96 protein-coding genes, 21 tRNA genes, 1 pseudogene, 3 riboswitches and 1 other annotated feature (2 of these 122 only partly in view) are annotated in these 115,343 nt (G+C 32.8%); of the genes and pseudogenes, 19 read left to right on the top strand and 99 right to left on the bottom strand.

What is annotated here, in order from left to right; genetic code table 11:
- Nucleotides 1-572, top strand: the 3' portion of a protein-coding gene (locus ACJDUG_RS05960) for an RMD1 family protein (protein ID WP_406768969.1). Its footprint begins 256 nt before the window's first position; only the last 572 of its 828 coding nucleotides appear in the window; its start codon lies off the left edge, out of view; it ends in the stop codon at nt 570-572.
- Between the two features lie 93 nt (nt 573-665).
- Here ACJDUG_RS05960 and ACJDUG_RS05955 read toward each other — a convergent pair whose 3' ends face one another.
- From ACJDUG_RS05955 to ACJDUG_RS05940, 4 genes are all read right to left on the bottom strand, one after another.
- A complete protein-coding gene (locus ACJDUG_RS05955) occupies nt 666-1,076 on the bottom strand; it encodes a hypothetical protein (protein WP_406768968.1) in 411 nt (136 codons plus the stop codon).
- A 271-nt stretch (nt 1,077-1,347) separates the two neighbouring features.
- Nucleotides 1,348-2,937: a bifunctional metallophosphatase/5'-nucleotidase gene (locus ACJDUG_RS05950; protein ID WP_406768967.1), complete on the bottom strand. Its 1,590-nt coding sequence runs from the start codon at nt 2,935-2,937 to the stop codon at nt 1,348-1,350.
- A gap of 142 nt (nt 2,938-3,079) precedes the next feature.
- Nucleotides 3,080-4,189, bottom strand: a complete 1,110-nt coding sequence (locus tag ACJDUG_RS05945; RefSeq protein ID WP_406768966.1) for a Ger(x)C family spore germination protein — start codon at nt 4,187-4,189, stop codon at nt 3,080-3,082.
- A complete protein-coding gene (locus tag ACJDUG_RS05940) occupies nt 4,186-5,592 on the bottom strand; it encodes a spore germination protein (RefSeq protein WP_406768965.1) in 1,407 nt (468 codons plus the stop codon). The genes ACJDUG_RS05945 and ACJDUG_RS05940 overlap by 4 nt, the downstream gene beginning before the upstream one ends.
- Before the next feature lie 145 nt (nt 5,593-5,737).
- Between ACJDUG_RS05940 and ACJDUG_RS05935 the strand changes: the two genes are divergently transcribed.
- Nucleotides 5,738-6,832: a GerAB/ArcD/ProY family transporter gene (locus ACJDUG_RS05935; protein ID WP_406768964.1), complete on the top strand. Its 1,095-nt coding sequence runs from the start codon at nt 5,738-5,740 to the stop codon at nt 6,830-6,832.
- An 82-nt stretch (nt 6,833-6,914) separates the two neighbouring features.
- On the opposite strand, the gene ACJDUG_RS05930 is transcribed toward ACJDUG_RS05935, so the two are convergent.
- Both ACJDUG_RS05930 and ACJDUG_RS05925 read right to left on the bottom strand, forming a co-directional pair.
- The gene (locus tag ACJDUG_RS05930) at nt 6,915-7,814 is read right to left on the bottom strand and encodes a YheC/YheD family protein (RefSeq protein WP_406768963.1); all 900 of its coding nucleotides are present in this window, start codon (nt 7,812-7,814) and stop codon (nt 6,915-6,917) included.
- A 334-nt stretch (nt 7,815-8,148) separates the two neighbouring features.
- On the bottom strand, nt 8,149-8,742 hold the full coding sequence (locus ACJDUG_RS05925) for a cupin domain-containing protein (RefSeq protein ID WP_406768962.1): 594 nt from the start codon (nt 8,740-8,742) through the stop codon (nt 8,149-8,151).
- A gap of 157 nt (nt 8,743-8,899) precedes the next feature.
- Between ACJDUG_RS05925 and ACJDUG_RS05920 the strand changes: the two genes are divergently transcribed.
- A complete protein-coding gene (locus tag ACJDUG_RS05920) occupies nt 8,900-9,223 on the top strand; it encodes a hypothetical protein (protein WP_406768961.1) in 324 nt (107 codons plus the stop codon).
- A 109-nt stretch (nt 9,224-9,332) separates the two neighbouring features.
- On the opposite strand, the gene ACJDUG_RS05915 is transcribed toward ACJDUG_RS05920, so the two are convergent.
- From ACJDUG_RS05915 to ACJDUG_RS05790, 26 genes are all read right to left on the bottom strand, one after another.
- Entirely contained in the window at nt 9,333-10,043 is a 711-nt protein-coding gene (locus ACJDUG_RS05915) for a DUF421 domain-containing protein (RefSeq protein ID WP_406768960.1), read from the bottom strand.
- A 253-nt stretch (nt 10,044-10,296) separates the two neighbouring features.
- Nucleotides 10,297-10,373: transfer RNA gene (locus tag ACJDUG_RS05910), tRNA-Arg, on the bottom strand.
- A gap of 7 nt (nt 10,374-10,380) precedes the next feature.
- Nucleotides 10,381-10,455: transfer RNA gene (locus ACJDUG_RS05905), tRNA-Gly, on the bottom strand.
- 4 nt (nt 10,456-10,459) lie between these two features.
- A tRNA-Leu gene (locus ACJDUG_RS05900) sits at nt 10,460-10,543 on the bottom strand.
- A gap of 12 nt (nt 10,544-10,555) precedes the next feature.
- A tRNA-Lys gene (locus tag ACJDUG_RS05895) sits at nt 10,556-10,631 on the bottom strand.
- Between the two features lie 4 nt (nt 10,632-10,635).
- Nucleotides 10,636-10,710 (bottom strand) — tRNA-Gln (locus ACJDUG_RS05890).
- A gap of 5 nt (nt 10,711-10,715) precedes the next feature.
- Nucleotides 10,716-10,791 (bottom strand) — tRNA-His (locus tag ACJDUG_RS05885).
- 4 nt (nt 10,792-10,795) lie between these two features.
- Nucleotides 10,796-10,872, bottom strand: a tRNA-Arg gene (locus tag ACJDUG_RS05880).
- A gap of 6 nt (nt 10,873-10,878) precedes the next feature.
- A tRNA-Gly gene (locus tag ACJDUG_RS05875) sits at nt 10,879-10,952 on the bottom strand.
- Nucleotides 10,953-10,997: 45 nt separating this feature from the next.
- A tRNA-Pro gene (locus ACJDUG_RS05870) sits at nt 10,998-11,073 on the bottom strand.
- A gap of 5 nt (nt 11,074-11,078) precedes the next feature.
- Nucleotides 11,079-11,154 (bottom strand) — tRNA-Lys (locus ACJDUG_RS05865).
- 5 nt (nt 11,155-11,159) lie between these two features.
- A tRNA-Arg gene (locus tag ACJDUG_RS05860) sits at nt 11,160-11,236 on the bottom strand.
- Nucleotides 11,237-11,240: 4 nt separating this feature from the next.
- A tRNA-Gly gene (locus ACJDUG_RS05855) sits at nt 11,241-11,314 on the bottom strand.
- A 6-nt stretch (nt 11,315-11,320) separates the two neighbouring features.
- Nucleotides 11,321-11,395 (bottom strand) — tRNA-Gly (locus tag ACJDUG_RS05850).
- 4 nt (nt 11,396-11,399) lie between these two features.
- Nucleotides 11,400-11,483, bottom strand: a tRNA-Leu gene (locus tag ACJDUG_RS05845).
- Between the two features lie 12 nt (nt 11,484-11,495).
- Nucleotides 11,496-11,571: transfer RNA gene (locus ACJDUG_RS05840), tRNA-Lys, on the bottom strand.
- A gap of 4 nt (nt 11,572-11,575) precedes the next feature.
- Nucleotides 11,576-11,650 (bottom strand) — tRNA-Gln (locus ACJDUG_RS05835).
- Between the two features lie 5 nt (nt 11,651-11,655).
- A tRNA-His gene (locus ACJDUG_RS05830) sits at nt 11,656-11,731 on the bottom strand.
- A gap of 4 nt (nt 11,732-11,735) precedes the next feature.
- A tRNA-Lys gene (locus ACJDUG_RS05825) sits at nt 11,736-11,811 on the bottom strand.
- A 5-nt stretch (nt 11,812-11,816) separates the two neighbouring features.
- Nucleotides 11,817-11,893: transfer RNA gene (locus ACJDUG_RS05820), tRNA-Arg, on the bottom strand.
- 3 nt (nt 11,894-11,896) lie between these two features.
- A tRNA-Gly gene (locus ACJDUG_RS05815) sits at nt 11,897-11,970 on the bottom strand.
- Between the two features lie 7 nt (nt 11,971-11,977).
- Nucleotides 11,978-12,053, bottom strand: a tRNA-Pro gene (locus tag ACJDUG_RS05810).
- An 89-nt stretch (nt 12,054-12,142) separates the two neighbouring features.
- Complete coding sequence (locus ACJDUG_RS05805) at nt 12,143-12,616, bottom strand: metallophosphoesterase (protein WP_406768959.1); 474 nt, start codon at nt 12,614-12,616, stop codon at nt 12,143-12,145.
- Nucleotides 12,616-13,215 (bottom strand): XTP/dITP diphosphatase, encoded by a 600-nt coding sequence (locus tag ACJDUG_RS05800; protein ID WP_406768958.1) that lies wholly within the window; start codon nt 13,213-13,215, stop codon nt 12,616-12,618. Before ACJDUG_RS05800 ends, ACJDUG_RS05805 begins: the two co-directional genes overlap by 1 nt.
- Nucleotides 13,212-13,961, bottom strand: coding sequence for a ribonuclease PH (gene rph, locus ACJDUG_RS05795; RefSeq protein ID WP_406768957.1), 750 nt, complete (start codon nt 13,959-13,961; stop codon nt 13,212-13,214). The genes ACJDUG_RS05800 and rph overlap by 4 nt, the downstream gene beginning before the upstream one ends.
- A gap of 111 nt (nt 13,962-14,072) precedes the next feature.
- Entirely contained in the window at nt 14,073-15,071 is a 999-nt protein-coding gene (locus ACJDUG_RS05790; protein ID WP_406768956.1) for an AIR synthase family protein, read from the bottom strand.
- A gap of 91 nt (nt 15,072-15,162) precedes the next feature.
- On the opposite strand from ACJDUG_RS05790, the gene ACJDUG_RS05785 reads away from it, so the two are divergent.
- Entirely contained in the window at nt 15,163-16,560 is a 1,398-nt protein-coding gene (locus ACJDUG_RS05785; RefSeq protein WP_406768955.1) for a hypothetical protein, read from the top strand.
- A gap of 48 nt (nt 16,561-16,608) precedes the next feature.
- On the opposite strand, the gene ACJDUG_RS05780 is transcribed toward ACJDUG_RS05785, so the two are convergent.
- Nucleotides 16,609-18,228 carry a peptide ABC transporter substrate-binding protein gene (locus ACJDUG_RS05780; RefSeq protein ID WP_406768954.1) on the bottom strand — a complete coding sequence of 540 codons (1,620 nt, stop codon included), beginning with the start codon at nt 18,226-18,228 and terminating at the stop codon, nt 16,609-16,611.
- 80 nt (nt 18,229-18,308) lie between these two features.
- Nucleotides 18,309-18,788: a hypothetical protein gene (locus ACJDUG_RS05775; RefSeq protein ID WP_406768953.1), complete on the bottom strand. Its 480-nt coding sequence runs from the start codon at nt 18,786-18,788 to the stop codon at nt 18,309-18,311.
- A 155-nt stretch (nt 18,789-18,943) separates the two neighbouring features.
- Here ACJDUG_RS05775 and ACJDUG_RS05770 point away from each other — a divergent pair, with 155 nt between their 5' ends.
- A complete protein-coding gene (locus tag ACJDUG_RS05770; RefSeq protein WP_406768952.1) occupies nt 18,944-19,156 on the top strand; it encodes a hypothetical protein in 213 nt (70 codons plus the stop codon).
- A 152-nt stretch (nt 19,157-19,308) separates the two neighbouring features.
- Here the strand turns inward: ACJDUG_RS05770 and gatB are convergent, their stop codons facing one another.
- The 10 genes from gatB to ACJDUG_RS05720 form a co-directional block, all read right to left on the bottom strand.
- The gene (gene gatB / locus ACJDUG_RS05765) at nt 19,309-20,739 is read right to left on the bottom strand and encodes an Asp-tRNA(Asn)/Glu-tRNA(Gln) amidotransferase subunit GatB (RefSeq protein ID WP_406768951.1); all 1,431 of its coding nucleotides are present in this window, start codon (nt 20,737-20,739) and stop codon (nt 19,309-19,311) included.
- A 175-nt stretch (nt 20,740-20,914) separates the two neighbouring features.
- A complete protein-coding gene (gatA, locus tag ACJDUG_RS05760; protein WP_406768950.1) occupies nt 20,915-22,372 on the bottom strand; it encodes an Asp-tRNA(Asn)/Glu-tRNA(Gln) amidotransferase subunit GatA in 1,458 nt (485 codons plus the stop codon).
- Nucleotides 22,373-22,385: 13 nt separating this feature from the next.
- The gene (gatC, locus tag ACJDUG_RS05755; RefSeq protein WP_406768949.1) at nt 22,386-22,673 is read right to left on the bottom strand and encodes an Asp-tRNA(Asn)/Glu-tRNA(Gln) amidotransferase subunit GatC; all 288 of its coding nucleotides are present in this window, start codon (nt 22,671-22,673) and stop codon (nt 22,386-22,388) included.
- 166 nt (nt 22,674-22,839) lie between these two features.
- Nucleotides 22,840-23,109 (bottom strand): hypothetical protein, encoded by a 270-nt coding sequence (locus ACJDUG_RS05750; protein WP_406768948.1) that lies wholly within the window; start codon nt 23,107-23,109, stop codon nt 22,840-22,842.
- A gap of 113 nt (nt 23,110-23,222) precedes the next feature.
- Nucleotides 23,223-25,223 carry an NAD-dependent DNA ligase LigA gene (gene ligA, locus ACJDUG_RS05745; RefSeq protein WP_406768947.1) on the bottom strand — a complete coding sequence of 667 codons (2,001 nt, stop codon included), beginning with the start codon at nt 25,221-25,223 and terminating at the stop codon, nt 23,223-23,225.
- Nucleotides 25,224-25,277: 54 nt separating this feature from the next.
- The gene (gene pcrA / locus ACJDUG_RS05740) at nt 25,278-27,533 is read right to left on the bottom strand and encodes a DNA helicase PcrA (RefSeq protein ID WP_406768945.1); all 2,256 of its coding nucleotides are present in this window, start codon (nt 27,531-27,533) and stop codon (nt 25,278-25,280) included.
- A gap of 139 nt (nt 27,534-27,672) precedes the next feature.
- Nucleotides 27,673-27,978 (bottom strand): YerC/YecD family TrpR-related protein, encoded by a 306-nt coding sequence (locus ACJDUG_RS05735; RefSeq protein WP_406768944.1) that lies wholly within the window; start codon nt 27,976-27,978, stop codon nt 27,673-27,675.
- 400 nt (nt 27,979-28,378) lie between these two features.
- Complete coding sequence (locus tag ACJDUG_RS05730) at nt 28,379-29,095, bottom strand: pseudouridine synthase (RefSeq protein ID WP_406768943.1); 717 nt, start codon at nt 29,093-29,095, stop codon at nt 28,379-28,381.
- Between the two features lie 152 nt (nt 29,096-29,247).
- Nucleotides 29,248-29,844, bottom strand: a complete 597-nt coding sequence (locus tag ACJDUG_RS05725; protein ID WP_406769099.1) for a lytic transglycosylase domain-containing protein — start codon at nt 29,842-29,844, stop codon at nt 29,248-29,250.
- A gap of 77 nt (nt 29,845-29,921) precedes the next feature.
- On the bottom strand, nt 29,922-31,925 hold the full coding sequence (locus tag ACJDUG_RS05720) for a triple tyrosine motif-containing protein (protein WP_406768942.1): 2,004 nt from the start codon (nt 31,923-31,925) through the stop codon (nt 29,922-29,924).
- Nucleotides 31,926-32,085: 160 nt separating this feature from the next.
- On the opposite strand from ACJDUG_RS05720, the gene pulA reads away from it, so the two are divergent.
- Entirely contained in the window at nt 32,086-34,218 is a 2,133-nt protein-coding gene (gene pulA / locus ACJDUG_RS05715) for a type I pullulanase (RefSeq protein ID WP_406768941.1), read from the top strand.
- 109 nt (nt 34,219-34,327) lie between these two features.
- Here pulA and ACJDUG_RS05710 read toward each other — a convergent pair whose 3' ends face one another.
- The 6 genes from ACJDUG_RS05710 to ACJDUG_RS05685 form a co-directional block, all read right to left on the bottom strand.
- Complete coding sequence (locus ACJDUG_RS05710; RefSeq protein WP_406768940.1) at nt 34,328-34,759, bottom strand: YaiI/YqxD family protein; 432 nt, start codon at nt 34,757-34,759, stop codon at nt 34,328-34,330.
- 12 nt (nt 34,760-34,771) lie between these two features.
- Nucleotides 34,772-36,121 carry a glucose-6-phosphate isomerase gene (locus ACJDUG_RS05705; protein ID WP_406768939.1) on the bottom strand — a complete coding sequence of 450 codons (1,350 nt, stop codon included), beginning with the start codon at nt 36,119-36,121 and terminating at the stop codon, nt 34,772-34,774.
- A gap of 247 nt (nt 36,122-36,368) precedes the next feature.
- Entirely contained in the window at nt 36,369-38,162 is a 1,794-nt protein-coding gene (locus tag ACJDUG_RS05700) for a carbon starvation CstA family protein (RefSeq protein ID WP_406768938.1), read from the bottom strand.
- Nucleotides 38,163-38,362: 200 nt separating this feature from the next.
- Nucleotides 38,363-39,118, bottom strand: a complete 756-nt coding sequence (locus ACJDUG_RS05695; RefSeq protein WP_406768937.1) for a LytR/AlgR family response regulator transcription factor — start codon at nt 39,116-39,118, stop codon at nt 38,363-38,365.
- A complete protein-coding gene (locus tag ACJDUG_RS05690; protein WP_406768936.1) occupies nt 39,099-40,793 on the bottom strand; it encodes a LytS/YhcK type 5TM receptor domain-containing protein in 1,695 nt (564 codons plus the stop codon). Before ACJDUG_RS05690 ends, ACJDUG_RS05695 begins: the two co-directional genes overlap by 20 nt.
- 289 nt (nt 40,794-41,082) lie before the next feature.
- A complete protein-coding gene (locus tag ACJDUG_RS05685; RefSeq protein ID WP_406768935.1) occupies nt 41,083-41,391 on the bottom strand; it encodes a DUF2628 domain-containing protein in 309 nt (102 codons plus the stop codon).
- Nucleotides 41,392-41,743: 352 nt separating this feature from the next.
- On the opposite strand from ACJDUG_RS05685, the gene ACJDUG_RS05680 reads away from it, so the two are divergent.
- Entirely contained in the window at nt 41,744-42,142 is a 399-nt protein-coding gene (locus tag ACJDUG_RS05680) for an LSm family protein (protein ID WP_406768934.1), read from the top strand.
- 130 nt (nt 42,143-42,272) lie between these two features.
- Here the strand turns inward: ACJDUG_RS05680 and ACJDUG_RS05675 are convergent.
- Both ACJDUG_RS05675 and ACJDUG_RS05670 read right to left on the bottom strand, forming a co-directional pair.
- Nucleotides 42,273-42,506 (bottom strand): annotated as a pseudogene (locus ACJDUG_RS05675) (alpha/beta hydrolase fold domain-containing protein); the annotation flags it as partial.
- 213 nt (nt 42,507-42,719) lie between these two features.
- The gene (locus tag ACJDUG_RS05670) at nt 42,720-42,878 is read right to left on the bottom strand and encodes a hypothetical protein (RefSeq protein ID WP_406768933.1); all 159 of its coding nucleotides are present in this window, start codon (nt 42,876-42,878) and stop codon (nt 42,720-42,722) included.
- 187 nt (nt 42,879-43,065) lie between these two features.
- Here ACJDUG_RS05670 and ACJDUG_RS05665 point away from each other — a divergent pair, with 187 nt between their 5' ends.
- Nucleotides 43,066-43,461 (top strand): hypothetical protein, encoded by a 396-nt coding sequence (locus ACJDUG_RS05665; RefSeq protein WP_406768932.1) that lies wholly within the window; start codon nt 43,066-43,068, stop codon nt 43,459-43,461.
- 909 nt (nt 43,462-44,370) lie between these two features.
- On the opposite strand, the gene ACJDUG_RS05660 is transcribed toward ACJDUG_RS05665, so the two are convergent.
- The 15 genes from ACJDUG_RS05660 to groES all read right to left on the bottom strand — a co-directional run bounded on the left by ACJDUG_RS05660 (nt 44,371) and on the right by groES (nt 59,940).
- A complete protein-coding gene (locus tag ACJDUG_RS05660; RefSeq protein WP_406768931.1) occupies nt 44,371-44,616 on the bottom strand; it encodes a hypothetical protein in 246 nt (81 codons plus the stop codon).
- Nucleotides 44,617-44,719: 103 nt separating this feature from the next.
- Complete coding sequence (guaA, locus tag ACJDUG_RS05655) at nt 44,720-46,249, bottom strand: glutamine-hydrolyzing GMP synthase (protein WP_406768930.1); 1,530 nt, start codon at nt 46,247-46,249, stop codon at nt 44,720-44,722.
- A 15-nt stretch (nt 46,250-46,264) separates the two neighbouring features.
- Entirely contained in the window at nt 46,265-47,716 is a 1,452-nt protein-coding gene (guaB, locus tag ACJDUG_RS05650) for an IMP dehydrogenase (protein WP_406768929.1), read from the bottom strand.
- Nucleotides 47,717-47,848: 132 nt separating this feature from the next.
- A riboswitch (purine riboswitch) is annotated at nt 47,849-47,946 on the bottom strand.
- Between the two features lie 173 nt (nt 47,947-48,119).
- Nucleotides 48,120-48,881, bottom strand: a complete 762-nt coding sequence (locus tag ACJDUG_RS05645) for a prepilin peptidase (protein ID WP_406768928.1) — start codon at nt 48,879-48,881, stop codon at nt 48,120-48,122.
- A gap of 151 nt (nt 48,882-49,032) precedes the next feature.
- Nucleotides 49,033-49,884, bottom strand: coding sequence for a PilW family protein (locus ACJDUG_RS05640; protein ID WP_406768927.1), 852 nt, complete (start codon nt 49,882-49,884; stop codon nt 49,033-49,035).
- A gap of 15 nt (nt 49,885-49,899) precedes the next feature.
- Nucleotides 49,900-50,301: a prepilin-type N-terminal cleavage/methylation domain-containing protein gene (locus ACJDUG_RS05635; RefSeq protein ID WP_406768926.1), complete on the bottom strand. Its 402-nt coding sequence runs from the start codon at nt 50,299-50,301 to the stop codon at nt 49,900-49,902.
- Nucleotides 50,302-50,315: 14 nt separating this feature from the next.
- The gene (locus tag ACJDUG_RS05630) at nt 50,316-51,443 is read right to left on the bottom strand and encodes a hypothetical protein (RefSeq protein WP_406768925.1); all 1,128 of its coding nucleotides are present in this window, start codon (nt 51,441-51,443) and stop codon (nt 50,316-50,318) included.
- Between the two features lie 223 nt (nt 51,444-51,666).
- A complete protein-coding gene (locus ACJDUG_RS05625) occupies nt 51,667-52,368 on the bottom strand; it encodes a hypothetical protein (RefSeq protein ID WP_406768924.1) in 702 nt (233 codons plus the stop codon).
- Nucleotides 52,365-52,907: a PilN domain-containing protein gene (locus ACJDUG_RS05620; protein ID WP_406768923.1), complete on the bottom strand. Its 543-nt coding sequence runs from the start codon at nt 52,905-52,907 to the stop codon at nt 52,365-52,367. The genes ACJDUG_RS05625 and ACJDUG_RS05620 overlap by 4 nt, the downstream gene beginning before the upstream one ends.
- A gap of 3 nt (nt 52,908-52,910) precedes the next feature.
- Nucleotides 52,911-53,936, bottom strand: coding sequence for a pilus assembly protein PilM (pilM, locus tag ACJDUG_RS05615; RefSeq protein WP_406768922.1), 1,026 nt, complete (start codon nt 53,934-53,936; stop codon nt 52,911-52,913).
- 261 nt (nt 53,937-54,197) lie between these two features.
- Nucleotides 54,198-54,281: riboswitch (cyclic di-GMP riboswitch) on the bottom strand.
- Between the two features lie 49 nt (nt 54,282-54,330).
- Nucleotides 54,331-54,729 carry a type II secretion system protein gene (locus ACJDUG_RS05610; protein WP_406768921.1) on the bottom strand — a complete coding sequence of 133 codons (399 nt, stop codon included), beginning with the start codon at nt 54,727-54,729 and terminating at the stop codon, nt 54,331-54,333.
- 52 nt (nt 54,730-54,781) lie between these two features.
- Complete coding sequence (locus tag ACJDUG_RS05605; RefSeq protein WP_406768920.1) at nt 54,782-55,990, bottom strand: type II secretion system F family protein; 1,209 nt, start codon at nt 55,988-55,990, stop codon at nt 54,782-54,784.
- Between the two features lie 51 nt (nt 55,991-56,041).
- Nucleotides 56,042-57,733: a GspE/PulE family protein gene (locus ACJDUG_RS05600; RefSeq protein WP_406768919.1), complete on the bottom strand. Its 1,692-nt coding sequence runs from the start codon at nt 57,731-57,733 to the stop codon at nt 56,042-56,044.
- Between the two features lie 275 nt (nt 57,734-58,008).
- Nucleotides 58,009-59,637 (bottom strand): chaperonin GroEL, encoded by a 1,629-nt coding sequence (gene groL, locus ACJDUG_RS05595; protein ID WP_406768918.1) that lies wholly within the window; start codon nt 59,635-59,637, stop codon nt 58,009-58,011.
- An 18-nt stretch (nt 59,638-59,655) separates the two neighbouring features.
- A complete protein-coding gene (groES, locus tag ACJDUG_RS05590; protein WP_406765201.1) occupies nt 59,656-59,940 on the bottom strand; it encodes a co-chaperone GroES in 285 nt (94 codons plus the stop codon).
- A gap of 463 nt (nt 59,941-60,403) precedes the next feature.
- Here groES and ACJDUG_RS05585 point away from each other — a divergent pair, with 463 nt between their 5' ends.
- The gene (locus ACJDUG_RS05585; RefSeq protein ID WP_406768917.1) at nt 60,404-61,066 is read left to right on the top strand and encodes a TIGR01906 family membrane protein; all 663 of its coding nucleotides are present in this window, start codon (nt 60,404-60,406) and stop codon (nt 61,064-61,066) included.
- A gap of 64 nt (nt 61,067-61,130) precedes the next feature.
- Here ACJDUG_RS05585 and ACJDUG_RS05580 read toward each other — a convergent pair whose 3' ends face one another.
- The 13 genes from ACJDUG_RS05580 to ACJDUG_RS05520 all read right to left on the bottom strand — a co-directional run bounded on the left by ACJDUG_RS05580 (nt 61,131) and on the right by ACJDUG_RS05520 (nt 73,974).
- A complete protein-coding gene (locus ACJDUG_RS05580; protein WP_406768916.1) occupies nt 61,131-61,688 on the bottom strand; it encodes a DUF5317 domain-containing protein in 558 nt (185 codons plus the stop codon).
- A 1-nt stretch (nt 61,689) separates the two neighbouring features.
- Nucleotides 61,690-62,787: an HD-GYP domain-containing protein gene (locus ACJDUG_RS05575; RefSeq protein ID WP_406768915.1), complete on the bottom strand. Its 1,098-nt coding sequence runs from the start codon at nt 62,785-62,787 to the stop codon at nt 61,690-61,692.
- Nucleotides 62,788-63,195: 408 nt separating this feature from the next.
- Entirely contained in the window at nt 63,196-63,813 is a 618-nt protein-coding gene (locus ACJDUG_RS05570; RefSeq protein ID WP_406768914.1) for a hypothetical protein, read from the bottom strand.
- Nucleotides 63,814-63,905: 92 nt separating this feature from the next.
- The gene (locus tag ACJDUG_RS05565) at nt 63,906-64,625 is read right to left on the bottom strand and encodes a TVP38/TMEM64 family protein (RefSeq protein ID WP_406768913.1); all 720 of its coding nucleotides are present in this window, start codon (nt 64,623-64,625) and stop codon (nt 63,906-63,908) included.
- A gap of 14 nt (nt 64,626-64,639) precedes the next feature.
- Nucleotides 64,640-65,539: a DNA-3-methyladenine glycosylase family protein gene (locus ACJDUG_RS05560; RefSeq protein WP_406768912.1), complete on the bottom strand. Its 900-nt coding sequence runs from the start codon at nt 65,537-65,539 to the stop codon at nt 64,640-64,642.
- A gap of 134 nt (nt 65,540-65,673) precedes the next feature.
- On the bottom strand, nt 65,674-67,056 hold the full coding sequence (gltA, locus tag ACJDUG_RS05555; protein ID WP_406768911.1) for an NADPH-dependent glutamate synthase: 1,383 nt from the start codon (nt 67,054-67,056) through the stop codon (nt 65,674-65,676).
- Between the two features lie 15 nt (nt 67,057-67,071).
- On the bottom strand, nt 67,072-67,950 hold the full coding sequence (locus tag ACJDUG_RS05550) for a sulfide/dihydroorotate dehydrogenase-like FAD/NAD-binding protein (protein WP_406768910.1): 879 nt from the start codon (nt 67,948-67,950) through the stop codon (nt 67,072-67,074).
- A gap of 451 nt (nt 67,951-68,401) precedes the next feature.
- The gene (locus ACJDUG_RS05545) at nt 68,402-69,247 is read right to left on the bottom strand and encodes a 3-hydroxybutyryl-CoA dehydrogenase (RefSeq protein ID WP_406768909.1); all 846 of its coding nucleotides are present in this window, start codon (nt 69,245-69,247) and stop codon (nt 68,402-68,404) included.
- A gap of 80 nt (nt 69,248-69,327) precedes the next feature.
- Nucleotides 69,328-70,329 (bottom strand): electron transfer flavoprotein subunit alpha/FixB family protein, encoded by a 1,002-nt coding sequence (locus ACJDUG_RS05540; RefSeq protein WP_406768908.1) that lies wholly within the window; start codon nt 70,327-70,329, stop codon nt 69,328-69,330.
- 13 nt (nt 70,330-70,342) lie between these two features.
- Nucleotides 70,343-71,122, bottom strand: a complete 780-nt coding sequence (locus ACJDUG_RS05535) for an electron transfer flavoprotein subunit beta (protein ID WP_406768907.1) — start codon at nt 71,120-71,122, stop codon at nt 70,343-70,345.
- Nucleotides 71,123-71,143: 21 nt separating this feature from the next.
- Entirely contained in the window at nt 71,144-72,283 is a 1,140-nt protein-coding gene (locus ACJDUG_RS05530) for an acyl-CoA dehydrogenase (RefSeq protein WP_406768906.1), read from the bottom strand.
- A gap of 97 nt (nt 72,284-72,380) precedes the next feature.
- Nucleotides 72,381-73,163: a short-chain-enoyl-CoA hydratase gene (locus ACJDUG_RS05525; RefSeq protein WP_406769098.1), complete on the bottom strand. Its 783-nt coding sequence runs from the start codon at nt 73,161-73,163 to the stop codon at nt 72,381-72,383.
- A 169-nt stretch (nt 73,164-73,332) separates the two neighbouring features.
- The gene (locus tag ACJDUG_RS05520) at nt 73,333-73,974 is read right to left on the bottom strand and encodes a redox-sensing transcriptional repressor Rex (protein ID WP_406768905.1); all 642 of its coding nucleotides are present in this window, start codon (nt 73,972-73,974) and stop codon (nt 73,333-73,335) included.
- A 183-nt stretch (nt 73,975-74,157) separates the two neighbouring features.
- Between ACJDUG_RS05520 and ACJDUG_RS05515 the strand changes: the two genes are divergently transcribed.
- Complete coding sequence (locus ACJDUG_RS05515; protein WP_406768904.1) at nt 74,158-76,071, top strand: ABC-F family ATP-binding cassette domain-containing protein; 1,914 nt, start codon at nt 74,158-74,160, stop codon at nt 76,069-76,071.
- 116 nt (nt 76,072-76,187) lie between these two features.
- A complete protein-coding gene (locus tag ACJDUG_RS05510; protein ID WP_406768903.1) occupies nt 76,188-76,331 on the top strand; it encodes a hypothetical protein in 144 nt (47 codons plus the stop codon).
- Nucleotides 76,332-76,437: 106 nt separating this feature from the next.
- Here ACJDUG_RS05510 and ACJDUG_RS05505 read toward each other — a convergent pair whose 3' ends face one another.
- Both ACJDUG_RS05505 and ACJDUG_RS05500 read right to left on the bottom strand, forming a co-directional pair.
- Nucleotides 76,438-77,115, bottom strand: coding sequence for a DUF554 domain-containing protein (locus tag ACJDUG_RS05505; protein ID WP_406768902.1), 678 nt, complete (start codon nt 77,113-77,115; stop codon nt 76,438-76,440).
- Between the two features lie 20 nt (nt 77,116-77,135).
- Nucleotides 77,136-77,627 carry a YajQ family cyclic di-GMP-binding protein gene (locus tag ACJDUG_RS05500; protein ID WP_406768901.1) on the bottom strand — a complete coding sequence of 164 codons (492 nt, stop codon included), beginning with the start codon at nt 77,625-77,627 and terminating at the stop codon, nt 77,136-77,138.
- Nucleotides 77,628-77,952: 325 nt separating this feature from the next.
- On the opposite strand from ACJDUG_RS05500, the gene ACJDUG_RS05495 reads away from it, so the two are divergent.
- On the top strand, nt 77,953-78,123 hold the full coding sequence (locus tag ACJDUG_RS05495) for a zinc-ribbon domain-containing protein (protein ID WP_406768900.1): 171 nt from the start codon (nt 77,953-77,955) through the stop codon (nt 78,121-78,123).
- A 99-nt stretch (nt 78,124-78,222) separates the two neighbouring features.
- Here the strand turns inward: ACJDUG_RS05495 and ACJDUG_RS05490 are convergent, their stop codons facing one another.
- Nucleotides 78,223-78,756: an ECF transporter S component gene (locus tag ACJDUG_RS05490; RefSeq protein ID WP_406768899.1), complete on the bottom strand. Its 534-nt coding sequence runs from the start codon at nt 78,754-78,756 to the stop codon at nt 78,223-78,225.
- Nucleotides 78,757-79,085: 329 nt separating this feature from the next.
- Between ACJDUG_RS05490 and ACJDUG_RS05485 the strand changes: the two genes are divergently transcribed.
- The gene (locus ACJDUG_RS05485; RefSeq protein ID WP_406768898.1) at nt 79,086-79,241 is read left to right on the top strand and encodes a DUF5670 family protein; all 156 of its coding nucleotides are present in this window, start codon (nt 79,086-79,088) and stop codon (nt 79,239-79,241) included.
- A 36-nt stretch (nt 79,242-79,277) separates the two neighbouring features.
- Here the strand turns inward: ACJDUG_RS05485 and ACJDUG_RS05480 are convergent, their stop codons facing one another.
- On the bottom strand, nt 79,278-80,873 hold the full coding sequence (locus ACJDUG_RS05480; RefSeq protein WP_406768897.1) for a peptide chain release factor 3: 1,596 nt from the start codon (nt 80,871-80,873) through the stop codon (nt 79,278-79,280).
- A 295-nt stretch (nt 80,874-81,168) separates the two neighbouring features.
- Between ACJDUG_RS05480 and yidA the strand changes: the two genes are divergently transcribed.
- Nucleotides 81,169-81,987 (top strand): sugar-phosphatase, encoded by an 819-nt coding sequence (yidA, locus tag ACJDUG_RS05475; protein WP_406768896.1) that lies wholly within the window; start codon nt 81,169-81,171, stop codon nt 81,985-81,987.
- A gap of 66 nt (nt 81,988-82,053) precedes the next feature.
- Here yidA and ACJDUG_RS05470 read toward each other — a convergent pair whose 3' ends face one another.
- The 9 genes from ACJDUG_RS05470 to ACJDUG_RS05430 form a co-directional block, all read right to left on the bottom strand.
- Entirely contained in the window at nt 82,054-83,490 is a 1,437-nt protein-coding gene (locus tag ACJDUG_RS05470; protein WP_406768895.1) for an MFS transporter, read from the bottom strand.
- Between the two features lie 212 nt (nt 83,491-83,702).
- Nucleotides 83,703-85,094 carry a methyl-accepting chemotaxis protein gene (locus ACJDUG_RS05465; protein ID WP_406768894.1) on the bottom strand — a complete coding sequence of 464 codons (1,392 nt, stop codon included), beginning with the start codon at nt 85,092-85,094 and terminating at the stop codon, nt 83,703-83,705.
- A 260-nt stretch (nt 85,095-85,354) separates the two neighbouring features.
- Nucleotides 85,355-86,359 (bottom strand): tryptophan--tRNA ligase, encoded by a 1,005-nt coding sequence (gene trpS / locus ACJDUG_RS05460; RefSeq protein ID WP_406768893.1) that lies wholly within the window; start codon nt 86,357-86,359, stop codon nt 85,355-85,357.
- Nucleotides 86,360-86,428: 69 nt separating this feature from the next.
- Nucleotides 86,429-86,658: a binding site (T-box leader), on the bottom strand.
- An 82-nt stretch (nt 86,659-86,740) separates the two neighbouring features.
- Nucleotides 86,741-87,115 (bottom strand): desulfoferrodoxin, encoded by a 375-nt coding sequence (locus ACJDUG_RS05455; RefSeq protein ID WP_406768892.1) that lies wholly within the window; start codon nt 87,113-87,115, stop codon nt 86,741-86,743.
- A 154-nt stretch (nt 87,116-87,269) separates the two neighbouring features.
- The gene (locus tag ACJDUG_RS05450) at nt 87,270-95,954 is read right to left on the bottom strand and encodes a glycoside hydrolase family 94 protein (RefSeq protein WP_406768891.1); all 8,685 of its coding nucleotides are present in this window, start codon (nt 95,952-95,954) and stop codon (nt 87,270-87,272) included.
- 176 nt (nt 95,955-96,130) lie between these two features.
- Nucleotides 96,131-97,477 carry a B12-binding domain-containing radical SAM protein gene (locus ACJDUG_RS05445; RefSeq protein WP_406768890.1) on the bottom strand — a complete coding sequence of 449 codons (1,347 nt, stop codon included), beginning with the start codon at nt 97,475-97,477 and terminating at the stop codon, nt 96,131-96,133.
- A 215-nt stretch (nt 97,478-97,692) separates the two neighbouring features.
- Complete coding sequence (gene lysA, locus ACJDUG_RS05440; protein ID WP_406768889.1) at nt 97,693-98,985, bottom strand: diaminopimelate decarboxylase; 1,293 nt, start codon at nt 98,983-98,985, stop codon at nt 97,693-97,695.
- Between the two features lie 20 nt (nt 98,986-99,005).
- On the bottom strand, nt 99,006-100,208 hold the full coding sequence (locus ACJDUG_RS05435; protein ID WP_406768888.1) for an aspartate kinase: 1,203 nt from the start codon (nt 100,206-100,208) through the stop codon (nt 99,006-99,008).
- A 111-nt stretch (nt 100,209-100,319) separates the two neighbouring features.
- Nucleotides 100,320-100,490: riboswitch (Lysine riboswitch) on the bottom strand.
- 145 nt (nt 100,491-100,635) lie between these two features.
- On the bottom strand, nt 100,636-101,937 hold the full coding sequence (locus ACJDUG_RS05430) for a M18 family aminopeptidase (RefSeq protein WP_406768887.1): 1,302 nt from the start codon (nt 101,935-101,937) through the stop codon (nt 100,636-100,638).
- A 213-nt stretch (nt 101,938-102,150) separates the two neighbouring features.
- Between ACJDUG_RS05430 and ACJDUG_RS05425 the strand changes: the two genes are divergently transcribed.
- On the top strand, nt 102,151-103,335 hold the full coding sequence (locus tag ACJDUG_RS05425) for a cation diffusion facilitator family transporter (protein ID WP_406768886.1): 1,185 nt from the start codon (nt 102,151-102,153) through the stop codon (nt 103,333-103,335).
- A 159-nt stretch (nt 103,336-103,494) separates the two neighbouring features.
- Here ACJDUG_RS05425 and ACJDUG_RS05420 read toward each other — a convergent pair whose 3' ends face one another.
- The 4 genes from ACJDUG_RS05420 to ACJDUG_RS05405 all read right to left on the bottom strand — a co-directional run bounded on the left by ACJDUG_RS05420 (nt 103,495) and on the right by ACJDUG_RS05405 (nt 108,295).
- Nucleotides 103,495-104,976, bottom strand: a complete 1,482-nt coding sequence (locus tag ACJDUG_RS05420; RefSeq protein WP_406768885.1) for a hypothetical protein — start codon at nt 104,974-104,976, stop codon at nt 103,495-103,497.
- Nucleotides 104,977-105,100: 124 nt separating this feature from the next.
- Nucleotides 105,101-106,273, bottom strand: a complete 1,173-nt coding sequence (locus ACJDUG_RS05415) for a SpoIIE family protein phosphatase (RefSeq protein ID WP_406768884.1) — start codon at nt 106,271-106,273, stop codon at nt 105,101-105,103.
- The gene (locus ACJDUG_RS05410) at nt 106,270-107,994 is read right to left on the bottom strand and encodes a [Fe-Fe] hydrogenase large subunit C-terminal domain-containing protein (protein WP_406768883.1); all 1,725 of its coding nucleotides are present in this window, start codon (nt 107,992-107,994) and stop codon (nt 106,270-106,272) included. Before ACJDUG_RS05410 ends, ACJDUG_RS05415 begins: the two co-directional genes overlap by 4 nt.
- Before the next feature lie 103 nt (nt 107,995-108,097).
- Nucleotides 108,098-108,295, bottom strand: a complete 198-nt coding sequence (locus ACJDUG_RS05405) for a hypothetical protein (protein WP_406768882.1) — start codon at nt 108,293-108,295, stop codon at nt 108,098-108,100.
- 305 nt (nt 108,296-108,600) lie between these two features.
- Here ACJDUG_RS05405 and ACJDUG_RS05400 point away from each other — a divergent pair, with 305 nt between their 5' ends.
- The 3 genes from ACJDUG_RS05400 to ACJDUG_RS05390 all read left to right on the top strand — a co-directional run bounded on the left by ACJDUG_RS05400 (nt 108,601) and on the right by ACJDUG_RS05390 (nt 111,676).
- Nucleotides 108,601-108,843, top strand: a complete 243-nt coding sequence (locus ACJDUG_RS05400; protein ID WP_406768881.1) for a (2Fe-2S) ferredoxin domain-containing protein — start codon at nt 108,601-108,603, stop codon at nt 108,841-108,843.
- A gap of 98 nt (nt 108,844-108,941) precedes the next feature.
- Nucleotides 108,942-110,405, top strand: coding sequence for a 4Fe-4S dicluster domain-containing protein (locus ACJDUG_RS05395; protein WP_406768880.1), 1,464 nt, complete (start codon nt 108,942-108,944; stop codon nt 110,403-110,405).
- A gap of 218 nt (nt 110,406-110,623) precedes the next feature.
- Nucleotides 110,624-111,676 carry a PLL family lectin gene (locus tag ACJDUG_RS05390; RefSeq protein WP_406768879.1) on the top strand — a complete coding sequence of 351 codons (1,053 nt, stop codon included), beginning with the start codon at nt 110,624-110,626 and terminating at the stop codon, nt 111,674-111,676.
- Nucleotides 111,677-111,798: 122 nt separating this feature from the next.
- On the opposite strand, the gene ACJDUG_RS05385 is transcribed toward ACJDUG_RS05390, so the two are convergent.
- Nucleotides 111,799-112,557 carry a SagB/ThcOx family dehydrogenase gene (locus ACJDUG_RS05385; protein ID WP_406768878.1) on the bottom strand — a complete coding sequence of 253 codons (759 nt, stop codon included), beginning with the start codon at nt 112,555-112,557 and terminating at the stop codon, nt 111,799-111,801.
- A 337-nt stretch (nt 112,558-112,894) separates the two neighbouring features.
- Between ACJDUG_RS05385 and ACJDUG_RS05380 the strand changes: the two genes are divergently transcribed.
- Complete coding sequence (locus tag ACJDUG_RS05380) at nt 112,895-113,998, top strand: PRK06851 family protein (protein ID WP_406768877.1); 1,104 nt, start codon at nt 112,895-112,897, stop codon at nt 113,996-113,998.
- A 154-nt stretch (nt 113,999-114,152) separates the two neighbouring features.
- On the opposite strand, the gene ACJDUG_RS05375 is transcribed toward ACJDUG_RS05380, so the two are convergent.
- Nucleotides 114,153-115,343: the final stretch of a glycoside hydrolase family 38 N-terminal domain-containing protein gene (locus ACJDUG_RS05375; protein WP_406768876.1), read on the bottom strand. 3,510 nt of this gene lie beyond the right edge of the window; only the last 1,191 of its 4,701 coding nucleotides appear in the window; its start codon lies beyond the right edge, outside the window; the stop codon is at nt 114,153-114,155.

Here is a 115,343-nt window from a genome sequence, read left to right as displayed (position 1 = left end):
CTTTAAAAAATAACGCACCGGATAATTATATTGATGAATATAGGCTGGAGATATCACCAGAATATGAATATATGTTATATAATGACCTTATGACATCAAATGAATTTGCTCCCTATTATCTTGATATATTGTCAGTGGTACTGGCAAAATCTACAGCACTTAGAAAAATAGAAAATGATACAGAAAAGCTTCTTGATAGTATTGAGGATGTAATTAATTATCTTGATACTGGAAAGTTCAATATGTCTGATGAACAAATTGCAAAAACTTCAGCACAGGTTTTAAGATTTAAGTATCATACTATTTCAAATCTTATGCTTCTAGATAAGCCAAAATCCGCCTGGGACAATGAAGACATAGAAAATTTCTTTGTTCAAGCTACTGAGCTCTTTGAATTTAAGGAAAGATATGCAAAGATTACTGGTAAAAGTGAAATTCTTCGAGATATAACTGATGTATTTGCAACATTATCTCATGAAAAAAGAGGAACAAAGCTTGAAATTATGGTAATTATACTCATTCTTTTTGAGCTAATTATAGGAATTCTAGAGTTTATTTTTAGATTACGTTAATAAGTAATAATATAAAGGCAGCTAAATGAATTATAACTTACTTATATTAATAAGTAATAGCTCATTTAGCTGCCATTATTTTTTTATTCTTTTTTATGCAACATATTTTTTAATAAATTCCGGCATTTCCCGTTCTTCTTCATTAACATTTATATAGAAATCAACATTATTTTCAAGGGAAAGTTTTTCTAATTGCAAAAATAAATGTGCCGCATCACTTACAACGCCAGATACAATATTGAATAATCCATCAACATAAATGGTATCAACATCATAATCCTCCGAAATAATGCCGCACAAGAATCCGTAAAAACAGTTAAAATCTTTTAAGCCATATTCATCAGTTGAAATAAATCTAATTCTTTTGTCTAAATCAAAAAGTCTTCTTCTGTCACAATCAATATAAACTACATGTCCATTTGCCTCTAAAATTCTGTCATTTGCCGAATTGATCAGTGCTTTAGTTTTTCCTGAACCTCTTTTATTGCAGAATACATGAATCATGATTACCACCCCTTCAAGTTTTTTTTAGGTGCTATTTTCTACATTATATAATATTCAGAATATTTATTCAACATTCTGAGTCATAATGTTTCTTAACAAATTGTTAACTTTGTTTGTAATCTATATTCCTTAGTTTTATTAAAAAAGTTATATTTACTTCTATTTACTATTCTTATCATATTGTGGTGAATATATACATTATTTTCTTATATTATTATATTATATTAATTGTATTAAAAGACGGTGAAAATCCACCGTCTTTTGCTTATTTCTAATCATGTATTACCATCCAATTATTATTAACCTCTGCCTCTATTAAACCTCTATCCATAATGTAATTTGCAATTAATTCTGAAACATCAGTTGTCATATCTTTAATCACTGGCTTATTTTGGAACATTTCATACTCACCGCCGCCACCGGCCCTGTAATTATTCATGACTACATCATATTCATCTTCCATTTCCATGGGATGTCCTTTGTAATTCAGTTTAACAACTCTTTCACCAATTGGTTTTGAAATATTTAAAATATAATCAATGCCTTCCCACATATCATAATTATAATGCTGAATCTTATTGTTAAAAAACTCAGGATTTACTTTTATTTCTTTGCCATTAAAGGTCTCAAAATAAGAAGCACTTCTTTCTAAGGCTGCCTTAATATCCTTTCCCTTTATTCTAACTACTCTTAAGGTATTAGGATATATATAATTAGAAACTATATCTCTCATGGTAACTTCTGGAGGCAGCCCTGGAGAATAGTTGTCAAAGAGTGCTGTATTTGAAATGGAAGCTCCCGAATAGTACATTTGGACTTTATTTATAAACTCTATAAGTGCACTATCTTTTACTCTTATCTTCATAGGATCCCCTACAAGCATATCACCTTTAATTTTACCGATAGGCATATCAAGCCATTTTTGAGTTTTTTCTTCATCTATGGTTACAATCTCAAGCAACTTATTATCTGTTTCAATATCTTTGGTACTTAAAAGCTTAGAAGATTTACTTACTATGCTCCACTTATCTTCTCTCTTTTCAAATAGAAGATCTATTTTACCAAGGTGGGTTCCATTAGCACCTGGTTGAATAACAAGTACACCATTTATAAGCTTGCTTGAAATTAGCCTATGCTGATGGCCTGTTAAGAGCACATCTATACCAGGAACTTGCATACATAATTCATAGCCTTGATTTTCCCCGGTTAAGTTTTCTGCAGCTTCTCCAGTATCAATATCTCTTTCTATACCCCCGTGGTATGAAACTACAACAACGTTCACCTTTTCTCCTTCTTTTAAATATTTTACAAGTCTTTCTGCATGTACTATGGGGTCTTCAAACTGCAATCCTTCTATATGTATTGGATTTTCCCAATTAGGGATATACTTAGTGGTTAGTCCAATTATTCCAACCTTTAATCCATTAGAGAATTCCTTAATTATATAGCTGATTCCTGAATATGGCTGCTTATTTCCCTTAAAAATAGTATTTGCTGAGAGCCATGGAAAGTTTGAATCTTTCATAGCTCTCTCTAAAATTTCCCTGCCATAATTAAATTCATGATTACCTATAACTGCGGCATCATAATTTAAATAATTTAATACCTTTATAACTGGATTTATATCTTTGCTGTCTATTCTAGCATAGTGGTACGTAATGGGTGTTCCCTGGAGCAAATCCCCATTGTCTATAAGAATGGTATGTGGATTAATTAATCTCTCCTGATTTATTAGAGTAGAGATTTTAGCAAGTCCTGTATCATACTTTTCATTAGTACCATAATTTATAGGAAATATACTGCCATGAATATCACTTGTTTCTAGTATTGTTAATTTTATAATTTCTTTATGCCCCTTCATATATCAATAAATCCTTTCCAATATATAGAAGTTCTTATTATATTAACTATATTATAATCATAATAAATATAATTAACAACTAGCTTAAGCTTCAAAAAACATAACTTACAACATTCAATTTAAAGAGATTTAAAAAATCCCTTTATGTATTGCCCTGAATATCAGGTGATCCTTCAATAGTTTCATCTATTTCCAAGTTAAGTTCAGTTATCTTTAATACATTTTCCAATTTTACATTAGGATACTTTCTTTCAAATTCTTCTTGAATTTCGAAGATATCCAAATTTTCTTCTTTGTATTTATTAAATAAACTTTTACAAGCTTCTTCTATATTTAACTTAGATTTATTTTTAATTTTCTCTAATTCATCATCGTTAAAACTTATATTTTTTTGAACATCTGCAATACTAGTTTTTAGTTTTATCCTTTTATTCAGGTGAATTAATTCTCCATCATATGTTAAATTTGTTTTTGTTTTGCTATTTAAGATTCTTAAGGTTACAAAGCTATTATTATTATCAGGATTTGTAATTTCAAGACTTCCAGAACTTAAATCATACTCTAGAAAATTATATCCTAAACCTAACCTTTTTGTCATAAAGTCAACCATCTTATCGTTTTTAATAATAGCTCCACCTTCTATTTCAATAATATCCTCCAATTGATTTTTTTTAAGATCCACGGCCGTTACAATGCCAGTTCTACTGCCAATTAATCTTTTATTTAAGTAATCATTAATTGGAAGCTTTATAGCTCTTGGGGATGCTCCAACATTTTCTATTAAGTCATGTATATAAATGCCTATGTATTCTTCTGATTTAATCTTAGCTCCTAATATTCTATCAGGAGAAGTCATCAATACGGCGATGTATGGCCTTACTAAAAACTGTTGCTCTCTATCAACTATATCTATAAAATTGTCTATGCCATACTTAGCCGCAAATTGAGTGAACATAATTACTTTATTTTGTGTATAATTTAATTTTAAACTTGAAGATAAGTTTATATCGGTTAAGGCTTCAAAAACTGTTTTTCCTGTTCCCTTAAATAATAATCTCTCTCCTTTCTCTGATCCACCTTGAGTAGTTCTTGTAGGCTTAAATGCTTCTAAATATATTATTGGCATGTTATTTTTATCAACATCTATAATTACGGTAGTTACAAATAGCAGCCTATTAACGTCATTATAACCTCTGCACCCGTTAAAAAATAAAGTAAAACCTAAAAAAATTGATAAAATTATCTTTTTCACTTCGTTTTATCCTCATCTAAAATATTATTTGATATTCTATTTAAATCTCCTCTTAATAAAAGGTCTTTATATTTATACTGCTTAAGGGTGCCTAAAGGAAATAAAAATGGGTAACCACAGCTATTTAAGCCTGCCATATGAGAAACTAAAATGCAAAAACCTATGTAAAAACCAGGAAGCCCTAAAATAGTTGAAAAAAATATAATTATTATTGACCAAAAGAATGCCACTCCATATAAATTAGGAATTAAAAAAGAACTGATTGATGCAATTGCCACTATAATTAGAGTAGTTTGGGAAGCAATGTTAGCTCCTACTGTAGCATCACCTAAGATAAGCGACCCTACTATACTCATTGAAAGACCTATAGGCTGAGGAAGTCTAATGCCTGCCTCTCTGCTAAGCTGAAAAAAAATCATCATAACCAGTACTTCAATTACCGTTGGAAATGGAACTCCTGCCCTAGCTATGGCAAGTCTGAAAATAAAACTATAGGGAATTAAAGAAAAATGATGTGTAACAATAGCCACATAAAATCCTGTAAGTAAACTTGCCATTATGAAAGCAAACCATCTAAAAATTCTAATTCCACTTGCAAAATATTTATTGGAAGTATAGTCATCTGTGACTTCAAAGTTTTCAATAAAGAAATAAGGAACTGTAATAACAAAAGGGCTCCCATCTACAATTATAGCTATCCTTCCTTCACATATTTTAGATGCAACCTTTTCCGGCTTTTCACTATAGCCCACAGTGTCGAAAAGTGTATACTTGCATTGAAATTGTTCTTCAACATGATTAGTTAATATAGTCTCGCTTGATTTTATATTATTAACTTGCTCTTTCACATAATTTAAAAGCTCTTTATGTACCTTATTTTGAAGATACACTAATACTATAGTAGTCTTAGTTGATCCTCCAATAAGTAAATTTTCAAATTTTAAATTAACATCCCTTATTCTTCTTCTGAGCAGTGATACATTATCAATAAAAGGTTCATTAAACCCCTCTCTTGGGCCCTTAATATTAGTTTCTGTTATAGGTGTTGTTATACTTCTCTTACTAAATCCCTTGGCTTCACAATATAAAACATTGCTATAAAAGCTAAAAATAATGACCACATTACCTGATAAAATATTAATTAGAGCTTCTTCTTCTGTGTTTATATCTCCAACTATACCTGCCATTAGAATTTCTTTTTTCACTTCTTCAGTATTATTTTTCATTAACTTAGCTTCCAGCAAAGGTGTAACAATATATTCGCTAATAAATTTAGCATCACAAAGACTGTCTGCAAAAACCAAGGTTATGTTTCCTTTGATACATTGTATTTCCCTATATTTTATATCAAAATTGTGTACTAGTTTCTTTCTTATACTAGCTAGCATTTCAATTCCATTCATACTACCACAACCTTTTAAGAATAAATGTGATTTATTCTATTATTCGTAATAAAAATGAATAGTATTCTTATGAAGGGAAATAATTACTAAAGTTAAAAGCTTATAATTGAAATTTCTTTATATATTAGTTTGTGAGGTTATAACTATGGACAAATTTACTTCTAAGCATCTTGCCTTTTTAATATTAGGTACCGCAGTAATATCCCTTAAAACTTATCCTGCTATCTATATGAGAAGTGGTGGTAAAGACTCATGGGTGGCAGTTATTATTTCATCTACGCTAATAATTTTCTACTTTCTATATATATTATATATTTGCAAAAAAACAAACAGCTATAATATTTGTAACATTTATAAGAAGGCACTTGGTAATATTTTGGGCACCATTTTTCTGTTTTTCTTTGTAGTCACATTAATTTTGACCTTAGTTGAAAGTTCCTCTGTTGAGGCAAGTTCAATGCACACCAATATGCTATATCTTAATCCACCTTGGACTCTGCTAGTATTTTTCATTTTTCCTGCACTATACACCATAAAAAAAGGTAAGGTTGCAGTTATAATAGTAACTTTAATAGGCATAACTCTAATAATGTTTGCTGGAATAAATCTTAGTATTCTTACTGCAAAATATAAAAAGTTCAAATATTTATTCCCCATATTTACTAATGGAGTTAACTTAGGCTTTATTTTTTCCTTAATTAAATCTCTAGGTATGTATGGTGGTTTAGGAATTGTTTTACCCTATCTTAATGAAATTGAAGACAAGGTAAAATTGAGACGTGATGCCTTAATCGGCCTAATAATATTAGTTCAAATGGAAATTATAGCTTCTGCAGGAATTATAATGACCTTTAGTATTAATAGAGCTAATAATATATCCTATCCAAAGCTTATTCAAACCCAACTAGTAAGTCATTTTGGTTTTTTAGAAAATGGTGAACTTTATGTTATGCTTCAAATAGTAGGGGGATGGTTTGTAAAATATATTTTATCCTTTTTTGCTATATTGCTTATTTTAAAACAACTGAAGATTAAGAATAAATTTGTTGATTATATCCTAACATTAGTGGTATTCATAATGAGTTATTATTGTTCAAAGAACTTATTTTATTTATTTATCCTCTTAGATTATTATACCTACATTTGCCTTATTAACTTTATTATAATTCCCACTTTTGTTTTTAGCATTTTTTATATAAGAACAAAATCTACTAAAGTTAAGGATGCAAAGCCTGCATAACCATGATATTCTCCTTTTAGTGTACTGCTAATAAACTATCTACTTCAAGGGCACCTATCAGCAAACGCAGGCTTCTTACTTTTTACTTCAAATTAATAATTGGCACTTCATATAATATTGTGGTATTTTTTCTTGAATAGGTTATAAAATCAATTTGTTTAAAGTCCTTGTAGCTATTCAAAATATTCATATCCGTAACCCATAGTTTTTTTTCTTTATCTAAAGTAAATTCAAATTTATATTCATAAAAACCAGGATTTCCTTTATCTAAAATATGACATGATCTTTGGCAAATTTTATTTATTTGTTTTAAGAGCAGCTCCAGTTTACACCCAATAGGTAAAGCTTTTTTTAGTATATTTAAATATTTTTCCTCTGAGGAATCTAATATTTTATTTAAAAGGATTCTATTATTACTTATTAAAAACTGAAGTGAAGAACACTTCCAATTTACTGCATCAGCCTTTTTCATAGTTACTTGTATATCATCAAGTAACTCACCTGTGTTAACACATCTGATACCTTTTTGAAGAAAATAATCATTTAAGGATACTTCTTGTAATTGAAATAATTCTTTAAGATCACTTCGACAATCTAATATTTTTTTAATAGGCTGTTGTTTCTTATTTCCAGTAACTTTAATGTAATCCTCAATGGCTTCTAAAAAGTAAATTGGAGTATTTATACTGAATTCTATTGGTCTTAAAATAACCCTGCCATATTCTTTTGTGAAATTTATGATTTCTCGGTAATTATTAATTTTTTTAACAGGAGGAATATACTTTGAAAGTTCCTCAGACTTGTTAATTACCATGTAAGCTTCATATTTATTAAAGTTAATTGTATTTAGTAATTGATCTTTTGTTTTTATAAGTATTTCTTCTTTTAAATTGTTATTAATTATAAAATAATTTTTATAATTCTTATTATAAGGCTGTACTATATTTTTAGATTTTTCCTGAGTTTCTGTTTTTATAAGCATAAGCTATCCACCCCTATCAAAAGAGAATCTTATGCAGTGCATGCTGTATAAAACTTTAAGTCAATACCTTAAGTGTTTATTTTATCAATTTTAACTTAAAGAATATTTTTCCTATAATAGTTTATTTTGAAGTGTAAATTATGTTACCAAGTGTTTTAAAGCTTATAAGAATAAGTTTTAAAACACCCATTTCTGGGTGCTCTATTTAACCTTAAAATAAAAACCTAATCCAAAGCAAAAAAAGGTAATACTGATAAAATATTCTCAGTATTGCCTTAGTTAAGTTTTAAATGAGTATAACCCTTAATAATTAACGTCCTTGACCCTTTGAAACTTAATGAGCCATTGCTTTAGTAACATGAACTGTACCGTGTGGGTGCTGTGGTGGAGCATATATGGAATACATCTTAAGCGGTTTATTGCCTGTGTTTATTACGTTGTGCCATGTGCCAGCAGGTATAAAAATCGCAAATCCATCGTAGACTTTTCTTTGATAATTTAGGTTATTTTTATTAGACCCCATTTGTGCAAGCCCTTCACCATCTTCAACTCGTAAAAATTGGTCAACTGTAGGATGAATTTCTAAACCTATGTCCTCCCCTGGCTTGATACTCATTAATGTAAGCTGCAAATGCTTTCCTGTCCATAAAGTTGTTCTATAATTATTGTTTCTCTTAGTAGCCTCATCAATATTTACTACAAATGGCTCAGGTCCATAGTCCTTCAATCGAACAGGGTCATTTCCCTCTGCTGTACGTGAATAATCAAATATTGAATCATAATTTACTTTATCTTCATAAGGAAAATATTGATTGTTATACTGTCTCGAAAAGTCTTGATTATATATTAGTTCGTCACATAGATATGGACATTGATATGTTCCATTCCTACAATAAGAACATGGACAATTGTTATAATAACTATACATAAATGTTTATTCCTTTCAAAGTATTACCATATTATATTATGCACCTTGCATAATAGGTGTGCTCTCTAAGCTTTTTAAATTTAGGTAATCTTATGTCTCAAATTTAAAGCTAACAGAATAATATATTAATGTAGGTAAATTTAATGGAGGTTAATCAATGTATTACAGAAATGATGCACTAGAGCCTAACAATTTTGAGCCAAAAGAAATTAATGCTGAAAATAATCAACAGGACCGTCATAAACAAACAGATAAAAATTATATGGGAATGCCTTATAATATGTTTCCAATGTCTCAATGCCCATGGATGCAAACATGCCCTATGAGGGAAACTTGTCCAATGATGGGAGAATCGAAAATGATGCCTCAAATGGATCCTGGCGACCCAGATCCACGTTTCACACATTTTCACCATTTTCATCACCATTTTCATCATCATTTTTTCCATCCTCATTTCCAACATTTTCACCGTGGATTTTAGAATGATAAAGATTTAAAAATTATATTACATCAATTAAACCTCTGAAATTACTCAGAGGTTTTGCTTTTTTACATATAAAATATTATTATATTCCACTTCACTACATTTCTTATGCATGCTTATCTTGAGAATTAGATAAATTATCCTTAGTGATTATTTGTAACTGTTCATCTGTTGTGAATCCTGCGAAAATTACATCTGCTATGTCTTCTACTTTTTTTAAATGTAGTTGATGCTTTAACCATGCAAGATTCTTTTCAGCTAATTTTAAATTTGTTTCTATAGCCCTTCCATTAACAATTAAATTTAAAATTAAACCTTTATATGGAGTAGAAATATTTAAGTCTTTAAGTGTTGCTGCGTTATAGGGCGATTTTTTTAATACACTTAATTCTCCATCAACTTCTAGTAAAGCAAATTCCACCTCAGATAAATCAAATATATCTTTTTTACGGAGTTGCATTAATAAATTTTCAATGTTATATCTTGCTTTTTTTAAATTTATATCATTTACAGTTCCATTTTTTATTAAAATCAAAGGCTCACCAACTGTAAGTCTCCGATTTGATAAACTTTTCATGTTTATATATGAAATAACTATTGGAATAATACTCCAAACTACAAGGCTAATAATACCATCATAGACGCTTACATTATCATGAACACTTGTTGATCCTGCTATCTCTCCAATTGTAATTCCTGATATATAATCAAAGTATGTTATTTCAGACAAATGTTTTTTACCGGTTATGCGGATAAGTATAAAAAGTACTATAAAAATAATTAAAGATTTATAAAGTGTTGTTATTGATATACCCATAGATATTTATTACCTCCAGCTTTTAACTAAAAATAAGTAATATATACTATTATATACATTAGTAAGATAACCATTCATTGTTCCGAAATATGCTACCCTGTTTCTGAAAAATCTTTAATACTTTTTAGATTCAGTTGCTGGATTACTGAAGTGGAGCTTTAGGTATAAAAAAACTTTTAATATGGGAATAATGTGGAAAAACAGAAAAACACCTAAGTTTGAATTTCTACAAACCTAGGTGTTTCAACATTCTTGGTGCACCCAACAGGAGTCGAACCTGCGACCATTGGATTCGAAGTCCACTACTCTATCCAGCTGAGCTATGGGTGCTTAAATTTGGAGCGGAAGACGGGACTCGAACCCGCGACCTTCACCTTGGCAAGGTGACACTCTACCATTGAGTCACTTCCGCATATTGGTGCAGATGACAGGAATCGAACCTGCATGCCGTAGGCGCTAGATCCTAAGTCTAGTGCGTCTGCCAGTTCCGCCACATCTGCATTATTTTATTTTGGTGGCTCACCGGGGAATCGAACCCCGGACACCATGATTAAAAGTCATGTGCTCTACCGACTGAGCTAGTGAACCATCTTGGTTGGGATGGCAGGATTCGAACCTACGGATACAGGAGTCAAAGTCCTGTGCCTTACCGCTTGGCGACATCCCATTACGTGGGGTGGACGATGGGACTCGAACCCACAACAGCCGGAACCACAATCCGGTGCTCTGCCAATTGAACTACGTCCACCATATGGTGCGGCTTAAGGGATTCGAACCCCTGGCCTACTGCTTAGAAGGCAGTTGCTCTATCCAACTGAGCTAAAGCCGCATATTCTGGAGCGGGTGAAGGGAATCGAACCCTCGTAGCTAGCTTGGAAGGCTAGAACTCTACCATTGAGCTACACCCGCATAGAAATAAAAAAAGTTACTTAAATAAATAGATAACTTTTAAAGTGGTCGGGGTGACAGGGATTGAACCTGCGACCTCATGGTCCCAAACCACGCGCGCTCCCATCTGCGCTACACCCCGGTATATGGTGCACCATCAGGGACTCGAACCCAGGGCCCACTGATTAAGAGTCAGTTGCTCTACCAACTGAGCTAATGGTGCATATTTGGTGCGGCTTAAGGGATTCGAACCCCTGGCCTACTGCTTAGAAGGCAGTTGCTCTATCCAACTGAGCTAAAGCCGCATTTTGGAGCGGGTGAAGGGAATCGAACCCTCGTAGCTAGCTTGGAAGGCTAGAACTCTACCATTGAGCTACACCCGCGTATATTGGAGCGGAAGACGGGACTCGAACCCGCGACCTTCACCTTGGCAAGGTGACACTCTACCATTGAGTCACTTCCGCATATTGGTGCAGATGACAGGAATCGAACCTGCATGCCGTAGGCGCTAGATCCTAAGTCTAGTGCGTCTGCCAGTTCCGCCACATCTGCATTATTTTATTTTGGTGGCTCACCGGGGAATCGAACCCCGGACACCATGATTAAAAGTCATGTGCTCTACCGACTGAGCTAGTGAACCATCTTGGTTGGGATGGCAGGATTCGAACCTACGGATACAGGAGTCAAAGTCCTGTGCCTTACCGCTTGGCGACATCCCATTACATGGGGTGGACGATGGGACTCGAACCCACAACAGCCGGAACCACAATCCGGTGCTCTGCCAATTGAACTACGTCCACCATATGGTGCACCATCAGGGACTCGAACCCAGGGCCCACTGATTAAGAGTCAGTTGCTCTACCAACTGAGCTAATGGTGCATATTTGGTGCGGCTTAAGGGATTCGAACCCCTGGCCTACTGCTTAGAAGGCAGTTGCTCTATCCAACTGAGCTAAAGCCGCATTTGGAGCGGGTGAAGGGAATCGAACCCTCGTAGCTAGCTTGGAAGGCTAGAACTCTACCATTGAGCTACACCCGCATATATTTGGTCGGGGTGACAGGGATTGAACCTGCGACCTCATGGTCCCAAACCACGCGCGCTCCCATCTGCGCTACACCCCGGTATCTCGGAAGTAACTTGTTCAACTCCCGACGACATAGACTATTCTACACGATATAATTTAATTCGTCAATACCTAATTTCATTTTTTTTAAGTTAGTTCTCTGATACTGACTTTTATATCATTCTTATCAATATTTAGAATAGCATAGCTTTTATATCTGTTCCGTGGAAGTGCTAGGCTTCCAGGATTAACAAACCATATTCTCTCTTCATACAATTCAATAGCTTCATGGGTATGTCCAAATAAAACTATATCTGCTCCTACTTCCTTTGCCTTATATTTAAGCCTTAATAAGTCACTTTTCACACCATATTTATGTCCATGGGTAATAAATACTTTCTTACCGTTAAGCTCCTCCAGTCTCTCACTTGGCACAAAGGCATTAAAATCGCAATTTCCTCTCACGTTAATAATGTTACCTTTATATCCCTTACTCAGCACCTCTACATCATCCACGTTATCGCCTAAATGTATTATCATGTCCGAGGATACAATTTGCTTTAAAACTTGATTTAACTCATAAATGTGCCTATGAGAATCACTAAGTACAGCTATTTGCATTAAAGTTTACTCCTTTTTAATTCTTCCTTAAGTTTTTCTAGTGCTCTTGCTCTATGGCTGATGCTATTCTTCTCATCTTCAGTTAATTCACCAAAGGTTTTATTAAACTTTGGATAATAGAAAAGCGGGTCATAGCCAAAGCCGCTATTTCCAGATGGTGCCTCCTTTATATAGCCTTCTACTTCTCCTTGAACCTTTATTATTTTATCTTCACTTATTATAAGTACTATTGCACTTACGAAATGTGCCTTCCTTTCTTCTATAGGCTTTCCATCTAAAAGCTTTAATAATTTTTCATTATTTTTTTTGTCATTACCATGTTCTCCAGCAAACCTTGCAGAAAAAACTCCCGGAGCTCCATTTAAGGCATCCACCATAAGCCCGGAATCGTCTGATAAAACCATTGCATCCTTTCCTATAGCAAAAATTTCTCTAGCCTTTTTAAGTGCATTTTCCATAAAAGTACTACCATCTTCAACAACATCAATATCTATTTCAGCTTCTCTTAATGATATTACTTCAATTGGAAATTCCTCTAATATGGCCTTAATCTCCTTAACCTTGTGAGCATTATTGCTTGCAATAATTAATTTTTTCAATTGTTTTCACCTGTCCCTATCCATAAACAATCTGTTTTAAGCGCGTCCTTTTGAGCCTGCAGCATTTGTTTTATTCCCTTTTCTCCAAGTGCCAATAGTTCATCTAAATCCTTTCTAGAAAAAGGGCTCTCTTCTCCAGTCCCCTGCACTTCTATAAATTGGCCTTCATCTGTCATAACAATATTCATATCTACTTTAGCATTTGAATCTTCAATATAACATAAATCTAACATTTTCACATCATTTACAATCCCTACACTTACCGCAGTTACAAAATTTCTTATTGGATAAACCTGAAATGGAGTATGTTTGTGAAGCTTATTTACTGCATCGACCATGGCAACAAAGGCTCCTGTAATAGAAGAAGTTCTTGTTCCTCCATCTGCTTGTATCACATCGCAATCTATCCATATAGTTTTTTCACCAATAGCTTTTAAATCAACAACAGATCTCAAGGCTCTTCCTATAAGTCTTTGAATTTCCATAGTTCTGCCATCTATCTTTAATCTAGAAATATCCCTTGGTTTTCTAACTTGAGTTGCCCTAGGGAGCATATTATATTCTGCTGTAATCCATCCTTCTCCTGTTCCCTTTAAAAATGGAGGTACTTTATCCTCCAAGGAGGCAGTACATATTACTTTTGTATCTCCGACTTCAATGAGCACTGAACCCTCTGCATGTTTTATATAATTTCGGGCTATTTTAACGGGCCTTACTGAATCATTTCTTCTATTATCATTTCTCAATTTTATTAACCTCCAATAAAAATCATTAATTATGGATGCTTCCACAAAGAAAAACTTAATCTATTTTATTATAGACTAAATAATTTATAATTCTTCATTTTGTTTTAATTGTTAACTATTCATTAATAAATCATCCAAGCTAAAAAGTTCATCTCTTTCTGGCGGTTGCACTTCTATTTCAAAACCTTTATTATCGACTAAAATACCTTTGTCCTTAGTAATATTGCCTATAATTGCTGCCTTAATTCCTTTTTTACTCAGCTTATTTATAAGTTCTGGTCCATTCTTAGTTGTAATAAGCATACTTCCTGATGATATAAGCCTTAAAGGGTCAATGTTTAGCTTGCTGCATATCTTTTTTGTAACATTACTTAAAGGCATCTTTTCTTCATATACTCTAAAACCAACATTACTAGCGTCAGCCATTTCCCACAGTGCTCCTAGTACACCACCTTCAGTAATATCATGCATGGAATTTACTCCAAAATTTCCTGCTATTATCCCTTCATCAACCACGCTAATATTTTCTATATAGGTTTTTACTTCTTCTGCTTCTTCAGCAGTGATTATATCCCTAATAAATTGAATATAATCATTAATAATTATTGAGGTGCCCTCCATAGCTAAATTTTTAGTTACGATTATGTCATCATCTATTTCAGCACCACTTGTTGCAACTGCAACACCTTTTTTTCCCTTACCAATGGCAGTGCAGGATACTATAAGCTTATTAACGGCTCTAGTTATTTCTGTATGACCACCTAGGATTTCAACATTTAATTTTTTGCATTCTTCATCAATTTCTTTCATTAAATCTTTTAATTCCTTTAATGTTGTCTTCTCAGGTGCAAGAATGGTTATAAGAATTCCTATAGGCTCAACACCGCAGGAGGCTATATCGTTGCAATTAATATGTACAGCAAGTTTTCCAATGTCGCTTTCAGCTCCGGTTATAGGATCAGTTGAAACAATGCATTCAAAGTCTCCATATTCTATAACGCTGCAATCTTCACCTACCCCGCTTTTAATTCTGACATCTTTTCTATCCACACTCTTATTACTATTTATTATTTCTTTAAGATCATCCCAATTTAATTTTCCGACTTTCATAAAAATCTCCTTTCTTTTTAGGTGGTCAAGCACTATTTTCCAAATTAAATCATATTATTTATATAAGGATTAATTTATGGTGGTGTATAGTTTGAAGTATATAGGTCCTTTTTTAAGGATGAATACCCTTAAAAGTAATATCATTGAAAAGCAACTTTTTTTCCTAGCAAAAGAATCATTAAAATATTTAGTTTTAAATTCCAAATGCGGAATAACAATTTCAGCTAAAGATCTAAAGATAAAAAATATACCTAATTTTGATATTAGCACAATTGGTCCTTTTTCTCCACTTTTATGTATATATAAAAAAGGTAGTCCAAAATTAATAAATATCGGAGGCGGCCTATGCTTTGATGAAGACAGCCTAAAAAAAGAAATAAACATAGAAGGAAATTCACTAATGACCTTAGGTATTTTAGAATTAATAGATTACTATAAGAAGTTTGAAGGCATTGATAATAAAAAGAATTCCTTAGGAAACGTCTATTTATTGCTGGCAAAAAAGCAGCTTGAATTCTATGCTGCAAACTTCAGGAACATAGAAGGCTTATTTGTTGATAAAAAGCACATAGATGGAAACTCCTTGGAGGAATATAAATTTGAAGAAAAAAATAAAAAGTTTAAGTTTTCTGATCAAGCTTTCCTTATGGCAGCTTATTATAAATATTCCTTATTTGATGACAGTGCATTGGGTAATGAATACAAATCCTTTGCCTTAGATATTTTTAATATGTTTAATGAGTTAAAAGATGAACTCTATCTTAGCTCCTATGAGGAGCTAACCAAACTTTCTTTTGCGATAAATTTATTTTACAATTATAGTAAGCTACCTGAGGCAAAATTATTATTTCTTGATATAATGGAATTCATTTTAGAGGGCCGGAAAGACGTCCTTTCTGATAAACTTGAAAATGAGCTTGAAACTGACTGTTTATTCTTCATAAATTGCTTAGTTATCTATAAAGATACTGAAATTATAAAGTTTAAGGATACTTGTGACAGTATTCATAATAAACTTCTGGAATTATATATGCCGGAAAAAGGACTTTTTATAAAGGCTGAAGATAAAAAAGAATCTCTTTATTCAAGCCTTGAGATTGTGCTTTATTTATTATCCATTTTAAGTTATATGAAGTTCTTTGGTGAAAGTAAAGATGGTAATATGATTGCCGTAGATGTATATAAAAGACAGCTTATAGATTCAGGCATTATATTAAGCTGGCCGGTAAGCCCTGATTTAGACGACGTAGAAAGATATAGAAACTTCACTTCAAAATCTGAAGATATCATTGACGAGCAGGAATTTAGAATGCCAAATATACCTACTCCTGATAGCGTTGATTTAGCTCCCATATTCATAAAAAATATATCCTATAATAAAAAGAAAGAAAGCTTCACTCAAAGCAAGCTTACTTTTGACAGCAGCAAGAATATGTTTATTTATTTACTAATAATATATTTAAGCAAATTCGATGCCGATAACCCTTAGGTAATAATCTTTATAAATAACTAAAAGCTCCCAGTTAATAGGGAGCTTTTAGTTATTTGTGCTGTCTTCATCATCTATATAAGCCTTATCAAGTTTAACATTACCTTCTTTTAAAATATAAACTCCTTTAATTTCTGATTTTTTGCACAAAATTATATTCTGAAAAAACAGTGGAATATTGGGCATTTCATTAAGCAGTATTGCCTCTCCATTTTTTATATAATCTGATCTTTTTTGCTTATCTCCTTCTAATTTTGCCTTAAAAACTAAATCATCATACTGGCTATTATTATATCCAAAAATATTTGACTTAGATGTTGAAATCCATGGTTCTAGAAAAGATAATGCGTCATTATTAGTGGAGGTATATTCATTTAAAGCCATGCTGAAATTACCATTTTTTAAGAAGTCATTAAAATCTCCTTCATTTAAGCCTTTGCAATCTATATTTATATCTAATACCTCTTTAATATTCTTTGCTAAAGCATCCGCAATTCGTTTATTTGCATCATTATCTAAATATATAAAACTTACTTTTTCTTTTTTATCATATCTGCTATTTGAAAGAAGCTCTTTACTAAGTGTAACATCATTTTCTTCTTTTATATATTTGTTTGCATTAAAAACTTGTGAGCTTGCAGAATCCTCCTTAGGTACATAAGTGAAAGCTGCTCTTACTGTACTACTTAGATTATTTTCAGCTATTTTTTCTCTATTAATAGCTAAACTCAATGCCCTTCGAAAGCTGACATTATTAGCAATTCCTGATTTTTTAAAATTGAAATTTAAACTCCACCCAATGTTAACTGGAATAGCTTCTTCCTCTCCATTAATAATAAGATTTTTAATTTCACTAACAGGAGGATTTAAGAATAAATTAATTTTATTATTCTTAAAACTTGCCATAGCATTTTCAGTACTTGAATTTGTAGTGATATATAATTTGTCTGATTTTACTTCAGCTTTGTCATAGTAGTTTTCGTTCTTTAATAGTGTTAGTCCTGTACTATTATCTATGCTATAAAGACTAAAGGGGCCAGTATAATTAATATTTTTATATGCATTTCTCCAGTCCTTTAAATTAGCATCAATAATTCTAAGTGCAAACACAGGTTCACTTAATACTTGCAGCAAAGAGTTTGTAGGTGAATTTAACCTTAATTCAAGAGTCTTTTCATCAACAGCCCTAATTGCAACTCCGTTAAAGCTTTTTTTGCCATTATTATAATCTTGAGCACCAAATATACAATATAACTCACTTGCATAATTATTCTTAAGTGTGGGATTTAATATATCTTTAAAAAAAGTCACAAAATCTTCGGCAGTTATTTTCTTTCCATCATACCATTTTGCATTATCCCTTAATTTAAAGGTATAAGTAATATTATCCTTGCCTTCAGTAATACTTTCTGCTATTCCAGGTACTAAATCTCCATTTTCATTTTGCTTTACAAGACCTTCGAATAATGTAAGAAGAATATCTTTGTCACAGCTGCTGCTTGAATTTAATTGCAAAAGATCCTCTGGAAACTCATTGATACTATAAACTATATTAGTTTTTGTCTTATTATCTAATATTGAGGAAGTTGTCTTTTTTTCAACACATCCACTTGTGAATATAAACATTATTATTATTAAACTCAATATAAAACAAAACTTGCTTTTCATATGTAGATCTCCCATAAACCCAACTTAGATATTTCTATTAATAATTATAGTCATTATTGCAAAACTTAATCAAACTTAAGTTAATTGGGAAGATATTTATAGAAATTTATTTTTTTGATCATAGAATCATCCTTAGCTCTGCCTATTAGTCCAGGATTGTTTTTAATAAAAATAAAGTTGTCTTCAAGTATTAAGTCCTTTTTCTTTAAATTTACTTTTAGGTTTTTTCTATTTATTCTTTCAAATTTACCTGTGGTTATATAAAAACCCTTATTTGACTTAGTTTTATCAAGTTCATTTAAAAACAAATCTATTTGCCCTAAAGTAACCATATCTGTTTTATGATACTTGAACATTACAACCTGATTATCACCGCTCAGCTTTAATTTTAGAAGGTAGTTAGTTTTAATTATTGTTTCCCATTGAATATTATAATTCCAGCATAGTTTACTCAAATTTTGAAATATTGTTTCTATATCTATCATCTTTAAAATAGTACTTGCTTTCTCTATTTCATCCTTTTTCAGCTGATAATAAAGAGAATCAAGTATATTAACCATTCTGCCTCCTATAAAATTGGTTTATCACATACACTATATTATATGTATTTTATTTAATTTCTTAACAAAATTTCTTATACTAATTATATTATTTTCCTCAAATTTCTTATTTGTGTTATAATGTTTCTGTATTTATAATTAGGAGGGGTATTGTTATGCTGCTTGTTATTGAGCTCTTTGGAATACTTACAATGTTTACAATAGTATTTGTCCTGATATGGGGTTTTATTATTTTAAATCAGATTTTCGGTCAATTAAGATATAAAAACTATCTTATGGAAAAACTTATTCAAACCATTGGTCTGCAAAATAAAGTTGTTACTAAAAAAGAGCAAAATGAAGCTGCGGATAATATAACTGAAACTTAAATTTAAAAACTTTTAATGGTAAAATTTAAACTCTTAAAGAAATTCTAATATAAAGTACTAGACATGGAAATAACTAAAGCCGCTGAGACTACTTAAAAGGAATCTATGATGATTCCTTAAGTAGTCTCAGCGGCTTAATATATTTATATGGTCTATAACTTACTTAACTCTTCTTCTACTAATTTATTTGCTATTTGTGGATTTGCTTTGCCTCTTGTTTCTTTCATAACTAAGCCAACAACAAAACCAACAATTCTTGTTTTTCCGCTTTTAAAATCCTCAACTGTCTTAGGATTATTCTGAAGCACCTTAACAACAGCTTCACGAATAGCTCCTTCATCATTGTTTTGAACTAATCCTTTTTCTTCAACAATTGTATTAGGATTTTTTCCAGTGTCAAACATTTCTTCTATTACTTTTTTGCCTATATTATTAGAAATAGTTCCTGAGTTTATGAGCTTAATTAGCTGTGATAGGGCTTCTGGAGTAAATTTTAAGTTTTCAGGATCAACATTTTTTTCATTCATGAGTCTTGAAATATCACCCATTAGCCAGTTTGATGCTGATTTTGCATCTTTGCTTAATTTAGCTGTAGCTTCAAAGAAATCAGCTAAGGCCATAGATAAAGTTAAAACAGAGGCATCATATTTTGGTATTTCAAATTCCTTTACAAATCTTTCAGCCTTTTCGTGTGGAAGCTCTGGTATGGTACTCTTTATTTCCTCAATCCACTTATCGCTAACATTAAGTGTAACTAGGTCTCCTTCAGGGAAGTATCTATAGTCATTTGCCTGTTCCTTGTTTCTCATAACTATAGTTTCACCTTTAGCATCGTCCCATCTTCTTGTTTCTACAAAAAGTTTTTCTCCACTTTCTACTGCCTTACACTGTCTTTCATATTCATAGTTTAAAGCCTTTTCAAGTGCCTTAAAGGAGTTCATGTTTTTAATTTCAGACTTAACTCCAAACTCCAGACTTCCCTCTGGTCTTATAGAAATATTTCCGTCACATCTTAAGGAGCCCTCTTCCATTTTAACGTCAGATACTCCAATTGAGCTTAATATGCTTTTAAGCTTTTGAAGATAAAGTGTTGCCTCTTCTGGGGATCTTAAATCTGGCTTTGATACAATTTCTATTAGCGGAACCCCCGCCCTGTTATAATCTATTAAAGTTCCAGCTGCTGTGTGTAATAGCTTTCCAGCATCTTCTTCAATATGAATTCTTTCAACACCTATTTTTTTCTTCTCTCCATTTTGAAGTTCAATTTCAATATATCCCTCATAACATAGTGGAAGCTCATCCTGTGTAATTTGATAATTCTTGGGGTTATCTGGATAAAAATAATTCTTTCTATCCATTCTGCTTATGTTATGTATCTTACAATTTAATGCAAGTCCTGCCTTTACACCATACTCCACCACCTTTTTATTAAGCTGAGGCAGAGAACCAGGAAGCCCTAGACATATAGGACAAACATGTGTATTGGGCTGTCCTCCAAATTCAGTAGAACAGCTGCAGTAAATTTTTGTATTTGTAGAAAGTTCCGCATGAACTTCTAAGCCAATGACTGTTTCATATTTCATATGTATTTTTTTCTCCTTTCTTTCGAAAACACGGGGCAGTTTAAGATTACTCACTCCCGTTCGCAAACTACCCGTAAAAGTCCATTTAGGACTTTGGCTTCGCCAACGGGGTAGTTTAAAATTACTCACTTTCGTTCGCAAACTACCCGTAAAAGTCCATTTAGGACTTTTACCTTTAAATATTTGGTATAAGCTTGTGCCAATTAGTTGACTGTTCATAGCTGTAAGCAAGATTAAATAAAGTATCCTCTCTAAAATAATCTCCTATAAACTGTAGTCCTACAGGTAAACCAGAAACCATACCACATGGTACTGAAATTGCTGGTATTCCTGCTATATTTACTGGCACTGTATATATGTCCGATAAATACATAGAAAGTACATCATCAGTTTTTTCTCCAATTTTAAAAGCTGTAGTTGGAGTAGTAGGTGAAACTACTGCGTCAAATTCTCTAAATACCCTTTGAAAATCCTGTTTTATTAAATTTCTTATCTTTAAAGCCTTTTTATAATAGGCATCATAGTAGCCTGCTGATAAAGCGTAGGTACCAAGCATAATTCTTCTCTTTACTTCCTTGCCATAACCCTCATTCTTAGATTTATAATAAATATCAATTGAATCCTCGAACTCTTTAGCTCTGTGCCCGTATCTTATTCCATCAAATCTTGCTAAATTTGAAGATGCTTCTGCACTGCCTATAATGTAATATGCGGCAAGGGCATACTCTGAAAGTGGAAGTGAACATTCTAAAACTTCTGCTCCATTTTCTTTAAGTACATCAATTGCCTCTAATACAGACTTTCTAACCTCTTCATTTAGGCCCTCACCAAAGAATTCCTTTGGAATACCTATTTTCTTGCCCTTAAGGTCTTTAGTTAAACTTTTCTTATAGTCCTGCACAGGTACCTCTGCAGTTGTTGAATCCCTATAGTCATAGCCTGCTAAATGCTGAGTAATTAGTGCACAGTCTTCAACATCCCTAGCCATAGGTCCTATTTGGTCCAAGGTAGAACCGAAGGCTACTAGACCGTATCTTGATATTCTTCCATAGGTTGGTTTAAGTCCAACAACTCCGCATAGCGCCGCTGGCTGCCTAACAGATCCCCCTGTTTCAGAACCAAGTGAAAGTGGTGTTTCATTGGCTGCAACTGAAGCAGCTGCCCCGCCAGATGAACCTCCAGGTACCCGTTCTAAATCCCAAGGGTTTTTAACAAGCTTATATGCACTATTTTCATTGGAAGATCCCATAGCAAACTCATCCATATTAAGCTTTCCAAGAATAACTGCATCTTCCTTTTTTAAATTTTCAACGATGTGAGCATCATAAGGAGCTATGTAACCCTCTAAAATCTTAGAAGCACATGTATTTTGCATACCTTTAACACTTATATTATCTTTTATTGCAATAGGAACTCCACCAAGTGCACCTATGCTCTTACCTTCACTTATCTTTTTATCTAAATCCTTTGCCGCTGAGCGTGCCTCTTCTTTTGCTACGTATAGATAAGTTCCTAGACGAGCATCAACTGCTTCTATTCTATCTAGATAACTCTCAGTTACTTCTTCTACCTTAACTTCTTTATTATTTATTAGCTCTTTTATTTCATGAGCCTTAAGCTTATGTAATTCCATAAAATTCTCTCCTTTACTCTAAAACTTTAGGCACTAAGAAATACTCTTCAAGCTTACTTGGTGCATTATTTAATACTTCACTAAGTTCCATTGATGGTTTAACTTCATCCTCTCTAAGACGATTTTCAATATAGTAGGGATTTACTATTATTTCTACATCTTCAGTATCAAGTTCATTTAATTTTTCAATATATTGAAGTACACTATTTAAATCCTTAATAAGTCCTTCTTTTTCTTCCTCTGAAAAGCTTAGTCTTGCAAGGTCTGCAACATATTCTACATCTTTCTTTGTAACTGACATATTTCCACCTCTTCCTAGATACAAGTTAATATTTACTATTTTACCACAAAAAAATAATTTTAGGCTATTCATAATATAATTTTCTTATATAAATAAAAATGGCATCCACATAAGTTATTATCTATTGGTACAATAAGTAACAACTCATGCGGACGCCATTTATCTTTTAATTAACCTTCATAAATCTAAAAAAAACTGCCACAAATGCCATAGAAAAGCAAATTATTGTATAAATTACATCCTTAATGCTGGACTTTATGTATAGTATTTTTATTCCCCATAAAATCATTGTTGCTGACAGACACCACTGCAGTGTATAATATCCATAAAAATATTTAATGTATGCAAAATGATAAGTAGATACCATAGTGAATATTAAGGCAAGCATCGTAGCTGTTACACTTATCCATCCCAGCAAATTAATAGCTTTTTTCATTTTCGCCGCCTCCAAAGGGTTACTAGGTCATATAATTTATCGTGCTGTACAAGCTATATAATAAGGCTAAAATTTATAAAAGTAAAGGTTATTTCAATTTATTTACAGATAATTTACAACATTGAGTTAAAGTCTTCTTCAGTAAGTACATTTACACCAAGTTCTATAGCCTTATCATATTTTGAGCCTGGTTCCTTACCAACCAATACATAATCAGTTTTCTTGCTGACACTTCCAGCAACCTTAGCACCGAGTTCTTCCAGCTTTTCTTTTATTTCAGTTCTGCTAAAGCCCTCTAAACTGCCAGTAACAACTATAGTCTTACCATTAAATACATTATTAATGGAGGTAGTTTCTTCAAATACAGGTTTTATTCCTAGTTTGAAGAGCTCATTTAAATTCTTTATTATTTTTTCCACTTTAAAGAAATCCAGAACACTTTCGGCAACTATATCTCCTATATCCTGCACTGAAACAAGCTCTTCAAAGGAAGCCTTTTGCAGTGCCTCTAGAGACTTAAATTTCTTTGCTAAATCAGTAGCAGTTTTTTTTCCTACATTAGGTATGCCCAGTGCATAAATAAATGAAGATAAGTCGCAATTTTTACTATTATCAATAGCCTTTAATAAATTATCAGCTTTCTTGTCACCAAATTTCTCTAAGGTAAGTAAATCTTCTTTCTTTAGCCTATATAAATCAGCAATTGATTTCAAATCAAGCTTTTCAAAGAGCTGCTCTGCTGTTTTCTCACTAAAACCTTCTATATTAATTGCCTCTCTGCTTCCAAAATGAACTATGCTCTTAACCATTTGAGGCTTACAGGATAAGGTATTTTCACAAAAATAGTGAACACCCTCCTGAATTAATTCACTTCCGCAGGCTGGGCAACACTTAGGTACTTCAATTTCGCGGCTTTCTTGAGTAGTGTCTTCTACTGTGCCCATTATTTCAGGGATAACATCATTGGATCTTCTAACAAAGACCTCGCTGCCTATTTTAACTCCCTTTCTTCTTATATCATCTATATTATTCAAAGTGGCCCTTTTTACTGTAGCCCCTGCAAGTTCAACTGGCTCTAGAAGTGCAGTTGGAGTAACCCTGCCGCTTCTTCCTACATTCCATTCAACCTCTAATAGCCTTGTAGTTGCTTCCTGAGCCTCAAACTTAAAGGCTATTGCCCATTTAGGAAACTTTACTGTATAGCCTAGAAGCTCTCTGGTTCTAGTATCATCTATAACTATAACCACGCCATCTATATCATAACCAAGGTCCAGTCTTATTCCCTCAATATAATTAATTTCCTTTTCAATTTCCTCTAAGCTGTAACATTCTTTTAAATACTCATCTAACGGAAAGCCTTTATCCTTAATAAAGTTCATCATCGACATGTAATTTTCAAAAGTTTTCCCTTCTGTGTAGCCTATGTCATAAAAAAAGGCAGACAAGTTTCTTCTGGCAGTTTCCTTTAAATTCAAGTTTCTTAAAGCTCCTGCCGCACCATTTCTTAAGTTTTTTAACGGTACATCAGCTTGAGTATTGTAATTATCAAAGGCCTTTTTAGTCATTATTGCTTCACCATGAATTTCAAAACTATAATCATTTTCTATTTTGAGAGGAAGACTCTTTATGGTCTTTGCCTGTGCGGTAACATCTTCTCCCACACTTCCAGTACCTCTTGTAGCAGCTTTTATCAGAATTCCTTCTTTATCATAGGTACAGTTTATAGTAAGTCCGTCAAATTTTTTTGTAAGCACATATTTTAACTCTGGAAGTTTTTCTTCATTTGAAGCGTTATATTCAGATATAAATTTTCTATTTCTATTGTCCCATTCTCTTAGTTCTTCAATACTTTGAGCTTTATCAAGGCTCCAAAGTCTTGCCTTGTGTGTATACTTTTGAAACTCAGATAAAGTTATATCTCCAACTCTTTGAGTAGGTGAATAGGTCAGTACGAAACCCGTTTCTTTTTCTAAATCAATAAGTTCATAATATTTTTTATCATATTCTTTATCTGACATAGTTGGGTTATCCATTACATAATAATTATAAGCTTGTTTATTAAGTTCTTCCGTAAGTTTGTGAATCCTATTTATTTTATCATCTCTATCCGACATAAAAACCTCCGTTTAATTAATGCGGCAAAAGAAACGTATCTCTACCATCTGCCATTATAACAATTCTATTGGAGCCACACTTAGCATAAAGGTCTTTATCCCTTGTGTATCAAAGGCAATTGTAAGCCTTACATCGCTTCCATCCTTAGCTGCACTTACGATAGTACCCACTCCGAATTTTGAATGTCTAACCTTTCTGCCAAGAGTTGCCTCAGACATGCTGATTGCACCTTGTGATACAGGCTTATTAGTACTAGTCACTGCTGCACTGGTTAAATTATAATTCATGGCTCCTTGGCCTACAGATCTAACAGTAGTATTCCCAAATCCATTAGAATTGAATCTGCCTGTGTTAATCCCTCCATTACTGCTGAAGTTTTTACTTCCTACATATTCCTTAAACTGCATTGGTACTTCGTTTAAGAAATCAGAAGGGGAATAAGCCACAGTCCTTCCAAATACTCTCCTAACTTCTGCTGAAGTCATATAGAGCTTTTCCTTTGCCCTAGTAATTCCAACATAGCAAAGTCTTCTTGATTCCTGCATTTCACTGTCATTATTAAGAGACATCATACTTGGGAATATGCCATTTTCCATACCCACCATGAAAACCACTGGAAACTCTAACCCTTTTGCACTATGAAGCGTCATTAAAGTAACACTGTCAGCCTCTTCATCAAAATTATCTATATCAGAAACCAGAGTAACTTTTTCTAAGAAGGACGATAAGGACTTATCCTCATTGCTCTGTTCAAAATCAACAGCAGCTGATACTAGTTCCTTTAAGTTTTCAATTCTGCTTTGATCTTCTATATCCTTAGAATTTTTAAGTTCATTTAAGTAGCCTGTATCCTCTAAAATTAGTTCAATAAGCTCAGAAACCTCAAGTTCATCTTTTTTTACCATAAAATGATTTATTAGACTTGTAAATTTATTAATTGTAGATATATTTCTTGCCGTTAAACCTGGCACATAATCTGCATCTAAAAGAGTACTGTATAAAGGTTCTTCATTATTATTTGCCACTTCTTGAATTTTAGAAACAGTAGCCTCTCCTATACTTCTCTTAGGTACATTAATAATTCTTTGAAGACTGATATCATCAAGTGGATTATTAATAAGCCTTAAATAGGCTAAAATATCCTTTATCTCTTTTCTGTCATAGAACTTAAGTCCCCCAATTAATCTATAGGGTATATCCGACTTTATAAAGCTATCTTCAAATATACGAGATTGTGAATTCATTCTGTAAAGCACAGCAAAATCAGTATATTTTCTTCCTTCTTCCCTTACAATTCTCTTTATTTCAGAACCAATAAAGCTTCCTTCATCATTATCTGAAAAGGCCCTGTAAATTTTAATCTTATCTCCTACCTCTTGGGTGGTTTTAAGTTCCTTATCTTTTCTTTCTGCATTATTTTTAATTACAAAATTGGCAGCATATAAAATATTTCCCTTTGATCTGTAATTTTGCTCAAGCTTTATTACCTTTGCCTCTGGATAGTCCTTTTCGAAGTCCAGGATATTCCTTATGTCTGCTCCTCTCCACATGTAAATCGCCTGGTCGTCATCCCCCACCACGCAAATATTCCTATGAGCTGCAGATAAAAGCCTTACAAACTCGTATTGAGCGAAATTTGTATCCTGATACTCATCTACCATAATATATTTAAACTTTCTCTGATAAAACTCAAGTACATCCCCATGTTCCTTAAAAAGCTGAACAGTTTTAAAGATTATATCATCAAAATCCAAGGCATTATTTTGCTTAAGCTTCTTCTGATAAAGCAAATAAACATCAGCTATTTTATTTAACCTAAAATTACCTTGATTGTCTCTTTTAAATCTATCTCCAGTAATTAATTTATCCTTTGCTGAACCAATTTTATTAATTACTTCTTTTTCATCTATATCTTTATCATTGATATTTAATTCAGACATACATTGTTTTACTAAGGTTTTCTGATCATAGGTATCATATATTACAAAATTTTTATTATAGCCTAATTTATCAATTTCTCTTCTTAATATTTTTACGCAGCTGGAATGGAAGGTAGAAACCCACATATTTAAAGCTTCCTCTCCAATTAATGTCCTTACTCTTTCCTTCATTTCCTGTGCAGCTTTGTTAGTAAAGGTTATAGCAAGTATCTGCGAAGGATAAACCCCTAAATCCTTAATCATATGTGCAATTCTATAAGTTAAAACCCTGGTTTTACCTGAGCCCGCACCAGCTAATATAAGCAGTGGACCATTAACCGTAGTTGCTGCTTCATATTGTTCTTTATTTAAAAGCTTTTGTAAATCCATACTTTTTAATCTCCTTAAAAATATAAACACTAGTTCTTATTATGCATTATTAATTATATCATATTTTAGCCGCATTAATACAAAAAGTATCAGCAGAATACTTTCTTCTACTGATACTTCTAAAATGAAATATTATTTACTATTTATCTTTCCAATTTAATCTTTCAAATATAATATTATATCCATCGCTTCCATAATTTAAGGATCTATTAACTCTGCTAATGGTAGCAGTACTTGCTCCCGTAGAACTAGCAATATCCAGATAAGTTCTCTTCTGCTTTAACATTTTAGCAACCTGTAATCTTTGTTCAAGATCTTTTATTTCGTTGATAGTGCAAATATCATCTATGAACTTATAAACTTCTTCTCTATTTTTTAGACTAAGTATTGCATCACAAAGAAAATCCATATCCTTACTCTCAAGTTTAGATTTATATTCTCCCATCCGAACAGCCTCCAGTTTCTTAAGTTAATCTCTATCCATATTTAATTCCAATTATATTATAAAGAACTAAAAAATATTAAACGTTTACTTATTATTATTTTATCATGTCAATAAATTATATTCCAGTGAAATATTAATTTATTATTATATTAATGAAATTGTTTGCTGAAATAATTATTTTTAGACAAAAAACAAAAACAGCCCTTGGGGCAGAGCTGTTTTTAATAAATAAAAAGGGGGCTATTTAATTCCTTTTATTTATCCTTGCATTGTTATTATATAAAATATGAAATAAAAATGCAAGACTTTTTGCAATTTTATTTGTAAACTATTTGTTAAATGAATGTTAATCCTTCATTTTATTGTTAATATTTTTGTTTCTAGATATATTATAATTTATTTAAATATTTTTTAAAATAGATACTTCTTCTTCAGTGAGTTCTCGACAATCTCCTTCAAATAAGTCCTTAGGAAGAACTATAGGACCAAAACTTATTCTTTTTAAAAACACCACATTTTTCCCTAAGCTATTAAACATTCTTTTAACTTGATGAAATTTTCCTTCTTGTAAGGTAACCTTAACTTCAGAACCATCTTTATCTGCTTTCAATATTTCAAGCTTGGCAGGCAGGCATTTATAGCCGTCATCAAGAATAACACCCTTGTTAAATGCCAAAATATCACTTTCAACTACTTCTTTATCTATTTCAGCATAGTAAACCTTATCTACATGCCATTTAGGTGAAATAAGTCTGTGATTAAGTTCGCCATCATTAGTTAATAGCAATAGTCCTACAGTGTCCTTATCTAATCTTCCTACTGGGAAAGGCTCAAATATTTTATATTCCTCTTCTAATAAATCAATTACTGTTTCATCGTATTTGTCAAAGGTAGCGGATACTACCCCAGCAGGCTTATTCATTAACAAATAAATGTATTTTCTGTATTTAACTACTTCCCCGGAAACCCTAATAGTGCATTTTTCTGGTTCAAATTGATATGCACTATCCTTTATAATTTCATTATTAATTTCTACCTCTTTATTCTTTACAAGCGCCTTTACTTCCTTTCTGCTGCCATAACCTAAATTTGCCAAAACCTTATCTAATCTTTCCATTAAAATACCTCACATTGATTTTACTATTTAAATTTATCTATGTTTTCCCGAAGGAAAGACTGTATTAATCCGTAATATAATAGACTTTGTTGCATTCAATATATATTATATCCTAATTAAAAAAACAAAACAGCCAAAAGTGGCTGTTATTTTTATTTGCCGTAATACTGCATAACTTTTTTTACATAATCCTTAGTTTCCTTGTAATCTGGAATACCATTGTATTTTGCTACTGCTCCAGGGCCTGCATTATAAGCAGCAAGAGCAAGTTCTTTGGAATTACCGTACATATCCAAAAGATTTCTTAAATATTTAGTACCGCCATCAACATTTTGCTCAACATTATAAGGGTCAGAAACTCCCAATGAAGCTGCTGTGGAAGGCATTAGCTGCATAAGCCCCTGTGCCCCTGCACTTGATTTGGCATTTGGATTGAAATTTGATTCCTGCTTAATTACTGCCAAAATAAAATCTTTATCAACACCATATTTTTGAGCTGCTTTAGCTGCTGCAGCATCAATGGAACTATTATTAGTTTTTATATCATCATTAACATAGCTTTGTAAATTTCCTATTAAATCATTTAGGGGCATGCCATTTCCATACCCCAATTTACTTAAATCAATATCTGATAGTCCTAGTAAATCTGCACTGCTATTATTATCTTTCATAGCACCAGTTAAGCTTTCTAAAACCATCTGAAACGAATTGGAGTCTTCTCCTAAAGTGTTTTTAAGCAGCATTGACATTAATTGCAGCTGCAAGTATGCTTCTGCATTATTTTCAACCTTCAAAACTTTCACCTCTTATTTCTTCATAAGTTTCTTTATCCCACATTAAATTCCAGTATTGAATAATCCTCATATACACATTTTTTATAACTGCTTTTACATAGTGTAAGTATCTTATATTTGCCTGCAGCAAAAGGAATAAATGTATAATTGTTATTGCGGCTAAAATCCTGGGCTAAAATCCAATCTCCCTTTTCCATAAGGTAGAATTGGTATAATACTTCTCTGCCGCCTTCAGAATTAGCGGTAAAAGTAATAGCCTTATTGACACTAATATTTGTTATATCAAATTTTATTTGAGTATTCGTAATCGGTAAGGCTTCAGAGATATGAAATCTTACATCTTTTTTGCTATCAAATTCTGCGTCGCTGTCTTCGTTCTTTGCAAATACTTCCAAAGTATAAGCTCCGCTGCATTTCGGCCTTAATTCATATTTACTATATTTATCGAACTTTGTTTCCTCAACTTTATGGCCATTAATACTAAGCACATATTTAAACAAGGTTTTTTTGGTGTTTTGAGCTATAACTCTGCAGGAAATTAAATCATCAACTAGATAATGCTCCTTTATAGGTATAAGTATCTGATCTATTGTTGCAGGTATATAGTCAAAAACTTCTATATATATTATTGTATGACTGTCATACAATCTATTTGAGTATTTATCTTTTACTCTAACTTCAACTTCATAAGTCCCTTTTTCATTTTGAGAAAAATCTACCCAATTACAAGTACCATAATTTATGCTATAAATTTCCTTCCCATCCTTCTTTTCTATAAATCTGTATCTTAAGTCAGTGCCTCCTGAAGCAACTGCTAATATATTCAAAACTTCTCCTTTTAGAATTTTGTTGCCCTTATCTAAAAGAACATTATTAATAACAACTGGATCAAAGCAAAGCTCTTCTATTTTAAAATTTATAGAAGACACCGCTTCAAAAGCACCACTGTAAACTGAATCTTTTACATATAACTCTAATTTGTATTCACCTGCTTTTTCACAGTTCCATGTATAAGTATTGTTTCTTGTATAGCCTGAATCTTCACATAGATTACCATCAATTTTAAATTTATATAGCAGTTCCTTCCCCCCGCTTACAATTGCTTTTAAGGTAACTTTGGTATTGCAGATTTGAGGAGAATTTAAGTCTGTGGTAAAGCTATTAATTACTATGTCTTTGTATTCCTTTATTGTATAATTTAAGATTGCTCTATCATCATATTCCTTTTGGGAATACATATCTTTTGCAAGGCATAAAAGTTTATACTCTCCGCTTATATCTTCAACAAAGTTAACCATTCTTTTTGTTGAATAATCTTGTATGCAGGAAGCCTCGCCTTCCTCATTTATTTTAATGAACTTATATAGTATCATTCTTTCGTCATCCTGAACTGCTTCAACTTGAAAAACCAATTCATTTCCAACATACAAATCAGAAATCAAACATTTAAAATCTATAATTTCTAATCTTTTTAATGGTTCCACTTTAAATTTTACCATTTTGCTATCGTCACATTTATCTTTGGATTCAAGTGCCTTACATTCAACTAGAATTTCCTGTTCTCCTGAGTCCTTAACACTCCAAATTAAATTATTATCTGCACTATAATCTTTTATAATCTCAAAATTTCCGTTTTTATTAATCCAATATCTAAAGACTACCGGCATTTTATTTGCTTCTACTGTTAAATTAAGCTTTTCTCCAACAGTAAGCTTTTCTTTCTCTAAAAAAATATCTTTAATTAATTTTTCTGCTTTTAATCCAACTGAGTAATCCATCTTTGTAATATAATCAAAGGCTTTTGTGGTTTTTATTCTCTTAGCTTGTACCATCAAAGTGTATTGAGCTTCTTTCTTAGGTTTCCAAAGAATGCTGCTCTCTTCACTATAATCCTTTAAGGTTTCCCAGGTTCCATCTACTCCTAACAAAAATTTATATAAGAGCTTTTCCTCTGGTTTTTCTATTACATTTATATTAATGTCATCAATTTCTTCTCCAGAGTTTTGTGCTTCAAAACTTAATACTATTTCATTCATCAAATCTCATCCCCTGTTAAAATAATACCTCATTTAATTATATATTATAACAATATTCCATAATTTACTATAAAATTTTAGAAATATTTTTACTTTTATAAGTATATAGATTAAGTTATAATTTTAAGTATAACGATTGCACAATAAGTGAGGTAATACAATGTTTAATGCAGTAGTAACTGATTTTTATTCTATCAAAATAATTTTAAATGGCTTTAAGAGACCTGATAAAAATTATACTTCTATTAGAAATAATGAGAAATTAATAGATATAGTTGAAATAAAGGAAAAGAAAGAAGGCATAATTTTAACTTTAAAGGAAGCCTTAAATATTAAATCAGAATGTACAGTCATTATTAATAATATTGAAGTTAAAGCAATTTACAGCGAAATCTTTTGTAATGCTAACTTCAATAATAAGTATTCTACTAATGAAGCTTTGGGGTACTTATACTCTAAAGATAAAACCATTTTTAAACTTTGGTCTCCTGCAGCTGAGAAAATAAACCTATTATTATACAAAAATGGAGACATTGAAATTCCGGAGATACCCAGAAGCTTCTCTATGGAAGAGAAAGATGGACTTTGGAGTTTAATAATTTCAGAAGATTTAAAGGGGAATTTTTATACTTTTGAAGTTAGGGCTTATGGAAAACTTAAGGAAGCTGTAGATCCTTATGCAAAAGCCCTTGGAGTTAACGGCAATAGAGGAGCCATTATTGACTTGGAAGACACTAATCCATTAGGCTTTGAAAAGGATAAATCCCCCAGCCTTGAAAACTTTACTGATGCTATAATTTATGAAACATCTATAAGGGATATTTCTATGCATCCTGACAGCTTCGTTATTAATAAAGGAAAATTCTTAGGGCTTGCAGAGGAACATACAAGGTCTAGCAGTAACTTAACAACAGCCTTAAGCCATATAATTGAGCTTGGTGTTACCCATGTTCAGCTAATGCCAATATATGATTTTAGCTCTATAAGTACAGATGAAAGAAATCCTATTAGATATAATTGGGGTTATGATCCGCAAAACTTTAATGCTCCTGAAGGAAGTTATTCAAGTGATCCTAATAATCCCTATACTCGAATTTATGAGCTTAAAACCTTGATACAGACCCTTCATAAAAATGGTTTGGGCGTAATTATGGATGTTGTATTTAATCATGTATTCAATCTAAAAGCAGAGAATCTAGAAAAAATATTTCCTAACTATTATTTCAGAATGAATGAAGCTGGGGAGCCATCTGATGGCAGCAGCTGCGGTAATGACACTGCCTCAGAGCGTTTAATGATGCGAAAATTCATTATTGATTCAGTGTATTATTGGGCAAAGGAATATCATTTAGACGGATTTCGTTTTGATTTAATGGGGCTCCATGATGTAACTACAATGAACGCAGTTAGAGAAAAATTAAATACCTTAAATAGACCAATAATGCTATATGGTGAAGGTTGGGTCTTAAATACTCTTTTAAAGGATGAATTTAAGGCAAATCAAGAAAATGTATGTAAAATGCCTCATATAGGTCATTTTAATGACACTATTAGAAATACAGTTCGTGGAAGTGTATTTATTAAAGAGGAACAAGGCTTTATTAGCGGTAAAGGTGGTTTAGAAGAGAAAATAAAAGAATGCACCGCTGGCTGTATTGATTATGCTAATATAGGAAAGTCTCGTTTCAATACACCAGACCAAGCTATAAACTATGTTTCAGCACATGATAATAATACCCTTTGGGATAAGCTTAAATTCTCTAATCCTGATGCCGATGAGGAAGCTTTAAAAGCTATGCAAAAACTTGCCAATGCTATAGTAATTACCTCACAGGGTATTCCATTTATTCATTCCGGAGCAGAGTTTTGCAGAACAAAATATGGAATAGAAGATAGTGTACGTTCAGGTGACAAAATAAACTCACTAGACTGGGATAGAAAATCTAAATATCTAGATGTTTTTAATTATTATAAAGGTTTAATAAAATTAAGAAAAAGTCATAGTGCCTTTAGAATGAATAATGCAGAGCAAATAAGAAAATTCCTAGAATTTATCCCTAATACGCCTAAAAATACAGTTGGATTTATATTGAAGAATTATGCAAATAATGACGATTGGAAGGATATTGTTATAATTTATAATGGAAACAAGTCCAATGTAACTATTTCAATTCCTGAAGGCAGTTGGAATTTAGTAGTTGATAACATAAATGCAGGAACCGACATTATTAGAACAATTAAGGGCAGCGATGTAGAAGTTGAAAAAACAAGCATGTTTGTGCTGTATCGCTAAAAAAATCAAGGGGGACGGTTTCTGAGAATCACTAGGAACCGTCCCCCTTGATTGAAAAAAAGCAGCCGCTGGTAAAATGGTTTCATTTTACCAGCAGGATGCTTTCTTTTTAAGAATTAATCAATTTAAGAAGATTTCTATATAATCTTTCATCATCTTCTTTATTTCTTTTCTTCGCATTAAAGGTTTTTCCGCCTGACCTTCTTACCTTAGAAGAAATATGCCTTTCAAAAAGCAGCTTATCAATATTATTATTATCATAAACATAGCCTTTAGGGCTTATGGCAAAGCACTTTTTACCAAGTACCATTGCTGCAACCCCAAAATCCTGTGTTACAACAATGTCCCTTTCCTTAGCCTCGTTAGCCACAGCCATATCCACACTTTGAAAGCCGCTGTCCATGTATTTTATAGTACTATAGCTACTGTTAAGCACATGATTTATATCGCAATACATTATTATTTCTAACCCATGCTCTTTACCTAAGCTCTCAATAATATCCTTCCCAGGGCATGCATCAGCATCAACTATGATTCTCATAAAGCACCAGTCCTATAATCTTTTTTCAAGTTCTGCTTTCATGTCCTCGTAGCCCGGTTTTCCTAGTAAAGCAAACATATTCTTTTTATAGGCTTCAACTCCCGGCTGGTCAAATGGATTTACTCCATTTAAATAACCGCTTATAGCACATGCTTTCTCAAAGAAGTAAACTAAATATCCAAAGTAGTAAGGTGTTAACTCAGGAATGTTTACAATAATATTAGGAACTCCACCATCATTATGTGCAAGCACTGTTCCCTGGAAAGCCTTTTTATTTACAAAATCCATAGTTTTTCCTGCTAAAAAGTTTAGACCATCTATGTTTTCTGTACTTGCTTCAATTACAACTTCTTTTCTTGGTTTTTCAACATTTATTACAGTTTCAAATATATTTCTTAGTCCTTCTTGAATATATTGTCCCATAGAATGAAGGTCAGTAGAAAAATCCACAGCTGCAGGGAATATACCCTTGTTATCTTTACCTTCACTTTCACCATAAAGCTGCTTCCACCATTCATTAAAATAATGAAGTGCTGGCTCATAATTTACTAGTATTTCAGTGACTTTTCCCTTTCTATATAGTGAATTTCTAGCAGCAGCATATTTATAAGCATCATTCTCATTTATATCTGGATTGCTGTAGGCTTCTCTGGAATCTGCTGCACCTTTCATTATTTCATCTATATTAATACCTGCTGCAGCTATAGGTAAAAGTCCAACAGCTGTAAGTACAGAATACCTTCCCCCTACATCGTCTGGAATAACAAAGGTTTCATAGCCCTCGGCATCAGCTAAGGATTTTAAGGCACCTCTAGCCTTATCAGTAGTAGCAAATATTCTTTCCTTTGCACCTTCTTTTCCATATTTCTTTTCAAGATATGATTTAAAGATTCTAAAAGCTACAGCTGGCTCAGTAGTTGTACCAGATTTTGAAATGACATTTACAGAAATATCAAGTCCTTCAATAGCTTCAAGAAGATCGGTAATGTAGGTTGAACTAATATTATTTCCTACAAAGTATATTTGCGGTGTAGTTCTCTTTCCCTTTGGTAAGGTATTATAAAAAGTATGTGATAAGCTATCTATTGCTGCTCTTGCGCCTAAATAAGAACCGCCTATGCCTATTACTATAAGTACATCCGAATTATCCTTAATCTTCTCAGCTGCCTTTTTTATTCTTGAAAATTCTTCTTTATCATAATTAACAGGTAAATTAACCCAACCTAAAAAATCCTTTCCTGCACCAGTTCCATTATGAACCATGTTGTGTGCTTCTCTCACCATAGCCTTCTGATTAGAAATTTCATAATCACTTAAAGCTGGTTTTAACTTACTTAAATCTAAGCTTAAATTATTACCCATTCTATTTTCCTCCCTATAAAAGTTATTAATTAATTCCACTAAAAGAAATTTTAGACTAATAAAATAAATAAATCAATATGATATAAAAAGTTATTAGACTTTCACAATTATTAATCAATATTTTTTAATATTTTACTAAACTTTGCAGCAAATATTTAATTACTACATATTATATTTACTTTATGAAATGAATTTATTCAAAAAATGATAAAAGGTTTAGAGAAATTCTAAACCTTTTATCATTTTTTTAAGCAGTTACCTTCTTATTATTTTCGTTACTTAATTTCATTTTATTAAACTTCTCAAACCAGCTTCTTACACTTTCAAATATAATTATTACAAGCATAATCACTAGTATTGAAGTTAACACTGCAAGAATTGTATTTCCTTGAGGAATGTAGTTTGTAAATATATTTACGAAGGCTGCATAAAGTGCAGTAAATGTTATAAAGGTTAACGGTGCAACTGTTACCCATATATACTTTCTCTTTCCTAGATCTATAAGGAATGAGGTTCCTACTGCCAAGGCTATAGCAGCCATCATCTGATTGGCTATACCAAACAGAGGCCATATAGTTGATATATTACCTGTATATAATAGATATCCCCAAGTGCAGGACATTAACAAACTGAAGATTATAATATTTGTCCAGGAACTTCTTTCCTTAAATTTAGGGTTAATGTTTGCAAATAGGTCTTGTAATAAATATCTTCCTATTCTATTTCCTGCATCAATTGTAGTTAATATAAATAGTGCCTCAAACATTATGCAGAAATGGTACCAGTAAGATAGTAAGGATTCAAGCCCTGGTATTTTATAAAATACATAAGCCATACCAACTGCTAGGGAAACAGACCCACCTGGTCTACCTGCTAAGGTTTCTCCTACCATTTTTGAAAGCATTGGTAATTCCTTTGGTATCATATGGAGCTTTGCAAATAATGCTGGTGCTGAATTTATTGCAAAATAATCAGCTGTTGGAAGAGCTGTAGCTGCAATTAATGCCATTAAAGCTACAAAAGCCTCTGTTAACATAGCACCATAGCCTATTGCCAAAATATCTTTTTCATTACTTACCAGCTTAGGAGTTGTACCTGAACTAATAATTGCATGAAAACCAGATAGTGCTCCACAAGCAATGGTTATAAATAGGAATGGAAATACCTTACCTGGAATTATTGGTCCGCCGCCATTAACAAATTGAGTTACAGCTGGCATTTGTAATACAGGTCTAACTATAATTATACCTAATGCAAGAGCACCAATTACACCTAATTTCATATAAGTGCTTAGGTAATCTCTTGGAAGCAGAAGCAGCCAAACTGGTAATACTGCAGCAAAGAAACCATAAATAACAAGTATGATTGAAATTTGCTTTTGGTCAAGTGTTAGAATATTCCCTAAAACTGTATTTTGTATATGTGGTCCAGCAACAACTGCTGCTATTACTAAAATTACACCAATAAGTGTAGCCTCTCCAACTTTACCTGGTCTTAAAAATTTAAGATATAATCCCACAAGCATTGCTATTGGAATTGTAGAGCCTACTGTAAAGGTACCCCAAGGGCTCTTATATAGCGAATTAACAACTGGAATACCAAGCCCTGCCATAGTTATTATTAAAATAAAGATTACTGCTATAGAAGTTATAATACCCATTTTAGGGCTAATATGCTTCTTAGCTATTTCAGCCAAGGATTGTCCATCATGTCTAACTGATGCTAGAAGTACCACCATATCGTGTACTCCACCAGCAAGTACTGCACCTATTAAAATCCAAAGTGTTCCTGGAAGCCATCCAAATTGAGCTGCAAGCACAGGTCCTATTAGTGGTCCTCCTCCAGCTATAGCTGCAAAGTGATGTCCAAAAAGTATTAATTTGTTTGTTGGAACATAATCTTGTCCATCATTATGTTCAACTGAAGGTACAGTTCTTTTTTCATCTAAGGTTAAAACCTTTGCTGCAAGGAATGCACCATACAACCTGTAAGCTATCATAAGTACTAATGCACCTATTATAACAAGTACGATTGAATTCATTTTTCTTCCCCCTTATATTATCATTTTAAATTATAATTGCTTGTCCTACTGCTGCTTTAAATAATATAACGTTTTCAGTTTTAATGATATTGTTTTCAACTGAATGGAAGAAATTAATGGTTGTATAGAAACCTGCAGATATTGAACATATAAAAAATTATAATAAAAAAACACCTAATTCAAAAGAACTAGGTTAAAATTTAAAAAATTATTTCTTTTATCTCTTTAATTTTTTCTTTGCTCACAGGTATCTCAGCCTTATTTGCATCATTAATTACTACCCAGTAGGTACCTTTAAACCAAGGAATTATTTCAGTAATTTTGTCAAGATTTACAATGTAGCTTTTGTGGATTCTCATAAACTTTTCTCCAAGCCTTTCTTCAAGCTGTGACAGGTTCAATTCGCACATAAAAGTGCCTTCACTTGTATAAGCTTCGGAAATTCCTTGTTTTGCCTTAATATAATATATTTTGTCAAAGCTTATTACCTTAAATCGTCCTTCATATATTACTGTAAGTTTATTTATTTTCCTTTTAGACAGCATATTAACAGTTTTAGTTAATTCATTGTCAGACTGTTTTTTGTCCTCTAATAATCTTTTTATTCTCTCTAAAGAAACCTTTACTCTTTCCTCATCAAAAGGTTTTAATATATAGTCAACAGCGCCACATTCAAATGCTTTTATAGCATATTCGTCATAGGCTGTAGCAAAAACTATAAGTGGTCTTTTGTTAGTATAATCAGTATTTAATAATTTTTCAGCAACATCAAATCCCGTTATCATGCCTAGATTTATATCAATAAATACAGCATCTGGTTTAAGCCTAGTAATATCCTTCATAAATGCATCTGCATCATCATAGGAGCCTAATACTTCACAAATACTATTCTTATCTAAAATATACTTCAATTCGTCAGCTATTACTTTTTCGTCATCAAGTAACATTACCTTCATAATAAACTTCCCCTTCTGCCTTAGGCGGCACTTTAATTGTTATGGTTGTGCCCCTGCCTTCTTCACTTTCAATTAATGGAGCATATTCCTCTCCAAAAATAGAAACTATTCTTTGAATAACATTTTTAAGTCCTATTCCTGTAGTATTACCTTCCGTTATCTTTTGAAGCTCAAGAGGAGTAACACCAATTCCATCATCTGATACTTTAATTTGACAATAATCGTCTATTTTTTTTATTTCAATAAACAATGTACCACCACCAGCTTTGGGCTTTATACCGTGCTTTATTGCATTTTCAATGAGGGGCTGAAGTGTAATTGGCGGCACTAGATAGTTTAAGCAGCTTTCATCTATATCAGTATTAATTTTTAGCTTATCACCATATCTTGCTTTTTCAATTTCTATATAATCGCTTATTTGATTCAATTCTTCTTTTAGACTTATAAATTTATCAGTTTTTTGAATATTATATCTAAAAAAGTTTGAAAACTTTAAAAGTAAATTTCTAGCTAAATCTGGGTCTGTCCTTATTAATGAACTTATAGTGCTTATTGTATTAAATAAGAAATGTGGATTTATTTGTGCCTGCAAGGCCTTTATTTCAGCTTCCTTTGCAAGACTTTCCTGATGTTCTATTTCATATAACTCCAGCTGTGTGGAAAATAAGCTGCCTAGACTCTTAGTAAGTTGAATATCATAGGGGGTTATGGAATGTTCCTTATCTTTATATATTTTTAATAGCCCTACAACTTTATTCATCTTTTTTAATGGTACAAGTACCACAGAAGATAGGCTGCACTCATGATTCTTACAAGCAATTTCTTTCTTTGTATTTGCTGCAACTAATTTTCCTGTTTGTATAGCTTTGAAACTTAGCTCTGTACCAAATGGTTCCCCTACCTTATGGTGGTCACTTCCAAGGCCAATAAAAGCTAATATTCTATCTTTATCAGTAATGCTGACTGCTGCAGCCTTTGTTATTTTATAAATAATTTCTGCAGTTTCTTTCGCAGTATATTCATTTAATCCATGTCTTAGATATGGTAAAGTTTCATCAGCAATACTTAAGGCCTTTTGAGCTTGAACTGCAGCTGCAAACTCAAATTCTCTGTGAATATAGTCAATAATCAGCATAAAGGCACATACCGCTCCAGTATTAACAATTATCATTGGCATGGATATAAATTTGACCGCCTGCAGCGCATGTGTGAATGGTTTAGACAGTAGTAAAACCAATGCCATTTCTAAGCATTCCACTATAATAGTTACAATACCTGCATATCTCCAGGATACATTATTTCCCTTGTGCTTATATACCATTCCTCCAATGACACCTTGAAGTACTGCTGCTATTCCGCAGGCTAAGCTTGTAAAGCCGCCTATGAAATATCTATGCACCCCTACAATTATTCCAGTTGCGATACCCACAACAGGACCTCCCAAGATTCCTGCAGTTAAAGCACCTACAGCCCTTGAATTTAAAATTGTATCATTCAATCTTATACCTGTATAAGAACCTGTTATGCCTAATATAGAAAAAAATATTATCATTATTATTTTATCTTTGGTTGTAAAATTACCAATAAAGATTTTTTTAAAGACTCTTGTGGTAGATAAAATAAAAATTATAATTATAATTATGCTCATTCTTTCTGCTAGATAGACTATAAGCATGGTAAGTCCTCCATTTTAATAGGTTATACCCATTTATATCAGATATGTGACTAACCCCGATTAGCATATATCTATAAATACTTTTTTATTATAGCAAATGAGCAAGTAATTTTCATCATTTTTACCATAATCTCCGAGGTTTGAAGTGTCATTTTATTATGTAAGGTCAATATCTTTTAATAGACTATTTAACTTTACATTATAGGAAAATTTATAACCAATAACCTTACAAAATTATTTTCGTAATAAAAAAAAGCCAATGAATAATCAAAGGCTTTTAAAAGACTATTTACTCAGTTATTGCATTAGATTGAGTGCGAACACAATAATCCATAGTATTTAAGATTCTCAAATCTTCTTGACTTGCTGGCTTATACCCTTTTTCTAATAAATGCTGACAATACCTTTTATTGATCTTGAAAGTCCATATAAAAGGCAATATTCCTATTGTAGGAACCGCTGAAATAAGTATGATTGCAAAATCTGGCCACTGGCCTCTTATGGCCGGAACCCAAAATCCAAATAAAAAAGTTGTCCATGAATACCCCACTTTAATATCCTTTATAGCTCCGTTTTCATGTACTAATTTAGCTCTCATTAAATTCACCCCCATTATAATATTTATTTACGCATTATTCATAATTCTACAAAACTCTTAATTATCCTTCTAAATATTGCATAAAATTTAAAAATTTGAAACTTTTAATTTACTTTAACGATAATTAACTTTTAGTACAATTTTATAAAAAAACCTGCCTCCTCAGAACCTTAACTATTGCTATCATTAATATACACCATTTCACTACATTACTTTTATCCTTATTAAGCTTTTAGTTGTTAATATTATTTATATATTCTACTTCACTAATGTAGCAATATTAAATTAATTGCATATTATGTAGCAGGATAAGTTGTCCAACAAATTCATATTTAAAACGGAGGGGATTATAATGCCTAATGGAAGTGGTGTTCTTGGCGATTTAGCACGTCATATTGGACAAACCGTTACTATTTTTACAACTAGTGGTGGAGAATCTGGAAGAGGATTTACTGGAGTTCTTATATCAGTTAATAATGGCTTTGTAAGATTAATAACTACAATTGGTGCTGCACCAGGATGTGCACTTGGTAATTGTTGTGATGTAGAAAGAAGAAATGGTGCAATGGGAAGGGACTCTGAATTTAATGAATTTTCTAATGAGCTTGGAGAAATGAATAACGAAGATAATAGAAATACTAATAGAAACAGAATTGATTGTACTGGAAGAACACTTGGAGATATAGTTGATATACCAATAAATAGAATTGCAGCATTCGTTCATAATTCTGTTGGAAGCAGTGGATGGTAACTTGTAGAAATTTCCTATATAAACTTACAATTATCCTTATAATTTCAACTAAAAATAAATTTCCCGAGGATTATTCCCCGGGAATTAATTATTTATCCTTCTGAAACTATTTTTGAAGATATAAAGATATTTAATTTAAAGCTTTATCCCCTTCACTTGAAATTCTATCCATAGTTAGGAGCCCATGTGGGCAGCCTTTATACTTACAGACAATAACCTGATTACCCGCTTCCTTAAGCTTTTGACCATAGTCTTTTCCCTCATCACGCAATGGATCAATTTCAGCTATTATTATAAGTGTATGAGGTAAATCCTTGTAATCCTTTGCTAACAAGGGAGATGCATATGGACTTTTTCTATCTTCTAGCTATATGTTCTGCATCACCATTAATGCTTTCTGCATTCTTATAAACCCATTGGACTACATTATAAACTAGTATATATAAATTCATTTCTAAGAATATAAATTTCATTACGTATTTTATACCATTGGCACTTTATTATTCTTAACTGGCATAATTTCAATATGTGTTTAGTACGAATTGATTTTTAAAAAAACTCTGGATCACCAGAGTTTTTAATGATTATTATCAATATACTCAATTTCACTGCACTTCTTACAAACTAATGCTACGGTTCCATCACCGCAGTTTCTAAATTGAAAGCCTTCTAATACTTTGTCTGTTACAATATCTTCTACATTTCCGCATTTACATATAAGTTTCGTAAAAATCACTCCTTCTGTTAAGCTATTATAGCACAGTTATAGAAAAATTAAAAATGTACATCTTCTGTAAGGGTTTAAATCTAACTGAATTTATTTTAACTTTTCATAAGTTAGGAGTAGCAATCTTTAAAAAGCAGCATAGTATATATCGGGACAAGTTATGCAACTATTTTTATATAAAAAGGAGGACATTAATATGCCAGATGGATTTAGTCTTGCAGCTCATTTAGCACGTCACATTGGACAAACTGTCACTATATTTACAACTAGTGGTGGAGATTCAGGAGAAGGATTCACAGGAGTTCTTATATCAGTTGATAAATGTTTTGTTAGATTAATAAGCGCAATTGGTTCAGCACCTGGATGTGCACTTGGAAATTGTTGCGATGTAGAAAGGAATAATATAATTCGTCGGAATTCTACATCAAATGAATTCTCTAATGAGCAAGGCGAAATAAATAACGAAGAAAATAGAAATACATTGAGAAACAGATTTAATTGCAATGGAAGAAATCTTGGAGCAGTTGTTGATATACCTATAAATAGAATTGCAGCATTCGTTCATAACTCTGTCGGAAGTAGCGGTTGGTAACTCATTGAAATCTCCTATATAAAGGCACTATCAAGTTTTAAATTTGATAGTGCTAATTTATTTTGTTTATAGTAATATAAAAAGCTCCAACTATTTCAAATGAGTTCATCTATACTATTTATTTATCATTCTTATTCCATTAACTATGAATGTCATAACGAATGGACCTAACATTGCCAATATAATTATTGCCCATATTATTCTTATTTTTGTTTTATCTAATCTCACTTGCTCACCTTCTTTATAATAAAAACACCATAAAAAAGGACCCTTTTTTCTATTCTACAATTAATAAAATGTAAAATATTTGTAAAATATTACCATTCCATCGCTACTCTTTTAGACAAAATAAAAAAGCACCCATTTCTGAGTGCTTTTTTATCTTTAGAATAGGAAGAAAGGCAATGCAAATAGAGCTAAAGATGATAAATTATCTCTTCTACAGCAACAGCATCTGCAACAACAAACTCTTCTTCTTCCCATATATCTCACCTCTTATATATATTGCTTGTCCATATATCTTATACTAATTAATTTTTTTTGTTACATTACATCTCCTTACTACTTAAGTTTTAGTATGTAAATTTCTTAGCTATTTCCACTGACTTATATCCTTTAAGATATATTACTCCTATATTTTTTATTTAGAGAAACTGAATAATTTTCTTAGCTTCAGCTTACTTTATTCCTATTGTTTTAATTTCTAAATTGCCCTATATTAGAGCTACTAGTATACTATATTTATTTTTTTATATGGTGTCACTATTTTAGCCTCTTAATTTTCAAAGTAAAAATACCGCATTACTCATTTTTTTCTGAATAATACGGCATCTTCACTGCATACTAATAGGATTTAAACTTACAAAGGATATGTTTTTATTACCATAATTTGAATTATTGTCTTTGTAATTAGGGTGCTACTGGTGTACTTATATTTTCCAAGGTAAACATAATTATTGTTGTTATGATATAGGTTATTATATCTTCAGGAATATAACTTGATTGTAAACTAGATAATAGCCATGGTTCTTCTCTTCTTAAAGCGTTTAATATTGCATAGGCCTTCTCTGTTTCATTCCCTAAATACTTATCTGCATTACTTATAGTAAAATATACAATATATCTAAATAAATATCTGATGCCTCCTCTAGACATGCCATAAATAAGGATACATGACTTAAGACATTCTCACGCATCCTTACTTATAGGCCTTGGTTTTAAACCTTTATTAATATATGAAAAACTAAGACATCAATTCTTATTCCCACTCAATTGTAGAAGGTGGCTTTGAAGTTATATCATAAACAATTCTGTTTACTCCCTTAACTTCATTTACTATTCTTCTTGAAACCTTGTCTAATACTTCATATGGAATTCTTGCCCAGTCTGAGGTCATACCGTCTGAGCTGGTTACAGCCCTTAAAGCAACTGTATGGCAATAGGTTCTTCCATCACCCATTACTCCTACAGACTGAATGTTAGGAAGGCATGCAAAGTACTGCCATATTTCATTTTCAAGTCCATTTATTGAAACTTCTTCTCTAAAGATAGCATCGGCTTCTCTTACAATTTCTAGCTTTTCTTCTGTAACTTCTCCAAGTACTCTAATAGCAAGACCTGGACCAGGGAATGGCTGCCTCCATACTAGATGATGTGGAATGCCTAGTTCTTCCCCAACTTTTCTTACTTCGTCTTTAAAGAGCTCTCTAAGTGGCTCAATGAGCTTAAAGTCAAGATCTTCAGGAAGTCCTCCTACGTTGTGATGACTTTTAATAACTGCTGAGGTCCCAGTTCCGCTTTCAACAACATCTGGATATATAGTACCTTGAACAAGGAAATCAATTTGGCCAAGTTTATTAGCTTCTTCTTCAAAGACCCTAATAAATTCTTCTCCTATTATCTTTCTCTTTTTTTCAGGTTCACTTACACCCTTTAATTTTCCCAAAAATCTATCTTGAGCATTAACTCTTATTAAATTCATGTCAAATTGCTTCTTAAATATAGCTTCTACCTGATCTCCTTCATCTTTTCTAAGAAGACCATGATCTACAAATACACAGGTAAGCTGTTTCCCAATTGCTTTGTGCACTAGCACTGCAGCTACAGAAGAATCAACTCCGCCAGAAAGAGCGCAAAGTACTTTTTTGTCTCCAACTATATCTTTTATAGCTTTTATTTTTTCCTCTGCAAAGGAAGTCATGGACCAGTCACCTTTTACCTTACAGATTTCGAATAAAAAGTTCTTAATCATTAGCTGTCCAAAAGGTGTGTGTTCCACTTCTGGGTGAAATTGAACCCCATAAAGTCTTTTTTCTTCATTTTCCATAGCAGCTATTTCACAGCCCTCAGAATTAGCTATAATTTTAAAGCCTTCTGGAACCTCTGAAACATAATCTGTATGACTCATCCAGCATTTTTCATTTAAGTCGATATTCTTAAAAAGGCTTTTCTCGTTGTCTAAAACTATGTTTGCCTTTCCATATTCTCTAGTTCTTGCACTTTTAACCTGGCCACCTAAGCTGTTAGCCATTAATTGATGTCCGTAGCATATTCCAAGCACAGGTACTCCTAGGTAAAATATCTCCTTATCAATACCAGGTGCCTTGTCATCATATACACTGTTTGGCCCCCCAGTAAAAATAATGCCCTTAGGTTCCTTAGCTTTGATTTTATCAATAGTGTAGTTATTAGGGATTATTTCACAGTATACTCCACATTCTCTTACTCTTCTTGCTATGAGCTGATTATATTGTCCGCCGAAATCTACTATTAATATTAATTCTCTCATGGAAACCCTCCTTTTCTAATTTACACTGTAATTTGGTGCTTCTTTTGTTATTACTATGTCATGAGGATGACTTTCTCGAAGGCCTGATGCTGTTTGTACTACAAATACGGCTTTTTCATAGAGTTCATTAAGATTTTTAGCTCCCACATACCCCATTCCTGAGTGAAGCCCTCCAAGAATTTGAAATATAGTTTCAGTTACAAAGCCCTTATATGGAACTCTTCCTTCAATACCTTCTGGTACAAGCTTCTTATTTCCCTCTTGGAAATATCTATCCTTACTTCCACTAGCCATGGCACTTAGTGAACCCATACCTCTATATACCTTATAGCTTCTTCCTTGATAAACTTCTGTATCTCCAGGAGATTCTTCACAGCCAGCAAACATTGAGCCCATCATAACTACCTTTGCACCAGCGGCAAGTGCCTTTACTATATCTCCAGAATATTTTATTCCACCGTCTGCTATAACTGGAACCCCATATTTTTCAGCTTCTTCTACGCAGTCCATAACTGCTGTAAGCTGTGGAACACCGACTCCAGCAACTACTCTTGTTGTACATATAGAACCTGGTCCTATACCAACCTTTACACAATCGGCCCCAGCTAATATTAAAGCTTTAGTTGCTTCAGCTGTTGCAACATTTCCTGCAATGATTTGAAGTTCTGGATATACTTCCTTTATTTTTCTTACAGCTTCAAGAACTCCTTTTGAATGACCATGAGCAGTATCAATAGTGATTACATCTACATTTGCCTTAACTAAAGCTTCAACACGATCAAGCATATCCGCAGTAACTCCAACAGCAGCACCGCATAATAGTCTTCCCTTATTATCTTTTGCAGCATTTGGGAATTTAATAGCTTTTTCGATGTCTTTTATTGTAATTAATCCTCTTAAGTTATTTTCATTATCTACAAGGGGAAGCTTTTCAATTTTATGTTTCTTAAGTATAGCTTTTGCTTCATCCACTGTTGTATTTTCATGAGCAGTTATTAAATTTTCTTTCGTCATTACTTCTTTAATAGCTCTAGTAAAATTAGTTTCAAAAACAATATCCCTATTAGTAATAATACCAACAAGCTTTCCATCAATAGTTATTGGAACTCCTGATATTCTGTACTTACTCATTAAAGCCTGAGCATCTTCAATTGTGTTATCAGGTGAAAGTGAAAATGGATCTGTAATTACACCATTTTCTTGTCTTTTAACCTTGTCTACTTCTATAGCCTGTTTTTCAATACTCATATTTTTATGAATTATTCCAATACCGCCTTCTCTAGCCATAGCTATAGCCATTTTAGCCTCAGTAACAGTATCCATACCAGCACTCATAAGTGGAATATTAAGTTTAATTTTCTTTGTTAAATAAGTATTTAAAGCTGTATCTCTAGGTAATATTTTAGATTCTTGTGGAACTAAAAGTACATCATCAAAGGTATAAGCTTGTTTTAATATCCTTGCCATAATTTCAACTTCCTTTCATAAATTAAGATTAACTAAACCTTAGTCAATAATTGGTACTATAAAAAGTAATTAAAAATAACAAAAAACATGCTCCCCACAAAAAACGTATAAGTGAAGAAAGCATGCTTTTAAGCATAACTATCTAACACTCATAGTCGGAAATTTACGGCTTCCGGTAGATACTTCCTGCCATATTCAGGGGATATACGAGTTAAAATTGCAATATTTGATTTATTTCTCTTATTTTAATGAAAGATTTATGTTTTGTCAATGGAAAATAATATACTTTATAATGTAATCCTTTTCTGGTTTATTTGCAATCACTAGGGATGGTTCCTTATGATTTCACAGGGAATCGCCACTTATGAATTACATGGAATCATTAGGAACCATCCCTTATAATTTACAGAAAAGCACCTAAATACCAAGCTACTATTTTTTCACCATATAACATTGCTACAAAAGCTCCTAATGCAATATATGGTCCGAAGGGTATGTAATCTTTTCTAGATTTCTTCTTTGTTATAATAAGTAACGCTCCAATAATACCTCCAAATATAAATGAGAAGAATAGAGTTACTGCAGTTAATTTCAAGCCAAGGAACACACCACAAAGCAGGCAGATTTCTACATCTCCCCAGCCCATACCATTTGTAAGAAGTATAATAACCGTTATTAAACCTCCACCAAGCAGCGCTCCCAAGAAATACTGCATAAAAGTGTAGCCCAGGAAATAGCCAGCAGCAGCAAAAATAACTCCTGTAATTATTCCGCTAATGGTGGTTTTAAAATATACATCAGTGGTATCATAATCAATAAGGCCTATGATAATTAAAAAACTACTAAGTACTATGTATTTTATAAAAACAAAGCTAAATCCATAAATAATAAACAAAGCTGCATATAAAATTCCTGTCATTAGCTCAACTACTGCATATCTTGCTGAAAAGTGCTGCTTGCAGTATCTGCACCTGCCTCCTAAAAATAAATAACTTAATACAGGTATCATATCAATTGCTTTAAGTCTTGTATTGCAATTTCCACAGCTGGAAGGCGGAAAAATAACAGACTTACCTGCCGGTATTCTATAAATACATACATTAAAAAAGCTGCCAAATATTGACCCAAGTATAAACACATATAGTATAAGTATAAAATTAAACATTTTATTAACACCCCATCTTTGTCTGATTATACTTTATAAATTTTATTTTATCAATAAAAGAACAGTTCCACAGAACTGTTCTAAATGTATTATTATTTAGTCTTGTTAGTGTAATATACCATCCATGAATCAAAAACATGAATAGTATAAACTATTGCATATTCCATTTTGTTGAGGAATTATATTTCACTGTATAGTCATAGGTATTTCCATAGCTCTCAGTACCCCCAAAAGTTACTCTAAATATTACCTGAGCCCCATCGAGTGTACTATTAGAAGATATAGCAACTGTCTTTGTACCTGTTATTACTGATTTAGGGTTTGTAACACCAACTGAACTTACAATTTCTACATTCGTTATTTCTCTTCCAAAACTTATCCCCAAATTATTTTCAGTGTTTATTGTTAACTCTTCAGCAACAGGCTTAAGTAGTATGGCCATATAATCAGTTGCTGTTTTAAAGTATATTGCATCCCTTTCAGTCTTTAATGACGTGGTCCCTGTTGTTCCAGTAATTGTCCCTCCTGCGTTTAGATGAAGGTTCATGCTAATGACCTCAGAGTTTATATTATAGGATTGCCCTCGGTTCTCAGCCCTTATATTGAATTTCAAAAGCTTAAATGGGGAGAGAGATGTAAATTCTATACTTCCCGGATGTACTATGGAAATTGTTTTAGTAAAGTACTTATTTATATGAGTTATTGTATTATTGGTACTGTCAAAATAGATGTAGTTCTCATAGGGCTGTATATCGGAAAGTGGTGGTATGGCTGCATCATCCAAAATTTTTATTTCCGTTGAATACCTTATTTGTTGAGTGATGTAGTCAGAAGCAAGTCTTATGCTGCTTTGTATATCTGACTGCCTTGTTCCCCTGATGAAGGTAGTGTTCCCGACGCCAAATAGAGAATATATACCTGTTAGTACTATTGATAATATCGCTATAGTTATTATGAGTTCCAAAAGTGTAAGGCCCTTTTTACTCTCTGTTATCAGTTTCACTATATTTACACCTCCCTAGGGGATCAGGGAGGTAAGTTCTACGTATCTCTGCCCACCCTGATAGAAAACTGCAGCTGTTATCCTTTTATATAAAACTGAGTTTATCGTAACGTCCTCAACAAAATATTTGCTTTCAATGCCTGAACTGAATGTATGAAGATCAGCTACCGAAGCTTCGCTTTTGCTCATTCCATTCAAATCGGGATCTGTTGCGTAATTTATTCTTCCTGCCCTGCACGCCACATCAATGGTGGCTTGTGCCTTTACTAAGGCCTTGCTTTTATTTCCCATTGTAAAAATATTTATATATCCTTGAGAGAACATGCTCAAAAAAGAGACCGCTATTATACCCAGAATAGCAATGGAAATTATAACCTCAATAAGAGTTAAACCCTTTCTCACTCCATTAAATTTCATTATTTTCACCTGTCCTACTTTTTGTTCCAGATATAGCCTGAACTGCTTGGTGACTGCCTGAACATTCCATTCAGGGCCTTAATTGCCGCATCATCATCTGGTAATTTAATAAAGTTCTTATAGCTTCCCGTTTCGCCGGCAGTTGGATTATGAAGGTCAACCCCACTCTTAAAAAAGTAATATCCCTGATTTAAAACTGGTACTATATCATCATCCCTTAATACAGGTCCACCAAAATAAACAATTCCATATTTTGCTCCTGGATTGAACTGCGACGAGTAGGTATTGTGGAGGTTTGAAGTATTAGTCCTGATGAAGGAAGAATAACGGTCAAAATCTTCAAAACCCACATTGCCGGAATATGCAAGATTGCCTATCCTATTTGACATAACGGGGGCTGTAATTGAAAAAATAACAGGATCTTTGGTTTTATTTAGCATTACACCACTTTCAAAATAGATCACCTCTGCATCAAAGGTAATGGGAATGGAATTAGTAACCTGCTTAAAGCTGAGGCTTTTTCCAGCCTGTGTGTAGTTTCTAAAATGAAGGATGGATGCCTGAAAGATGGAGGAGCTGCTGGAGCCCTGAGGTGATTGAACAGGTTTACCCTCAAACATTACTCCCTTTCCAAGATAATTTGTGCCTGCGGTTATTCCCTTTATAAGATTAACACCGTTAACCCATTCTGTAGGGTTAAGTGTCATTGAAACACCGGAGTTGATCTTAACAATATAGGTGACTAATTCGGTGGAATTGGGGCTTCCGGCTGTTATCCCCGTGGATTTTATCTTAACCTCTCCGGGATCCGTGCTTTCAAAATTTAGGGAAAACTTGCCGCTCTCCCCAATTTTAAATGCTGTAGCGCTTGTATTTAATGATGCTACCTGGGTATTAAGTTCAGATGCTAGCACCCCAAGATCGGAATAGATATTAGTATTCAGCTTATTCTTAATCAGCTCTAGGCCTACATACACACCTGAACGGCCTAAATAATGGGCCTGAACCCTGCTCTTCTGCCAAGATGCATTTTTAGTTTCTGACACTCCAACCCTAAGAAGGGCTGTTCCCAGTATTACCAGTATTCCCATGATAATTATAACAGTGACCAATGCCACTCCTTTTTTACGAAATTTCTGCATAAAACCCCCTCCATTTTTACAAATCTAAAATATATTCACTATTTCATTTTAACTTATATTATCTTTATTTTGTATCAAGCTTTACACTGCTCCTGCTTTCACTATTTACCGAATAAGTTAAAATGGAGGAAATAGCAAGTATAGCCATCTGCAATTATCAATTCAATTAAAGCATGACCTTTTTTATTTCTAATAAATGCACCCCATAAAATTCCAATTTTTTTCATTCTTTATTAAAAGGGTTATCTTTGCTGTAATTTCCATTATTAAAATCATAATTATTCTTAACAGCTGTGCCATCCTGAGCATAAAGCATGTTTGCATTTATTACAACTGTAAGACCTTGTCTTTCCTTGATAGAAAAATTCACGCTAGTTATATCAGCCATTCTCCCAATAGTCTCTAAGTTATTGATAAAGGCAGTAGTGCTGCTAAAGTCTCCAGTGATATTTATAACCACTGGAATTGCCATTATCTTTTGGGTTGATGTATTTTGCTGATTATTTGCCTGAGCAGCATTTGTATTTTGATTTCCATTTGCTGCAGCGCTTCCATTAGCTATATTTGACTGTTTTTTGTATTCAATTTCCTTTCCAATAGTAAGGCTATTAAGGCTTACATCATTACCAACTGCAAATTTATAAATATCTCTTTCAATTTGTGCTGTCATATTACTTTTAGGCATCAGCTTTAAATTACTATTATAATTTGCCTTAAGCTTTTCTAAATCCGTTGTCATTTTCTTATTACTTGCAGCCATTATTTTTGAGGCATCGAGCTGCTGCTGATAATTTTCTATACTATTTTGCATTCTTCCTATCTTACTTGTTAAGGGTGCAATAATGAAATTATAATACCCATAGCCTACAAGTGCTATTGCTAGTATTGACAATAGAATTTTCTCACTTTTATTTAGCCCATTCATTTTACTTCCTCCTCTACATTTGAGATAGTTAAGGTGAAAGTATTTAATCGATTCTTATCATCTCTAGTTATATTTGTAACACTGCTGTTACTAAATTCCTTTGATTCCTGAAGATTTGCTTCAAATTCATTAATTGAATTATAATTTTTAGCAGTTGCGCTAATATTAATAGTACCAGCATTATATACCAAGCTTGAAATAACAATATCCTTTGGCATATATTTTATAAGACTCATTAAAACAGGATAAACAGGTGTTTTTTCCTTTTGTATTTTGCTTAATAGATCAATATATTCCTTATAAGAGGAAGTTTCATTTCTCAATTTAGTGTTTTCTGTAACTACAGATTTAGCTGCATTAACTTGAGCATTCAAATCGGCCTCCTTAGCATTAAGACTATTAAGGTTTATATTTAATAGAACCACCCCTGCAGCTAAAAGCAAAACTATTATAATTGCCATAAAACTTATTTTTATAAAGGTTTTCCTTTGTATTCTCTTTTCTTTTATGGTATTAGGAATAAGATTAAGTTCCCGCATAGCCTACTCCTTTCTTAATAGCAAGCCAGTATTATTAACATAATATTTAAGTCTAAAGTTCTTGGGAAGCTTTGTTTTTATGCCAATTTCATTGGAATTATCAACTATTTCTACATTAGTTTTAAAATATGCTTGTACGTAATTGTCTATCCCTTTTATTTCTGCTCCCTCGCCGATTATATATATCATATCTAAGGATTTATTAGTTTTTCCTGTAGTATAAAACTGAATAATTTTATTAAATGAATAAAAGGTCTCACTGAAAATAGCCTTTACAGAAAAATCCACTGAGCTCTCTTCTTCTGAATAAAAATTAAATACTCTAATAAAATTTTTCACAGACTCCTCTGTTCTTGATTTTCCAAAGGGAAATAATATTTCAGCTGCATCTTTTATTCCAAATAGAACTTCTCTTTCTATAAAAAGTCTGCCCTTCTCAAGGATTGTAAAGTTGCTGTTGTAGGTACCAATTTGTATAATCCCTATACTTTCCATTTCTTTTTTTTGCTTATGTACATTTCTAAAAACTCTGCTGACATTATTAGGTGCTATATCTATAGCAGCTAGGTTCATTTGTAATTTACTTGCAAGTGCTACATATTTATCAGCTTTTTCCTTAGGTATAGAAACTGCCATAACCTTATATACCTTTTTTTCTTTTGTGTTAATTTTGTCTAATATTTCATAATCCATATAATAGTCCTTGCCCTCTTTAGGTAAGTACTGTGCAGTTTCCCATTGAAGTGTTTTAAGTATACCCCTATTGTCCATAATAGGAACCTCTATATGTCTAACTACAATGTCCTGACCTTGTACAGTAAAGGAAATTCTCTTTGTTCTGACGTTATTATTTTTCATAAACTCGGAAATAACCCTAGAAAGCTTCTGAATATTTATAATGTTATCTTGATCAAAGGCCTCTTCAGGAGTTTCAATTATGCCGCAGAGCTTTACCTTGTTTTTTGAGCCTACTAATACTTTAATAAATTCATGCCCAAGCTCCACAGCCACTAATTCTTTCTCAAACATTAAATCACCACTTTCATTGCCAATTTATAAGGAATAAACTTCTTATATCAACAATTTTATAAATATATTTAAAACATAAAATGTATTGTATTCTAATTAAGATGGTTCAAATGGCGGCACCATCGAATGTCTTCTTAAGTGCCACCATTAAAAGTCCATTACATAGACAAATTATCTTTATGTATTATGGCTTATAATAATTCCATTTAAATAAAAAAGATAGTAAGAAATATAAGCCATAGTTCTCCAGCCTTTATACCTTGATGATAAGGTCGGTTACACTATTAGCTCCCTACAACCCAAGTGTCCACGTACGGATTGTATTTCTCTGCTACCTTAGAAAACTTATTAATAACTTTGCAAATATATTAAAGAATATATTTATAGTTTAAATTTAATTCAGACCTTCTGAAACTTCTGTATAATCACCAGCAGATACACCAGCAACACCATCAGGAACTGTTGCTGTTGCCACACCAGATGCTATAGAATAAGTAACACCCTTAGGTCCGGATGGCATTGCTGAAATAAGATCTGCAGATGTAAGATTTCCTATTGTCACAGTTGTTACATCAACATTTTGATCAGCAGCATACGCTTTAACAGCCGTATCAACGGTCTTTAAATTGCTTAGAATAGCTTTCTTATTAGCATTACCTTGAAATCCTGATAATTTTGGTACAGCTACTGCTGCTAAAATACCAAGTATCGCAATAACAACAATAAGCTCAATCAATGTAAAACCTTTCTTTTTTCTTTTACTCATCATCTTTTCCTCCCTTTTAATAAGCATATTTTATTTCCTCCTTATATATATTTGAAAACCTTAACGGTTATTCATTCTACTAATTAGCAACTGCACTATACATATCAAACATAGGTAAAATCATAGCTATTACTATAAAACCAACAACAACTCCTAGAACAGCTATTATTAGCGGCTCAATTAATGTTGAAAGCTGTGAAGTTGCATTATCTACTTCATTGTCGTAAAAGTCGGAGGTTTTTTCCATTATCTCGTCTAAGGTACCTGTTTCCTCGCCTATTTTCATCATTTGAGTAAGCATTCTAGGAAAAACTCCTCGTCCTTCCAGACTTGCTCCAATAGTATATCCTTTTTTTATAGCTTCAGTTGTGCTCAGCAGTAATTTGCTAGCCATTTTATTGCCTACAACCTTTGTACAGATATTTATTATTTCAAGTACTGGTACACCACTTGAAAGTAGAGTTCCAAAGGTTCTTGTAAATCTTGCAGTTACTATTTTAGTTAAAATGCTTCCAAAGACAGGCAGCTTAAGCTTAAGCATGTCCACTCTTTCCCCAAAATCTTCATTACTTTTTATAATTACTCTTGCTATTATAATTAAGAGAATTACTGCTACCATTAATATTAGACCATATTTTTTCATAAAATCTGCTAAACCCATTACAATAACTGTAGGAAGAGGTAATTTTCCTCCTGCGCTTGTTATCATTCCAACAAAGGTAGGAAGTACAAATATAAGTAATAAGTTTACTACAATTATGGCAACAATACATATTATTAGCGGATAGGTTAAGGATCCCCTTATCTTTTTTTGCAGCTTATAGCTTTTCTCATAATAATCAGCCATTCTAAGCATTACTTTTTCTAAGGTACCACTTACTTCTCCAACACTAATCATATTGACAAGCATTTCTGGGATATCCTTATATTTTCTAAGAGCATCTGATAAGCTGCTGCCCTTTTCAATATCATTACGGACTTCTTTAAGTATATTTCTTAACTTTTTATTTTCTGTCTGCTCTCCTACTACGTCTATTGCTCTTAAAATATTCATTCCTGCAGAAACAGTAAATGAAAATTGCCTGCAAAATATAGAAATACTCTGTAAGGGCACTCTTCTATATTCTGAAATATTTATGTCTAAGGATTTATTTAATAACTTTATACTTTGAGGATAATAATCTCTTTCTCGAAGGTTCGCCCTTACCAAGTTTTCATTATCAGCTTCAATTTTTCCTTTGATTATGTTTCCATCTATCGTTCTTGCTTCATATTGATAACTTGGCATAACTTCCTCCTTTCAAGGTTTCTAACCCTAACTGGCTTTTAATTATAAAAATTATTCTTTTAAATATGCCACTCTCATCAGCTCATCCATTGAAGTTATACCTTTAAGGACGTGGCCTGAACATGCATTTCTTAGGGTTCTCATTCCATTTTTAATTGATAAATCTCGAATTTCATCAGTACTGCAGCCCTTTATTATCATTTCCCTGTGTTCTCTTGTAATTTCCATTATCTCATATATTCCCACACGGCCTTTATAGCCAGTATTACCACAGAAACTGCAGCCTTTAGCTCTTTTTAGCTTTATATTCATATTCTGATTAATACCAAGAATATTTTTCTCATATGATGCGGCCTCATATTGCTGAGCGCAGTTGGTACATAACTTTCTTACTAGTCTTTGTGCAATAACACCACTTACCGAAGAAGAAATAAGATAAGGCTCTATACCCATATCTATAAGTCTTAAAACTGATGATGGGGCATCATTTGTATGTATTGTACTTAAAACTAAGTGCCCTGTAATAGCTGATCTTATAGCTATTTCTGCAGTTTCATTATCTCTTATTTCACCTATCATTATTATATCAGGGTCTTGTCTTAGTATAGATCTAAGTCCTGCTGCAAAGGTAAGTCCAATTTTTGTATTTACACTAACTTGATTAATACCATCCACAAGATATTCTACAGGGTCTTCAACAGTAATAATATTCTTATTTTCTCTATTCAGTTCACTTAGCATAGTATAAAGTGTTGTTGATTTTCCACTTCCTGTAGGTCCTGTTACTAGAATTATCCCGTTTGGAGTTCTAATAAATTTATCAAGCTTACTCATTTCCTCAGGATCTATTCCTAAATTTTCTTTTTTAACAAGAAAGTTATCTCTGCTTAGTATTCTAACAACTACTTTTTCTCCATTAACCTTAGGCAAAATGGAAACTCTAAGGTCAACTAGCTTTCCATCAATGGAAGTCATAATTCTTCCATCTTGAGGAAGCCTTTTTTCTGCTATATTAAGGTCAGCTAGAATCTTGATTCTAGTTATTAATGCACCTAAGGTATCTATGGGAGTCTTAAGAACTTCAAATAGGTCTCCATCAACTCTGTACCTTACCCTTACATATTTATCAAAAGGTTCAATATGAATATCTGAGGCTCTGCCTCTTACAGCATTTTCTATAATACTATCTACAAGCCTTACTACCGGTGCATTCTTTACCTCTTCAGCTGCATCTTCTTCTTCCTTTGTTTCAATTTTGTTAGAATGCTGCTCCTTTGATAAATCATCTGCAGCCTTCATAACATATTGCGAAGAGTAGTACTGCCCAATTGCCTCCTTAATATCCACTTCAGGAGCAATAAGAACTTCCACCATATATCCTGAAGTAATCCTCACATCATCTATAGCTATTATATTAAGTGGATCACTCATTACTACTTGTATTTTATTGTTTCTAATGGATATTGGTATTATATTATGCTTACTAGCCAGCTTAGCTGATATAACCTTAACTGCCTCTTTATCCACTTCGACTTCATCGAAATTTACTCTCTTAACCCCTAATTGTATTTCAAGTGCCTTCATCAAGCCATCTTCTGATATTATTCCCTCATCAACAAGGAGTTTACCTAACCTTTTCCCTGTTCTTTTTTGTTTCTCAAGTACATCCTCAAGCTGCATTGGAGTTATCATCCTTGCTTCAACAAGTAAGTCTCCTAATCTTTTTTTTATATTAAATTCCATGCTTTTACCTCTGGACAAATATAATTTTGTATTTAATTTAAACATTATACAATATTTTCAAATTTTTGATCACAATATATATACTATATTATTTTTACAATTATTACAATAACATGCATAACGCATTTAGTAAAAATCATTAAACATTTTCTGACATTGTTTTCGTTGCTGTCTTATTAAAATTTGAAACTATTTAAGTATTATCAATTATTACCATAAATATATTGTTTTTTTTAACATAAAAAAAAGAGCCCTAAAGGGCCCTTTAAATTATCTTAGTACATTCCATCCATTCCCATTCCGCCAGCAGGCATTGCTGGAGCTGGGTTCTTTTCTGGTATATCAGCAACAACACTTTCTGTAGTTAAGAAAGTAGCTGCTACAGAAGCTGCATTTTGAAGCGCACTTCTTGTTACCTTAGTAGGATCAACTATACCAACTTTAATCATGTTAACATATTTTTCATGTAAGGCATCGAAACCTACACCAGGTTCACTGTTTCTAACTTTCTCAATAATAACTGAACCTTCAAGGCCAGCATTTGCAGCTATTTGTCTAACTGGTTCTTCAAGTGCCTTAGTTATAATGTTTAAACCAACCTTAATATCAGCTTCCTCTGAATCAAGCTTAGCTACTTCTGGTATTACATTAATAAATGCAGTACCACCACCAGCAACAATACCTTCCTCTACTGCTGCCTTAGTAGCTGCTAAGGCATCTTCGATTCTAAGCTTTCTTTCCTTAAGTTCAGTTTCGGAAGCAGCACCAACTTTGATTACTGCAACTCCTCCAGCAAGCTTAGCAAGTCTTTCTTGCAGTTTTTCTCTATCAAAATCTGAAGTAGTTTCTTCTATTTGAGCTTTTATTTGTGCTACTCTAGCGTGGATTTCATCCTTGCTGCCTTTTCCATTAACTATTGTAGTGTTTTCTTTAGTAATCTTAACACTTTCAGCTCTACCAAGCATATCTAAGGTAACTTCTTTTAATTCTCTGCCTAATTCTTCAGAAATTACTTCACCGCCAGTTAATATAGCTATATCTTGAAGCATTTCCTTTCTTCTGTCACCAAAACCAGGTGCTTTAACTGCAACACAAGTAAAGGTTCCTCTTAGCTTATTAACAATTAATGTACCAAGGGCTTCTCCTTCGATGTCTTCAGCAATTATTAAAAGCTTCTTTCCTTGTTGAACAATTTGCTCAAGTATTGGAAGAATATCTTGTATGTTAGTGATCTTCTTATCTGTTAAAAGAATATATGGATCATCTAGTACAGCTTCCATTTTTTCAGTATCTGTAACCATATAGGAGCTTACATAACCTCTGTCGAATTGCATTCCTTCAACAACATCTAATTCTGTACCCATTGTTTTAGACTCTTCAACAGTAATAACGCCCTCATTTCCTACCTTTTCCATAGCATCGGAAATTAACTGACCAATTTCATCATCACCAGCAGAAATAGAAGCAACTCTAGCTATATCTTCCTTGCCTTCAACTGGTCTTGAAATCTTCTTAATTTCTTCTACAGCCTTATCAACTGCCATTTTAATACCATTTCTAATAAGCATTGGATTTGCACCAGCTGTAACATTTTTTAAGCCTTCTCTAATAATTGCCTGTGCAAGTAAGGTAGCTGTTGTAGTTCCGTCACCAGCAACATCATTAGTCTTTGTAGCAACTTCTTTTACAAGCTGTGCTCCCATATTTTCAAATGGATCTTCAAGTTCAATTTCTCTAGCTATTGTAACACCATCATTAGTAATAAGTGGTGCTCCAAATTTCTTATCTAAAACAACGTTTCTTCCCTTTGGTCCAAGTGTGATTTTAACAGTATTCGCAAGGATATCTACGCCTTTTTGCATGGATCTTCTTGCTTCTTCACCATAAATAATTTTCTTAGCCATTCCTATCCCTCCAATTTATTATTCAACTATAGCTAGTATGTCATCTTGTTTAACGATAGTGTATTCTTCACCATCAACTTTAACTTCTGTACCGGAGTATTTGGAGCATAAAACTTTATCTCCTACTTTTACTTCCATTCTTATTTCCTTGCCATCAACCATTCCTCCAGGTCCAACAGCAACAACTAATGCTTCTTGTGGTTTTTCCTTAGCTGCACCAGTAAGAACGATACCGCTCTTTGTTTTTTCCTCAGCTTCTAATTTTTTAATAACAACTCTGTCACCAAGTGGTCTAACTTTCATTTAAACCCCTCCTTAATGTATTTTTATTTATTATTAGCATCATATTGTTAGCACTCAATATCATTGAGTGCTAATATAATTATAATATAGTTAATCAGAAATATAAAATCAAGTCTCACTTAAACTTATCTATACCCAATTAGAAAGAAAAATAATGCATTATCTACTTTAAGATTATTTTTTTACATTATTTCTTCAAATTTCATTATTAATCTTAAATAAAGATTATTTTACATAGTAATATTATCCAAACAATTACTATTATAATCAAGTTAAAAAGAAAATATTCTTTTTATTATTGAATTTATTTTAAATTATGGCTTTCAGCCTACTTAAGCCGTTGACTATAATATTTATATTCTTTAAAATAAAATGTATATTAATAATGTACGATTTGAGAAATTCATGAGGCACAACAATTGATAATTGTTGTGTGCTAGTAAGAAATACGGGAGGGAAACAAATGAGCAAGGGCTTCAGTAAAATTATTACAATTATTTTATCCATCTGCTTAACTTTATTTCTAATTTCAATTGCAGTTAAAGCAACCTTGGCCTTTAGACAGCTTTATTTTTATGATATTGATCATTTAAACATTGCCAAGGACTATGGAATGTCCAAAGATGAAATCATGAAAAACTACAATATACTAATAGACTACACCCAAAACAAGAATATTGCTAAACTTCAAATGCCATCTTTTCCAATGTCAGCACAAGGTGAAATTCATTTTTCAGAAGTAAAAGCTCTATTTATGAAATTTAACTATCTTATGTATATAACTGGTATCATAAGCATAATAGGGATAATTTTAATGATTAAAGAGAAAGGTTATAAATATCTGAAATATAGCTCTATTTTACTTTTGGCACTTCCTATTGCTTTAGCAATACCTTTTGCAATTAATTTTGATAAAAGCTTTACTATATTTCACGAAATATTTTTTAGAAATAACTATTGGGAATTTGACCCTGTTAAGGATCCAATAATCAATGTACTTCCTCAAGAATTTTTCTTACATTGTGCAGTTATGATTTTGTTACTACTGGCAATTTTTAGTTTAATATGTTATGTAATTTATAAAAAAAATAATAAATCTAAGAAGAGAGATTTATTTTATAGTTAAACAAGTTAAAAAAATAGCTTCAAAATATAAAATATATGCTACTGGTGTATTTTATATTTTGAAGCTATCTTTCATTTTCTACAATATTATTAGAACTCTTCTTATTCTTCATTTCGGTTATAATAAAAATTGCCATTCCAAGTATTTCTATTATATCTCCAATGCTTGCAATACCAGCCTTTGGATACCTAATTGGAATTATATCAGCTAAAAAATAAAGCTTGGTGTTTTCACTAGTTAATTTATATAATCCCTGCAGTGCTACATCCCCAGAATAGCCTAAAGACTTAACTGTCTCCAGCCTTACAGGCATTACTCCGCCATTAGCAAATATAACAACTGCATTAAGCATAGCACCAATTCCTAATAATAGAAGCCATTTGTTTCTTCTATTAGCATAAGTAAATATTAGCAATAGTGCATACATAATAACGTCACTAATGTAGGTTAATATTCCTATGTGCAAATATCCCTTCTTTATCAGTGTAAGCTGAATAAATTCCATAAAAAAAGATATAAATACAAAGCTTATTAGTTTAACCTTTGCCGCATCTATATTCTTAAGTCTGCCATTTAAAGCGTATCCAATAATTATGGCTATTATAAATGCTAAAAGAAACATTCTACACCGCCTTTTGTTCTTTATGCTTCTCTAAAATCTTTGTATAGGCATCTACAACCTTTGGATGAAACTGACTGCCTCTAAATCTATTGATTTCAGCCATAATTTCTTCCTCACTTAACGCTTTTCTATAAGGTCTGTCAGTAGACATGGCATCAATGGAATCTGCCAATTGAACTATAAATACGTCTAAATTAAGGTCATTGCCACTTTTTCCATCAGGATAGCCCTTTCCGTCATACCTTTCGTGATGATTACGAACTATAGGTAATAAATCTTGTAAATTTTTGATGTCTTTAAGAATATTGTAACCTATTTCCGGATGGCTCTTAATTATTTCATATTCTTCATTTGTCAGTCTTCCTGGTTTATTTAAAATTTTATCATCTATACCTATCTTACCAACATCATGTAAAAGCGAAGCTATACGTATTCTTTCAATTTTCGTATCGCTGTATTTTAATTCTTTAGCAATTTTACTTGAAATTTCGCAAACCCTTTTAGAATGACCTTCAGTATATTTATCTCTAGCTTCCATGGCATGCATTAAAGTGTCTACAGTTTGTACGTATTGATTTTTTGATTCAATATATAATGAAAAGGTATATCTCACTAAAACTATTGGGAATATAATTAATAAAACACCTATGTACCCATATCTATTAAACATGTACGCTAGAACAATTCCAAAAGGTGTCATTATAAAGCTATTAAGGAGACTTAATTTTACATTGCTTACAAAAAAGAAAAAAATATTTTTATTGTTTAATATAGAAAATAATATAGAAATCAATAAAGTATTAAGCAAAAGGTATATAATTGAAAAAATGGAAATCATATAAAATTTCGCTAATATATTATTTGTATTATATGTTCCTCCTAATTGGGTATATACTAGACCTGCAAACAACATTGGTACTACTTGAACACAATAGTTAAACAAAGTTTTATATAAAGGATCGTTGAAAATATGCTGATACTTACCATCTACTTTTTTAAATCTTAATGAAGTTCCAATAATAACTATAAGACATGCAAGTAGTGGTCCATAAAAAATAATTGCTGCAATTTGCACTGCAAAGCTTGTACTTATTGCCATACCTTTATATACAATCCTAAAACTTTCTGCTATAGCTATAAAACAGATAAAAAATGCCACTTCGGTATAATTGGGTCGATAAAATGAAAATATATTATTCCTAATAATTATGATTACTGAAATAAAAGTTAACAAATATAAAGAAATCAGATAAATCTTAAGTTTTAAAGATAAACCTTTCATATTATCCCCCTAAAATATATAAAGACCGGTTATATTAAAATTTTAGCTCCATGTCCAAACTGAACCACCTGCAGCTAAAAGTGCAAGTAAAGCTAAGAATAATGGCAATAACTTCTTCATTTCACATTCCCCCTATCGTAAAATTAACAGTATTCCGCTAAGAACTGTCATATTTCACTCCGCTAGGGTAAAGAAAAAAATATTAACCGGTCTTTATAGACTGTGTTAAATAGTGCCTCGTAAAATTCTTCTGTTTACTGCATCTAAGGCTGCTCTGGCAATTGACTCATTGGTGTCTTGGTTCACTATTGCTGAACCTACTAGTATTTCCTCAGTTTCATTTAAAACCATATTAATAATAACTGTAACATAACTTATATCTTTACTTGTATGTATATAAACGTCTTCAACACTAAATAAATAGGCTTGTCCTAGAACAGCTTCAATAGAACGCACTGTAGCTGCTGCAACTATTTTTTTTCGATTTGCTGCAGTTTTTATACCACTAATCTTTTCTGAGTACTCTTCTCCGTCATGAATAAGGTAAACTGTGCATTCTAAGGCATTACCATCTATTTTAAAGTCTATTCCACTATACTTTATCCTTCTTAGATGCGGAGCATCATCGGTATGTATTTGCGCAATACTTATTATCTTTCTATCAATTCTATAATCAAAGACAGCTAGAAGTGAAGATTCTATATCTCTAACTATCTGCTTTGGTGCTCTTAAAGTATTTCCTAATATATGAACTTCTTGTAAGTTTTCTTCATCAACTACAAGCTTAGTGTTTAAGACTCCATCAATCTTACTAATAAGACTTTCTATTTCAGTAAAATCCATCTTGCGACCCCCATACATTTTACAATTTTATCTAAATTGTAGCACATTTAGTAATTAAAAACAATGATGCCTTATATTAAAACAAATCTTTTTTAGGTAACCTTTTTAGTTAATCTCCTTATTATCTGTTCACCTTTAAAAACCCCAAAAATAAATAATATTGTCATAATAACTGAAATAACAATGAGTATAATTTTATTTCCTACATAAATTTTTGCTCCAAAATATGCTGAAATAAAAATTCCTGGTATTCTTCCTAAAGTAGAGTATAGCAGAAAATTCCGAAAGCTAATTTCTGAAATACCACATATGTAACCTAGTACATCCTTCGGTATTCCAGGTATTAGATATAATAAAAAAACTACATAATTCATACTTCCTAGCTTTAATACTTTGCTAAAGAAGGTTAATTGTTTTTCTGAAATTATTTTTTTTATTAAAGGCCTGCCATATAATCTAGCAATACCATAAACAAGTGAGCTTCCTAAGGTTATACCTATCAAAGATAGTAACCCTCCAAGAAAGGTGCCGTATATGTATCCACCAGCAATTTGAATTACTTCTCCAGGAATAAAGAAAGCAACAACCTGCAGTATTTGAAGTCCTAAAAAGGCAAAAAGGCTATACCTGCCATAAGATAGGATAATATTCTTAATTTTCTTTGGACTCTTAAGAATATCAAAATATCTCGAGTAATATTCATAGCCAATATAAATTACAAATATAGCAACAATTGATAAAATTATATAGGCCTTTTTTTGATATAAGAAATCCAAGCCATTTTTGATTGCTTTCTTAATATTATTTAACATAATTCACCCTTTGTTTATAGTTTAATATTATTTTCTCTTGCATAATAAAATAAATATTGTTGAGAGAATCCTGAAAGCTCCCCGAACTTATTTCTAGCAAATTCTCTTATTTTTTTAAGTGAAACATCTGGTGCTAAATAAAAGTGCTGCATTGCTCTTTTTACCCATACATCTACAGGAAAAGCAGAATACTTTCCCATTGAAAATAACATGATACAATCAGCAACCTTAGGGCCAACACCGCTAAATTCCTGCAGTGCCTCATGACAACCATCATCATTTTGTGCTTTAATCCAGTTTAAGTCATATTCAAAACCACTTTCATTACCATTTGCCTCATTAATTTTTTCCACTGTATCAGCAATGTATTTAGCTCTAAATCCAGTGCTGCAAGCAGCTAAATCAGTAACAGTTGCTTTTGAAAGCTGCTTTAAGGTAGGAAAACTATAATAGGTTTGTTCCTTATATAAAATAGCATTTCCAAATTTCCTGCTTATATTATCAATGGCTTTTTTAATCATAGGAATTCTATTATTAGAAGAAATTATAAAGGAAATTACAAGCTCAAAAGGCTCCTGCTGCAGCAGTCTAATTCCATGACCAAATTCCACTGAAACCTTAAGGAGGCTATCTTTACTTAATATCTCCTTTATATTAGAATAATCTCTTTCTAAATCGAAATAATTCTGCCAGATTTCATAAAATTCCTCTTCATTAGTATTATAAATCAAAACATCCTTATCCCTTTTCTCAACTTCAATTACTTTGCCATAGGCTATGCCTATATAATTCCCATTTTCTTGTCTATTCCATCTAAAACATTGTCCACAATCAAATATGTGTGAAAGCTCAAAGTTTTTTATATCTTTAAGAATAACTCCATTTTCAAAGTTCTCTATTCTTGAATAATCCATATTCCACCTCAATCTGCAAATTTTGTCCTACATTCTGCAAAATTTACTTTTAATAATTTAAGTATATAATTAATAATGATTATTATCAACAAAAAAGGACAGTACATATAGCACTGCCCATTTACTTTATTCTATTATTTTGATAAAAATTCATCAATTGCTTTAGCTGCTTTTTTACCTGCACCCATTGCTAATATTACAGTGGCCGCTCCTGTAACTGCGTCGCCGCCTGCATATACTCTTTCCTTTGTAGTTAGTCCTGTTTCCTCTTCAGCAATAATGCATTTTTTCTTATTAATATCCAAGCCTTCAGTGGTTGAAGATATTAATGGATTTGGTGAAGTTCCAAGGGACATTATTACCGTATCTAAATCCATGATAAATTCTGAATCAGGTACCTCAACCGGCTTTCTTCTTCCTGAAGCATCTGGATCTCCAAGCTCCATTTTAACACACTTCATTCCCTTAACCCAGCCTTTTTCATCTGCTAGTACCTCAGTTGGGTTTGTAAGCATGTCAAAGATAATTCCTTCTTCCTTAGCATGATGAACCTCTTCCACTCTTGCTGGAAGTTCCGCTTCAGAACGTCTATAAACTATATGAACCTCTGCACCGAGTCTTAATGCAGTTCTTGCAGCATCCATAGCCACATTGCCGCCGCCAACAACTGCTACTTTATTTCCTACTTTTATAGGAGTAGCATAATCTTCCTTAAAGGCCTTCATTAAGTTGGTTCTTGTTAGAAATTCATTGGCTGAAAATACGCCGTTAGAATTTTCACCTGGAATTCCCATAAACTTAGGAAGCCCTGCACCTGAACCAATGAAAACAGCATCAAAGCCTTCATCTTCTAACAGTCCATTTATTGTTACCGTTCTTCCTACAATAACATTAGTTTCTATTTTAACTCCAAGCTTTTTAACATTTTCAATTTCCTTCTTAACTACATCTTCCTTTGGTAGCCTAAATTCTGGAATACCATATACTAATACTCCGCCTGGTTCGTGGAGAGCTTCAAAAATAGTAACTTCATAGCCTAGCTTAGCTAAGTCCCCTGCACAGCTTAGTCCTGAAGGACCACTTCCTATTACGGCAACCTTTTTTCCTTTTTGACTGCTTGTTTCTGATAAATCTATGTTATTTTCTCTAGACCAATCTGCTACAAATCTTTCAAGTTTTCCTATGGCCACAGGCTCCCCTTTAATTCCTAATATACACTTGCCTTCGCATTGGGTTTCTTGCGGACATACTCTTCCACATACTGCAGGAAGTGAACTTTGTTTTGCAATTACCTTTGCTGCCTTTTCAAATTCGCCTGCCTTAACATATTGTATAAATTCTGGAATTCCTATAGTAACAGGGCATTCAGTAACACATAGCGGATTCTTACAATTTAGACATCTTGATGCCTCCTGCATTGCTTCTTCCTTTGTATATCCCAAACAAACTTCTTCAAAATTTGCTTTTCTTATCTCTGGATCTTGAACTTTTATTGGAGTTCTTTTCATTCTATCCATCGCATTTCCCTCCATCTATTTATTGTCGCAGCCGCAGCAGCCACCGCCGCTGTGACTTTTTCTAAATTCAGACTTTGCCTCTTCTGTTTTATACATAGTTTGTCTTCTCATAGCTTCATCAAAGTCAACTAAATGAGCATCAAATTCCGGGCCATCAACACATGCAAATTTCGTCTCACCGCCTACTGTGACTCTGCAAGCACCGCACATTCCTGTTCCATCAACCATAATTGGATTTAGGCTGACTATGGTATGAATACCTAACTCTTTAGTAAGCTTTGAGACAAATTTCATCATTATCATAGGTCCAATAGCAACAACCATATCATAATGTTTACTTTGATTTAAGACTAAGTCTTTAAGTAAATCTGTAACCATTCCCTTAAAGCCATAGGAGCCATCATCTGTTGCAACATAAACTCTATCTGCAACCTGTTTCATATCCTCTTCTAAAATAAGCAAATCCTTTGTTTTACTTCCCATTATAACATCTGCTTTAATTCCTCTTTCCTTAAGCCATTTAACTTGAGGGTATACAGGAGCTGCACCAACTCCGCCGGCTATAAACATAATTTTCTTTTGTTTTAAGGTTTCAATATCTTCATGAACCATTTCGGAAGGCTGGCCAAGGGGCCCAACAAAGTCACTAAAGCTCTCTCCGATTTCGTATTCAGCCATTTCTTTTGTTGAGGTTCCCATGCTTTGAAATACTATAGTAACTGTTCCTTTTTCCGAGTCATAATCACAAATGGTAAGTGGAACTCTCTCGCCCTTTTCATCCATCTTAACTATTACAAATTGTCCGGGTTTTGCTGCCTTTGCTACTCGAGGTGCTTCAACATCCATTAAATATATATTGGGTACTAAAAGTCTTTTTCCTGCTATCTTGTACATAAGATCCTCCTTATATTCCTTTATATTTATTAAGTCCTTAATGATTTATTTGTCTTATTGTGTCTATTGAAAACGTTTTTTGTCAGATTAGTATAAGCAGCAGTTATATTATATAATAAAATTTTTAATTTTAAAACATAAAATTAATGTTGGAAAATACCGGTTATAGTTGTTTTATTGATTAATCAGTCAGTTTTTGTTATATTATCATTATAGCATACTATTTTATTAATGTATTAATAATTTATAAATAAACAGAAGCTGCTTACGAGCTGCAGCCAGTAGGTTTATGCTGCACAGTTTAATATTTCTTAGTAAAAGAATAGCCACAAAACCAAGTATTGTTCCTTTGATAGGAAAACACTTGGTTTTGTGGCTATTTCGAGCTTGTAACTTCTTGCAACCATCAGCTCATATAACATAATATATTTAGCTTTTTCTTATTACAAATTTATTTATAATTAAAGAAGCCCTTGCCTGTTTTTCTTCCTAGATATCCAGCTCTTACATATTTTTTAAGCAAGGTATGTGGTCTATATTTAGGATCTCCTGTTTCATTATATAATACATCCATGATTGCAAGTACAATATCATTTCCAATAAAGTCTGAAAGTGTTAGTGGTCCCATTGGATGATTTGCACCAAGCGTCATTGCCTTATCAATATCCTCTGCAGAAGCGGTTCCTTCTGCCAGAACTCCTATTGCCTCATTTAGCATAGGTACTAAAATTCTATTTACTACAAAACCAGGAGCTTCTTTTACCTCCACAGGGTCTTTTCCAATTGCTATCGAAAGCTCTTTGACTGTATTAAAGGTCTCATCAGAGGTTGCAATGCCCTTTATCACCTCTACAAGCTTCATAACTGGAGCTGGATTAAAAAAGTGCATGCCTATGAATCTGTCTGGTCTGTTAGTTGCTGATGCTATTTCTGTAATAGAAAGTGAAGATGTATTTGTAGCAAAAATAGTTTCAGCCCTGCAGAGCATATCTAGTTCTTTAAATATATTTTTCTTTATTTCCATATTTTCTATAGCTGCCTCAATTATTAGGTCGCAATCTTCAGCAGCCTCTAAAGCTGTTGTGCCAGATACTTTGCAAAGAATATCCTCCATAGCCTCAACAGTAAGTTTACCCTTGTCTACCAGCTTTGAAAGGTTTTTCTTGATTCCAAGAAGCCCTCTGTCAACAAACTCATCTTTTATATCTCTAATAGTCACCTCATAACCTTTAGCAGCAAAAGCCTGAGCAATGCCTGCCCCCATAGTGCCTGCTCCTAATACAAATATTTTTTCCATAGTAACCCCCTAAAAAAATTTATATTAACTATTTTATTAAGTTGATATCAGTCTCAATACATTGTTAATTATAATTGTCTTTAGCGAAGCTGCTTTATTTGTTCTGTAAGTTCTGGAATTATCTTAGCATAGTCTCCTACAATGGCTAAATCTGCTACCTTCATAAGTGGTGCTTCAGCATCCTTATTGATAGCTATAATATAATCACTTTCCTGCATTCCAGCCAAATGTTGGATTGCACCCGATATACCACAGGCAATATATACATTGGGCCTAACAGTCTTGCCTGTCTGCCCTACTTGATAGTTCTTATCCATCCAGCCATTTTCTACTGCCGCACGGGAAGCTCCTACTGTACCGCCTAGGGCATCTGCCAGTTCCTTTAAAATTACGAAATTTTCCTTGCAGCCTATTCCCCTTCCCCCTGAAACAATAAAGTTTGCTTCACTTATGTCTACTGCATCCTTTGCTGTTTTAACAATTTTCTCAACAACAGTCTTAATATCCTCTTGTTCTAATTCTACATTAACAACTTCAATATCGCCACTATTATTTTCTGACTTTTGTAACTTTTCAAACACTCCAGGTCTCACTGTTGCCATCTGTGGCCTATGGTCAACACATTCAATGGTAGCCATTAAATTGCCCCCAAAGGCTGGCCTCGTCATCATAAGGTTTTTAGTGTCTCTATCTATATCAAGTCCTGTACAGTCTGCTGTAAGCCCTGTGCTAAGTCTAGCTGCAGCCCTGGGTCCCAAATCTCTTCCAATATAAGAAGCCCCTATTAATAATATCTCAGGCTTTTTAAGCTGAACTAAATCGCACAAAACCTTTGTATAACCGTCCGTTGTATAATTTTCAAGTAGTGGATGCTCTATAATCAAAACTTTATGTGCCCCATAAGCTGTTAGCTCTTTTCCTAAAGCCTTCACTTCATTACCAATAAGAACAGCAGTTAATTCAGTATCTAACTTTTCAGCAATTTCATGGCCCTTTCCTAAAAGCTCTAATGAAACCTTTTGAAGGATGCCGCCTCTCTGCTCTGCAAATACCCATACACCTTTATAATTAGTCTTATCCACCTTTTTCCCCCCCTTATATAAAGTGTTTTTCCTTAAGCTTTGCTATTGCTACACTTGCAGCTTCCTTAGGAGGCATATTTATTACCTCTCCTTTACCCTTAGCCTCTTTTGTCATTGACTTTCTAACTTTTGTAGGCGAACCTAAAAGTCCAAGCATTGATTTATCTAAATCAATATCATTTGCGTTCCATAACTTAATTTCTTTTTTAAAGGCCTCATAAATGTACTTAATATTCATATATCTAGGAACATTTAATTCTTTAATTGCTGTTAGCAGAACTGGTGTCTTTACCTTAATAATTTCATAGCCATCTTCTAAAGCTCTTCTAACTTTTAGCTTAGCACCTTCAAATTCCACCTTTTCAACATAAGTAACTTGAGGCAGCTTTAAATGCTCAGCTATTTCAGGACCTACTTGAGCTGTATCCCCGTCAATGGCCTGCCTTCCAGCAAATACAATATCGTAGGGAAGTTTTTTAATTGCTTCAGCTAATGCTCTGGAAGTAGCTAAGGTATCAGCACCTGCAAAGGCCCTGTCAGTGATTAATATTGCCTCATCTGCCCCCATAGCAAGGGCTTCTCTTAAAGCATTTTCAGCTTGAGGAGGTCCCATGGAAATAACAGTAATATTAGCATTATATCTTTCTTTTAATACTAAGGCCTCTTCTAGTGCATTTTTATCATCTGGATTTATAATAGAAGGCACACCTTCTCTTATAAGTGTTCCAGTAATCGGATCTATCTTAACTTCATTTGTATCCGGTACTTGTTTAATGCATACAATAATATTCATAATAAACCCCCATTTCTACAGTTAACGAAGCGCACTTCCTGCAATAACCATCTTCTGAACCTGTGATGTTCCTTCGTATATCTCAGTTATTTTGGCATCTCTCAGCATTCTTTCCACTGGATAATCCTTTGTATAGCCATAACCTCCAAAAATTTGAACAACCTTTGTAGTAACATCCATGGCCGTTTCTGAAGCAAACAGCTTTGCTCTTGCAGCCTCCACAGAATATGGAATACCATTATCCTTATTTAAAGCAGCCTTATAAACAAGAAGTCTGGCCGCTTCTATTTTTACATCTAACTCAGCAATCATCCACTGAAGTCCTTGAAAAGCACTTATGCTTTTCCCAAATTGTTTTCTTTCCTTCATATATTTTAAAGCTTCCTCATAAGCTCCTTCTGCAATTCCAAGTGCTTGTGCAGCTATACCAATTCTTCCGCCATCTAAAGTTTTCATGGCAATGCCAAAGCCCTTACCTTCTTGCCCAACTAGATTTTCTTTTGGTACGATACAATCTTCAAAAATAAGTTCAGTAGTTGAAGAAGCTCTTATTCCAAGTTTATTTTCTCTTTTCCCTATTGAAAAACCTTTATAGCCTTTTTCAATTATAAAGGCTGATATTCCCTTTACCCCTTTGCTTTTATCTGTCATTGCAAAAATCACAAAAGTATCTGCAGCTCCTCCATTTGTTATGAAAATCTTAGAACCATTTATTACATAATGATCTCCTTCCAGGATAGCTGTAGTTTGCTGACCTGCAGCGTCTGTACCAGCATTTGGCTCAGTAAGCCCAAAGGCACCTAGCTTCTCCCCTTTAGCAAGAGGTATTAAATATTTCTCCTTTTGCATAGCATTTCCAAACTGATGAATTAAGCCTGCACAAAGGGAAGTATGAGCTGAAAGTATAACCCCTGTTGATCCGCAAACCTTGGATAATTCTTCTACAGCAATTATATAAGAAAGATTGTCTCCGCCAGCTCCGCCGTATTCTACTGGAAAAGGTATTCCCATCATATTAAACCTTGCCATCTTTTTTACATTTTCAATTGGGAACCTTTCGGTTTCATCTATTTCGGCAGCAATTGGTTTAACTTCATTTTCTGCAAATTCCTTAACCATTTGTCTGACAAATTCCTGCTCTCTTGTAAATGTAAAATCCATAAATTTCCCCCCACTTTATACAATTCTATGCTTTAAGACGAGTTATAAAAATTTCCTTTAAAAAATTAATACTCAACTTCATTTTTCCTGTAGATTATTAGCTATTAGAAAACTTCTTGCTTCTATTTTCTAAAAATGCTTCCATTCCTTCTTTTTGGTCATTTGTTGAAAAACACTCACTAAAAACCTCTGCCTCATACATTATTGCTGTATCTATGTCCACCTGCATGCCCCTGTTGATTGCTGACTTGCATAGTTTTACAGCTATTGGCGCATTTGCAGCTATTGAAATTGCAAGATTTTTTGCCTCTTCCATAAGCCTTTCTGGCTCTATGAGCTTGTTAACAAGACCTATTCTATAAGCCTCATTTGAATCTATGACCCTTCCTGTGTACAATAATTCCTTGGCTGTTCCCATCCCAACCAGTCTAGATAATCTCTGGGTTCCGCCAAAGCCTGGTGTTATACCTAGTCCCACTTCCGGCTGACCAAATTTTGCCTTTGTAGAAGCAATTCTTATATCACAAGCCATAGCAAGTTCACAGCCACCTCCTAAGGTGAAACCGTTTAACGCTGCTATAACAGGCTTTTCCATGTTCTCTATCTTCCTAAAAATCTTATTGCCGAGCATACTGAACTTTCTTCCTTGTATTACATTTAAGTCCTTCATCTCCATAATATCTGCTCCAGCAACAAAAGCTTTTTCTCCAGCTCCTGTTATTAATACTACATAAATGTCCTCATCCTTAAGTATCTCGTCTATAGTTTGATCTAGCTCAAAAAGCGTTTCTGAATTTAATGCATTTAATGCCTTAGGTCTATTAATAGTCACAATAGCAATATGATTTTCCTTTTCAAAAATAATATTATTCACCCATATCCCCCCGTATTTTAAATATAAACTTCACTATGTTAAAATATTAACAAAAGTGTATAAAAATAATTGAAGCATCAGCTCCAATTATTATTATACACTTTTTATTTTTATCTTTCAATTAAATGTGTATATTATTTTTAATATTTGTAAGAGTTCAATTTTTCTGATAAGTTTACTCTTCGTTTCTATCCTTTAATAAATAAGAAAGAGTAAGCAAGCTTTCACTTAAATGTACATTTTCAACTACAACATCCTCAGGAATTTCTAAATCAGTAGGTGCAAAATTCCAAATAGCTTTAACTCCATTTTTAACTAAGGCATCACAAACCTTTTGTGCACTATTTTTGGGAACACATATTATTCCAATATCAACTTTATTTTTGTGCAAGAATTCTGGCAGATTATCAACATCTTTAATTTCAACATCTCTTATACTTAGTCCAACCATCTTAGGGTTTGCATCAAATATACCAAGTAGAGAAAAACCTAACCTATCAAATCTAGTATAATTTGCAATGGCCTGACCTATATTACCAGCACCGATAATTATTGTGTTGTAATCTTTTGTAAGCCCTAAAATTGAACGTATTTCATTGCTTAAATCTTTTACATTATAACCATAACCCTGCTGACCAAAATCACCAAAGCAATTTAAGTCTTGCCTAATTTGAGAAGCAGTAAAGCCTATTTTTTCACTAAGCTCTTTTGATGAAATTCTATCAATATCATTTTCTAATAATTCTTGTAAATATCTATGATATTTAGGAAGCCTTTTTATAACAGCCATTGATATATTATTTTTCTTTTTATCCATTGCTTTCCTCACATCCATTAAGTTATTTTTAATATATACCTTATAGTATTACCTAATTTTTTTTTACTGTCAATATTTTTGTTAATAAGTAATAAAAGAATAGTAAAGCTTATGCCTCTTTTAAATATCTCTATAACATAGTACAATATACACTAATGGATGAAAAAATTTGGAGTGATAAAAGTGATAGTTTTAAGTTGTAAGGAAATAAATAAGAGCTATGGTATTGAAGTTATATTAAATTCAATTACTTTTAATATAAACGAAGGTGAGAAAGTTGGTTTAATAGGTGCTAATGGTGCTGGAAAATCAACACTTTTCAAAATTCTAACAGGTCAGCTGGAACAAGATAAAGGTGATTTATTTATTGAAAAAAATAAGAGGATTGGCTACTTATCTCAGCACTTAGCCTTAGAAAGTACTAATTCTATTTATGATGAGCTTTTAACAGTATTTAATGAACTTATTGAAATGGAAAATAGAATAAAGGAATTAACTGAAAAATTAAATGAACCCTATGACAGCTCAAGGAAGGATTATCATGAAAAAATTATTCATGAATACTCCTCCTTAACAGATCTTTATAATAACAGAGGCGGTTTTACCTATCAGGCAGATATTAATAGGGTTTTAAAAGGCCTCGGTTTTAATGAAGAGGATTTTAATAAAAATATCAATATCTTAAGCGGCGGTCAAAAAACAATGGTTGCACTTTCTAAACTGTTATTAACTAACCCAGATATTCTTTTGCTAGATGAACCTACAAATCATCTTGATTTAGATGCCATTGAATGGCTTGAAGAATATTTAAAGAATTATAAAGGTACAGTTATTTTAATTTCCCATGATAGGTTTTTCTTAGATTCTATTACTAATAAGACTATTGAACTAATTAACGGACGTGTAAACAGCTATAATGGAAATTATACTGCTTTTGTAGAACTTAAAAAGAAAAATTATGAAGTTCAGCTTAAGGCCTATAATATTCAGCAAGCTGAAATTAAAAGACAGGAAGAAATAATTGAACGCTACCGTTCCTTTAATAGAGAGAAAAGTATTAAGGCTGCTGAAAGCAGAGAAAAGGCACTTGATAAGATTGTAAGAATCGAGGCACCTGATAAGGATAAAAAAGCTGCTAAAATTTCCTTTGAAACCCAAATAAAATCTGGTAATGATGTTCTGCATATTGAAAATTTAAGTAAAGCCTTTGGTGAAAAGCTTTTGTTTAAAAACTTGGATTTGGATATTAAAAGAGGAGAAAGAACAGCATTAATCGGAGAAAATGGGAGAGGAAAAACCACCTTATTTAGAATTATTATGGATAACCTTGAAAAAGATGCAGGTGTTAAGGTTCTCGGCAAAAATGTTTTTATTGGCTACTATGATCAGGAGCAGTCTAATTTGCATTCAGAGAAAAGTGTTATAGATGAAGTTTGGGATGATTTCCCTAATATGACTACTACAGAGCTTAGAAATGCTTTGGCAGCATTTTTATTCACAGGTGATGATGTATTTAAGAACATTGATACACTTAGCGGTGGGGAAAAATGTAGAATAAATCTATTAAAACTAATGCTTTCTAAATCTAATTTCTTACTTTTAGACGAACCTACAAATCATTTGGATATACCATCTAGAGAAGCTTTAGAGGAATCCATTCTAAATTATGATGGTACAGTGCTGGTTATTTCACATGACAGATATTTTTTAAATAAGGTAATTAATAAAATTTATGAACTTAAAGAAGATGGAGTTAAAGAATATCTAGGTAATTATAGCTACTATATAGAAAAAAAGAAAAATCCTTTAAGATTTGAAGAAGAAATAGCAGCCCAGGGAAAAACTAAAACTCAAATTCAAGAAGAAAGAAAGAAAAAAAGAGAAATAGAAAAGCAGGAAAAAGAAAAACTTTTAAAAGTTAAAAATATCGAAGCGGAAATCAGCAGTAATGAAAAAAAGCTAGCAGAATTACAAAACCTGCTATGTCTTAAGGAAACTTATTCAAATCCTGAGAAAAGTGAAGAGGTAAATAAAGAAATTGCCGCTGCAAACAGTATTTTAGAACAGTTATATCTAGATTGGGAACAACTTATATAATGCATGAAAACTAAAATTGAGGCTTCCTGTTTAATAAATTAATCTTTCTCATAGTTTAAATATGAAAAATAATCACATACTATAACTGCAGGCATTATAAGGATGGTGATTAAGCTATGGGAAGAAAAGAAAATGAGCATCAGGAGCCTTCATCTGGTCCTAACAGTTGTAAATATCATTCAAGAAGTGCAGCCTATAAACAAAATAATAAGGCTCAAGAAGAAAATACTAAGGAAAAGTTCAAAAATAATAGTAAGTAAAAAATTAAAGAAGGATTCTTCCTTCTTTAATTTTTATTACTTAGATATTGAAAAACCCCATGTTTTTTATTAAAACATGAGGTTCTTTATATATTTATAGTAATATCTAAAAAATTAAAAAATAAATTATAGGAATAAATACTGCAGGAAGAAAGTTTGCAACCTTTATTTTTGTAAGTCCAAGCATGTTAAAGCCAAGTCCCATTATGAGCACACTTCCCACTGCAGAAATTTCAGTTATTATAGCTGTCTGTGTCAAAATACCTTGTAAATAGGAAGCTCCAATTGTAATAATTCCTTGGTATAAAAAGACTGGAATTGCAGATAAAGCTACTCCTATTCCTAAAGTTGAAGTAAACATTATTGCTGAAATACCGTCTAGCACAGACTTTGTAAAGAGTATACTATTATCCCCCTTTAAACCGCTGTTTAAGGAACCTACAATGGCCATAGCTCCAACGCAATAAACTAAACTTGCTGTTACAAAGCCTTCAGAAATTTTCCCGCCTTTTCCTTGAAGCTTGTGTTCTATTGAATCTCCTAATTTAAATAATCTTGCATCTATATCAATGGCTTCACCAATAAGTGCCCCTATAACTATAGAACAGATTACCACCAGCATATTTTGAGATTTTATGGCTCCTGATATTCCTATTACCAAAATGCAAAGGGCTAAGCCCTTAATAATAGTTTCATTAATTTTCTTTGGAATCCCGCCTTTAAGAATAAAACCAACAAGGCTTCCTCCAATAATAGCTAATGCATTTACAATAGTTCCCAACACCCCATCACGACCCTTGCTTCTTATCTATAGTTTGTAAACTGCAGGTCAATTCCAAAGTCTTTACCCTTAAGTAAACCTATAATAGCCTGCAAATCATCCTTGTCCTTTGCAGAAACTCTTACTTGATTTTCCATGATTTGAGCCTGCACCTTAAGCTTACTATTTTTAATTTCTGCTACTATTTCTTTAGCCTTTTCCTTTGAAATTCCTTTTACAAGCTTTCCATTTTGTTTAACAGTACCCATAGTGGCTTTTTCTATTTTGCCCAAATCTAATGCTTTTGGAGATATTCCTCTTTTTACAAATTTAGCTTTTAAAATTTCAATAACAGCTTTTAGTCTAAATTCATCATCAGAGCTGACTTTTATTTCATCATTATTAACTTCAATTTCTGTTTTGCTTCCTTTAAAATCATATCTCTGCTCTATTTCTTTCCTTGCTTGATTAACAGCATTGTCAACTTCCTGCATATCAACTTCTGAAACTACATCAAATGAATATGTACTTGGCATAAAAAATTACCTTCCTTTCCTTTTTCCATATGTTACTATAAATATATTAATCAAATTTTCATAGTTTAGCAACTAAAATTAATAAAATCTATTTATTTTAAAAAATCATCCGAAATCTTCTAACTTTTTCAAATAATTACCTATATTTTTTATAATATAACTTTTAAGGTATATTGAATTTTATTATTGATGTGATATAATTATTATTGAGCAAAGCTCATATATTTTCGGGTTAATTTTTCAAGGCACTTCTACCCCTTTAATCATTTTAAGGGAATGTGATCTATGAACAATTAGTCCCTATGATTAAAGGAGGATTTTTAACATGGCAGATAGAAACATCGTTTGCAAAGATTGTGGAAAAGAATTTGTATTTACAGAAGGCGAGCAAGCTTTCTATAAGGAAAAAGGATTCGAAAATGATCCAGTAAGATGCCCAGATTGTAGAAGAGCTAGAAAGAACGAAAAGAACAGCCAAAGAGAAAGAAGATTCTAATTTAGAGAGGTAGATATACCTCTCTTTTAATTTTTTGTATAATAAAAGGGCTGTATCAAAATAGTGCATATTTTGATACAGCCCTTTTAAGTAATAAATTTAAAGATTGTTCTTGAAAATATTAGCTCTTTTCAAAGCCTTAATTAATGGAATTGAAAGTATAATTCCTGCTGCCACTTGAATTACATTGCCTGGTATATCTCCTAAGGCAACTATAAAGCTTCCATATATAATTCCTCCGGCAATAAAGTAACCTAAAATCATCCAAATTCCTGCAATTGCGAAACCTATTATGTTATTAATGAGGTTCTCTCCATTATAGGCATTTCTAAGGGCTATAGAAGCAGCAATATAGGCCATAACGCCTTTTATAACAAAAGTAAAAGGAGCCCAAATTGCATATGGCGATAATAAATCAAATAATCCCATTCCAAGAGCTGCAGCTAATGCTGCCTTCTTTTTTCCTAGTAAAATTGCTGCAGCAAATACAATAGTGTCTCCTAAATGCAGTACTGCCTTTGTACCTACTGGTATTTCAATAACATATGTTACAATAAAAGCCATTGCTGCCATAAGTGCAACTTGTACAATATCAACTGTTTTATTTCTCGACTTTATTCGGCGCTTTTCCATGTCAAAATCCCACCCGTCCTTTATTATTAAAATTTATTTATCTATAATTTATTATACACAGAATAAATCAGTTTCAAAGTGTATGGATACACAAATAACAAATATATTGTTATAATTAGTCGAATTGTTGTAAATACTAGTTATATACAAAGGAGGTTAAAGCCCTAAATGGGCTTTAACGGGTAATTTGTGAGCGGAGCGAATGGGTTAAATTACCCCGTGTTCCGACCGAAGGGAGGTAAATGTCCTAAATGGACATTTACGAGCAATTATCGAGTGGGAACGAGAGAGCTTTATTGCTCAGTGTTCCGACAAAAGGAGGAATTTAAATGGCTGTTTTGCGCTGGATAGGTGGCTTTGTAGTATTATTCTGGCTTATAGGACTAATATTCAGAATTGGCGGAAGCATGATAAATCTGTTATTAATTGTAGCGGCGGTAGTATTTATTATTGACGCCATATTTGGCAGAAGAAAATCTGTGTGATATATAAAAAATGAAAGACATAAAGTCTTTCATTTTTTATTCATTATTCTTAGCTATATCAGAAAGTATTAAACCTTTATTATGCTCTAAAGCCCAGCTTATAGCCCAGTCACTTTGGAATATTAAAAGATTCCTGTCTTTAAGATCCTTAACCTTCTTAGTATCACTGGTTAAATTCAGGTTATCAAGCGTTAATTCAGTATTTTCAATCCATCTTATATATTTATAAGAAAGCCTATCCATTTTTATATCTACACCGTATTCATGCTTTAATCTATATTCAAGTACTTCAAATTGCAGTACTCCAACTACGCCTACAATAATTTCTTCAATACCAATATGAAGTTCCTTAAATACCTGTATTGCTCCCTCTTGTGCAATTTGTGTAATCCCCTTAATAAATTGCTTTCTCTTCATTGTATCAATAGTTCTTACTCTGGCAAAATATTCAGGTGCAAAGGTTGGAATCCCCTCAAATTTAAACTTTTTAGAACTTTCACAAAGGGTATCTCCAATGCTGAATATTCCCGGGTCAAAGACACCAATTATATCTCCCGCATAAGCTTCCTCCACAATTTCCCTATCCTGTGCTAAAAATTGCTGTGGCTGTGCCAGCTTTATCTTATTTCCAGCCTGAACGTGGTAGACCTCCATGCCCTTTCTAAATTCACCTGCGCAAATCCTCATAAAAGCTATTCTATCTCTATGGGCTGGATTCATGTTAGCTTGTATTTTAAATATAAAGGCTGAAAACTCAGGGCTGAATACATCAATTTCGCCTTGATCTGACTGCCTTGGAAGTGGCTCAGAAGTTAAATCAAGGAACACCTTCAAAAATGGCTCTACTCCAAAATTGGTTAAAGCACTTCCAAAGAATACTGGAGTAAGCTCTCCATTTCTTACCTTTGTAACATCAAACTCATCACCAGCTATATCTAACAGTTCTATATCTTCTATAAGCTTATTATGGAGGGCCTCTCCAAGTAAATCCTTGAAAACACCATCTTCTATATTGCCTTCTAATGATTCTACCTGTGTCTGCCCATGATTTCCACCATTAAAAGCCTGTACCATCTTATGTTCTCTATCATAAACTCCCTTAAATTCGGCTCCAGTACCAATTGGCCAATTTACTGGATAGGATTTAATTCCTAGTTCATTTTCTATATCCTCTAGAAGTTCGAAGGGATCTTTAGTTTCTCTATCCATCTTATTAATGAAAGTGAAAATTGGTATACCCCTAAGGCTGCATACATGGAAAAGCTTTTTTGTCTGCTCTTCTACTCCCTTTGCACCATCAATTACCATTACAGCACTATCAGCAGCCATAAGGGTTCTATAGGTATCTTCACTAAAGTCTTGATGTCCTGGAGTATCAAGTATATTAATACAATAACCATCATAATTAAACTGCATTACAGAAGAAGTTACTGAAATACCTCTCTGCTTTTCTATTTCCATCCAGTCTGAAACTGCATGCTTTGCTGCCTTTCTAGCCTTAACAGAACCTGCCATCCTTATGGCACCCCCGTATAAAAGGAGCTTTTCTGTAAGTGTAGTCTTACCTGCATCTGGGTGAGAAATTATCGCAAAGGTTCTTCTTCTTTCTATTTCTTTTATAAAGTCCGCCATTTTATCCATCCTTTCTTGTTTAATAAATTAAATATGCAAAAAGTCTGTATGAAGGCAGACCTTAGATTTAATATTTATTATATACAAACGCCTTAAATTATATCAGTTTTTAAAATTCTTTTCAAATAATTTTTACCAAATCCAGTTGTGAACATTTACATTACAGTTTATTCCATTCATTTTTCTAGTTCCAATGCTATAATAATTATGTGATAAATAGATTGCAACTTTATGCAGAGGTCTAAATAATTTATCATAGATTATTTAGTTTGAATGAATATTAGGAGTGATATTGTTGTATAAATTAATTGCAATAGATATGGATGGCACATTACTAAGAGAAGATAAAACTATTTCTAATGAAACCTTAAGAGCGATACAAAAGGCTAAAACTAAAGGAGTTAAAATTGTCCTTTCTTCAGGAAGACCAATAGACGGAATTAAAAAGTACTTAAATGAGCTTGATTTAATGGGTGACGGTGATTATGCCATTGCTTATAATGGTGCCTTAATACAAGCTACTAAAACAAATAAAATTTTAGCAAAAACACTTATGACTCTACAAGATGTTTCTTATTTATATGAGCTTAGTAAAAGATTAAAGGTTAATATTCATATTCTGACTATAAATTCTTGCCTAACACCAAAGTGGAACCCCTATAGTCAAATAGAAAAAGACATTAACGATATTCCACTTAAAGAAGTTGATTTTAATAACTTACCTTATGATACTTCAATTGTTAAAATAATGATGGTTGATGATCCAAAAATTCTAACAAAAGCAATAGAAAAGCTACCTAAAGAAGTTTATGAGAAGTATTCTGTACTTAGAAGTTCTCCTTATTTTCTTGAGTTCTTAGATAAAAAGATAAATAAGGGTTATGGTGTAGCACTGCTAGCTAATAAATTAGGAATAAAAAGTGATGAAGTTATATGCATAGGAGACGCAGGTAACGATATTCATATGCTTCAATTTGCAGGCCTAGGAGTTGCAATGGGTAATGCCTTCCCTGAAGTTAAAAAAGCAGCCGATTATATTACTTTAAGCAATGAAGAAAATGGTGTAGCCCATGTTATATATAAATTTGTTCTAAATAATGTAAAGGCAAGTTAATGCTATTACTAAAATAGTGTTGATAAAGCATAAGCTTCATCAACACTATTTTTAATTAAATTTATTTTAAGTAACAGCCTTTTTATTATTTTTTATAGTATATAATCTAAAAGCAGTAAGTAAAGCACCGCTGACACAAATTAAGCCTGCTCCTATGTACACCCATTTCATGCCATAGATAAATATATCATCTCTTCCTTGTATATAATTAACTACATGATAACCAGCCTTATAGCTCATTCTATTATATAAAAAGGTAGTAGAGAATGAAATTCCAAAAACCATACCTAAATTTCTAACTAAGGCATTAATACTTCCGGCAATGCCCAATTTATTTTTAGGTACAGTAGACATTATAAGTGAATTGTTTGGAGATTGAAATAATCCATTACCTAAAGACATTATGCTTACAAAGATAATTAAGAGTAATATACTGGAATTCGCAGTTAAACTGGACAATAAAAATAAGCCTAAACTTGTAAATACCAGCCCTAAAAAAGTCAGAAACTCCGACCCTATCTTATCAGATAAATATCCGCTTACAGGTGCAACAACAGATAGAACTAATGGGTATACCGCCATTAAGATTCCTGTAACTGAAGCTGATAATTTTTGTGCATCCTGCAAATAAAAGGGTTGAATAATATTAGTACAGCTAATTGCTATAAAGGATATAAATCCACAAAAAATGCTTAAGGAAAAAAGTTTATTATCAAATATTGAAAGCTGAAGCAGTGGGTCGTTAATCCTTTTCTCTGTAAGAATAAACATTATAAAGGATACCACTGAAATTACTAACGCAGTTATAATTAAAGGATTGTTATATCCAGAAGTTTGGCCTTGAGTGATTGCTCCAAAAAGCAAAACTATACTTATAACAAAGAGTATTGCTCCTTTTAAATCTAACTTTTCATTTAAGGCCTTTCCTTTACTTGGAAGTATTTTAAGTCCCATAATAAAGGTTATTATACCAATAGGTACATTAATCAAAAATATGTATTCCCAGCTAAAGGCTGATACTATAAAGCCCCCAAGGGGCGGACCAACCATAGTTCCAAGGGCTACAAAGGTTCCTGAAATACCTAGTGCTCTGCCTCTTTCGGTACTTGGGAAAACTTGAGTTATGATTCCTTGATTAGCTGACATAGTAGCTGCAGCTCCAATAGCTTGAAGCACCCTTGCCGCAACTAAAAATGACAGGGAGCTTGTTATTCCACACATTAAGGAACCAAAGGTAAATACTATGATTCCAAATTTAAATACCTTTGTTTTACCTTTTATATCTCCTAGTCTTCCAAAAATTAAAATACTTGCTGATACTACAATTAAATAGCTTGTTACAACCCATTCAATTGATGCCATGCTTACATCGAGCCTTTCAGACATTTTAGGTAAGGCTACATTTACAATGCTGCTGTCTAGACATGCCATAAAGGTTACCAAAACCACATTAAAAAGAATAATCCACCTATTTTTATAAATTTTCTCATTGATATTTTCCATGAACGAAATTACCTTTCTTAAAATATTATGCTTATCTTAGTATCCCTAACATGATTCCTTAAGATACAACTTTATAAAAATAATACATTAAAAAGTATATCATATTTTATTTGATGAAGTCTATTAGTGTAGTAATACAACAATACGTTTACTAACAGTACTGAATGAACGACTTTCTTGGAAGACAATTTAAATAAAATATTATTTACATTCTATTCAAATAAAGTAACTTTCATTTCATCTAGTATAGCAAATACCTTTTCTGAGCATTTATCCATATTTTTCAGTCCTTCTTCTGCTGCCTTTATATTATTTTTCTCATATGCAATAACGGCCTCTTTTGCAATATTATGTAATTCAATATGCGGTTTTTCTAATTCGTTAAATAATTTATTATTTCTGAACTTATCACACTCTATTCCATAGTACCATTTTCCAAGTCTGCATTGTTTATAATCTCCAACAACATTTATATCAACCTTTTCATTACCAAGAAGCATATTATATACTTTCCATCTCCATAACAAGTGATCAGTTTTATAAATTTCAACCATATCTGAATCGGTTAAGCATAATCTATTTTTAACCATTTCCAATCTAATTGAGTCTATTTTTTTACTTAAATCATATATCATACGCCCTGTATCCTGACAGCTATTATCAATATAATCCGCCTGCTCTGAAAGTTTCGTAATACTACTAGTAAAAGATTGAGTTACAGCAGTTTGTTCTTCTGTATTTGCCGCAACTTGAATAATTGTCTCATTAACTGTATCAATTGAGTTATCAATTAAATTTATTGATTGAAATGCATCATCAACAAGTTGTTTGCCTGATTCTAATTGTCTTGATGTTTGATTAATTTTATTTACTGATAAATCTATATCATTTTGTAAATCCAAAACATTCTTTTGAATATTTAGAACTGAATTTTTTGTATTCTCAGCTAATTTTTTTACCTCCCCTGCAACAACAGCAAACCCCCTGCCTTGCTCCCCTGCCCTTGCAGCTTCAATTGCAGCATTTAAAGCAAGTAAATTAGTTTGATCAGCAATTTCTTTTACAATATCAATGATTTGATTTATAGTATTGGTTTTCTCCTTAACACCCTGCATATGATTATCTATAATTTCTATATCATCAAAGGATTTTCTTACAAATTCAATAGAATCAGTAATGTTTTTTACGCCAGTTTCAGTAATTTGTTTTGCCTCATTTGAATTTTCAGATACCTCTTGTGACATATTGGAAACATCTTCAATAGAGGCTGTTAATTCTTCACTGCTTGCAGACATGGAATGCAGTGCTTCAGTTTGTGTATCCACACTTTTAATCATATCTCTAACAGAATCCATCCTTGTTACCATTCTCAATATTTCATTTATTTCCAAGATAGATTTTCTTCTAGATTCACACAATACACTTATCAATTCATTACATTTATCTGCAACGTCTTTTGAGCCAAGTTCTTCAATATTCACTTTAATTGTTTTGCCTTCAATAATTTCTGTGAAGGCTTTTATTAGTAATTCTTTATGAATGTATTCCGACCCTCTGTTATTAACTTCTTTTTCCTTTGTTCCTTTCTTGAATTTTTTAAACATAATCCAGCCCCCTTATAATCTTTTCATAATTTATTTTTTATACAATAATCATATATATATATTTTCGTCACTTTTTTTGTTCTTCTATACACTTAACAAATTTTTTAAAAAATCCTTAATATTTTTTAAAAAAACATTATTTACTAAACCTGAAAAAGATTATCTTTGAATTTTTATTAAAAAACCTTGGAAATATGATTAAGATAACCATACTACCAAGGTTTCTTTAAAGATTTTGATTTAAGCTGAAAGATATTATTTTACCTTGCTGGAAGTATAAAACCTATTTTCTTTTGCATTTTGAATAAGGTCTTTCTTGCAGCATAATTAGCTTTTTCTGCCCCTGCTTTATAGATGCTTTCAAGGTAATCCTTGTTAGAGAGCAGCTCTTTAACCTTAAGCTGAATTGGCTCTAATTCGTTTACAATTGCTTCAGCCACATCCTTTTTAAACTGAGCATACCCTTGACCTTCATATTTCCTTTCAATTGCTTCAATTGTTTCCCCCGTAATTGTACTTAAAATTGTTATTAAATTTTTAACTCCAGGCTGCTCCTCACAGTAATTAACTACGCCAATGCTGTCTGTTACAGCTCTGCTTATTTTCTTTCTAATTACCTCAGGAGGATCCATAATTAGAATAAAACCATTAGGATTATCATCTGATTTAGACATTTTCTTTGAAGGATCCTGAAGGCTCATTATTTTAGCCCCATTTTTAGCTATATAACCATCTGGAATAACAAAGGTTTCACTATAGGAATTATTAAACCTTTGTGCTATATCTCTTGCAATTTCAAGATGCTGTTTTTGATCGCTTCCAACTGGTACTAGGTCAGTTTGATATAATAATATGTCTGCTGCCATTAATACAGGGTAATTTAGTAAGCCTGCTGAAATAGATTCACCATATCTTTGAGATTTATCCTTAAACTGTGTCATTCTGTTAAGCTCACCAATGTAGGTGTTACAATTTAATAACCATGCTGCTTCACTATGTGCCGGTACATGTGATTGAATAAATATAGTATTTTTCTCAGGATTTATTCCAGAAGCAATATATATTGCCATTACTTCTAAGGTCCTTGCTCTTAAATCCTTTGGTACCTGTTTAACGGTTATAGCATGTAAATCAACAATACAAAAATAGCAGTCATAAGCATCTTGAAGCTTTACCCAGTTCTTTACAGCCCCTAAATAGTTTCCTAAGGTGAGTTCACCTGAAGGCTGAATTCCACTAAAAATTACTTTTCTCTTTTCTTCCAAAATATTTTCCTCCTCTATTTAAATTATGAATGAAGTCATTAATTTAAAAAAAGCCCTATAGTTTCTCAACCATAGGGCGTAATATACGCGGTACCACCTAATTTAAAAGCAATGCTTTCCTCGTTACAGATACAAAAATATCCTGTCTTTATAACGTAAGACTAACGTGAAAGACTACTAAAGATTCATCTTCAGCCTAAAAGACCCATTCAGTTTAAGCATCATTACTGTAATTTCACCCAATACAGCTCTCTTTAAATTTGTTTTTAAACCTACTTGCTTCTTTTTAAAGCGGCAAAATATATTATTTATTTTATCATATTCTCAAATAAAAAGATTGTCAATTATATTTTTGACAATCTTATAAAAATTTATAACCTATTACTTTTTCCAAAGTCCATGAAGATTACAGTATTCTCTGGCAAATAGAACCTCTTCTTCAAGCTTAAAATATGCCTCAGGCTTTTCACCTGGTTTTAAATATTTTCTATAAACCTTATTAGCTGTAACAACTTCAATCCATTCAATATAATGAGTCTCTATCATTGGATGCTCTACAGCACCGATTTTAACAACTACTCCGCCATCGGCCTTTTCAATAACTGGAATATGTTTCTCTAGGGCAGCTTCAGTAGTGTTCTCTACCAATAGCTTCATAGGCTGATTGCAGCAGGATAATGTTCCGCCTGAAGGATGAACCACTTCAACTATGTTTCCACATACTTCACATTTGTAAATTTGATTTAACTCTGTCATTAAAATCCCTCCAATTTTTATTTTTTGAAAATTTTAATTTTTTAGTTTATAACTATTTTATACATAATATATATACTATTCAATAGATAAATTATTAATTTTCTATATTTAATGGGAAAAGTAAGTAAACTATACTATATATAAAATTATAGGGTCAATTAATGATCACTTCAACTTTATGTTCCCCTTCTTCAGAATATGGAATTAAATCCTGATCCATAAGCTTTCCATCCACATATACTTCATTCTTTTCTCCTCTCTTAACTAGGATATTATAGCTGCATTTGCCTTTTTTATAGACAATCTCATATTCCTTCCATTCCTTTGGTACAGATGGCTCAATTGTAAAACCCTTATCGCCTTTAAGCTTAAGCCCAAGGATTCCCTCTATTCCAACTCTGTACATCCAGCTAGAAGAGCCAGTATACCAGCTCCAGCCGCCTCTACCCTCATGACCCTCAGTGTTATATACATCTGCTGTTATAACATAAGGTTCTACCTTATACCTTATACAATCTAGATAGGATTTTGTATGATTTATTGGATTTATCATGTGATAAATTTTCCAAGCCTTATCTCCATAATTCAGCTTAGCCATTGCAAGTGCCACCCAAGTTGCAGCATGTGTATATTGGCCACCGTTTTCTCTGACACCAGGCACATAGCCCTTTATATAGCCAGGTTCTAATTTTGAATTATTAAAGGCTGGAGTTAAAAGTAAAACTATGCCTTTATCTTCTTTAATTAAATTTCTTTCAAGTGCCTCCATTGCAGCTTCCCTTCGTCCTTGCCTTGCTGCACCTGAAATTACTGACCAGGATTGGGATAGAGAATCAATTTGACATTCATCATTTTCAATAGACCCTAAAGGAGTTGCATCGTCAAAATAAGCTCTTCTATACCAGCCGCCGTCCCATGCATTTTTTTCTAGATTTACAGCTAAAAAGTTTTGTATTTCATTGTACTTTTCTGCTCTTTCATCATCCTTTTTATATTTGCATAAGTCCTTGAAACCATCGAGAATGCTATAGAGGAACCAGCCAAGCCAAACACTTTCTCCCTTTCCCTTATTGCCAACAGTACTCATTCCATCATTCCAATCTCCGCTTCCCATAAGTGGAATATTGTGAATGCCGAACTTTAGAGATATATCTATAGCTTTTGTGCAGTGCTCGTAAATACTGCCTTTTTTATCTGAGGGAGGGGTTACCTTGTATCTTTCGTCCTCTCCCTCTTTTAAGGGTTCTTCCTCTAAATAGGTAGTTTCTTCATCCAGAATACTGTAATCGCCTGTATTTTTAATGTAATCTATAGTTACATAAGGCATCCACAGCAAGTCATCTGAAAACCTAGTTCTAATTCCACTATTAACTACTGGGTGCCACCAGTGCTGAACATCTCCCTCTAAAAATTGCCTTGTAGAACTCTGAAGAATCTGTTCTTTAGTAATATCAGGTTTCAAGAAACCAAGGGCCATGGAATCCTGCAGCTGATCTCTAAAACCTATGGCTCCGCCAGATTGATAAAAGCCCGTTCGAGACCAAAACCTACAAGATAAGGTTTGATATATAAGCCAGCCGTTTAACATTAAATCCATAGTTTTATCTGGGGTCTTAACCTGTATCCTGCCCAGGAGCTCCTTCCAAAATTCCTTTACCTTTATAAGCTCTCCAATAACAGTTTCAAAGTTTTCATAAGTCTTAGTTATAGCTTTTATATGGTCTAAATCCTCATGTTCACCTAGCATTATTACTAAGTTAACTTCCTCACCTGAACTTAACTTTACCTTAGAATTTGCAGCAAGGCATGGGTCATAACCGGAACCTGCTTTATTTGATAATGCATTATACCTCAAAGCCTGTGGATCTTCTATATTTCCACACCTTCCTATAAATTCAGTTCTGCTGCCAGTAAAGCTTGCTTCTTCTCCTCCTGCAATTTTTAAATAGGCAAGGCCCTTTCCAAAATGCTCACTATAGGGGTTTTGACCATAGATAAATTCCTTATCCTCCTCTAAGTAGGTAGATATATATTGTGCTGTCTGCTGGGGATATACTCCTAAAGCAAGCTGAGCATAATAGGTTAATGAAAGCCTTCTTTCCTCCTTAGTATTATTTTTTAATTTAATTAAGCACAGCTTAACACTTTCATCAAGAGGTACAAAAGCTGTCATTTCCCCAATAACCCCATTATATTCATGGGCAAAACTGGAGTATCCGAAGCCGTGGCTAATGATATATTCACCATCATCTCTTTTGGGCTTTGGGGTTATGCCCCAAATATCACCTGTTTCTTCATCCCTTATGTATACTGCCTCAGTAATTGGATCAGTAATTGGATCATTAGACCAGACTGTAAGCTTATTTTCCCTGCTGTTTTTATTCCAGGTATAGCTTACTCCACTTTCACTTATATGAAAACCAAAGTCCTTATTTGAAATAACGTTAATCCAAGGAGCAGGGGTATTTTTATAATCCTTTAATATTATTGTGTATTCATCAGTTTCAGTATTAAAGCCACCAAGGCCGTTGAAATACATTAAATCCGGCAGTTTATAATTGTGGGGCAGAATATTATAACTTCCCTTCTTTGTTATTAGCTTCTGCGTTTCATCTTCACTTTCAGAAGCTCCATTTATTTGCTCAAGTAAACTTCTTTTTTCAGAATCTATAACAAGTCTAGCTATAGCCCTAAGTAAATCGATGTCCTCAGCTGCCATTGTAGTCTTACTATGCAGGAATACCCCTCCTGGTTTATTTTGTTTATCCCTAAGGTGTCCCGATGCTAAAATATCTCTAATAGAATCCTGCAGCGGCTGCAGATAAACGGTATTTTGAATATTAACAATCACAACATCTATTTTAAGTCCCTTAATACACCAATATTCATGAGCATGCAGTACCTGCTTTATAATATCAAGGTCGACCTCATTTCTGATAAGCACTAATACTATAGGCAAATCACCTGAAATACCGTAAGGCCATAAGGCTGGCTGAGCTTTTTTAATATTTTTAATAAAAGCTTCCCTTTCTCTAAGATTTGGATTTAGGAATAAAATATTAGAGGCCATGAATTGGTATAAGTTAGCTTGAGTAGACTTTATTCCAAGATAATTTATTTCAACTTGTGATTGCGTCCATGCAAGTTCAAAAACTCGATTAATATTATTAAATTCATTATATTTTTTTGCAAGCTCTATTGCTTCTTCCCTAGTTTCGGAAACGGCAGTAGTGTAAGCTATTTTTATAGTTTCCCCAGGTTTTATTTTAACCCTTTTCCTTATACTAAGTATTGGATCTAAAACGGCACCTACTGTATTCTTTAGCACAGTTTCATTGTCCATAGCCTCTGGAGCTTCTATATTTCTACCCCTTCCTAAAAAGTTCTCTCTATTGGTTTCATATTGTACAGTTCCAATACTTTCACCAAACACTGCACAAGTTTGAACTAAGTGAGGCTTCTTTTGTCCCTTTGCCCTTGGTCTTCTATTTGCAATTAAGCAGCAGGGATAATCAAGGTACTCAGTCCTTATAAAAAGATTACTAAAGGTAGGGTGTACAATATCTGCGTTTAAAGGAGCCAAAGTTACTTCACAGTAGCTGGTTATTTCCAAAGTTCTGGAATGCTGACTATGATTAGTAAGCGTAATTCTTCTAACCTCAGCATTATCTTCCTGAGAAACAGCTATTTCTGTATGAGTGTCTATACTGCCATCTTTTCTTATAAATTCTGCCTTGTCTAAGGAAAAAATAGCTTCATAGCTATCTCCCTCCCGCCTTGCAGGTTCATAGGAGGAGCTCCAATATTCATTGGAATTTAGATTTTTTATATAGAAAAATAGCCCTGTATTATCTAAGGTAACATCCTCTCTCCACCTATAAACTGTCATGTCTTCAAGCTTTCCGTAGCCACTGCCGCTGTTAGTTATCATTATTGAGTAGCTTCCATTTGATAAAAGATGTGCTTCAGGCATATCCGTTTTAGCAGTTTTAAAGCTTCGGAAAGCGATGTTATGATTATTATGATTTGTACTTAAGCTATCAAATTGCTGCTCCCTATCATAAACAACCTTGTTAGATATTCTTTCCTGCAGCAATAACTCAGTAGCTTTAACATTTGGAATTCTATGAAACCTTTCTCTAAGAATGTTATTATTAAGTACATTATCAAATGACATTAGGCTCATACCTTCATGATGTACCATAAAATTTTTAATTAAGGCTTTATCTTTTCCATTTGGCATTCTTTCCTTAGTGTAATCTAAGGCTTCATAAAAGCCATATCTTCCCTCCAAACCTTCTGCTATGAGCCTTTTAATATTATCTACAGAACCTAAAAGATCAATTTGCAGGGCTAATATTGTAGAATAAGGTGAAACCACAAGCTCATTTGATAAGCCTCTCTTTAATCCTATTCCTGGAACACCAAAGGCTTTATACTGGTAATTTTGAGCTGAATCAAAGGCATAGAAGGCTGATTCAGATATACCCCATGGTATTTTTCTACTGCTGCAGTAGTTCTTTTGCCCTTCAATTACAGCTAAATAAGTTTCATTTAGTAAGGCATCAGGATAGTTTTTCATAATTAAAAGGGGCATAAAATATTCAAACATTGTCCCGCTCCAAGAAACCAGTCCCTTACTCTTTCCCATAATTGTCATTGCCCTGCTTAATCTAAACCAATGCTTTTGCTCTACATCACCTTTTGCAATAGCTATAAAACTTGCCTGCCTAGCCTCGGAGGCAAGTAAATCATAGTAAGAGTTTCCCAAGGTATCCTTTTCTACATCATAACCGATTGAAAAAAGCTGTCTTTTTTTACTATACAGCATTTTAAAATCAGTTCCATCTGCCATTAAATTTAACCTACTCTTCAATGCAATAATTTTTTCAATTATTTTAGCAGCCTCTTCCTTGCCAGTATTTAATAATAACCTTAGCTTAACTTTACTATTTCCATCCTGTATATTCTCAATGTCATTAAGCAGCTTATCAATTTCATACGGGATTTCATTAAAAGGCACAACGGCTGGAAGGCTTATTAATCTTTCCATAAGCTTTAAACCATCTGTCTTTTCTTCATTACTTTTATTGCCGCCTGCAGTAGTATTCTCTTGAGTAAGTACATGTTCGTCATTATTCTCTACTACATTATTAACCACTACAACCCATGGAAAGAATCTTTCAATTTCATTTAGATAATTATTAATTGAAGCTTTAAGCTTTGGAGTCCAATATAATCCATCATAATCTTTTAAGCTTTCAGTCTCATTTATCTTATCTAAAATACTTAAGAGAAACCTTTTCCAGGAAATTAAATCTATGTTTATATTCTTTGAAGACTCAATAATATCAGTAAAATTTTTATACTGAAGCTCCTCTTCACAAAGATAAAGATTATCCACTAGGCCTTGTATTTTTTCCACAGTAATAACAGGTTCATGTACATATTCCCCTAGGCTTTCTGAGGTTACCCATAAATAGCCAACTAAATTACCGCTGTCAACTGTTGATACATATCTAGGATAAAGGGGTTCCTTAGTCTTGGTGTCGTACCAATTATAAAAATGTCCCTTATAACTTTTAAGGCTTTCCATACTTGTAATTATGTTATCTAATCTTTCAGTAAATTCTATTATTCCTAAATAACCTAAATCATAAGCTGCTAAATTGCTGGTTAGCCCCATTCCCATATTAGTTGGTGAGGTTCTATGTGCCACCCCATTAGGTGGTTCTTCCTGATAATTATCTGGTGCCAAATAATTATTTTCAGCATTTACAAAGTCCTCAAAATAGGCCCAGGTTTTTCTGCTTAACTTTCTTAAAAGCTTTATCTCTTCTTCCTTTAAATAATATTCTCTTACTTTTAATTCTTTACTAATGTAGTAAGCTATTATAGGACTTAGAAACCATAAGAAGGTTGAAGGTATAGTTAAAAGCCCAGATTCTAGTGAAACTCTAAAAGCCAAAATTTCTATAATAATTGCAATAAAGCTTCCTGGCCACATTGCCTTAATAAAATTATCCACTTTTTTCCCAAGTTTAGCCTCCACATCAGCTGCAGTTTGCCATTCTAATAACTTCTTCTTGCTGATTAACAACCTATAAAGGGTTCTAATAATAGCATCAAGCATTAAATAAGCCTGATAAGGCAAAAAACAAAAAATCAAAAACACTTGTTCAATGGCAAGCTTTCCTGTATTTACTCTTCCAGAGAGACTTATTCCCTTTATTGGAGAAACTACTGATTCTGAAACATCAAATAGTATGGGGCATAGCACAGCTAAAAAAGCAACAATATTCCAAGTCTCTCCTTTTGGCAAGATTGTAAAGGATAAAATAATTAAAATGATAATTGAAGGTGCAAGCAAGCTTCGCCTTAAATTATCAACAATCTTCCACCTTGAAAGCAAATCGAGTGGAGATTTCTTCGTTATCCAGCTTAAGATTTGCCAGTCTCCCCTAACCCATCTGTGAAGCCTCATAGAGCTTGAATTGTAGAAAGCAGGATAACCATCCATAAGTTCTATGTCTGTTACAAGTGCCGCTCTCACATAAGATCCTTCCAGTAAATCATGACTTAAAACTGTATTGTCAGGAACCTCATCCTTTAACATAAAATTAAATATATCTACATCATATATACCTTTTCCAGTGAAGATTCCTTCTCCAAATAAGTCTTGATAAACATCTGAAACAGCAGTTGTATAAATATCAATACCGGTTTCTCCGGAAAAAACCTTTGAAAACATAGTCTTATTAGCAGCTAAAGTGCCTACACTTATTCTTGGCTGCATTAGCCCGTTTCCTCGAAGTATGCGTTTCTTATCATAATCAATGTAAGGCCTGTTTAATACATGGCTCATAGCTCCAATAAGTCTTTTGGCAGTATCTATAGATAACTGAGTATCAGCATCTAAGGTAATAACATACTTAACCTTTAAAAGTTCATTTATATCTCCGCTTATAACATTATAGCTTGTTGTATTATCACCTCTTAAAAGCGCATTAAACTCCATAAGCTTACCGCGTTTTCTTTCATAACCAAGCCAAATCCCCTCTTTTTCATTAAATTGTCTAAACCTATTAAAGAAATAAAAGATATCACCATTTTCTCCAGAGTATTTTTTGTTTAATTCATTTATTGACTTTAATGCTGCTTCATTTATTTCATTATCATTTTCCTCATGTTGACGAGAACTATCTTTAAAATCTCCTAGTAATGCAAAGTATAGATTTTTCTCATGATTTGCAAGGTAATAGACTTCCATATCTTCTATAAGCTCATTTACCCTTTTTACGCTGCTGAGCAGAGTAGGAATAACTACTACTGTTCTGCTGCTGTCAGGAATGCCATCCTTGAAATCAAGCTTTGGTACAAATTTTGGAGTTGTTAGATGATTTATGCTCCAATTAAATATTGATATTACTATTTCGCTGCAGGGTATTAATACAGCAAAAAATGCTGCAGCAAAGCGCCAGTTTTCAATAGGTAACTTAAATTCATAATCTCCTATTAAAATAACAAGAAAACATAATAATACTGTGCTAATAACTATATTTCCAATGTAAAAATTAATTTTCTTTTTCTTAATAGTCCTGCCTAAGCTTCCAAAGCACCAGTCCTTATAATTAATTAATTTTTTTAAATCCTCTATGCCCTCATCTATAATATAATAGCCAACATGCCTTGCATAATCCTCTTTAATCTCAGGCTCTTCTGAACATTCCATAGCCTTTTTTGCTACATAAGCCTCTGAATTGTTTGAGTGTTTAGCTATTTTCTCCACTCTATGTCTGTAGTTATCCCTAGATTCAAAATCCATATTTTCATATATTCCTAAAGGATCCTTTCTGAGTTCCTTTTCAACAAAGGAAAGTCTTTCAAAAATTTCCCACCAATTGAGAGCTCCAACTTCTCTGATGCTTGTTATTGAATTTCCCATAGAGATTTGAAAATGTGCCTGCTTTTGATGCTCAATATTTATGATTTTTTCTGCAGTAGTTTCCTTAACTTCAAGCCTTTTATCCAGCCAGCTGTATATATCTGAATTATCCACTCCATTATTCCTTAAAACCTTAATAAAGCTTTCAGTTAAATGGGAATTAAAGCTTATTTCTCTTTCCTCCAGTTTTTTTAGTTCATCTTCTAATTTTCCGGAGTTAATTGCAGTAATAAGTCTGTCAGCTAGTATTTCGCCCTTTAATTTTTCTTCTTCGGTATAAATAATATTTTCTGATATTTTACTTATATTTTGAATTAGAGCAATTCTAATCATAATGGGAAGAGCCCATAGCTCACCCATAAGTAAAATAGTATTTTTCTGATAGGCATTAATAAAACCTTCAATAGTATCTTCGTCCAGCCTACCGTCAGAATGAGAAATTAGTTCCACAGCAATATGATAGGCCCTGGGATACCCCTTCATAATACCTCTCTTAATAATAGGAAGCCCTTTATAATAAGACACGGGCATACTATGCTTAATATCCTTATATTCTTTTTCTATTAAGTAAAGATTATCAAGCATCCACTCAGCAGCAGGAACTATCTCATTATTACTTTTTACCTGTTTATCTATATTTTCATATGCCTTAATTATCTGTTCATAGCTTCTATCTAAACTTTTAATAAGCTTTCTTTTGCAATTAGATTTCTTAGACACATCAGAATAATACTGAGATATCTCTAAAGCGTGTTTTTCTAATTCTTCTTTATTAATACTAATGGTTGGAACGTCTTCCATCAAGTTGTGTTCATCTATATCTCTGTTTCTAATTAATATATATAGTATAAACAACCCTATGAATATTACTGCTGTTGTATAAACATAGAACATTCCATCAGCTCCTAACTTTTTTAATGCAAAACTTAGTATACCCGATAAAAATAAAAAATATGAAGGAGCATAATAGATTTTTGTAAAATCAGAAATAATATTCTTAGTGAAGCCCGTTACTTAAGTTCCGATTATAAAGAGACCTAATTTATAAATAGAAATAATAATACAGCTACCTACTTTATACTATAAGCAAACCATCTAAAAAAACTCCCTATATTTCTAAAAGAAACTATATTGCATATTAATTCAGTAAGCTTTCCAAACTTTCTATAAAATAAATTAAATGCTAAAAATGGAATCCATTGTTTTTTAGATTCTGGTAGCCTTTTCATTATATTTTTCAAAGTGTACACTTCTTTATATATCCATAAATAGCCATTATATAATTCTTCTGCTGTTATATTCTTGGGTTTATACACCACATGGGCAGTATTATAATTAGATAAGTTGTAATCTACAATTCTATTTTCCTCTATTAATGATGAGTATAGCTTTGTACCAGGGTAGGGGGTAAGGATATGTGAGGTTACTGTTTCTATCTTATTTTTGACTATCCAATCTAATGTACTCTTAAAAACAGAGACATCATCTTCATCTAATCCGAAAACAAAACTTGCATTTATCATTATTCCTCTTTTGTGGATTTCATCAACAAGTTTCTCATATCTATTCACACTATTTTGCACTTTATGGACACTATCTAATGACTTACTATTTATACTTTCAAAACCTATAAATAAGCTTTGACAACCTGCCTCCTTCATATCATCTAATAATTCATGCATTTCCAATATATTAGAAGTAACCGCTGCATTCCACTTAAGTTTAAGAGGTTTTATTTCCTCTAATAATTTTTTTGTCCATTTGGGATTTCCAATAAAATTATCATCAATAAACATTATGTGCCTTGTTTTTAGTGCATTAATGTCTTTTATTACATCATCTATAGGCCTGTTAATACAAGTTTCAAGTACATTTTTGCAGCTATTATAACAGAAATCACATTTAAAAGGACATCCCCTACTTGTACTAATTATGTTAGTATATAAATACTTTTTATTATCAATAATGTCGTAAGCTGGCGCTATCATTTCTTTCCCAATAATATTCTCCATATCATAATATATCTTCTTAAGATCATTATTTTCTTTATCCTTAAGGATTTTTGTCCATACTCTCTCAGCCATTCCTACACATATTGCGTCAAAGCTATTCAGAACCCCCTCTGGATCTGCTGTAATATGTATACCTCCAGCAATTACTGTTACTCCACGTTTTTGGAACTCCTTGGATATTTCCTCTGCTCTATTCATTACATCCACAGTGACGGTAATTGCTATCAAATCTACAGGTTCATCAAAATCTATCTTTTCAACATTTTCATTTTGAATAATTACTTCATGCTCTTTTGGCGTAAGGTTTGCTATTGTGAGTAATGCTAAAGAAGGCGCCATTCTTGTTTTTAGCTTTGTATCCATAGGCCTTGGCACCATTTCCGGTTGAATTAATTTTATCTTCATAGATTATCTCCTCCAATAAACATTATTCAGCATTTGACTTGTCTTTTTTCGGAATGTTGGGGCATCTTAATCCGCTATGGGATATAAGTGTTGTATGAGTATAGAATAACATAATTGTTATCGTTTATCAATAAATTTTTATCGATTAAAAGCTCCAGTCAATGTATAATAATGACTGGAGCTGAATTGTAATTATTTCTTAATTTTTACGTTTATTATATCTCATTACTTATCAAGTCTTCATAGGTTTGTCTTCTGCAAACAAGCCGAGTTTCCTTTTCATTAACAAATACTACAGCAGCCTTTGGTATTTTATTATAATTGCTGGACATGGAATACCCATAAGCACCAGTTGACAAAACTGCTAAAATATCTCCACTTTCTACTTTAGGTAAACTAACATCACTTAATAGTATATCTCCTGATTCACAGCATTTTCCTGAAATAGTAACCCTTTCTTTAGTGCTATCTTCAGCTCTATTTGCAAGCAAACACTCGTACTCAGCCTTATATAGTGCAGGCCTAATGTTATCTGTCATTCCACCATCTACTGCAACATATTTTCTTATGTCTTCTATTTCTTTTATGGAACCTATGGTGTAAAGGGTAGTTCCAGCTTTTCCAATTATTGATCTACCAGGCTCAATAGTGAGACTGGGCAGGTTAATATTTAAAGTTTTTGCAGTTATCTCTGCTTTATTGATAATGGAGGAGCAAAAATCTTCTATACTCTTAGGTTTATCCCCTTCTCTATAATGAATACCAAAGCCGCCCCCCAAATCTAATTCTTGTATCTCATAATGAAGCTTTTCTTTTATATCAGAAATAAGCTTTAACATAATCACTACTTCGTCCTCATAGGGCTCAATATCAAAAATCTGCGACCCAATATGCGAGTGAAGTCCAATAAGTTCTATATTAGGCAGCTCAATGGCCCTTTTTACAGCATCTAAAGTATCATTATTTAAAATGGAGAATCCAAATTTTGAGTCTATCTGCCCTGTTTTTATATAGTCATGGGTGTGGGCTTCTATACCTGGAGTTATCCTCAATAATATCTTTTGTATTTTATTATCTGACTTAGCAATTTCATTTATCTTTTCAATTTCAAAATAGTTATCTACTACAAACTTTCCAACTCCATTTTTTATGCCAAATTCTATTTCTTCTAGGGTTTTATTATTTCCATGGAAATATACTTTTTCAATGGGAAAACCACTTTTAATTGCTGTATATAGTTCACCGCCTGAAACCACGTCAAGACAAAGACCTTCTTCCTTTATTAACTTGCACATAGCTAAGGTTAAAAAAGCTTTTCCAGCATAGGCAACTCTATTTCCAGCTTCTAATGCCTTAAAAGCACTGAGGTATCTTTTACATTTAGTTCTAACGAAGGCTTCATCAATAACATAAAGTGGGGTACCATATTCTTTAGCTAGTTTTACTGTACTTACCCCTCCTATAACTAACTCATTATTTTCTATTTTAACATTTCCAAAAAACTGCATTGGGTACCTCCTTAAAATATTTATAAATTGAATTCTTCTGCAACAATATTTATTGCTTTAAGCTTGTCTTCTTGTTTAATAGCACAGGTAATTCTAATTTCTGAGGTAGTTATCATCTTTACCTTAATGTTATTCTTGCTAAAAAGCTTGAACATCTTCGCAGCAACTCCTGAAGTAGTTTTCATACCAATTCCCACCATAGAAAACTTTGTAATATCTTCATCTATACTAATACAATCTTTTTTGGCATAAATCCCCACCACTTCCATGCTTTCCTTCAAATCCTCTTTTGGAACTGTAAAGGAAATATTCACTCTTTCATTTATTGGGGAAGTCTGACTTATCATGTCGATGTTTATTTTTCTGCTTGCTAATCCTTCAAAGAGGTTTGATAATACATTTATATCATAGCTAATATTTTCAATAGTTATTGCTACATCATCATCACTCGTAGCTAGGCCAGTTACTGCTTTTCCTTCCATATTCATTTTATTATATACCTCCTTAATTACTGTTCCTTTAATATCACTGTTACTTAGCCCTACATAAATTGGCACACCATATTTTTGGCCAAGTTCCACTGATCTTGAATGCATTACCTGAGCACCAAGGCTCGCAAGTTCAAGCATTTCCTCATAATCGATTTCTTTTATTTTATTTGCTTTGCTATATTTTCTAGGATCAACGCTGTATATTCCATCAACATCAGTATATATTTCGCAGATTCCATTTAACTTAACTGCTATAGCAACAGCTGTGGTATCAGAGCCCCCTCTTCCTAAGGTAGTAATATCTCCTTCTTCATTTACACCCTGAAAACCAGCTACAATTATTATTTTATCTTCCTTTAAACTGTTTCGAATTTTACTTCCATCAATATCATCTATTAAGGACTTACCATAATTTCCAATCGTTTTTAAGCCAATTTGATAGGCAGTGTAACTTACAGCATCATAACCTAAATCCTTAAGTGTCATTGCAAGAAGGGATGAAGAAATCATCTCTCCAGTTGATAGCAGTGCATCTAACTCCCTTTTGTCAGGATTATCTGTTATTTTCTTTGCTAATGCTATAAGCTCATCAGTAGTATCTCCCATTGCAGATACTACAACAACAAGGCTGTCTCCTTTTTCCTTGCGCTTTATAATGCTGCTTGCAACCTGCTTTATTTTTTCAATTGTTCCTACTGAACTTCCGCCATATTTTTGAACCACAACCCTCATATTTTGTCCTCCTTTGAATCTTTATGCAATAGTTTTTTGCTGGATAAAAAAATAAATGCAGCAAAGGAACACCCTTGCTGCATTAAATACAATAGTATTTTACAACTCTGTGTACCTTGTAGCTCTCCACTATTTTCATAGTGACAGCAATACATATATTTTATGCATTGCCAGGAAACATACCTGTCAATATACTTCCTTCGGCCATAACTCCTTTTACCATGCATTTTGGCGTACCCGCTCCGAATGGTTACTAATAGTTACGGCACCTCTACCCTAGGTAGATATTTAATTGTAATTTAAATTAATAATCTTAAATTGTACTTTAACATATTAACTTGTAAAATGCAAATAGAAAATACTTAATGATTAGCATTATTTTAGCAAATGTGGCACGAGAAACTTCCTCGTGCCACATGTTGCATTTTTAAATTCTATAGAATTCTTCAAAAGATTTTATAGCATAGCTGTGGTCCATTACTCCACCAAGCTCCCTTACAGAGTGCATTGCAAGAATTGGAGTACCCATATCTACTGAGCGAATCGCAAGATGTGTGGAAGTAATTGGGCCTATGGTAGAGCCTCCTGGTGAATCAGATCGATTAACAAATCTCTGTACCGGAACACCAACTTTCAAGCAGATTTGCTCATAAACTGCTGCAGTGTTGCTGTCAGTAGTATAGCTTTGGTTTGCTGCTAGTTTTATTACTGGTCCCTTGTTTATTATCGGTCTATTAACAGGATCCGCCTTTTCTTCGCTGTTTGGATGAAGTGCATGTGCTAAGTCTGCAGATATCATAAAGCTTTTTGAAATAGCTCTGAAAAAACTCTCTCTGTTCCCACCTAATGAAAGAACTATTCTTTCTAGAATATTGGAAAGCACCTCAGAATCAGCTCCCTGTTTAGTGTGACTTCCTACTTCTTCGTTGTCAAAGGCTATCATAACATTGGTAGCTTCCGAAGCTTCTACATTTGTGATTGCTTTTATGCCTGCATGGACCATAGCTAAATCATCCAATCTGGAGCAGGATATAAATTCATTGTTTAAACCTATAACTTTACCTTTTTCAAATTCATAAAGGTATAAATCAAAGTCTAATATGTCCTTAATATCTACCTTTAACTCATTTGCTATTACACTTAATAGATAATTGTTCTTCTCAAAGCCTTCACTTATCATTGATAGAAGTGGAAGAGTATCCTTTTGGCCATTTATCTCATAACCCTTATTTATATTTCTGTTCATGTGTATAGCTAAATTAGGTATTATTAATATAGGTCTGTTTATATTAATAAGCCTTGTTTCAGGATTAAGTATGTTTTTACCTTTTAAAATAACTCTTCCAGCAGCTGAAAGTGGCCTATCAAACCAAGTACTTAATATGGGCCCACCATATATTTCAGTATTAAGCTTAACATAATTATTTTCAGATACTATTTCCGGCCTTGGCTTAATTCTAAAGCTAGGTGAATCTGTATGGGCTCCGATCAATTTAAAGCCATTTACTTCAATGTTTCCTTTTCCAACAACAAAGGCAATAATTGCGGAGTCATTTTTAGTTGTAAAATATTTTCCGCCTTTATTAAGCTTCCAAGCCTCTTCTTCTTTCAATTCTGTAAAACCTTTTTCTAATAAGTTATTCTTTACACTTAAGGCAGCATGAAAGGCAGATGGACTTTCATAAATAAAATCAATTAACTCTTCTGCAAGTTTTAGTTCCTGCTCCATTTTTATTCCCCCTATGTATTTTCTAGACTTGTTATTACATAATGTTAGCTTTTATCGCAAATTATATTAAAAGTATAACAAATAAATATATATTTTTTCTACCCATTTAATAAATTTGTTTTCATCTTTGGTATAATATACTATATTAAAACGTTAAAAGTAACAATGTAAATAGTGAAGTTTGTTTAATATGCTTGAACAGGAGTGCATACTATGTTTTCAAAATTTCTAGTTTCAAAATTCATTAAGGATAGTAATAATATAAAAAATGAAAAGGTAAGAAGTGCCTATGGATACTTAGGTGGGATAGTTGGTATAACTTTAAATGCTCTTTTGTTTTTAGTAAAGTTTTTCGTAGGACTAGCAACTCACAGTATAGCAATTACGGCTGATTCCTTTAATAATTTAACAGATACAGCCTCATCAATTATAACCATAGTTGGCTTTAAGCTATCTAATAAGCCAGCTGATGAAGAACATCCCTTTGGTCACGGCAGAATAGAATACTTATCTGCACTAGCAGTTTCCTTTTTAATAATGCTTGTAGGATTTCAATTTATAAAAGAATCCTTTAATAGAATATTACATCCTGTAAAAATTCATTTTTTATTTATACCTTTTATATTAATCTTAGCTTCTGTAATAGTTAAAATCTGGCTCAGCAGTTTTAATAAGTTTATTGCAAATTCCATTAGTTCTAAGGCATTAAAAGCTTCTTCCTTTGATGCCTTAGCTGATGTTATAGTTTCAAGTATAACTGCCATATCCCTTTTACTTTCAAGGTGGATTTCTTTTCCTATAGATAGTTATCTTGGAGTGCTTGTAGCTCTATTTATTCTATACTCGGGTTTTTCACTTACAAAGGATACCTTAAATCCATTACTTGGAGAAGCTCCTGATCCAGAGTTAGTAGAAGGTATTAAAAGTGGGGTTTTGAAATACGATCATATAAGCGGTGTTCATGATTTAGTAATTCATAATTATGGCCCCGGCCGCTGCATGGCTTCAATTCATGCGGAAATACCTTATGATATTTCAGTTGTAACTATTCATGAAATAATAGATAAAGCTGAAAAAGAGCTTTCAAAGGAATTAAATATTTATTTAGTAATTCATATGGATCCTATTAATACTGAAAGCAAGGAAGTAAGTAAGGCAAAAGAACTTTTAGAGGAAATTCTTAAAAACTTTCCAAAGGTTAAATCCATGCATGATTTCAGAGTGGTTGGTGAAGGCGAGTATAAAAATTTAATATTTGATTTGGTGGTAGAACAAAGTAGAGGTTTAAATAATGAGTCTGAAGATAAGTTAAAAAAAGCTATAGATACAGAGGTTAAAAAATATTACCCTCAATATAATGCAAAGATTACAATTGACAAGGAATTTACGGTTTTATAGACTGATGCAAATTAAGTAATAACTCATGTGGCTGTCATTATTTTAATATTTAGATAGCTGCTCTTTAATGCCGTGCATTCCTGCTCTGCAGGTTTTAGTCTTATATAAATTATTATTTATATTAGACATGGTGCGGCAGCTATGACACCACAAAGTTAGTTAACTGTTTGTTACATCTATTAGCTGAAAATTGTTTTTATTTGCTTCTATTTTTTTAATTAAGCTTAATTTCCTTTTATAGTTTTTGCTTTCTTTTTCTAAATTTATATTAATATAAAAGTTTTCAATAAGAGCATCTAATACCTTCATAAATTCATCGTAACAGTCAAAGGGATTAGTTGGATAATATTCAAGCCTTAAATCTTTATTAATAAATCTAATTCCATTTTTAGTACTTTCCACTAAAACCTTAATCTTCTCATTTTTATATTGTAATAGTCTTCTTGATAAATTTAGACTTCCTGCTTTATCTATATTAATTGACCTGCCGCAAGAGGTACATAACATTATCTCCTTTGAAAATCTATTTGACTTTGATTTATTATAGCAATATGGGCAAGTATAAAAAATGCTGACCCCACTAACCCTTATTACATTTTTTAGTCCGCTGCCCATTAGTTTGCAGGTCATTATATTACACAGTTTATTATAATCACTGCAATTAATTTTGGGTATAAAGCTTTTTCCCTGTTTATTTTGAAAGGTTAAGTTATCTCCCCTATCAATAAGCTTTTCCATAATTACCTGGCATCTATTTTTTAGTGCAACTTTTACTAATTTATTAGCAATTTTATTTAACATGTCCTCAGTAATGTTATCTTGTATTTCTTCATGACCTTCACAAATTAAACTGCTTTTATAATCAACTACCGCATAATTAATAGCGCTTTCATTACCCCTGCTTATTCCCATATAATTTACCGTTTCTACAATATCTACTTTTTTAACTATATTAATAGATAAATAGTATTCCTTCTTACGCTTTATAAGTCTTGCGGTTTTTAAAATTTCCGGATTATAAATTGCATCCTTTAGATACTTCTCCTGCCATTTTCCAAAGGCCAATGTGAAAATCACATAAGTTTTTTTACCGGTACCTTCTTTGTATACTTCCTTATTTTTATCCAAGTACTTAAGTTCATTATTATAAGTTTTGGTAGTCCTTTTCCTTTTTTTATTTCTCACATTCATTAAATATATTTTTGCATAATACCTATCTTTTTCCGCATCATATAATAAACTGTAATTTCTTACTTTAGAATATCTGCAAAAGAATATAGGCCTAAGATTTGAACCATTATTAGCAGGAAAGCTTACACTTTTATTTTTTGATCTTAAGCTAAGAAAGCCAGCCATGGTGCTAGAAAAATCTAATTTAAGTGAATCCTTAAAGGGTTCTATATTAAATACATTTAAACCCTTTAAGGTATCTTTATCTATCCATTTAGATATTATATTAGCTCTATAATTTCTATTATAGTCTTTAAAACTTTCCTCAATAACATCAATTTCTTTTGAAGCTTTACCCATTAAATATTCATAAGCCCTAGTGTAATTCTCTAAAGCCTCATCAATTATTTCTCGCTTAAGTAAACCAGGCTTAAATAACTTAAGCTCAATAGTTTGCATAGCTACATTCATAATATTCACCACTTCGACAAATTATAGGGGACGGTTCCTAATGATTCTATGCAAATCTTAAATCTTAAGGTGTGATCACCTGTGAAATCATAAGAATCAAATCATAAGGAACCGTCCCTTGTGATTAAAAGTATTCTACGATTACACTTTTCCCTAAACTTTTTAGGCAGTTTTCCATATCATTAACAAGTTTAAGCTTCATCCCTAAATTTAAAGGAAATTCAGGATTTTGATGTGCCGGATTAATTGCTCTTCCCACAAAAAAATGTATGGATGTACTTTCCTCTAATAAAAGCTTGGCAAGTTTAGAAGCTCCGTCTTCCTTATTAATATTAACTAGATCTTCCATTATATTATCAGAGGAAATATATTTTTCAGCATATTCAAGTGCCTTATATAAGGTAAGTACACCTTCAGTAGTTAACTCCACCCCTTCTATTTTTGCAGTTGGTGGTATAGAGGGATCTATATAATTAAAACTTGTAATAATTTCTTTTTCAATTACTCTGCTGACAATTTGTGCAGTGGTTCCTCCGCAGATTACCTTTTTTCCCTCCTCCTTCATAAATTTTCTTACAACATACTCATCAAGACTTCTATCTAAAGGAGGGCCGACTAAAATATTTACCGGGGAAGCGCTACGAGCTTTAACAGCTACAACAGTGGTATCATCTCCTGGCTTTCCGGAATACAGGCTGTCGCAGGCAGATAAAATAATATTAGAAATATTTTTCACTGAAATATCCTTCTTATAAATTTGCTGTGTATATTCTTTAAGGTTATCCCACTGCCAGCCTAAATTAAGGCACTCTCCTATACCAGCATGAATTGCACCATCAGTTACTAAAACAAGGATATCTTCAGGTGAAACTATAAATCTGCTTTCTTTAATTAACTTTCCATTTACATCTCTATTAATCTTTTCTATAGCCTCAAACTTTCCACTTTTGAGTCTTATAATGGAGGGGTTATCAAACTCCACTAAATAGGCTTCTCCATTTTCATATATTTGAAGTATTGAGAAGGTTGAATAAGCTAAATCCCTTACTTTGCAAACAGGTAGTGTAAAAGCAATAGTTTCAACTGCTTCCTCAAGGCTTGACCCCATTGAAAGCATTGTTCCGATTATTTTACTAGTTAAGGTTGCAAGTATATTAGCTTTAACTCCGCTGCCAAGTCCATCAGCCAGTACAATTATTACAGAATCTTCATTTCTAATTACCTCAACCTTATCTCCGCAAAGTTCTTCTTTATATTTTTTTAAGCTAGCATAATCAACATCAACAAAGATACTCATTTATCTTCACCCATGTCCGTTTGTATTGATTTCTTTAATTTTGTGAGAGCTACCTTAGTTTCTGCAGTAGTTTCACCTAAAAGACTTGCTATTTCTTGTGCTACCCTCATTTGTTTATCTATAACCTTTTGTGCTATATCTACAGTTTCATTTCTGACTTTCTTTATCTTTTCTAGCTGTTTTTCTTCTTTAGTTATGTCCTTCATTATTATAATTATCATATTATTTTCTTTTAAATATAAAATAGACTGTTCCACTACAACATCATATTTTAAATATACATATTTACTATTTAAAATATTAGCTTTAGTGTCATTTACGGTAATAATATCTATACAATCTAAAACCTCAAAAATATTTCTATTTTGAAGTTCCGCATATTCCAATTTAAAAAGCTTTCTTGCAGCCACATTGACTTCCTGAATTGTAAGATCCTCAGACAAAGCAAAAATAGCGTTTGGAGTTGAACCTATTATAACATTTGATATAGATTCTGCTCTTTCCCTCATATATGGAACACACATATGAAGCTCAGCTTTTTTGTTATAAACTGCAATAGCCTTATCTCTGCAGCTGCTATATCCACAGGCGCCGCAATTTAATTCCTGCTCTTTAGTGAATTTGCCTACTTTTCTTAAAATATCTCTAATTATACTTTCATCTGGTATAAGATAAGTTTCTGATCTATCCTTAAAATTTTTTACTAAATCAACCTTTGTTTCATAGGTATTTAATCTGCTAGGCTTAGAACTTGATTTATTAATATATTCAAGCAGCCTTTCTCTAAGTCCTAAAAAACCGGGATTATCTGAATTCATGCAGGCCCCGCCTAAACATGCCCCACTGCAGCTATTCATTTCTATGAAATAGTCCTTAACTTTTCCTTGTTTTATTTGTTCTAAAACATCTATGCAGCGATCTATTCCATCAAATTTTAGCATTTTGTATTTATATTCTCTTGTATTTCCAAGTGACTTAATTATGCCTCCAGGGGCAGGATAGTATCTTGCATTAAAATTAAAATGTACATCTTTAAGCTCTGCTTCTTCTTGAGTATCAAAGCTTAAATTTTCATCCTTTATCCACTGCTCTAATTCCTCAAAGGTTATTACTGCGTCTACCACAGCTTCCTCATGAAGTTCCCTGCCTTCTTCCTTTTTAGAAAGGCATGGACCAACAAACACCACTTTTATCCTTGAGCCATATAGTTCTTTAAGCATTTTTGCATGAGCTATCATCGGAGATATCACAGGTGCCATTTGATCAATTAGTTCTGGATAATGTTTTTCAATTAAATTAACTACAGTAGGACATGCTGTAGTTATAATATTTCTCATATGCTTTTTTTCTAATAGCTTTTTATATTCATTTGATACTACGGCAGCTCCAACAGCTGTTTCTTCAATATATGCAAAGCCAAGCTTCTGAAATACAGAATAAGCCTGCTTTAAATCAGATAAATTAAATGCTGCTGTAAAGGAAGGAGCTATACTCGCATATACTTTCAGCTTCTTATTCACAAAGCTCTTTACCTTGTCCACATCATTTCTAACGCTCTTAGCATTCTGAGGGCATACCTGCAGACACTTTCCACAAAAAATACAACCTTCTTCAATTACTTGTGCATGATCGTTCTTCAAGGAAATTGCTTTAACAGGGCAACTTCTAATACATTTATAACAATTTTTGCAATTAACTTCTTTAAATTGTATTGTATTCATAAATCCTCCATAATGCATGTAGATTTACTTACAAAACAATAATAAATCATTGAAGTTTTTTAGTCAAATTTTTATCAATAAGTAATAACTCATGTGGACTCCATTATATGGCTGCCACTAAATATTCCTTCTCAACTTTTCTTGTTTTGAGTTCATAATAATAGCATGGATACTTTTCTAGATTATACTCTTCAGGCTTTTTATGAAAAACAAAACCTGTAAGTTCACACATGCATTTACTGATATTCTGACTCTTAATACGAGCTGTTTTATAATAATTACATTGATCACAATATAACATAATTATCGCTCCTTATTTTAATTTTCTTTATTAAGTGAATTTGTATTTACCCTAATTGGATAATAACAATTGTTAAAATTTCTTTCAAACAACTCTATAATTTTTCCTTTTTTTAATTTTTAATAATATATTATTAGATACGGTTTTTTTAGAATATTTTTCTATTATTCCTTATAGCAAGTGGATTTATAACTATAATACAGTAAAACAAACTTACTAGGTTTTTACTATAAAATTTTAATTTGATAAATAAATAACAAGGTGTTATACTTTTTGTATATTAATTACTGTTAGAGGTGAGATATATGACCATAACTGTATGTATAGGCAGCAGCTGTCATTTAAAGGGCTCTTATGACATAGTTCATATGCTGCAAAAGCTTATTAGTGAACATAATTTAGAAGACAAGGTTGAAATTAAAGCTTCCTTTTGTCTTGGAGACTGTAAAAATGGTGTTTGCGTAAAAGTCGACGAAGGCCCTATAATATCTGTAAAAAAAGAAAATGTTAATGATTTCTTTAATGATTACATTGTTAAAAGCATTTAGCAGCCTTTGTTTTAAGTTTGACTTCTTTAAAAGCCTTAAAGCTAATTAATGAGATTTTGTATTTACCCTATAAAATCAATTTAGAGAGAAGTGAAACCATGCGAAATTTTGAAAGTGACGTCCAACTTATAAAGCATGAAGTTTTAAAGGAAGTTATTAAGCATACCTTACAAGGTGATATTAAAAAGAAATATAGAGCAGTTGCTAAAACTATCATACCTGGCCCAAAGCCTCGAACCCGCTGCTGCATTTATAAAGAAAGAGAAATTATTGTTGAAAGAGTTAAGCTTGCAATGGGTGGCAATAAGAAAAACAAAAATATTATTGAAGTAATAAATATAGCCTGCGATGAATGTCCCATTAACCGTTTTACAATAACTGAAGCCTGCAGGGGCTGTCTAGCTCACAAATGTTCTGAAGCTTGCCCAGTAGGTGCAATTTATAATGTAAATCAAAGATCCTATATTAATACTGATAAATGTATAGAATGCGGCAGATGTAAAAGTGTATGCCCGTATAATGCAATTTCTGATGTAATGAGACCTTGCAGGCGAGCTTGCAATGCAAAAGCCTTAAGCTTTGATGAAAACAAAAAGGCTATTATTGATAATGAGAAATGTATACAATGCGGATCTTGTGTTTATCAATGCCCTTTTGGAGCTATAATGGATAAGTCTTTCGTATATCCCGTGGTAAATCTATTAGAAAAAGCTAAGAGTGAGGAGGACCTCCTTGTATATGCTGTTATTGCACCGGCAATTTCAAGTCAGTTTACTTATGCAAGTATAGGACAAGTAGTTACTGGCATTAAAAAGCTGGGCTTTCATGATGTTGTAGAAGTAGCATTAGGCGCAGATATAGTTGCACTTCAGGAAACTGAAGAATTTGCTCATAAAGCTGAGAATAAAAAAACTATGACAAGCTCCTGTTGTCCTGCTTTTGTAAGTTTTATTAATAAGAATTATCCCGAGCTTATGCCAATGGTTTCTACCACTGTTTCACCTATGATAGCTATATCAAAACTCATAAAAAATATTGATAGTAAAGCAAAAGTAGTTTTTATAGGTCCCTGTACTGCAAAGAAAGCTGAAATTAATGAGAAAGACATTAAGGGCATAACAGATTATGTAATTACCTTTGAAGAGCTGGATGCAATGCTGGATGCCTACAATATTAATATTAAAGAATGTGAAGATACCCCATTAAACAATGCTTCCTTCTTTGGAAGAATATTCGCCCGCTCCGGTGGACTAACTGAAGCAGTTAAAAATATTATTGAAACAAAAAACTTAGCTGTAGAATTTAAGCCAATAAGCTGCGATGGATTACAAGAATGTGATAAAGCGCTTAAACTCTTGAAATTTAACAAGTTAGCCGCAAATTTCGTGGAAGGAATGGCCTGCACTGGCGGCTGCATTGGAGGTGCTGCTTCACTGTGTCATGGCATAAAGGATAAAAACGAAGTTGATAAATATGGTAAACTTGCACTTGAAAAACAAAGTGAAGATTCTTTAATAGTCTTTAAACTAGATAAAATAAATTTAAAAAGAAATTATAAATAAAATTAATTTATAAAATCATAATTTCTCCTTAATTAAATTGTATCAATTTACGAAATTATCATCAATACATTTTATAGAATTTTTAAAATATTTTGAATTATCACTCACTTGGTAATAAAGAATGAATGTTACAGGTTTCAATATCTGTAACATTTTTTCATACTAATCATAAAATGAATTGATAAGCAATATAGAGTACAATATGTAAGGAGGTTTAAATGAATAATAATACACCATTCTTTTGTCCTTTCTCTCTTCCCCAAAGCCCTTATACTTTTCCCAATGAATATGAAAATCTGAGAAGTATTAACGATTTTAATGAAACTTATGAGAATGAAACCTTTGAAAACAACGAAATGCAAGCTACTCCCGCAGTTAACGATGCAGATGCCCCTATAGATGAGATGAATAATGTGCAAATTGGCTATAGTATTGGAAACATAATAGTTGCACCTTCCCGTGATAGATGGAGCAGATGGCAAAACCTTGGTGGAGCTTTAGCCTCGGCTCCTGCAGCTGCCTCCTGGGCTCCTAATAGACTTGATGCATTTGCCGCTGGAACTAATCATGCTTTATATCATAGGTGGTGGAATGGCTCTCGTTGGAGCAACTGGGTAAGCCTTGGTGGAAGAATAACTTCAGCACCTGCTGCAATTTCTACAAGAAACAATAGAATAAATGTATTTGCAAGAGGCACTGATAATGCTATGTGGCATATATTCTGGAACGGTTCTAGATGGAGTAACTGGGAAAGCTTAGGGGGCTCCTTAACCTCAGCTCCTGCTGCTGCCTCTTTTTCATCCGATAGAATAGATACCTTTGTTCGAGGTACAGACAATGCCCTCTGGCATAAATGGTGGAATGGCTCTCGTTGGAGCAATTGGGTAAGCCTAGGCGGAAGATTATTTTCTTCACCTGCTGCTGTTTCCTGGGGAAGAAATAGAATTGATGTATTTGCACTTGGCCAAAATAACAGATTAATTCATATTTGGTGGAATGGTTCTAGGTGGAGCAGATGGGAGAACCTTGGCGGTAGATTATTCTCAGCTCCTGCAGTTTCTTCTAGAGCTAGCAATAGGCTTGAAGTATTTGCAAGAGGCCTTAACAATCAAGTAATTACCATGTCTTGGAACGGTTCTCGTTGGAGCAATTGGAGTAGTATTGGGGGAAATATAACCTTAAGTCCAGCTGCTGTTTCCTGGGGACCAAACAGAACCGACGTCTTTGCTAGGGGACGGAATAATTCCTTGTGGCATATTTGGAGAACCTAGATTAAAGAATAAACCCAAAGCTGAAGCGTTGTTAGTCTGAAATAAGGTCAACACTTGGCTTTGGGTCTATTTAAACCTCTTTTGCAGCCATTAACTTATGAAGCATATTTGATATATTGCAGCTATTTTTCAGCTACTTTCCCTACCGGAGCAATATAAATTACAAACTCATCCTCGCCGTCAAGTTTTAATAATTCATTTGCCTTTTCCTGATTATAGTCTCCAACAGCAACAGTCCCACAGCCTATTGCTTCACTAGCTAAATAAAGATTTTGACATATATGCCCGGAATCTTGAAGGATTGTTTTATGGGCAGCAATGTCATATTTCCACTCAGTTCTATAAGGAATACAGCTCCACATAAAGATAACAGGAGCCGTACTTACATAGCTTTGCCCTGAAACAGCTTCAGTGACCTTTGTATCAATATTTTCTTCATCAAATAAATAAACAAGCTTATGTTCTATTGGTATGTATCTATATATTCCCTCTCTTAACCCCTCAACCTTATTAATTATTAAGTAAGTTTCAAAGGGATGACATGCTCCACCGGATGGAACAGGCCTAAAACTAGCAAAATTCACCTTTCCAACTACCTTTTTAATTCCTTGAGTAACCCATAGTAGGAATGAGAGTTCTTTAACTGTAAGACCTTCTTTTTCATAAACTCTGCTGCTTTTTCTATTCATTAAGCAGTCAAATATATTACTCTTTGTTATTACACTGTTATTTACCTTTGGAAGAGTAATCATTTCATGTCCTTCTGGAACCTCCTTTTGAATTAGAGGCTGCTTAATCCCCTTATGTTTATCTGTTTCTATATCCTTTAAGGAATTAAAATTAGCCTTAAGCCATTGTCTTTGTATTTTATTTCTATCCATAATAGCCTCACTCCCATATTCCTCTATAATACTTACGATTATTAATTGTTATGCATCTTTCTTTTTATTAACAATGAAGCTAAAAAAGATGTATGAACAATTAATTTTTAGAAATCTAACTCTTCTTTTTCAATATATTCTAAATTAATAATTTAAACTTGTCAATTTTATTGTTCCTACCATGAAAATCATTACTTCTATTAAATTCTTATTATTACATTTAAAATATTATTTTCTTTTAATCTCCAATTTCGGATTTTAATTAAAAATTATCCTTGCACCTTTTTAACTGTTTCTGCATAAAATATATTGATTTGATTTTATAGGAGTGTGAATTATGAAAGGAAAAGCAACTGACTTATTTCCAGGCGGCAATACCTCCAAGGGATTCTATTCCTTCTATAGGTATATATTAGGTCAAGACGAGGCAAGAAGAATTATTTGTATAAAAGGCGGTCCTGGAACAGGAAAATCCTCACTTATGAAAAAAATAGCAGCTCACTTTAATGAGAAAGGCTATGACATAGAATATCATCATTGCTCCTCTGATAATAATTCCCTAGATGGGGTTGTAATTAAAGGGCTTAATGTTGCAATACTTGATGGTACAGCACCACATGTAGTTGACCCTGTAAATCCTGGTGCAGTAGATGAAATACTAAATATGGGGGAATGCTGGAATGAGGTGGGCTTTACTCAATATAGAAAAAATATAATTGACATTAATAAAGAGGTAGGAAAGACCTTTAGAAGGGCTTATAGATTTATAGGTGCTGCCAAAGCTGTACATGACGATTTAAGCAATTATAATAATGAAGCCTTAAATAACGGTAAATTAAATAAGCTAATGGAAGAATTAAAAGATAAAATATTTAAAACCCCTGTAACAGGAAATGCTTATGAAAGGCACTTATTTGCAACAGCCTTCACTCCAAATGGAATAATAACCTATGTGGATTCTATTCTTGATGGCTATAAAGAGGTTTATGTTCTAAATGGCGGACCAGGTACTGGCAAAACTGATGTATTAGATTATTTATCAAGGGAAGCTTTAAAAAGAGGGCTTTCAGTACAAATATTCCATGATCCTTTAATTCCAGAGAGACTTGAGCATATTCTTATTCCTGAGCTAAGCACAGCAATAGTCACCTCCAATGAAATAAATCAAAAAAAACTAATAGGAAAGCAAATTTATATGGATAACCTATTGAATTCTTATATAATCAATAAAAACAGAGAAGAAATAAACTATGATACAGAACTCTTCTATGAGCTTTTAAATAAAGGGCTTAAGCTTATAGCTTCTGCAAAGGTTCTCCATGATCAAATGGAAACCTATTATATTCCAAATATGAATTTTGATAAAATAGATGATGTAACTAGAAAACTTATTGAAAAGCTAGAGGGTTATGAAAAAGAGTTCAAAGTAAGTGAGCAATAATTTAATCCTTAAGTACATGGCTATGTTACAATTAATTTAATGGTATATAAAAAATAGCTTCAAGAGCAAGGAATTTATTCTTTGCTCTTGAAGCTTATAATGTGAAAAATTTTACGGCTTCAAAACCAATATTAAATTAATAGGAATTTAATATCTATTTTGACCACTTATTTATAAGGGCCTGTGCATCAAGGTTTAAAGCTTCCTTAGCTGAATCTGATATACGGCTGTCCATTGGAGTATTATTAAGGTGCTTTATAAAGTCCCCCATATGAATCACAGCCTGATCAGCTTTTTGTTCATCAATAAACTTTTTAGCCTGTGTAAGGTTATTAGTTAACTGTGGTACCAATGGTCCTACTAATTCTTTTGAATTAGTATAATTATTTATTAGTCTTGCAATGGATTCAGCACTTGTATCTACAGTAACAGCAATTTTGTTAGATTCTACCTTTATACCATCAAGGGTAACTACAGCATATACATCTGCAGTGCCTACATTATGGGCAGTTATCAAGCCATTTTCAGTAGATACTACTGCTGGATTTGTGCTTAAATATTCTATCTTAGCATTAGAACCGGTTAAATCTGCAGCCTTTCCGTTGGAAAGTAATGCCTCAGTAATGTTTAATTTAGAGGTATCATTTCTTTCAAAGCTAGTTTTATCAGCTGAAATTTTAACGCTGGATAGTTCCACTACGTTAAATTTAATGGAATTGGTATTCATTATCACACCATTTGAAGTTACCTTTGCAGTTATGTTGGCAATTCCTGCATCTACTGGTGTAACTGTTCCGCTGCTGTCTACCTTTGCAACACTCTCATTATCACTTGTGAACTGTACCTGCGTTCCATCCTGCTTCAAAAGATCAATTGTAGTGCCATCCTCAGTAACTGTATTTACTGAAAGCTTTGCAGTATCCCTGCCATTATTCAATTCTGTCTTATCAGAGCTTAGAAAAGCAGCCGAGTATAGCTCAAATTCGTAAATTCTTGTAGCCTTATCAGTGTTATTTGTAGGCTTAGTTACATAAAGTCTTGCATATCTAGCAGTTACAGGAGTATTCAGCATTCTGTTAGTTATATTAGCTCTATTCCCTGTTACAGTATCTGCATCAGTCCATGTATTTCCATCATAACTTACCTGAAGTTTAAAGTCTTTTGTATTCCAATCTGTACTTTCTCCACCGAAACCTGCATGCTTAACTACCCATCTATTTATTGTATACTCTTTACCTAAGTCTATCGTTAACCACTTATCATCGGTCTTGGTTCCATCAGGAAGAGTAGTTTGTGCTGCCTGACACCACTTTGTTTTTCCATTTCCATCTACGCCAAACTTAGG

Source organism: Candidatus Clostridium stratigraminis (genome assembly GCF_045310675.1).
GTDB lineage: Bacteria > Bacillota > Clostridia > Clostridiales > Clostridiaceae > Clostridium_AT > Clostridium_AT stratigraminis.
This window is presented reverse-complemented; position numbering and strand designations above follow the sequence as displayed.

Coding starts and splice junctions, on each gene's coding strand:
- ACJDUG_RS05955 (WP_406768968.1), bottom strand. CDS start 1,076: ATGATTCATGTATTCTGCAATAAAAGAGGTTCAGGAAAAACTAAAGCA.
- ACJDUG_RS05950 (WP_406768967.1), bottom strand. CDS start 2,937: ATGAAGGGGCATAAAGAAATTATAAAATTAACAATACTAGAAACAAGT.
- ACJDUG_RS05940 (WP_406768965.1), bottom strand. CDS start 5,592: ATGAATGGAATTGAAATGCTAGCTAGTATAAGAAAGAAACTAGTACAC.
- ACJDUG_RS05935 (WP_406768964.1), top strand. CDS start 5,738: ATGGACAAATTTACTTCTAAGCATCTTGCCTTTTTAATATTAGGTACC.
- ACJDUG_RS05930 (WP_406768963.1), bottom strand. CDS start 7,814: ATGCTTATAAAAACAGAAACTCAGGAAAAATCTAAAAATATAGTACAG.
- ACJDUG_RS05925 (WP_406768962.1), bottom strand. CDS start 8,742: ATGTATAGTTATTATAACAATTGTCCATGTTCTTATTGTAGGAATGGA.
- ACJDUG_RS05920 (WP_406768961.1), top strand. CDS start 8,900: ATGTATTACAGAAATGATGCACTAGAGCCTAACAATTTTGAGCCAAAA.
- ACJDUG_RS05915 (WP_406768960.1), bottom strand. CDS start 10,043: ATGGGTATATCAATAACAACACTTTATAAATCTTTAATTATTTTTATA.
- ACJDUG_RS05805 (WP_406768959.1), bottom strand. CDS start 12,616: ATGCAAATAGCTGTACTTAGTGATTCTCATAGGCACATTTATGAGTTA.
- ACJDUG_RS05790 (WP_406768956.1), bottom strand. CDS start 15,071: ATGAAAGTCGGAAAATTAAATTGGGATGATCTTAAAGAAATAATAAAT.
- ACJDUG_RS05780 (WP_406768954.1), bottom strand. CDS start 18,228: ATGAAAAGCAAGTTTTGTTTTATATTGAGTTTAATAATAATAATGTTT.
- ACJDUG_RS05775 (WP_406768953.1), bottom strand. CDS start 18,788: ATGGTTAATATACTTGATTCTCTTTATTATCAGCTGAAAAAGGATGAA.
- ACJDUG_RS05770 (WP_406768952.1), top strand. CDS start 18,944: ATGCTGCTTGTTATTGAGCTCTTTGGAATACTTACAATGTTTACAATA.
- gatB (WP_406768951.1), bottom strand. CDS start 20,739: ATGAAATATGAAACAGTCATTGGCTTAGAAGTTCATGCGGAACTTTCT.
- gatA (WP_406768950.1), bottom strand. CDS start 22,372: ATGGAATTACATAAGCTTAAGGCTCATGAAATAAAAGAGCTAATAAAT.
- gatC (WP_406768949.1), bottom strand. CDS start 22,673: ATGTCAGTTACAAAGAAAGATGTAGAATATGTTGCAGACCTTGCAAGA.
- ACJDUG_RS05750 (WP_406768948.1), bottom strand. CDS start 23,109: ATGAAAAAAGCTATTAATTTGCTGGGATGGATAAGTGTAACAGCTACG.
- ligA (WP_406768947.1), bottom strand. CDS start 25,223: ATGTCGGATAGAGATGATAAAATAAATAGGATTCACAAACTTACGGAA.
- pcrA (WP_406768945.1), bottom strand. CDS start 27,533: ATGGATTTACAAAAGCTTTTAAATAAAGAACAATATGAAGCAGCAACT.
- ACJDUG_RS05735 (WP_406768944.1), bottom strand. CDS start 27,978: ATGGGAGAATATAAATCTAAACTTGAGAGTAAGGATATGGATTTTCTT.
- ACJDUG_RS05730 (WP_406768943.1), bottom strand. CDS start 29,095: ATGGAAAGATTAGATAAGGTTTTGGCAAATTTAGGTTATGGCAGCAGA.
- ACJDUG_RS05725 (WP_406769099.1), bottom strand. CDS start 29,844: ATGTCAATGCTGCTTAAAAACACTTTAGGAGAAGACTCCAATTCGTTT.
- ACJDUG_RS05720 (WP_406768942.1), bottom strand. CDS start 31,925: ATGAATGAAATAGTATTAAGTTTTGAAGCACAAAACTCTGGAGAAGAA.
- pulA (WP_406768941.1), top strand. CDS start 32,086: ATGTTTAATGCAGTAGTAACTGATTTTTATTCTATCAAAATAATTTTA.
- ACJDUG_RS05710 (WP_406768940.1), bottom strand. CDS start 34,759: ATGAGAATCATAGTTGATGCTGATGCATGCCCTGGGAAGGATATTATT.
- ACJDUG_RS05705 (WP_406768939.1), bottom strand. CDS start 36,121: ATGGGTAATAATTTAAGCTTAGATTTAAGTAAGTTAAAACCAGCTTTA.
- ACJDUG_RS05700 (WP_406768938.1), bottom strand. CDS start 38,162: ATGAATTCAATCGTACTTGTTATAATAGGTGCATTAGTACTTATGATA.
- ACJDUG_RS05695 (WP_406768937.1), bottom strand. CDS start 39,118: ATGAAGGTAATGTTACTTGATGACGAAAAAGTAATAGCTGACGAATTG.
- ACJDUG_RS05690 (WP_406768936.1), bottom strand. CDS start 40,793: ATGCTTATAGTCTATCTAGCAGAAAGAATGAGCATAATTATAATTATA.
- ACJDUG_RS05685 (WP_406768935.1), bottom strand. CDS start 41,391: ATGAGAGCTAAATTAGTACATGAAAACGGAGCTATAAAGGATATTAAA.
- ACJDUG_RS05680 (WP_406768934.1), top strand. CDS start 41,744: ATGCCTAATGGAAGTGGTGTTCTTGGCGATTTAGCACGTCATATTGGA.
- ACJDUG_RS05665 (WP_406768932.1), top strand. CDS start 43,066: ATGCCAGATGGATTTAGTCTTGCAGCTCATTTAGCACGTCACATTGGA.
- ACJDUG_RS05660 (WP_406768931.1), bottom strand. CDS start 44,616: ATGTCTAGAGGAGGCATCAGATATTTATTTAGATATATTGTATATTTT.
- guaA (WP_406768930.1), bottom strand. CDS start 46,249: ATGAGAGAATTAATATTAATAGTAGATTTCGGCGGACAATATAATCAG.
- guaB (WP_406768929.1), bottom strand. CDS start 47,716: ATGGCAAGGATATTAAAACAAGCTTATACCTTTGATGATGTACTTTTA.
- ACJDUG_RS05645 (WP_406768928.1), bottom strand. CDS start 48,881: ATGTTTAATTTTATACTTATACTATATGTGTTTATACTTGGGTCAATA.
- ACJDUG_RS05635 (WP_406768926.1), bottom strand. CDS start 50,301: ATGAAATTTAATGGAGTGAGAAAGGGTTTAACTCTTATTGAGGTTATA.
- ACJDUG_RS05630 (WP_406768925.1), bottom strand. CDS start 51,443: ATGCAGAAATTTCGTAAAAAAGGAGTGGCATTGGTCACTGTTATAATT.
- ACJDUG_RS05625 (WP_406768924.1), bottom strand. CDS start 52,368: ATGAATGGGCTAAATAAAAGTGAGAAAATTCTATTGTCAATACTAGCA.
- ACJDUG_RS05620 (WP_406768923.1), bottom strand. CDS start 52,907: ATGCGGGAACTTAATCTTATTCCTAATACCATAAAAGAAAAGAGAATA.
- pilM (WP_406768922.1), bottom strand. CDS start 53,936: ATGTTTGAGAAAGAATTAGTGGCTGTGGAGCTTGGGCATGAATTTATT.
- ACJDUG_RS05610 (WP_406768921.1), bottom strand. CDS start 54,729: ATGCTTATTAAAAGGGAGGAAAAGATGATGAGTAAAAGAAAAAAGAAA.
- ACJDUG_RS05605 (WP_406768920.1), bottom strand. CDS start 55,990: ATGCCAAGTTATCAATATGAAGCAAGAACGATAGATGGAAACATAATC.
- ACJDUG_RS05600 (WP_406768919.1), bottom strand. CDS start 57,733: ATGGAATTTAATATAAAAAAAAGATTAGGAGACTTACTTGTTGAAGCA.
- groL (WP_406768918.1), bottom strand. CDS start 59,637: ATGGCTAAGAAAATTATTTATGGTGAAGAAGCAAGAAGATCCATGCAA.
- groES (WP_406765201.1), bottom strand. CDS start 59,940: ATGAAAGTTAGACCACTTGGTGACAGAGTTGTTATTAAAAAATTAGAA.
- ACJDUG_RS05585 (WP_406768917.1), top strand. CDS start 60,404: ATGAGCAAGGGCTTCAGTAAAATTATTACAATTATTTTATCCATCTGC.
- ACJDUG_RS05580 (WP_406768916.1), bottom strand. CDS start 61,688: ATGTTTCTTTTAGCATTTATAATAGCCATAATTATTGGATACGCTTTA.
- ACJDUG_RS05575 (WP_406768915.1), bottom strand. CDS start 62,787: ATGGCAATAAGTACAAGCTTTGCAGTGCAAATTGCAGCAATTATTTTT.
- ACJDUG_RS05570 (WP_406768914.1), bottom strand. CDS start 63,813: ATGGATTTTACTGAAATAGAAAGTCTTATTAGTAAGATTGATGGAGTC.
- ACJDUG_RS05565 (WP_406768913.1), bottom strand. CDS start 64,625: ATGTTAAATAATATTAAGAAAGCAATCAAAAATGGCTTGGATTTCTTA.
- ACJDUG_RS05560 (WP_406768912.1), bottom strand. CDS start 65,539: ATGGATTATTCAAGAATAGAGAACTTTGAAAATGGAGTTATTCTTAAA.
- gltA (WP_406768911.1), bottom strand. CDS start 67,056: ATGGATAGAATGAAAAGAACTCCAATAAAAGTTCAAGATCCAGAGATA.
- ACJDUG_RS05550 (WP_406768910.1), bottom strand. CDS start 67,950: ATGTACAAGATAGCAGGAAAAAGACTTTTAGTACCCAATATATATTTA.
- ACJDUG_RS05545 (WP_406768909.1), bottom strand. CDS start 69,247: ATGGAAAAAATATTTGTATTAGGAGCAGGCACTATGGGGGCAGGCATT.
- ACJDUG_RS05535 (WP_406768907.1), bottom strand. CDS start 71,122: ATGAATATTATTGTATGCATTAAACAAGTACCGGATACAAATGAAGTT.
- ACJDUG_RS05530 (WP_406768906.1), bottom strand. CDS start 72,283: ATGGATTTTACATTTACAAGAGAGCAGGAATTTGTCAGACAAATGGTT.
- ACJDUG_RS05520 (WP_406768905.1), bottom strand. CDS start 73,974: ATGGATAAAAAGAAAAATAATATATCAATGGCTGTTATAAAAAGGCTT.
- ACJDUG_RS05510 (WP_406768903.1), top strand. CDS start 76,188: ATGGGAAGAAAAGAAAATGAGCATCAGGAGCCTTCATCTGGTCCTAAC.
- ACJDUG_RS05500 (WP_406768901.1), bottom strand. CDS start 77,627: ATGCCAAGTACATATTCATTTGATGTAGTTTCAGAAGTTGATATGCAG.
- ACJDUG_RS05495 (WP_406768900.1), top strand. CDS start 77,953: ATGGCAGATAGAAACATCGTTTGCAAAGATTGTGGAAAAGAATTTGTA.
- ACJDUG_RS05490 (WP_406768899.1), bottom strand. CDS start 78,756: ATGGAAAAGCGCCGAATAAAGTCGAGAAATAAAACAGTTGATATTGTA.
- ACJDUG_RS05485 (WP_406768898.1), top strand. CDS start 79,086: ATGGCTGTTTTGCGCTGGATAGGTGGCTTTGTAGTATTATTCTGGCTT.
- ACJDUG_RS05480 (WP_406768897.1), bottom strand. CDS start 80,873: ATGGCGGACTTTATAAAAGAAATAGAAAGAAGAAGAACCTTTGCGATA.
- ACJDUG_RS05470 (WP_406768895.1), bottom strand. CDS start 83,490: ATGGAAAATATCAATGAGAAAATTTATAAAAATAGGTGGATTATTCTT.
- ACJDUG_RS05465 (WP_406768894.1), bottom strand. CDS start 85,094: ATGTTTAAAAAATTCAAGAAAGGAACAAAGGAAAAAGAAGTTAATAAC.
- ACJDUG_RS05455 (WP_406768892.1), bottom strand. CDS start 87,115: ATGACAGAGTTAAATCAAATTTACAAATGTGAAGTATGTGGAAACATA.
- ACJDUG_RS05450 (WP_406768891.1), bottom strand. CDS start 95,954: ATGTTCTATGTTTATACAACAGCAGTAATATTCATAGGGTTGTTTATA.
- ACJDUG_RS05445 (WP_406768890.1), bottom strand. CDS start 97,477: ATGAAGATAAAATTAATTCAACCGGAAATGGTGCCAAGGCCTATGGAT.
- lysA (WP_406768889.1), bottom strand. CDS start 98,985: ATGCAGTTTTTTGGAAATGTTAAAATAGAAAATAATGAGTTAGTTATA.
- ACJDUG_RS05435 (WP_406768888.1), bottom strand. CDS start 100,208: ATGAGGGTTGTGGTTCAAAAATATGGCGGAAGTTCAGTAGGAACAATT.
- ACJDUG_RS05430 (WP_406768887.1), bottom strand. CDS start 101,937: ATGGAGCAGGAACTAAAACTTGCAGAAGAGTTAATTGATTTTATTTAT.
- ACJDUG_RS05425 (WP_406768886.1), top strand. CDS start 102,151: ATGTTTTCAAAATTTCTAGTTTCAAAATTCATTAAGGATAGTAATAAT.
- ACJDUG_RS05420 (WP_406768885.1), bottom strand. CDS start 104,976: ATGAATGTAGCTATGCAAACTATTGAGCTTAAGTTATTTAAGCCTGGT.
- ACJDUG_RS05415 (WP_406768884.1), bottom strand. CDS start 106,273: ATGAGTATCTTTGTTGATGTTGATTATGCTAGCTTAAAAAAATATAAA.
- ACJDUG_RS05410 (WP_406768883.1), bottom strand. CDS start 107,994: ATGAATACAATACAATTTAAAGAAGTTAATTGCAAAAATTGTTATAAA.
- ACJDUG_RS05405 (WP_406768882.1), bottom strand. CDS start 108,295: ATGTTATATTGTGATCAATGTAATTATTATAAAACAGCTCGTATTAAG.
- ACJDUG_RS05400 (WP_406768881.1), top strand. CDS start 108,601: ATGACCATAACTGTATGTATAGGCAGCAGCTGTCATTTAAAGGGCTCT.
- ACJDUG_RS05395 (WP_406768880.1), top strand. CDS start 108,942: ATGCGAAATTTTGAAAGTGACGTCCAACTTATAAAGCATGAAGTTTTA.
- ACJDUG_RS05390 (WP_406768879.1), top strand. CDS start 110,624: ATGAATAATAATACACCATTCTTTTGTCCTTTCTCTCTTCCCCAAAGC.
- ACJDUG_RS05385 (WP_406768878.1), bottom strand. CDS start 112,557: ATGGATAGAAATAAAATACAAAGACAATGGCTTAAGGCTAATTTTAAT.
- ACJDUG_RS05380 (WP_406768877.1), top strand. CDS start 112,895: ATGAAAGGAAAAGCAACTGACTTATTTCCAGGCGGCAATACCTCCAAG.